Source organism: Streptomyces guryensis (assembly GCF_021261325.1).
Classification (GTDB): Bacteria; Actinomycetota; Actinomycetes; order Streptomycetales; family Streptomycetaceae; genus Streptomyces; species Streptomyces guryensis.
In genome coordinates this window covers 458600-572571 of record NZ_JAJSBI010000002.1, presented here as the reverse complement: position 1 = coordinate 572571, position 113972 = coordinate 458600, and the positions used below count along the sequence as shown (strand labels likewise).

The 113972-nt window shown below is 71.1% G+C and carries 103 protein-coding genes and 1 pseudogene (2 of these 104 running past the window's edge); 55 read left to right on the top strand and 49 right to left on the bottom strand.

Annotation, left to right across the window (positions count from 1 at the left end; translation table 11 throughout):
* The 7 genes from LJ657_RS06450 to LJ657_RS06420 form a co-directional block, all read right to left on the bottom strand.
* Nucleotides 1-5, bottom strand: the 5' end (the start) of a protein-coding gene (locus LJ657_RS06450; protein ID WP_232647277.1) for an SDR family NAD(P)-dependent oxidoreductase. The gene continues 766 nt to the left of window position 1, outside the view; the window shows 5 of its 771 coding nt (coding positions 1-5); its start codon is at nucleotides 3-5; the stop codon falls past the left edge of the window.
* The gene (locus LJ657_RS06445; RefSeq protein ID WP_232647276.1) at nucleotides 2-973 is read right to left on the bottom strand and encodes a fumarylacetoacetate hydrolase family protein; all 972 of its coding nucleotides are present in this window, start codon (nucleotides 971-973) and stop codon (nucleotides 2-4) included. Before LJ657_RS06445 ends, LJ657_RS06450 begins: the two co-directional genes overlap by 4 nt.
* 116 nt (nucleotides 974-1089) lie before the next feature.
* Complete coding sequence (locus tag LJ657_RS06440; RefSeq protein WP_232647274.1) at nucleotides 1090-2028, bottom strand: VOC family protein; 939 nt, start codon at nucleotides 2026-2028, stop codon at nucleotides 1090-1092.
* A 12-nt stretch (nucleotides 2029-2040) separates the two neighbouring features.
* The gene (locus LJ657_RS06435; protein ID WP_232647273.1) at nucleotides 2041-3051 is read right to left on the bottom strand and encodes an amidohydrolase family protein; all 1011 of its coding nucleotides are present in this window, start codon (nucleotides 3049-3051) and stop codon (nucleotides 2041-2043) included.
* Entirely contained in the window at nucleotides 3048-4223 is a 1176-nt protein-coding gene (locus LJ657_RS06430) for an FAD-dependent oxidoreductase (protein ID WP_232647270.1), read from the bottom strand. The genes LJ657_RS06435 and LJ657_RS06430 overlap by 4 nt, the downstream gene beginning before the upstream one ends.
* A gap of 151 nt (nucleotides 4224-4374) precedes the next feature.
* Nucleotides 4375-5337 (bottom strand): cyclase family protein, encoded by a 963-nt coding sequence (locus LJ657_RS06425; protein ID WP_232647269.1) that lies wholly within the window; start codon nucleotides 5335-5337, stop codon nucleotides 4375-4377.
* Nucleotides 5334-6317 (bottom strand): fumarylacetoacetate hydrolase family protein, encoded by a 984-nt coding sequence (locus tag LJ657_RS06420; protein ID WP_232647267.1) that lies wholly within the window; start codon nucleotides 6315-6317, stop codon nucleotides 5334-5336. Before LJ657_RS06420 ends, LJ657_RS06425 begins: the two co-directional genes overlap by 4 nt.
* Before the next feature lie 120 nt (nucleotides 6318-6437).
* On the opposite strand from LJ657_RS06420, the gene LJ657_RS06415 reads away from it, so the two are divergent.
* Complete coding sequence (locus LJ657_RS06415; protein WP_232647265.1) at nucleotides 6438-7349, top strand: LysR family transcriptional regulator; 912 nt, start codon at nucleotides 6438-6440, stop codon at nucleotides 7347-7349.
* Nucleotides 7350-7478: 129 nt separating this feature from the next.
* On the opposite strand, the gene LJ657_RS06410 is transcribed toward LJ657_RS06415, so the two are convergent.
* Both LJ657_RS06410 and LJ657_RS06405 read right to left on the bottom strand, forming a co-directional pair.
* Nucleotides 7479-8744 carry an MFS transporter gene (locus tag LJ657_RS06410; RefSeq protein ID WP_232647264.1) on the bottom strand — a complete coding sequence of 422 codons (1266 nt, stop codon included), beginning with the start codon at nucleotides 8742-8744 and terminating at the stop codon, nucleotides 7479-7481.
* Nucleotides 8745-9080: 336 nt separating this feature from the next.
* The gene (locus tag LJ657_RS06405) at nucleotides 9081-9530 is read right to left on the bottom strand and encodes a DUF6069 family protein (RefSeq protein ID WP_232647263.1); all 450 of its coding nucleotides are present in this window, start codon (nucleotides 9528-9530) and stop codon (nucleotides 9081-9083) included.
* 131 nt (nucleotides 9531-9661) lie between these two features.
* On the opposite strand from LJ657_RS06405, the gene LJ657_RS06400 reads away from it, so the two are divergent.
* The 3 genes from LJ657_RS06400 (at nucleotide 9662) to LJ657_RS06390 (ending at nucleotide 11827) form a co-directional block, all read left to right on the top strand.
* Nucleotides 9662-10165, top strand: a complete 504-nt coding sequence (locus LJ657_RS06400; RefSeq protein WP_232647262.1) for a MarR family winged helix-turn-helix transcriptional regulator — start codon at nucleotides 9662-9664, stop codon at nucleotides 10163-10165.
* A gap of 77 nt (nucleotides 10166-10242) precedes the next feature.
* A complete protein-coding gene (locus LJ657_RS06395) occupies nucleotides 10243-11154 on the top strand; it encodes a TIGR01777 family oxidoreductase (protein WP_232647258.1) in 912 nt (303 codons plus the stop codon).
* Between the two features lie 100 nt (nucleotides 11155-11254).
* Nucleotides 11255-11827: a YbhB/YbcL family Raf kinase inhibitor-like protein gene (locus LJ657_RS06390; RefSeq protein WP_232647256.1), complete on the top strand. Its 573-nt coding sequence runs from the start codon at nucleotides 11255-11257 to the stop codon at nucleotides 11825-11827.
* Here LJ657_RS06390 and LJ657_RS06385 read toward each other — a convergent pair.
* Nucleotides 11812-13326 carry an IucA/IucC family protein gene (locus LJ657_RS06385; RefSeq protein WP_232647254.1) on the bottom strand — a complete coding sequence of 505 codons (1515 nt, stop codon included), beginning with the start codon at nucleotides 13324-13326 and terminating at the stop codon, nucleotides 11812-11814. The two genes, LJ657_RS06390 and LJ657_RS06385, sit on opposite strands and share 16 nt — an antisense overlap.
* Nucleotides 13327-13418: 92 nt before the next feature.
* On the opposite strand from LJ657_RS06385, the gene LJ657_RS06380 reads away from it, so the two are divergent.
* From LJ657_RS06380 to LJ657_RS06370, 3 genes are read left to right on the top strand one after another with little or no spacing between them, the layout of a single operon-like run.
* On the top strand, nucleotides 13419-14930 hold the full coding sequence (locus LJ657_RS06380; RefSeq protein WP_232647253.1) for an IucA/IucC family protein: 1512 nt from the start codon (nucleotides 13419-13421) through the stop codon (nucleotides 14928-14930).
* A 44-nt stretch (nucleotides 14931-14974) separates the two neighbouring features.
* On the top strand, nucleotides 14975-16258 hold the full coding sequence (locus tag LJ657_RS06375; protein ID WP_232647251.1) for a VWA domain-containing protein: 1284 nt from the start codon (nucleotides 14975-14977) through the stop codon (nucleotides 16256-16258).
* Nucleotides 16258-17067, top strand: coding sequence for a hypothetical protein (locus LJ657_RS06370; protein WP_232647249.1), 810 nt, complete (start codon nucleotides 16258-16260; stop codon nucleotides 17065-17067). The genes LJ657_RS06375 and LJ657_RS06370 overlap by 1 nt, the downstream gene beginning before the upstream one ends.
* A 159-nt stretch (nucleotides 17068-17226) precedes the next feature.
* On the opposite strand, the gene LJ657_RS06365 is transcribed toward LJ657_RS06370, so the two are convergent.
* Nucleotides 17227-17853 (bottom strand): winged helix-turn-helix transcriptional regulator, encoded by a 627-nt coding sequence (locus LJ657_RS06365; RefSeq protein ID WP_232647248.1) that lies wholly within the window; start codon nucleotides 17851-17853, stop codon nucleotides 17227-17229.
* An 87-nt stretch (nucleotides 17854-17940) separates the two neighbouring features.
* Between LJ657_RS06365 and LJ657_RS06360 the strand changes: the two genes are divergently transcribed.
* The 5 genes from LJ657_RS06360 (at nucleotide 17941) to LJ657_RS06340 (ending at nucleotide 22285) form a co-directional block, all read left to right on the top strand.
* Complete coding sequence (locus LJ657_RS06360) at nucleotides 17941-19149, top strand: pyridoxal phosphate-dependent aminotransferase (protein WP_232647246.1); 1209 nt, start codon at nucleotides 17941-17943, stop codon at nucleotides 19147-19149.
* A gap of 66 nt (nucleotides 19150-19215) precedes the next feature.
* On the top strand, nucleotides 19216-20373 hold the full coding sequence (locus tag LJ657_RS06355) for a serine hydrolase domain-containing protein (RefSeq protein ID WP_232647245.1): 1158 nt from the start codon (nucleotides 19216-19218) through the stop codon (nucleotides 20371-20373).
* A 62-nt stretch (nucleotides 20374-20435) separates the two neighbouring features.
* Nucleotides 20436-21035, top strand: a complete 600-nt coding sequence (locus LJ657_RS06350) for a histidine phosphatase family protein (protein WP_232647244.1) — start codon at nucleotides 20436-20438, stop codon at nucleotides 21033-21035.
* A gap of 93 nt (nucleotides 21036-21128) precedes the next feature.
* A complete protein-coding gene (locus LJ657_RS06345) occupies nucleotides 21129-21785 on the top strand; it encodes a hypothetical protein (protein ID WP_232647243.1) in 657 nt (218 codons plus the stop codon).
* A 77-nt stretch (nucleotides 21786-21862) separates the two neighbouring features.
* Entirely contained in the window at nucleotides 21863-22285 is a 423-nt protein-coding gene (locus tag LJ657_RS06340) for an acyl-CoA thioesterase (RefSeq protein ID WP_232647242.1), read from the top strand.
* Between the two features lie 81 nt (nucleotides 22286-22366).
* Here LJ657_RS06340 and LJ657_RS06335 read toward each other — a convergent pair whose 3' ends face one another.
* A complete protein-coding gene (locus LJ657_RS06335) occupies nucleotides 22367-23224 on the bottom strand; it encodes an NAD(P)H-binding protein (RefSeq protein ID WP_232647241.1) in 858 nt (285 codons plus the stop codon).
* A gap of 96 nt (nucleotides 23225-23320) precedes the next feature.
* On the opposite strand from LJ657_RS06335, the gene LJ657_RS06330 reads away from it, so the two are divergent.
* Both LJ657_RS06330 and LJ657_RS06325 read left to right on the top strand, forming a co-directional pair.
* A complete protein-coding gene (locus LJ657_RS06330) occupies nucleotides 23321-24118 on the top strand; it encodes a helix-turn-helix domain-containing protein (protein ID WP_232647235.1) in 798 nt (265 codons plus the stop codon).
* A gap of 54 nt (nucleotides 24119-24172) precedes the next feature.
* Nucleotides 24173-24547, top strand: coding sequence for a hypothetical protein (locus tag LJ657_RS06325; protein ID WP_232647233.1), 375 nt, complete (start codon nucleotides 24173-24175; stop codon nucleotides 24545-24547).
* Between the two features lie 233 nt (nucleotides 24548-24780).
* Here LJ657_RS06325 and LJ657_RS06320 read toward each other — a convergent pair whose 3' ends face one another.
* From LJ657_RS06320 to polX, 10 genes are all read right to left on the bottom strand, one after another.
* Entirely contained in the window at nucleotides 24781-25401 is a 621-nt protein-coding gene (locus tag LJ657_RS06320) for a TMEM175 family protein (RefSeq protein WP_232647232.1), read from the bottom strand.
* A gap of 63 nt (nucleotides 25402-25464) precedes the next feature.
* Nucleotides 25465-26832 (bottom strand): nucleobase:cation symporter-2 family protein, encoded by a 1368-nt coding sequence (locus LJ657_RS06315; RefSeq protein WP_232647230.1) that lies wholly within the window; start codon nucleotides 26830-26832, stop codon nucleotides 25465-25467.
* A 254-nt stretch (nucleotides 26833-27086) separates the two neighbouring features.
* Nucleotides 27087-28466 (bottom strand): 8-oxoguanine deaminase, encoded by a 1380-nt coding sequence (locus LJ657_RS06310; RefSeq protein WP_232647229.1) that lies wholly within the window; start codon nucleotides 28464-28466, stop codon nucleotides 27087-27089.
* Nucleotides 28467-28604: 138 nt separating this feature from the next.
* Entirely contained in the window at nucleotides 28605-29528 is a 924-nt protein-coding gene (gene pucL / locus LJ657_RS06305) for a factor-independent urate hydroxylase (RefSeq protein ID WP_232647227.1), read from the bottom strand.
* 6 nt (nucleotides 29529-29534) lie between these two features.
* The gene (uraH, locus tag LJ657_RS06300) at nucleotides 29535-29924 is read right to left on the bottom strand and encodes a hydroxyisourate hydrolase (protein ID WP_232647225.1); all 390 of its coding nucleotides are present in this window, start codon (nucleotides 29922-29924) and stop codon (nucleotides 29535-29537) included.
* Nucleotides 29925-29928: 4 nt separating this feature from the next.
* Entirely contained in the window at nucleotides 29929-30441 is a 513-nt protein-coding gene (gene uraD / locus LJ657_RS06295; protein WP_232647224.1) for a 2-oxo-4-hydroxy-4-carboxy-5-ureidoimidazoline decarboxylase, read from the bottom strand.
* Between the two features lie 140 nt (nucleotides 30442-30581).
* Nucleotides 30582-30950 carry a helix-turn-helix domain-containing protein gene (locus LJ657_RS06290; RefSeq protein ID WP_030940519.1) on the bottom strand — a complete coding sequence of 123 codons (369 nt, stop codon included), beginning with the start codon at nucleotides 30948-30950 and terminating at the stop codon, nucleotides 30582-30584.
* Nucleotides 30947-31207 (bottom strand): thiamine-binding protein, encoded by a 261-nt coding sequence (locus LJ657_RS06285; RefSeq protein ID WP_232647219.1) that lies wholly within the window; start codon nucleotides 31205-31207, stop codon nucleotides 30947-30949. The genes LJ657_RS06290 and LJ657_RS06285 overlap by 4 nt, the downstream gene beginning before the upstream one ends.
* A gap of 347 nt (nucleotides 31208-31554) precedes the next feature.
* Nucleotides 31555-34191 (bottom strand): beta propeller repeat protein, encoded by a 2637-nt coding sequence (locus LJ657_RS06280; protein WP_232647218.1) that lies wholly within the window; start codon nucleotides 34189-34191, stop codon nucleotides 31555-31557.
* A 182-nt stretch (nucleotides 34192-34373) separates the two neighbouring features.
* Nucleotides 34374-36119, bottom strand: a complete 1746-nt coding sequence (polX, locus tag LJ657_RS06275) for a DNA polymerase/3'-5' exonuclease PolX (RefSeq protein WP_232647217.1) — start codon at nucleotides 36117-36119, stop codon at nucleotides 34374-34376.
* An 85-nt stretch (nucleotides 36120-36204) separates the two neighbouring features.
* On the opposite strand from polX, the gene LJ657_RS06270 reads away from it, so the two are divergent.
* The 17 genes from LJ657_RS06270 (at nucleotide 36205) to LJ657_RS06190 (ending at nucleotide 53806) form a co-directional block, all read left to right on the top strand.
* On the top strand, nucleotides 36205-37221 hold the full coding sequence (locus tag LJ657_RS06270; RefSeq protein ID WP_232647216.1) for a lytic transglycosylase domain-containing protein: 1017 nt from the start codon (nucleotides 36205-36207) through the stop codon (nucleotides 37219-37221).
* Between the two features lie 117 nt (nucleotides 37222-37338).
* Nucleotides 37339-38358 (top strand): sigma-70 family RNA polymerase sigma factor, encoded by a 1020-nt coding sequence (locus tag LJ657_RS06265; protein ID WP_232647215.1) that lies wholly within the window; start codon nucleotides 37339-37341, stop codon nucleotides 38356-38358.
* Between the two features lie 215 nt (nucleotides 38359-38573).
* Complete coding sequence (locus LJ657_RS06260; RefSeq protein WP_232647214.1) at nucleotides 38574-39521, top strand: ABC transporter ATP-binding protein; 948 nt, start codon at nucleotides 38574-38576, stop codon at nucleotides 39519-39521.
* Entirely contained in the window at nucleotides 39518-40288 is a 771-nt protein-coding gene (locus LJ657_RS06255; RefSeq protein WP_099932182.1) for an MlaE family ABC transporter permease, read from the top strand. The genes LJ657_RS06260 and LJ657_RS06255 overlap by 4 nt, the downstream gene beginning before the upstream one ends.
* Before the next feature lie 9 nt (nucleotides 40289-40297).
* Nucleotides 40298-41101: an MlaE family ABC transporter permease gene (locus tag LJ657_RS06250; RefSeq protein WP_232647213.1), complete on the top strand. Its 804-nt coding sequence runs from the start codon at nucleotides 40298-40300 to the stop codon at nucleotides 41099-41101.
* 5 nt (nucleotides 41102-41106) lie between these two features.
* A complete protein-coding gene (locus LJ657_RS06245; RefSeq protein ID WP_232647212.1) occupies nucleotides 41107-42342 on the top strand; it encodes an MCE family protein in 1236 nt (411 codons plus the stop codon).
* Nucleotides 42339-43391, top strand: coding sequence for an MCE family protein (locus LJ657_RS06240; RefSeq protein ID WP_232647211.1), 1053 nt, complete (start codon nucleotides 42339-42341; stop codon nucleotides 43389-43391). The genes LJ657_RS06245 and LJ657_RS06240 overlap by 4 nt, the downstream gene beginning before the upstream one ends.
* Before the next feature lie 176 nt (nucleotides 43392-43567).
* Nucleotides 43568-44548: an MCE family protein gene (locus LJ657_RS06235; protein WP_232647422.1), complete on the top strand. Its 981-nt coding sequence runs from the start codon at nucleotides 43568-43570 to the stop codon at nucleotides 44546-44548.
* A complete protein-coding gene (locus LJ657_RS06230) occupies nucleotides 44545-45672 on the top strand; it encodes an MCE family protein (RefSeq protein WP_232647210.1) in 1128 nt (375 codons plus the stop codon). The genes LJ657_RS06235 and LJ657_RS06230 overlap by 4 nt, the downstream gene beginning before the upstream one ends.
* Nucleotides 45669-46940: an MCE family protein gene (locus LJ657_RS06225; RefSeq protein WP_232647209.1), complete on the top strand. Its 1272-nt coding sequence runs from the start codon at nucleotides 45669-45671 to the stop codon at nucleotides 46938-46940. The genes LJ657_RS06230 and LJ657_RS06225 overlap by 4 nt, the downstream gene beginning before the upstream one ends.
* Entirely contained in the window at nucleotides 46937-48208 is a 1272-nt protein-coding gene (locus tag LJ657_RS06220; protein WP_232647208.1) for an MCE family protein, read from the top strand. The genes LJ657_RS06225 and LJ657_RS06220 overlap by 4 nt, the downstream gene beginning before the upstream one ends.
* The gene (locus LJ657_RS06215) at nucleotides 48181-48681 is read left to right on the top strand and encodes an Rv1363c family protein (RefSeq protein ID WP_232647207.1); all 501 of its coding nucleotides are present in this window, start codon (nucleotides 48181-48183) and stop codon (nucleotides 48679-48681) included. Before LJ657_RS06220 ends, LJ657_RS06215 begins: the two co-directional genes overlap by 28 nt.
* A gap of 28 nt (nucleotides 48682-48709) precedes the next feature.
* On the top strand, nucleotides 48710-49393 hold the full coding sequence (locus LJ657_RS06210) for an Rv1363c family protein (RefSeq protein ID WP_232647206.1): 684 nt from the start codon (nucleotides 48710-48712) through the stop codon (nucleotides 49391-49393).
* A 180-nt stretch (nucleotides 49394-49573) separates the two neighbouring features.
* Nucleotides 49574-50413 (top strand): TIM barrel protein, encoded by an 840-nt coding sequence (locus tag LJ657_RS06205; protein ID WP_232647205.1) that lies wholly within the window; start codon nucleotides 49574-49576, stop codon nucleotides 50411-50413.
* Nucleotides 50414-50605: 192 nt separating this feature from the next.
* Nucleotides 50606-51496: a 2-hydroxy-3-oxopropionate reductase gene (locus tag LJ657_RS06200; protein WP_232647204.1), complete on the top strand. Its 891-nt coding sequence runs from the start codon at nucleotides 50606-50608 to the stop codon at nucleotides 51494-51496.
* A 160-nt stretch (nucleotides 51497-51656) separates the two neighbouring features.
* Nucleotides 51657-53114 carry a catalase gene (locus LJ657_RS06195; protein WP_232647203.1) on the top strand — a complete coding sequence of 486 codons (1458 nt, stop codon included), beginning with the start codon at nucleotides 51657-51659 and terminating at the stop codon, nucleotides 53112-53114.
* Nucleotides 53115-53566: 452 nt separating this feature from the next.
* The gene (locus tag LJ657_RS06190) at nucleotides 53567-53806 is read left to right on the top strand and encodes a hypothetical protein (protein WP_232647202.1); all 240 of its coding nucleotides are present in this window, start codon (nucleotides 53567-53569) and stop codon (nucleotides 53804-53806) included.
* Nucleotides 53807-54068: 262 nt separating this feature from the next.
* Here LJ657_RS06190 and gcl read toward each other — a convergent pair whose 3' ends face one another.
* On the bottom strand, nucleotides 54069-55853 hold the full coding sequence (gene gcl / locus LJ657_RS06185; RefSeq protein WP_232647201.1) for a glyoxylate carboligase: 1785 nt from the start codon (nucleotides 55851-55853) through the stop codon (nucleotides 54069-54071).
* Nucleotides 55854-56035: 182 nt separating this feature from the next.
* Between gcl and LJ657_RS06180 the strand changes: the two genes are divergently transcribed.
* The gene (locus LJ657_RS06180) at nucleotides 56036-56740 is read left to right on the top strand and encodes a hypothetical protein (protein WP_232647200.1); all 705 of its coding nucleotides are present in this window, start codon (nucleotides 56036-56038) and stop codon (nucleotides 56738-56740) included.
* Between the two features lie 81 nt (nucleotides 56741-56821).
* On the opposite strand, the gene LJ657_RS06175 is transcribed toward LJ657_RS06180, so the two are convergent.
* Nucleotides 56822-57259, bottom strand: coding sequence for a hypothetical protein (locus LJ657_RS06175; RefSeq protein ID WP_232647199.1), 438 nt, complete (start codon nucleotides 57257-57259; stop codon nucleotides 56822-56824).
* Between the two features lie 82 nt (nucleotides 57260-57341).
* On the opposite strand from LJ657_RS06175, the gene LJ657_RS06170 reads away from it, so the two are divergent.
* Nucleotides 57342-58040 (top strand): helix-turn-helix transcriptional regulator, encoded by a 699-nt coding sequence (locus LJ657_RS06170; RefSeq protein ID WP_232647420.1) that lies wholly within the window; start codon nucleotides 57342-57344, stop codon nucleotides 58038-58040.
* A 27-nt stretch (nucleotides 58041-58067) separates the two neighbouring features.
* On the opposite strand, the gene LJ657_RS06165 is transcribed toward LJ657_RS06170, so the two are convergent.
* Both LJ657_RS06165 and LJ657_RS06160 read right to left on the bottom strand, forming a co-directional pair.
* Nucleotides 58068-59660, bottom strand: a complete 1593-nt coding sequence (locus LJ657_RS06165) for an AMP-binding protein (protein ID WP_232647198.1) — start codon at nucleotides 59658-59660, stop codon at nucleotides 58068-58070.
* Nucleotides 59657-61327: an AMP-binding protein gene (locus LJ657_RS06160; RefSeq protein WP_232647197.1), complete on the bottom strand. Its 1671-nt coding sequence runs from the start codon at nucleotides 61325-61327 to the stop codon at nucleotides 59657-59659. Before LJ657_RS06160 ends, LJ657_RS06165 begins: the two co-directional genes overlap by 4 nt.
* 119 nt (nucleotides 61328-61446) lie before the next feature.
* On the opposite strand from LJ657_RS06160, the gene LJ657_RS06155 reads away from it, so the two are divergent.
* The 3 genes from LJ657_RS06155 (at nucleotide 61447) to LJ657_RS06145 (ending at nucleotide 66222) form a co-directional block, all read left to right on the top strand.
* On the top strand, nucleotides 61447-62283 hold the full coding sequence (locus LJ657_RS06155; protein WP_232647196.1) for a helix-turn-helix transcriptional regulator: 837 nt from the start codon (nucleotides 61447-61449) through the stop codon (nucleotides 62281-62283).
* 134 nt (nucleotides 62284-62417) lie between these two features.
* Entirely contained in the window at nucleotides 62418-65225 is a 2808-nt protein-coding gene (locus LJ657_RS06150) for an ATP-binding protein (RefSeq protein ID WP_232647195.1), read from the top strand.
* A gap of 205 nt (nucleotides 65226-65430) precedes the next feature.
* Nucleotides 65431-66222: a S1 family peptidase gene (locus LJ657_RS06145; protein ID WP_232647194.1), complete on the top strand. Its 792-nt coding sequence runs from the start codon at nucleotides 65431-65433 to the stop codon at nucleotides 66220-66222.
* A gap of 121 nt (nucleotides 66223-66343) precedes the next feature.
* Here LJ657_RS06145 and dmpI read toward each other — a convergent pair whose 3' ends face one another.
* Nucleotides 66344-66526 carry a 4-oxalocrotonate tautomerase DmpI gene (gene dmpI / locus LJ657_RS06140; protein ID WP_232647193.1) on the bottom strand — a complete coding sequence of 61 codons (183 nt, stop codon included), beginning with the start codon at nucleotides 66524-66526 and terminating at the stop codon, nucleotides 66344-66346.
* Nucleotides 66527-66639: 113 nt separating this feature from the next.
* Nucleotides 66640-67506: a LysR family transcriptional regulator gene (locus tag LJ657_RS06135; protein WP_232647192.1), complete on the bottom strand. Its 867-nt coding sequence runs from the start codon at nucleotides 67504-67506 to the stop codon at nucleotides 66640-66642.
* Between the two features lie 76 nt (nucleotides 67507-67582).
* Here LJ657_RS06135 and LJ657_RS06130 point away from each other — a divergent pair, with 76 nt between their 5' ends.
* Nucleotides 67583-68230, top strand: coding sequence for a LysE family translocator (locus LJ657_RS06130; protein ID WP_232647191.1), 648 nt, complete (start codon nucleotides 67583-67585; stop codon nucleotides 68228-68230).
* A 3-nt stretch (nucleotides 68231-68233) separates the two neighbouring features.
* Here the strand turns inward: LJ657_RS06130 and LJ657_RS06125 are convergent, their stop codons facing one another.
* Nucleotides 68234-69535 carry a winged helix DNA-binding domain-containing protein gene (locus LJ657_RS06125; protein WP_232647190.1) on the bottom strand — a complete coding sequence of 434 codons (1302 nt, stop codon included), beginning with the start codon at nucleotides 69533-69535 and terminating at the stop codon, nucleotides 68234-68236.
* Between the two features lie 144 nt (nucleotides 69536-69679).
* Between LJ657_RS06125 and LJ657_RS06120 the strand changes: the two genes are divergently transcribed.
* Complete coding sequence (locus LJ657_RS06120) at nucleotides 69680-70837, top strand: magnesium and cobalt transport protein CorA (RefSeq protein WP_232647189.1); 1158 nt, start codon at nucleotides 69680-69682, stop codon at nucleotides 70835-70837.
* A 109-nt stretch (nucleotides 70838-70946) separates the two neighbouring features.
* Here the strand turns inward: LJ657_RS06120 and LJ657_RS06115 are convergent, their stop codons facing one another.
* The 4 genes from LJ657_RS06115 to LJ657_RS06100 all read right to left on the bottom strand — a co-directional run bounded on the left by LJ657_RS06115 (nucleotide 70947) and on the right by LJ657_RS06100 (nucleotide 75579).
* Complete coding sequence (locus LJ657_RS06115) at nucleotides 70947-71774, bottom strand: ZIP family metal transporter (RefSeq protein WP_232647188.1); 828 nt, start codon at nucleotides 71772-71774, stop codon at nucleotides 70947-70949.
* 550 nt (nucleotides 71775-72324) lie between these two features.
* Nucleotides 72325-72528, bottom strand: coding sequence for a cold-shock protein (locus LJ657_RS06110; protein WP_069768673.1), 204 nt, complete (start codon nucleotides 72526-72528; stop codon nucleotides 72325-72327).
* A gap of 869 nt (nucleotides 72529-73397) precedes the next feature.
* Nucleotides 73398-74516, bottom strand: a complete 1119-nt coding sequence (locus LJ657_RS06105) for a fatty acid desaturase family protein (RefSeq protein ID WP_232647187.1) — start codon at nucleotides 74514-74516, stop codon at nucleotides 73398-73400.
* Between the two features lie 7 nt (nucleotides 74517-74523).
* Nucleotides 74524-75579 (bottom strand): ferredoxin reductase, encoded by a 1056-nt coding sequence (locus tag LJ657_RS06100; RefSeq protein ID WP_232647186.1) that lies wholly within the window; start codon nucleotides 75577-75579, stop codon nucleotides 74524-74526.
* Nucleotides 75580-75666: 87 nt separating this feature from the next.
* Here LJ657_RS06100 and LJ657_RS06095 point away from each other — a divergent pair, with 87 nt between their 5' ends.
* Nucleotides 75667-76806, top strand: coding sequence for a PucR family transcriptional regulator (locus LJ657_RS06095; protein ID WP_232647185.1), 1140 nt, complete (start codon nucleotides 75667-75669; stop codon nucleotides 76804-76806).
* 1106 nt (nucleotides 76807-77912) lie between these two features.
* Nucleotides 77913-78587: a thiol:disulfide interchange protein DsbA/DsbL gene (locus tag LJ657_RS06090; protein WP_232647184.1), complete on the top strand. Its 675-nt coding sequence runs from the start codon at nucleotides 77913-77915 to the stop codon at nucleotides 78585-78587.
* 102 nt (nucleotides 78588-78689) lie between these two features.
* On the opposite strand, the gene LJ657_RS06085 is transcribed toward LJ657_RS06090, so the two are convergent.
* Nucleotides 78690-79904, bottom strand: coding sequence for a cytochrome P450 (locus LJ657_RS06085; RefSeq protein WP_232647183.1), 1215 nt, complete (start codon nucleotides 79902-79904; stop codon nucleotides 78690-78692).
* 276 nt (nucleotides 79905-80180) lie between these two features.
* Between LJ657_RS06085 and LJ657_RS06080 the strand changes: the two genes are divergently transcribed.
* From LJ657_RS06080 to eccCb, 3 genes are all read left to right on the top strand, one after another.
* Nucleotides 80181-80621 carry an SRPBCC family protein gene (locus LJ657_RS06080; RefSeq protein ID WP_232647182.1) on the top strand — a complete coding sequence of 147 codons (441 nt, stop codon included), beginning with the start codon at nucleotides 80181-80183 and terminating at the stop codon, nucleotides 80619-80621.
* 151 nt (nucleotides 80622-80772) lie between these two features.
* Entirely contained in the window at nucleotides 80773-81177 is a 405-nt protein-coding gene (locus LJ657_RS06075; protein WP_232647181.1) for a hypothetical protein, read from the top strand.
* On the top strand, nucleotides 81140-85447 hold the full coding sequence (gene eccCb / locus LJ657_RS06070; protein ID WP_232647180.1) for a type VII secretion protein EccCb: 4308 nt from the start codon (nucleotides 81140-81142) through the stop codon (nucleotides 85445-85447). Before LJ657_RS06075 ends, eccCb begins: the two co-directional genes overlap by 38 nt.
* 31 nt (nucleotides 85448-85478) lie before the next feature.
* Here the strand turns inward: eccCb and LJ657_RS06065 are convergent, their stop codons facing one another.
* The 5 genes from LJ657_RS06065 to LJ657_RS06045 form a co-directional block, all read right to left on the bottom strand.
* Nucleotides 85479-86630, bottom strand: a complete 1152-nt coding sequence (locus tag LJ657_RS06065) for an XdhC family protein (RefSeq protein ID WP_232647179.1) — start codon at nucleotides 86628-86630, stop codon at nucleotides 85479-85481.
* A 65-nt stretch (nucleotides 86631-86695) separates the two neighbouring features.
* Nucleotides 86696-88153: an NCS2 family permease gene (locus tag LJ657_RS06060; protein ID WP_232647178.1), complete on the bottom strand. Its 1458-nt coding sequence runs from the start codon at nucleotides 88151-88153 to the stop codon at nucleotides 86696-86698.
* Nucleotides 88154-88392: 239 nt separating this feature from the next.
* Entirely contained in the window at nucleotides 88393-90789 is a 2397-nt protein-coding gene (locus LJ657_RS06055; RefSeq protein ID WP_232647177.1) for a xanthine dehydrogenase family protein molybdopterin-binding subunit, read from the bottom strand.
* 2 nt (nucleotides 90790-90791) lie between these two features.
* Nucleotides 90792-91376 carry a (2Fe-2S)-binding protein gene (locus tag LJ657_RS06050; protein ID WP_232647176.1) on the bottom strand — a complete coding sequence of 195 codons (585 nt, stop codon included), beginning with the start codon at nucleotides 91374-91376 and terminating at the stop codon, nucleotides 90792-90794.
* Nucleotides 91376-92266: an FAD binding domain-containing protein gene (locus LJ657_RS06045; RefSeq protein WP_232647175.1), complete on the bottom strand. Its 891-nt coding sequence runs from the start codon at nucleotides 92264-92266 to the stop codon at nucleotides 91376-91378. The genes LJ657_RS06050 and LJ657_RS06045 overlap by 1 nt, the downstream gene beginning before the upstream one ends.
* A 344-nt stretch (nucleotides 92267-92610) precedes the next feature.
* Between LJ657_RS06045 and LJ657_RS06040 the strand changes: the two genes are divergently transcribed.
* From LJ657_RS06040 to LJ657_RS06030, 3 genes are all read left to right on the top strand, one after another.
* A complete protein-coding gene (locus LJ657_RS06040; protein WP_232647174.1) occupies nucleotides 92611-94311 on the top strand; it encodes a PucR family transcriptional regulator in 1701 nt (566 codons plus the stop codon).
* A gap of 153 nt (nucleotides 94312-94464) precedes the next feature.
* Complete coding sequence (locus tag LJ657_RS06035; RefSeq protein ID WP_232647173.1) at nucleotides 94465-95247, top strand: hypothetical protein; 783 nt, start codon at nucleotides 94465-94467, stop codon at nucleotides 95245-95247.
* A 92-nt stretch (nucleotides 95248-95339) separates the two neighbouring features.
* A complete protein-coding gene (locus LJ657_RS06030) occupies nucleotides 95340-95843 on the top strand; it encodes a DUF2231 domain-containing protein (protein ID WP_232647172.1) in 504 nt (167 codons plus the stop codon).
* A gap of 77 nt (nucleotides 95844-95920) precedes the next feature.
* Here the strand turns inward: LJ657_RS06030 and LJ657_RS06025 are convergent, their stop codons facing one another.
* Nucleotides 95921-96757, bottom strand: a complete 837-nt coding sequence (locus tag LJ657_RS06025) for a GntR family transcriptional regulator (RefSeq protein WP_269786076.1) — start codon at nucleotides 96755-96757, stop codon at nucleotides 95921-95923.
* 924 nt (nucleotides 96758-97681) lie between these two features.
* Between LJ657_RS06025 and LJ657_RS06020 the strand changes: the two genes are divergently transcribed.
* The gene (locus LJ657_RS06020; protein WP_232647170.1) at nucleotides 97682-98722 is read left to right on the top strand and encodes a DUF2637 domain-containing protein; all 1041 of its coding nucleotides are present in this window, start codon (nucleotides 97682-97684) and stop codon (nucleotides 98720-98722) included.
* Nucleotides 98723-98776: 54 nt separating this feature from the next.
* Here the strand turns inward: LJ657_RS06020 and LJ657_RS06015 are convergent, their stop codons facing one another.
* On the bottom strand, nucleotides 98777-99226 hold the full coding sequence (locus tag LJ657_RS06015; RefSeq protein ID WP_232647169.1) for an ATP-binding protein: 450 nt from the start codon (nucleotides 99224-99226) through the stop codon (nucleotides 98777-98779).
* A gap of 383 nt (nucleotides 99227-99609) precedes the next feature.
* Here LJ657_RS06015 and LJ657_RS49485 point away from each other — a divergent pair.
* Nucleotides 99610-100243, top strand: a pseudogene (locus LJ657_RS49485) (glycoside hydrolase family 38 N-terminal domain-containing protein); the annotation flags it as partial.
* Nucleotides 100244-100286: 43 nt separating this feature from the next.
* The gene (locus LJ657_RS06005) at nucleotides 100287-100448 is read left to right on the top strand and encodes a glycosyl hydrolase-related protein (RefSeq protein WP_232647168.1); all 162 of its coding nucleotides are present in this window, start codon (nucleotides 100287-100289) and stop codon (nucleotides 100446-100448) included.
* A 15-nt stretch (nucleotides 100449-100463) separates the two neighbouring features.
* Here LJ657_RS06005 and LJ657_RS06000 read toward each other — a convergent pair whose 3' ends face one another.
* Both LJ657_RS06000 and LJ657_RS05995 read right to left on the bottom strand, forming a co-directional pair.
* Nucleotides 100464-100925 carry a hypothetical protein gene (locus tag LJ657_RS06000; protein ID WP_232647167.1) on the bottom strand — a complete coding sequence of 154 codons (462 nt, stop codon included), beginning with the start codon at nucleotides 100923-100925 and terminating at the stop codon, nucleotides 100464-100466.
* A gap of 89 nt (nucleotides 100926-101014) precedes the next feature.
* Complete coding sequence (locus LJ657_RS05995) at nucleotides 101015-101635, bottom strand: hypothetical protein (protein WP_232647166.1); 621 nt, start codon at nucleotides 101633-101635, stop codon at nucleotides 101015-101017.
* A 218-nt stretch (nucleotides 101636-101853) separates the two neighbouring features.
* On the opposite strand from LJ657_RS05995, the gene LJ657_RS05990 reads away from it, so the two are divergent.
* Nucleotides 101854-103170, top strand: a complete 1317-nt coding sequence (locus LJ657_RS05990; protein ID WP_232647165.1) for a helix-turn-helix domain-containing protein — start codon at nucleotides 101854-101856, stop codon at nucleotides 103168-103170.
* A gap of 150 nt (nucleotides 103171-103320) precedes the next feature.
* Here the strand turns inward: LJ657_RS05990 and LJ657_RS05985 are convergent, their stop codons facing one another.
* Nucleotides 103321-104823, bottom strand: coding sequence for a PP2C family serine/threonine-protein phosphatase (locus LJ657_RS05985; protein ID WP_232647164.1), 1503 nt, complete (start codon nucleotides 104821-104823; stop codon nucleotides 103321-103323).
* 336 nt (nucleotides 104824-105159) lie between these two features.
* Between LJ657_RS05985 and LJ657_RS05980 the strand changes: the two genes are divergently transcribed.
* The gene (locus LJ657_RS05980; RefSeq protein WP_232647163.1) at nucleotides 105160-105642 is read left to right on the top strand and encodes a DUF456 domain-containing protein; all 483 of its coding nucleotides are present in this window, start codon (nucleotides 105160-105162) and stop codon (nucleotides 105640-105642) included.
* A 67-nt stretch (nucleotides 105643-105709) separates the two neighbouring features.
* The gene (locus tag LJ657_RS05975) at nucleotides 105710-106078 is read left to right on the top strand and encodes a PPOX class F420-dependent oxidoreductase (protein ID WP_232647162.1); all 369 of its coding nucleotides are present in this window, start codon (nucleotides 105710-105712) and stop codon (nucleotides 106076-106078) included.
* 31 nt (nucleotides 106079-106109) lie between these two features.
* On the opposite strand, the gene LJ657_RS05970 is transcribed toward LJ657_RS05975, so the two are convergent.
* The 4 genes from LJ657_RS05970 to LJ657_RS05955 all read right to left on the bottom strand — a co-directional run bounded on the left by LJ657_RS05970 (nucleotide 106110) and on the right by LJ657_RS05955 (nucleotide 110617).
* Nucleotides 106110-106619: a methylated-DNA--[protein]-cysteine S-methyltransferase gene (locus LJ657_RS05970; RefSeq protein ID WP_232647161.1), complete on the bottom strand. Its 510-nt coding sequence runs from the start codon at nucleotides 106617-106619 to the stop codon at nucleotides 106110-106112.
* A 5-nt stretch (nucleotides 106620-106624) separates the two neighbouring features.
* Complete coding sequence (locus LJ657_RS05965) at nucleotides 106625-108013, bottom strand: bifunctional transcriptional activator/DNA repair enzyme AdaA (RefSeq protein ID WP_269786142.1); 1389 nt, start codon at nucleotides 108011-108013, stop codon at nucleotides 106625-106627.
* Nucleotides 108014-108253: 240 nt separating this feature from the next.
* Entirely contained in the window at nucleotides 108254-109351 is a 1098-nt protein-coding gene (gene rsgA, locus LJ657_RS05960) for a ribosome small subunit-dependent GTPase A (protein WP_232647159.1), read from the bottom strand.
* A 249-nt stretch (nucleotides 109352-109600) separates the two neighbouring features.
* Nucleotides 109601-110617: a LacI family DNA-binding transcriptional regulator gene (locus LJ657_RS05955; protein WP_232647158.1), complete on the bottom strand. Its 1017-nt coding sequence runs from the start codon at nucleotides 110615-110617 to the stop codon at nucleotides 109601-109603.
* A 145-nt stretch (nucleotides 110618-110762) separates the two neighbouring features.
* Between LJ657_RS05955 and LJ657_RS05950 the strand changes: the two genes are divergently transcribed.
* The 3 genes from LJ657_RS05950 to LJ657_RS05940 are packed head-to-tail and all read left to right on the top strand — an operon-like array spanning nucleotide 110763 to nucleotide 113650.
* The gene (locus LJ657_RS05950; protein ID WP_232647157.1) at nucleotides 110763-111569 is read left to right on the top strand and encodes an ATP-binding cassette domain-containing protein; all 807 of its coding nucleotides are present in this window, start codon (nucleotides 110763-110765) and stop codon (nucleotides 111567-111569) included.
* Nucleotides 111566-112630, top strand: coding sequence for an ABC transporter permease (locus tag LJ657_RS05945; protein WP_232647156.1), 1065 nt, complete (start codon nucleotides 111566-111568; stop codon nucleotides 112628-112630). The genes LJ657_RS05950 and LJ657_RS05945 overlap by 4 nt, the downstream gene beginning before the upstream one ends.
* A 12-nt stretch (nucleotides 112631-112642) precedes the next feature.
* On the top strand, nucleotides 112643-113650 hold the full coding sequence (locus LJ657_RS05940) for an ABC transporter substrate-binding protein (RefSeq protein ID WP_232647155.1): 1008 nt from the start codon (nucleotides 112643-112645) through the stop codon (nucleotides 113648-113650).
* A 75-nt stretch (nucleotides 113651-113725) separates the two neighbouring features.
* On the opposite strand, the gene LJ657_RS05935 is transcribed toward LJ657_RS05940, so the two are convergent.
* Nucleotides 113726-113972, bottom strand: the final stretch of a protein-coding gene (locus tag LJ657_RS05935) for a cellulose-binding domain-containing protein (RefSeq protein WP_232647154.1). 1238 nt of this gene lie beyond the right edge of the window; 247 of the gene's 1485 nt are visible here — the last part of the coding sequence; the start codon falls outside the window, past its right edge; it ends in the stop codon at nucleotides 113726-113728.

The following is a 113972-nucleotide window of genomic DNA, read 5'->3' as shown; positions in this document are numbered from 1 at the left end:
GTCACGGCCGCTCCCTCGTGCGGCGTCGGGCGACGGGAACCGGCACCGGATCGGCACCCGCGACAACGGTGCTGGAGACGGAGCCGATGCCCTCGACGGTGAGGGTGACCGTGTCGCCGGGCTTCAGCGGCGGCGGGTCCTGCCTGCCCCGTACGCCCCACAGCTCCGCGAGGCAGCCGCCGTTGCCGCAGGTCCCGGAACCGAGGACGTCGCCGGGGCGGACGACGGTGCCGCGCGAGGCGTAGGCGACCATCTCCTCGAAGGTCCAGCTCATGTTGGACAGCAGATCCTTGCCCACGACCTCGCCGTTGATCTCGGCGGTGAGCGCCAGGCGCAGGAAGCCGTCCGCGTCGCGGTACTTCCCCAACTCGTCGGCGGTGACCAGGTAAGGACCCAGCGTGGTGGCGGTGTCCTTGCCCTTGCACGGGCCGAGACCCACCCGCATCTCGGCGGACTGCAGGTCCCGGGCCGACCAGTCGTTGAAGACGGTGTAGCCGACGATATGGTCGCGGGCCTGCTCGGGGGTGAGGTCGCGGCCCTCCTTTCCGATCACGGCGGCGACCTCCAGCTCGAAGTCGAGCACGCTCGACCCCGGCGGCACGGGGATGTCGTCGTGCGGCCCGTACATCGCGTAGGGGTTGCCGAAGTAGAACGTCGGGGCCGCGTACCACCGATCCGGTACGCCGGCGGCGCCGTCCACGGACCGTCGTACGCCCTCGACGTGTTCCTCGAAGGTGACGAAGTCCCGCACGGTGGACGGCTGAAGCGGCGCCAGCAGGCGTACGTCGGAGACATGGGGGCCGGCCGGGACGTCGAGCATCGCGGAGCCCGCGTCGAGCAGTTCGGGCAGACCGCCGCCCTCGGCGAGCAGGCCGGTCAGGGAGCTGACGCCGGGAAGGGGGTAGAGCGTGCCGTCCGCTTCGACGACGGCCACCTGGCGTCGGTTGCGGTGCTCGTACGTGGCGAAACGCATTGCGGTTTCCTGTCGGCTGTCGGCGCGAGGGGTGGGCACGATGGCCGGGGGCGCGGCATGGGAGTCAGGGCAGTTGACAGGGCAACCGCGCCCCCGGGGACTCAGGGCTCCGCCGATCAGACCGGCGGGGCGACGAAGACGCCGCGGTCGACGTCGTTGAAGGACTCCTTGGTGACCAGTTCGTTCATGGGGTTGGCGGTGCCCCACTGGTCGGTGACCTCGGGCTGGGAGAAGTCGTAGACGTGCGGGTGCCAGGTGTCCTCGTCCAGCAGCTCCAACTCCGTCGTGTACTCCACCGTGTTGCCGTGCGGGTCGAGGAAGTAGGTGAAGGTGTTGTCGCCGGCCATGTGCCGGCCAGGCCCCCAGATCTTGCGGGCACCGGAGCGGATGACACGGCCGGAGCCGCGCATGTACTCGTCGATCCCGCGCATCTCGAAGGAGATGTGGTGCAGCGAGGTGTGCGGGCCCCTGGCGATGGCCATGGAGTGGTGCTGGTTGCTGATCCGCATGAAGTGCATGACGTCGCCGATGTGCGGATGACCGAGCGTGTCGGACAGCCGGAAGCCGAGGTGCTCCTCGTACCACGCCCTGGTCTTGTCCAGATCCGGAGAGTTGAGGACGACGTGCGACAGCTTGACCGGGATCGACTCCTTCTCCTGGATCCTGCGGTGCCGGCGCACCTCGACGTCGGCGGAGACCTCGATGGTGCGGCCGTCCACGTCGAAGAAGCGGAAGCCGTAACCGCCGCCGGGGGTCTCCACCTTGCCCGGCCGGGAGATCAACTGGACTCCTCCGGCGAGGAGTTGCTCGGCGAGCGTGTCCAGGTCGGCTGCCGAAGCGGCGCCGTAGGACACGAGATCGAGGCGCTTCTCGTCGGCCTTGCGCAGCCGGACGACGTACTGCTCCGGGGAGCCCTCGGCGGCCAGGAAGGAGATGCCGGAGTCCTCGGCGACCTTCGTCAGGCCCCAGACGCCGGCGTAGAAGTCGAGTTGCTTGTCGTAGTCCGGCACGGCGAGGTCGACGTGGCGGAGGTGGGTGAGCAGGCGGTTACTCATGGGGGGTCCTCCTCAGACCAGGTTGAGCAGGGCGGCGGCGTTTCCGCCGCGGACGGAGTGGAAGTCGGTGTCGGTCAGGTCCGCGGCGCGCAGCGCGCCGAGCGGGTCGTCGGTGCCCATGTCGAAGGGGAAGTCGGAGCCGAGCAGGACCCGTTCGCGGCCGACCGCTCGCAGCAGCTCCCGCAGGACGTGCGGGTCGTGGACGAGGGTGTCGAAGTACAGCTGCTTCAGATAGCTGCTCGGTTCCCGTTCACAGCCACGGGCGTCGGGACGGGCCCGCCAGGCGTGGTCGGAGCGGCCGATGTGGGTGGGCAGGTAGCCGCCGCCGTGCGCCGCGATCAGCTTCAGTCCCGGATGGCGGTCCAGGACGCCGGAGAAGATCAGGTGGGAGAGGGCGACCGCGTTCTCGGTGGGCTGGCCGACGGTGTTGGACAGGTACCACTGGTCCAGGCGCTCATCGAGGGTGCAGCCGAACGGGTGCAGGAAGAGGAAGGCGCCTGTCTCCTCCGCTCGGGACCAGAGGGCTTCGTACGCCGGGTCCGACAGTTCGTGGCCGGGCGCGTGCGAGGAGATCTCCACACCCCTCAGTCCCTGGTCCAGGGCGTGGTCGAGCAGGCCGACCGCGAGGTCGGGATGCTGGAGCGGGACCAGGCCCAGGCCGTGCAGGCGGTCGGGAGCCTTCGCACAGTGTGCGGCGGTGCCCTCGTTGGCCAGCCGGCAGACCTTCTCGGCCAGTTGGGGCTCGGCCCAGTAGTGGTAGTGGGACGGCGAGGGGCTGACCAGCTGTACGTCCACGCCCTGCGCGTCCATGGCCGCCAGCCGCACCGCGGCGTCCGTCAGCTTCGGCACGCGCGCGCCGACCATCGGACCGTTCACGGTCAGGGCCGCCGGGCCGTTGCGGCGCGCGTCGAGGGCGCGGGCCCCGGCGAGACCGGGATGACCGGCGACGGCCTCCTCGACCTCCGGGAGCAGGAGGTGGGCGTGGACGTCGATGGTCGGCGCGGAGGATGCGGTGGTGGTCACGGACGCTCCTTGAGGAGGTTCATGGTGCGTCCGACCAGCCCGGGGATGTCGGCGTCGCGCACGCCGTCCAGCTGCCACTGGGCGATCTGCATGGACGCCGCGACGACGGGGCGCACCCGGCGAATGCGGCGGTCGCGGTAGGCCTGGAGCAGCTCCTCGTCCCAGTCCCGGCCGTCGGCCACGGCCCCGGTGAGCAGTTCGGCGAGGACCAGGGCGTCCTCCAGGGACATCGCCGCGCCCTGGGCCAGGGTGGGCGGGCAGCAGTGGGCGGCGTCGCCGATGAGCACGACCCGGCCCCGGTGCCAGGAGTCCTCGACCAGCAGGTGGTCGAACCAGGTGTAGTTGACCTTCGTCGGGTCGGTGATGTTCCTGGTGATCTCCGGCCAGACCCCGCCGTAGCTCCGCGCCAGGCGGCGCATCTCGTCGGCGTAGGTGGCCGGGTCGAGGGAGGTGCGTTCGCGGCACCCTTCGACGACGTACGCGTAGATGGTGTTCTCGCTGGTGGGGGTGTAGCCGGCGATGTAGGCGGGGCCGCCGTAGGCGAGGTCGGTGCGCGTCACGCTCTCGGGCCGCGGGGCGGCGATGCGCCAGATGGCCATGCCGGTCGGCTCGGGTTTGTCCGTGATACCGATCGCGGCGCGGGTGGCGGAGTTGAGTCCGTCGGCGCCGATCACCAGGTCGTAGCGGCCCTCGCTGCCGTCGCTGAAGCGCACCGACACGCCGTCGGTGTCCTGCTCCAGCGCTTCGGCGGTGGTGCCGAGGCGAACGTCGGCGCCGGAGGCGCGGACCGTGTCGATGAGGATCTGCTGCAGTCGGGGGCGCTGCATTCCGAGGGTGGCGGGCAGGTCCTCCCCGCCGGTCTGGATGTCCTCGGCGACGAACAGGACGGTGCCGTCGGGGGCGGTCACGCCCAGCGAGCCGAAGGCGTATCCGGAGGCTTTCACCTGTTCCCACACGCCCAGTTCGCGCAGGACCCGCAGGGCGTTGCCCTGGAGGGTGATGCCGGAGCCGGTGGTGGCGTTCCAGTCCGGCTTGGCCTCGATCAGGTCGACGGCGATGCCGGCGCGGCGCAGCAGGATGGTGACGGCGTTGCCTGCGGCGCCCCCGCCGATGACCAGGACGGTGGGTGTGCCCCCGGCCGGAGGCTGGGAGAGAGTGCGGCTGTCAGCCATGTCGGGGATTCCTCCCGGGGTTGGGCCGCGCGACTTCGGGCGGCGGGGCTGCGGCTCGCCCGCTGGGAGCACGGGCCAGAGGTGGGGACGGGGGTGCGGGCCGGATGCGCCGCTGCTGTCCGGGGAACGGCGCATCCGGGAGTCGTACGGGTTACTTGACGGCGATCGGGCTGACCGGGGAGCCGACGGCTCCGGTGATGGGGAGGGGAGCGGCGGTGAGCCAGAACTCGTACACGCCGTCGTCGGCGCAGTCGGCGGCGAGTGCGTCGAGGTCCCACATCTCGCCGATCAGCAGGCCCACGTTGGGGATGACGACCTGGTGCAGCGGCTGGAAGGCGTTGTCGAACTCGTTGGGGCGGACCTCGAAACCCCAGGTGTCGGTGGCGATCGCGGCGATCTCGCTGCCGTGCAGCCAGCCGGCGCTGGTGAACGACAGGCCGGGCGCGGGGCCGCCCGCGTAGTCGCCCCAGCCGGCCCGCCGGGCGCGGGCGAGATGTCCGGTGCGGACGAGGACGATGTCGCCGCGGCCGACGGTCACCCCGTGGGCTTCGGCGGTCTGCCCGAGGTGCTCCTCGGTGATGGCGAACCCGTCGGGCAGCTCGCCGTCCGTGCCGACGACCCGGCCGACGTCGAGCAGCACACCGCGGCCGGCGACATACGGCGCCATGTGCTCGATGCCGGTGACGAGGTCGCCGCCGGAGGTGACGACCTTCTCGGCGGCCCGTCCGTTCCACGCCTTGCCGTGGTCGAAGATGTGCCCGAGTCCGTCCCACTGGGTGGAGCACTGCAGCGGCATCGCGATCACGTCGTCCGCGCCGCCGATGCCGTGTGGGAAACCCTGGTTGCCCAGCGCCGCGTCGGTCCCCGTGTCGAGCATGGTGTGCACGGGGTTGGTCCGCCGCCGCCAGCCCTTCTGCGGGCCGTTCATGTCGAACCGCTGGGACAGCGAGAAGCTCACGCCCCGGCGCACCAGCGCAGCGCCCTCGCGTCGCTTGGCCTCGTCGAGGAAGTTCAGCGTGCCGAGCACGTCGTCCTCACCCCAGCGCCCCCAGTTGGAGTACGCCTTGGCGGCCTCGGCGATCGCGCCCTCCGGGTCGCGGCGGTCCAGGCTCATACCGTTCCCTCCGCGACACAGCGGGTGCGCTGCACGCCCAGGCCGGTGACGGAACCCTCCATGACGTCGCCGTCGCGCAGCAGGCGTCCCCAGTGGATGCCGTTGCCGGCGGGGCTGCCGGTCAGCACCAGGTCACCGGGCAGGAGTTGAGCCGTCTGCGAGGCGTACGACACCAACCGGGCGACTCCGAAGAGCATGTCCTTGGTGGACTCGTCCTGCATGGTCTGGCCGTTCAGCTTCAGCGTGACCCGCAGGTCACCGGTGTCCGCGATCGACTCGGCAGGTACGAGCCACGGGCCGAGCGGCGTGAAACCGGGAGCGTTCTTGCTGCGCAGCCAGTCGGTGCCGATGGCCTTCATGTCGCGGCGGAACACGGTGGCCCGGTCGGTGAGGTCGTTGGCGATGGTGTATCCGGCGACGTACTCCAGCGCCTCCTCGACCGTCACCCGGTGGGCGGGCCTGGCGATGACGGCCGCCAACTCCAGCTCCCAGTCCGGCTGTTCGGCCCATGAGGGCAGGACCACGTCGTCGTACGGGCCCGTGATCGCGCTCGGCAGACCGATGAAGACGTACGGCAGGTCCTCGGCGGCCCGGCGGTCCATGACCGCGGCGATCTCCTCGCGCGCCTCCTCGACCGTACGCGGGTCGTCGGGAGAGCGGTGGGCGACCTCCAGGTCGATCACGTGCTGCCGGTAGTTGGCGCCCGACTGGAAGATCTGCCGCGGCTCGATGGGGGCGTGCACCCGCAGGCCCTCCAGCGGACGCCAGCCGAGGGCATCGTCGTCGGCCAGGGCGTGCAGGAGGGGGAGGGTCTCCTCCCACCGCTCCACCACGGCGCGCACACCCGACGGCGCCCAGTCCAGGGCGCTGCGCAGATCGAGTACCCGGTCTTCGGCCAGGAGACCGGGAAACGGCTCCCCGTCCCGGGCGGAGAAGGTGCCGAGCGCGAACGAGCCGGCAGGTTGCGCGAGCATGACCATCAGATTTCCTCCTGCTGGGTTGCGGTCTACTCTGGCCCCGATCAACGAATCACGGAAATCAATCCTGTGGATGCTTCACATCCATGACGTGGATGACTCTCGCTGCTAGGTGGCTGCCCGGTGAACCTGTCCCGACTCGACCTCAATCTGGTCCTCGCCCTTCGCGCACTGCTGGAGGAGCGCAATGTCACCCGGGCCGGCGAGCGCATCGGCCTCAGCCAGCCCGCCATGAGCGCCGCGCTGTCCCGGCTGCGCCGCCATTTCGACGACGAATTGCTCGCCCGGACCGGCAACGCCTACGAGCTGACTCCGCTCGGCGCCGCCCTGCGCGAGCGCAGCGCCACCGCGTGCGACCTGCTGGAGCGTGTCTTCGCCAGCCAGGCCGACTTCGACCCGGCGGCGGAGTCACGTGAGTTCACCCTGCTCGCCTCCGACTACGGGGCGGCCGTGTTCGGTGCCGCACTCGCCCGCACCCTGCACGAGGAGGCGCCCGGCATCCGGCTCACCTTCCAGCACCCGGCACCCTCCGTCGTGGAGAACACCGCGGCGGTGCTGAGCACCGTCGACGGACTGCTGATGCCGCATGGCGTCATCGACGGATTCCCCGCCGTCGACCTCCACCAGGACCGCTGGCTGTGCCTGGTCGCCGATGATCACCCCGAGGTCGGTGACGAACTCACCCTGGACCAGCTGGGGCGCCTGCCCTGGGCCGTCTACCAGCGTCCCTACGACGCCCCGGCGGCCCGCCAGCTCAGCATGATAGGGATCAGTCCCCAGGTGGAGGTGTCCGTGCAGACCTTCCAGCTGCTGCCGCCCATGGTCGAGGGCACCCGTCGGGTCGCGATGATCCAGGAGCGCCTGGCGCGCAAGGCGGTCCGATCCGCGGCGGTGCGCGTCCTGCCGTGCCCCTTCGAGGCGGTACCGGTACAGGAGGCGATGTGGTGGCATCCGGTGCACGCGCAGGACGCGGGCCACATCTGGCTGCGACAGAAGGCCGCGGAGGTGGGCGCGACGCTGACGGGCAACGGCTAGAGCAAGGCAAGGACCCCTCGAAGGCCTGTCCGTCGACCAGAGCGCGGGGCTGCTGCCGTCGGGCCGCCTGCGACCGGGCCCGGCGGCAGCCCGTGATCGACGCGCTCTCGGCGGTCGTCCTGCGCACCCTCAGGCCAACTGCTCCGGCAACGGCAGGGGATCCACGGCGCCCACCCGGCGGCGGGCCGCCCACAGCCCCGCCGCGACGAGGGCGGCGGCCAGCCCCAGCACGCCCACCGCACCGGCGAGACTGCCGACCGCGGACTCCCCGGCGAGCAGCACCAGCGGGCAGACGAACTCACCGCCGAAGAAGGCCGCCGTCCACAGCCCCGTGCCGCGGCCGCGGTCCTCGAACGCCAGGCGGGACATGGCACTGGTGAGAAGCGCGGGCAGCAGCATGCCGGTTCCCACACAGTTGACGACCGCCCCGATGACCAGCAGCGGGGCGTTGCCCGCGAGGAACATCACCCCGAAGCCGACCGCGCAGACCGCGAGCACGACGGGCAGCATCGGGTCGGGAGAACGCTTCAGCCGGGCGAAGGTGACCGCTCCGCCCACGGTGGCGGCACTGGCGATCGCGGTGGCCAGTCCGATCACGCCGGTGTTCTCCACCCCGAGGTCGTCGAGCAGGTACGACATCTCCACCGGGACGGTGTAGAAGACCATCGCCCCGAAGAAGGTGAGGGCACAGATGCCGCCCAGCTGCCGCCAGGGGAACGAGCCGCGGGCCTCCGTCTCGGCCGGGGCCTCGTCGCGGTCCGCACGGGCCGCCGGGTCGGGCAGGGCGGTCGCCATCAGCGGGGCGAGCACCAGACTCACGGCGTAGACCCAGAAGGGCACGCGCCAGCCCGCCGATCCGGCGGCGCCGCCGAGCACGAAGAAGACGGTGGCCGACGCCGAGGCGCACATGGTCTGCAGGGCGAGGTACTTCACCCGCTGCCGACCGCTGTAGTAGTCGCCGATCAGGGTCGTGCAACAGGTCATGATCGCGGCTTCGGCGACTCCGACCAGGGCGCGGCTGGCGATGATGGCGCCGAGCGAGTCCAGCCAGAGCGGGGCGGTGCCGAACGCGGCGTACAGCAGGGTCGCCGCGACCAGGAGGCGCCTGCGGCCCAGCCGGTCCACGATCACGCCGGCGAACGGTGCCAGCAGCGCCAGCGCCAGCGCCGGAACGGTCAGCGCGAGGGGAACCAGCGCCCTGGCCCCCGGGACCGACGCGAAGTGGTCCTGCATCTTCGGCAGCACGGGGGCGATCAGCACCGCTCCCAGGATCGGCAGACAACTGCCCGCCATCAGAAGGGTCACCCGCAGCAGATGGGCCGGGCCCGACACGGCGACGGCTGACGGGGCGGTGGCATCGACCGCGGGAGGCGGCGGGGGCACGGAACCGGGCATGGCGACTCCAGGGGACGGTGTAAGGGAGCGGGCATGCCTCGCGGGCACCGAGGGCGCACGGCATGCTGGGAAGCTCGCACGCCGGCGGCATCCGGACAGCGGCGTGCGGTAGCGACGACTATGGGGGCGCCAAGGCGCCGGTGCCATCCCCAGCGCAATCCGAATCCCGTATCCGGGTTATCCACGCGGTGGATGGGGTGGGCCGCCGTCACACAGACGGAAGACGTGCACGGCCGTTCCTGCGCGCGGGCGGCGATGCCCCGGAGCTCGGTCGTCCCGGCCCCCGGGACACCGCCCGATGCCGGCAGCCGGCACGGCCGCGCACGCCAGGCAGCGTCAGCGGGCAGGCAGCGGCAGGACACGCCGATAGGCGGCGACGGCGAGGACCGCGACCACCACATGCATCACCATCAGTGCGGCGACGGCCAGCGGCCCACTGCCGGGCGTGCCGCCGCCGAGCAGGGACAGGTCGGGCGCGAACGACACGATCACGAGCACGGGCACCAGCCACCGCAGCAGCCCCGCCGGGTTCTTGGTGACACGACGGACGACCGCCCAGCCGATGGCGCCGAGGACGACGCCGAACACGGTCAGCGGCGCGTACGCGGAGGGGTGCAGCGCGGCGAAGTCGTCCGACGCCCCCGCCGCGTGGGCGAGGACCGCGACCACCACGTTTACGAGGACGGCGACGACAGCCGCCACGAGAAGCCCCGCGCCCACGGTCAGGGCACGGGAGCGCGGCGCGGGCGGGGTGGACGATACGGCTTCGGGGACGGAACCGGACATGGGGACCTCCTGCGGAGAGCTCAAGAACGACAGGGTGCGGCGCCAGAAAGACGGGTGTTTGATTCCTCAAACACCAGGGACGCTACTCCGAAGTGTTTGAACAGGCAAACATCTCGGTTAGAGTGGGCGCCATGACATCCCCCCGGTGGCTCACTCCCGAGGAGCTGCGAGCCTGGATCAACTTCCTCGACTGCTCGACGCTGCTGAACGACTACCTCGATCAGCAGTTGCGGCGCGACGCGGCCATGACGCACGCGGACTACAGCCTCCTGGCCCGTCTGTCCGTGGCACCCGACCGCGCCCTGGGGATGTCCTTGCTCGCCGAGCAGTTGAAGTTCACCCGCAGCCGCCTCACACGCGCGGTGATCCGCCTGGAGGAGTCGGGCTACGTGCGGCGCCGGGAGGATCCGGCCGACGGACGCGGACAGCTGGCCGAGCTCACCGAGGCCGGCATGGAGTTGATGGCCAAGGCCGCCCCCGGCCATGTGACCGCCGTCCGCCGCGTGGTGTTCGACGCCCTCAGCCCCGAACAGGTGGAGCAGCTCGCCACCATCACTGCCACCGTGCTCGCCTCCCTCAAGCAGGCCGACGAGGAGGACGCCTACCCGGCGGCCCTGCCGTGGCATCGCCGCTGACTCCGAGAACCTCGCAAGTCCGACCACCATCCCGGTGGCCCCAAGGCCACCCGGCCAACCCTGCTCGGGAGGACGCCATGCGCGTCGCGATCACCGGGTCCACCGGACTCATCGGATCCGCCCTCACCCACTCGCTCCTCACCGACGGCCACCAGGTCGTTCGCCTCGTCCGCGACCGGTCGGCGCGCCCCGCGGGGGACAGCAGCGAGGCGGCGGGGTGGGATCCGGTCGCAGGCCGTGTCCAGCCCGGTGCGCTGGACACGGTGGACGCCGTCGTGCACCTGGCCGGCGCCGGGGTCGGAGACAAGCGCTGGAGCGACGCGTACAAGGCGGAGATCCGCCGCAGCCGCGCACTGGGAACCCGGACCATCGCGCGGGCCTGCGCCGAAGCGTCCACCCCACCCCGCGTCCTTGTCTCCGCGTCCGCGACCGGTTACTACGGCGACACCGGCGGCCGGACCATCGAGGAGAGCGCGCCGCCCGGGGACGACTTCCTGGCCGCCGTCTGCGTCGATTGGGAGGCCGCCGCGGACACCGCCCGGGAGGCAGGCATCCGGGTGGTGCACCCCCGCACCGGCCTCGTGGTCTCCGCCAAGGGCGGCGCCTTCGGCAGGCTCTTCCCGCTCTTCCGCCTCGGCCTGGGCGGCCGACTCGGCTCCGGCGACCAGTACTGGCCGTTCATCTCGCTGACCGACCACATCGCGGCACTGCGCTTCGCGATCGACGACGAGACGCTCACGGGCCCCGTCAACTTCACAGCCCCCGAACCACTGACGAACCGCGAGATCACGCGAGCGATGGGCCGCGCCCTTCATCGCCCGACGATCGCCTCCGTCCCCGCCTTCGCCCTCAGAGCGGCGCTCGGCGAGTTCGCCACGGGCATCACAGGCAGTTGCCGCGCCGTCCCTGCGGCCCTGCACAAGGCGGGTTTCACCTTCAGACACCCCACGATCGACATGGCACTCCACTCCGTTCTCCACACCAGCTGACAGGTAGTGAGTCACAGCCGGCCCGCAGTCCGAAATGTTCCTGTGCGAACCGTCGCGATCCCCGTGTATAAGGATCGAAACCCTTGACGAGGAGCAACTCATGGCTGTGCTGGGCAAGTTGCTGAAGAACAAGCGGGCCGGGGACGAGCACCTCGCCTGGAACGCGCCGAACCTGGCCGGCGAGAACACGCTGGAGCTGCGCAGTCCCGACTTCACGCACGAGACGGCGATCCCGACCCCGCACGCCGGGAAGCGTCTCGGCGGACAGAATCTCTCACCGGCCCTGACCTGGGGCACGGCACCCGCCGGAACGGTCGGGTTGCTGCTGGTCATCGAGGATCCCGACGCTCCGACGGCCCTGCCGTACAACCATGGCATCGCCCTGCTCGACCCGTCGCTGACCGGTCTCCCCCAGGGCGGCCTGGACGCCGAGGGCCCCGCGGAGGGTGTGCGGCTGCTGAGTTCGGGATCGCGCCGGGGCTACCTCGGGCCCGCGCCGATCAAGGGCCACGGACCGCACCGTTACGTCTTCCAGCTGTTCGCCCTGGGCAAGCCGCCGACCGTCGGAAAGGGTGTCTGCCTACCGGACACCGCCAAGCCGCGGGCCGTGCTGGCCGCCGCGGGCGACGTGCTCGCGCGCGGCCGCCTCGACGGCTTCTACGAGCGCGTCTGACCTGCGGCCAGCGGGTTCGGCAGCGGCAGGTAGCGGGCGTCCGCGCCGTCCGCGCCGGTCCAGCGCAGCAGCAGGTTCGTCTTGCCGGGGAGGGTCGGCGCGGTGAGCAGGGCGGCGGTCTCGGGGAGGTCGTGGCGGGCGAGTTCGCGGCGTACGGCGGGCCAGGGGTCGAGGCCGGGGTGGCGTTCGGCCAGGGTGGCGGCGACCTCGGTGAGGTGGTTGACGACCAGGCAGTACACCAGCCGTTCCCATCCGTCCGCGCGCGACACCCCGGGCAGCAGCTTCACGCCCTCGGCGTCCCGGAACAGCGCCTGTACCGGGGTGCCGTCCGGGTCGACGGCGACCAGTGTGTTCTGCAGGTGCGCTTCGAGTACGACGCCGTGGTCGGCGAAGGCGGCCAGCGCAGGGGGGACGACGGCCCTCAGGTACGCCTCCCACCAGGCCGCCGGGTCGGAGGTCCCGTCGAGCGGGCTGCCCTCGAAGCCCTCCACCAGGCCCGCGGCGAGCAGCGGGGTCGCGCCGGGCACGAGATGGGCGCGCAGTCCGTCGCGGACCAGGACGGCGAGCTCCTCGAAGGCGAAGGCGGCGGTGCGGTAGCCGCGGTCGGCGAGCCAGGCCGCCGGGCCGTCCGTCGCGGCGAGCGCGGCGGCCGCCGCCTCGTCGGTGCGGCGGAGTTTCAGCAGGTCGTGGCGCCACAGCCGCCGGATGTCGTTGGTGATGCGGACGTCGAGGCTGAACTTCAGGAAGAGGTCGTGCCCGGGGGCGTAGAGGGTGCGGACTGCGGCCGTGGGCCAGGTCTCGAAGGCGGTCGTGCCCAGCCGGATCAGGCGGCCGTCGGCGAAGGCGGGCGCGAGGTCCAGGAGGTCGAGCTGCCACGGGTGGGCGGGCAGCAGCCGGTAGCCGGGCGGGGCCTCGCCCAGGGCGTCCAACGCGCAGGTGTCGCCCTCCTCGACGACCAGGTCCTCGCGCACGCCGAGCAGCACCAGCGGGAAACGGGCGTGGGCCTCCGGGGCGTACGGCAGCCAGCAGGCGACCGGTCCGCCGCCGCGTGCCTTGGGGGCCGGGTGGTAGGGGTGGCCGGTGATCAGGGACTGCTCGGAGCGCTGGTACGGGTCCTCGGGTGGCGCCGCCCGCGCGCGGGCGGCGAGCAGCGCGGCCACCGCGTCGCGGCTGTCGATCATCTCGGCGGGGAGTTCGTGGTTGGACAGGCCCGTGTGGCGGCGCAGTTCCTCGGCGACGAGTTTGACGAGTTCGGTGTGGCCGATGTGGTGCCAGTGGCCCCCCGCGAACACCTCGGGCTCGGCGGGCCGCCGTTCGCCGCGGACGCGCAGCAGCCGGTCCACGCCGGGCAGCCGGTAGGTGCGGTGCCCGTCGACCCGCTCGACCGGCTCCGCCACCTCGCGCAGCAGACAGTTGAGGAGCGGTGCGGCCGCGTATGCGTCGGCACGGCCGGCGGGGTCTTCACCGGCGTGCGGGGTGATGAGATCCACGCGATCCACTCGTTCCCTGAGTTCCGTTCGGGCGGAGACGATCAGTATGTATGCCGTCACCACGGTTCGTGACGCCCTACTCGTACCCGAGGAGCCCGCCCGTGCAGCGTCCCCATCCCGCGGAGGCCGAGGTCGCCGACGAGCTGGCCGCCGTACGCCCCGCGCTTGAGTCACGGTACGCGGACGAGCTGCCGGGCGCCCGGGCGGCCGTGCTGACCCGGCTGTGGCGGGCGCTCGCCCATGAGCCGCTGCCGTGGATCGCCGGCCGGGACCCGGGACGGGACGGCCTCACCCTGCGCCTTCGCGACGGGCGGCGGCTGCACGGGCCGGTCGCGGATCCGTACGCCACCGGCGCGTACGTCACCGCCGTACGACTCGGCAGCGTGGCATACGACCATCCGGCGTGGCTGATGACGGACCTCGCGGTGCCGCACTGCGTCGACTTCGCGGCCGAACTCGGGCACAGCGTGGCCTCGTTGGCGCTGTCGCGGGCCGGTCAGGAGAGTGACACGGACGAGTGGCCCGCGCGGGACTGGGAGTGGGAGCAGCGGGTGGTGGACGGGCATCCGTACCACCCGGGCTGCCGTTCCAGGCCGGGTTTCTCGGTGGCCGAGCAGCTCGCCTACGGGCCCGAGCACCGGCCGCGGGTGGAGCTGGGGATGCTGCCGGTCCGCACCGACGAGTGCCTGGTGACGGGGGCGTGGCCGGACGACATGCGGGACGGGGAACGGCTGTTGCTGCCGGTGCACCCGTGGCAGGCGGCGCATGTGCTCAAGCGGACCTGCGAGGAGAAGCTCACCGCGCACCCGCTGATGTCCCTGCGCACGCTCGCGGTGCCCGCCGGACCGCACGTCAAGACCGCGCTGAGCGCCCGGCTGACGTCCTCGGTGCGGGACATCTCGGCCTACTCGATCGCGCTGTCGGCGACGTTGTCGGCCTTCGCGGAGTCCCTGGCGGCGCGCGCCGACGGTCTCCTGCACGTCACGCGCACATTGGGCGCGGCCACGGCCGACTCCCCGGACCTCGCCGCCGTGGTGCGGGAGTCGCCGCAGACGTACGCCTCCACGGCCCGCGGCGAGCGGGTCGTGCCGGTGGCGGCGCTCGCGACCACCGCGCTGCCCGAATCCCCTGCCTGGCTCGCCGACTTCACCCGCCTCACCCTCACCGTGGGCCTGCGCCTGCTGGAGCTGGGTGTGGCTCTTGAGGCGCACGGCCAGAACCTCCTCGTCGTCCTCTCGCCGACGGGTGCCCCGCTGCGGCTGGTCTACCGCGACCTCGCCGACATCCGCGTCGGCCCGGCGCGACTGGCCCGGCACGGCATCCCGGTCCCGGAGCTGTCCGGACGGATCGTCACGGACGACGTGACGACGCTGCGGCGCAAGCTGTTCGGGTCGCTGGTGGCGGGCGCCCTCGCCGGTACGGCGGGTTCGGCGCCGGCGCTCGGGGCGGCGCTGGAGACGGCCGTACGGGAGCTGCCCCGCACCCCCGACCTGCTCGCCCTGCTCGAAGAACCGCTGCCCGCGAAGGCGCTGACACTGATGCGGATGTCGCCCGGAACGCCCGGCGACCAGTGGGCCGAGCTGCCCAATCCCCTGCGCCACGAGGCCCGCTGACGCTCGTTTTGGAGCGCGGCGCCTCTGATCAATAAGATCCGCCGATGATCAGAAGACAACGGCTGGCGGCAGGGGTGTGCGCCCTGCTCGCCGCCCTGGCGTCCGGGATCGCGTTCCCGGCCGCGGCGACCGCCGGCGAACCCACGGGCGAGGCCACCGCGAAGGTCGATCTCGTCCTCGACGTCAGTGGTTCCATGCGGACCCGGGACATCGACGGCGGGACCCGGATGGCCGCGGCGAAGCAGGCGTTCAACGAGGTCCTCGACGCGACCCCCGCAGAGGTGCAGCTCGGCATCCGCACGCTCGGCGCCAACTATCCGGGCAACGACCGGCAGACGGGCTGCAAGGACACCGCGCAGCTCTACCCGGTCAGCGCGCTGGACCGCACCGGGGCGAAGACGGCGGTGGCGACCCTCTCGCCCACCGGCTGGACCCCGATCGGCCCGGCCCTCCTCAAGGCGGCCGGCGACCTGCGGGGCGGCGAGGGCTCCAAGCGGATCGTGCTGATCACCGACGGCGAGGACACCTGCGCCCCGCTCGACCCGTGCGAGGTGGCCCGCGAGATCGCCGCCAGGGGCATCGGGATGACGATCGACACCCTCGGCCTGGTCCCCGACACCAAGCTGAACAAGCAGCTCAGCTGTATCGCCGAGGCGACCGGCGGCACCTACACCTCGGTCGAGCACACCGGTGAACTCACCGACAAGGTCAACCAGTTGGTGGACCGGGCCGCCGACCCCGTGGTGACTCCGGTCGCCACCGAGGGCACCGCGCAGTGCACGGACGCGCCGGCCCTGAAGTCCGGTCTCTACACAGACCGGGAGGAGTCCGGGCAGCAGCGCTTCTACCGCGTGGACGTGAAGCCCGGCCAGGAGCTGCGGTCCTCGGTGAGCGTGGCGGCCGACCGGGCCGTGAACCCGGACTACGGCGTGCTGCTCCGGGCGGTGACCACGCAGGGCCGGGAGATCGTACGCGGCGAGGCGACGGGCAACGGCCGTACGGACGTGATCTCGACTGGCCTGCGCTATCCGAAGGCGGAGAGCGACTCGGACGACGCTCCCCCAGAGGGGGTACCCCCAGCCGAGACGGTGTGCCTTCAGGTCACCAACTCCTTCTCGGCGGCCTCCGGGGTGAAGACCACGCCCGGTCTCCCGCTGGAGCTGACCGTGGACGTCGTCAGCAGCCCGTCCCACTCGGGCGACGTGGCCTCCTTCGGCCTCGGCCGCGGCTGGTGGCTGCTCGGCGTACTGGTACTGGTCGGCTTCCTCGCCGGTCTGATCTGGGGCTGGCTGTCGCGCTGGCGGGTCGCGGTCTGGAGGACCAACTGATGCGGATCACAACTGTGTTGAGCGCGGTCCTGCTGGCACTGGGGCCGGCGGCCGCTCCCGCGGCGGCCGACTCCTCGCCGTCGCCCAGCGCCTCCGACGGCAGCTCGGCACCGACCTCGGCGGGTACGTCGTTCCGGACGGCGACCGAGATCGAGCAGGGGCAGCAGGCCACGGCGAGCGGCTCCACGGGCGACTACCTGTACTGGTCGTTCCCCGCGGACGCCGGACAGCGCCCCACCGTGAAAGCGACGGTGAAACTGCCCGACACGCATGCCGGCCAGACCTGGCAGATCGACGTGTACGACGGACTGCGGCGCCGCCAGGCCTGCCAGTACGGGGCGCAGACGCGCACCGCGGCCCAGGGCACGGCCGCGGTCGACCTGGCCTGCACCCTGCGGACCGTGCGCGCCTGGTCGGAACCGTGGGCCGACGACCCGCTGCCGGGGACGTACTACATACGGCTGACCGTGCTGAACCTGACGACGGCCGACCTCGGCCAGCCGGTCCACGCCTCGGTCCGGGCCGACTCGAAGGACATCGGCGGCTCGGCGGCGGTGGACGGCTCGCTGGCGAAGCCGCTGGTGCCGGGGATCGCCGTGGCCTCCAAGTCCGAGGAGGGAGACGGGGGTTCGTCGAAGGCCGCCGTGCTGTCGAGCATCGAGCCCACGGACGGCTGGGCGTCCGGCTGGTGGTCGGACCGGTGGGTGTGGACGGCGATCGGCGGTGTGCTGGCCGCGCTCGCGGGCGTCGGCGGATATGCGCTGACACGCGGTTCGGGACGACCCTCGCGGGTGCCGCCGGGCGCCTGACGCTCCCCCAGAAGGCTCGCGCCCGGCGGGCCTTCTGTCGTTTCGCCCTTCGCGGGAGTGCCCTCCGTCACCGGTTGAGACGGGGGTCGGCCTTCGCCGGTCCCGCCGGGCGCCTGACACCCCGATGGAAGGTCCGCCACAGGCGGGCCTTCCATCGGATCACGCCTCGCGCAGCGCCTTCGCCAGGGTGCCCTCGCCGGTCACGGTGACCCGCCCCTGTCGCACCGCGTCGGCCAGGCTCAGCTCACCGCACGCGAGGGCCGCACCCGTCCCGGCGTCCAGGACCAGCCGCGCGTCGGGCTCACCCGGTGCGGGCCCGTCGCCGTACAGCGGCCCGTCCTCGGCGCCGACGCACAGATGGAAGTCCCCTTCCTCCAGCCGGACTTCGACGATCCCCTCCCCCTCCAGCGAGCGCAGCAGGGGCAGCGCGAACCAGTGGGCACGCAGGGCGTCCGTGGGCCGCCGCTCGCCCAGCTCGCCCTGGCCCCACACGCTCAGCGCCTGCAGAACGGGCAGCAACTCCCGTCCGCGCGGGGTGAGTTCGTAGACGTAGGACGCGCCGGGCGGCGGCAGCCGACGGCGGGTGCCGAGTCCGTCCCGCTCCATGTCCTTCAGCCGTGAGGCGAGTACGTCCGTGCTCACCCCGGGCAGGTCCGCGTGCAGGTCCGTGTAGCGGCGGGGGCCGGCCAGCAGCTCGCGGACGATCAGCAGGGTCCAGCGGTCGCCGACGAGATCGAGGGCGCGGGCGGCGGAACAGTACTGGTCGTAGCTTCGGCGTCGTGACATGCGACGCAGTCTAGACAAGTTGTTGGACTTTCCAAGCTCGAACTTGGTAAAACCAAGCAACACACGAAAGCGGAGGGGCGAGCGAGCATGGAGTTCCGGCAGTCGAACAAGCTCAGCGAGGTCTGTTACGAGATCCGCGGCCCGGTGATCGAGCACGCGAACGCACTGGAGGAGGCGGGCCACAGCGTGCTGCGCCTGAACACCGGCAACCCCGCGGTGTTCGGCTTCGAGGCGCCGGAGGAGATCCTCCAGGACATGATCCGGATGCTCCCGCAGGCGCACGGCTACACGGACTCCCGCGGCGTCCTCTCCGCCCGCCGGGCGGTCGCCCAGCGCTACCAGGAACGGGGCCTGGAGGTCGGCGTCGACGACGTGTTCCTGGGCAACGGCGTCTCCGAGCTGGTCTCGATGGCCGTACAGGCGCTGGTGGAGGACGGCGACGAGATTCTGATCCCCGCCCCGGACTTCCCCCTGTGGACGGCGGTGACGACCCTCGCCGGCGGCAAGGCCGTCCACTACCTGTGCGACGAACAGGCCGACTGGTACCCGGACCTGGACGACATGGCCTCGAAGATCACCGACCGCACCAAGGCCGTCGTCATCATCAACCCGAACAACCCCACCGGCGCGGTCTACCCCAAGGAGATCATCGAGGGCATCCTCGACCTCGCCCGCCGCCACGGCCTGATGGTCTTCGCCGACGAGATCTACGACCAGATCCTCTACGACGACGCCGTGCACCACTCGGCCGCCACGCTCGCCCCCGACCTGGTGGTCCTCACCTTCTGCGGCCTGTCGAAGACGTACCGGGTGGCCGGCTTCCGCTCGGGCTGGCTGGTGGTGACCGGCCCGAAGCAGCATGCGAAGAACTACCTGGAGGGCCTGACGATGCTGGCCTCCATGCGGCTGTGCGCCAACGCGCCCGCCCAGTACGCCATCCAGGCCGCGCTCGGCGGCCGTCAGTCGATCCGCGAACTCACCACACCCGGCGGGCGGTTGTACGAACAGCGCAACGTCGCCTGGGAGAAGCTGAACGAGATCCCGGGTGTGTCCTGCGTGAAACCGAAGGGCGCGCTGTACGCGTTCCCGCGCATCGACCCCAGGGTGCACAGGATCCACGACGACGAGAAGTTCGTCCTGGACCTGCTGCTGCGGGAGAAGATCCAGGTGGTGCAGGGCACCGGCTTCAACTGGCCGACACCGGACCACTTCCGGATCCTGACGCTTCCCTACGCGGACGATCTGGAGGCGGCGATCGGGCGGATCGGGCGGTTCCTGAGCGGATACCGCCAGTAGCGGGAATGCCGTGGCGTCGCCCCCTGTTGGTGGTCTCCGTATCGATCACCGAACAGGGGGCTTTGCATGTCGCACGACGTACAGGGAACGGTGTCCGAGGGATTCGAGGGCGTGCGCGAGGAGTTCGCCGCCTTCCTCGCCGGGGAGCGGCACGAGCCCGGCGCGCAGCTGGTGGCTTACCACCACGGGCGGCGGGTGGTGGACCTGTGGGCCGGTGAGGGGACCGACGGGGACTCGCTGACCAGCCTGTTCTCCATCACCAAGGGCGCGGCGCATCTCGTCGTCGCGCTGCTGGTGCAGGACGGCGTGCTGGATCTGGACCGTGAAGTGGCCGCGTACTGGCCCGAGTTCGGGGTAGAGGGCAAGGAGCGACTCACGCTGCGCGAGCTGCTGGAGCACCGGACCGGGCTGGTCGGCATCGCCGACGGCGGTTTCAGCGCACGGGAGTTGGCCGACGACCGGCTCATGGCGGCGCGCCTGGCCGGGCAGAAGCCGCTGTGGGACCCGCAGAGCGGGTACGGCTACCACGGGCTCGTCATCGGCGCGCTCACCGGCGAGGTGGTGCGCAGGGCCACCGGGAAGTCGATCCAGGAGCTGTACGAGGAGCGCGTCCGCGCGCCGTACGGTCTCGACTTCCACCTCGGCCTGCCCGAGGCGCTGGAGCCGCGGTGGCGGGAGGTGCAGCCGCTCCTGCCCACCCCCGAGGAGGCCGCCGCGCTTGCGGCACGCGCGGCCGCCCCCGGCAGCATCCGGTTCATCGCCTTCAACCTGAACGCCCCCGAGCCCACCGACCTGCTCGCCTTCGCGAACGACCGCCGGACGCGGGCCCTCGGTCCGACATCCTCGGGCGGGGTGGGCAACGCGCGCGGGGTGGCCGGCATGTACGCCGCCGCGATCAGCACGGTGGACGGCAGGGCGCCCCTGCTCACCCGCGAGACGGCGGCCCTGTTCGGCGGGCTGCGGACGCCCGGCCCCGACCTGGTGACCGGCGGCGACGACCACTTCGCGGTGGGCTTCGAGTACCTGGCCGGCCGCTACCCGCTCCTCGGCGAGGACTCCTTCGGGCACAGCGGCGCGACGGGCTCGCTGGCCTTCGCCGACCCGGCGAGCCAGGTGGCCTACGCCTACACCCGGCGCCGCTTCGCCTTCCCCTCGGGCGTCGGGGCGTCGCCCGAGAACGGCCGTCTGGCCGATGCCGTACTGCGGGCGGCCTCGGCCTCGTGACACGGTGGGGGTAAGGCCTGCACGGCCATGTCCGGCGGGTCCGAACGGGAAGGGTGCGCGGCATGGGCGACGTGTTTCTCGTGCGGCACGGTGAGACCGGGTGGTCGCGGTCCGGGCGGCACACCGGCTGGACGGACGTGCCGCTGACCGAGCGCGGCCGGGAGGAGGCCCGGCAGCTGGTGCCGCTGATCCGCTCGCACCGGGTCGGGGCCGCGTTCGTCAGCCCGTTGCAGCGGGCACGGGAGACAGCGGACTTGATCGGGCTGCGGGACGTGCGGGTCGACCCGGACCTGCGGGAGTGGGACTACGGCGGCTACGAGGGGATCACGACCGTCGAGATCCAGCGCACCAGGCCGGACTGGTTCCTGTTCCGGGACGGGGTGCGGCCCGGGCCGCCGGATCACCCCGGGGAGACCCCCGAGCAGGTCGGCGAGCGCGCGGACCGCACGCTCGCCAAGGTGGACGCGGCACTCGCCGACACCGAGGGCTGCGTGGTCCTGGTGGCGCACGGCCACTTCCTACGGGTGCTCACGGCCCGGCGGCTGGGGCTGCCGCCGTCGGGCGGGGCCCTGTTCCAGCTGGCCACGGGGACGGTGTGCCGGCTCGGGACGGAGCACGGGCGGCCGGTGATCGCGGAGTGGAACGTGCGGGCCGGGGCGTGAGCGCCGGCCACGGGGCGTACCTGCGTTGTCAGACCCTCGTCGTAGCCTCGGAGGAGGTGGGAAGAGGGGCCCGGGGTCGGAAGGGAGCATGCCGTGACACGATCGCCGACCGCCGCTCAGCGAGGTGTGATCGATGCCGCCGATCCGGTGACCGGGCGGCTGAGGGGTACGGAGGCGCAGCTGGCGGCGCTGGTGAAGTGGGGGTTCGCCTTCCGGCATCCGCGGCCTCCGCACGATCGCTTTCTGACGCCTGCCGGGCATCGGATACGGGAGGCGGAGGAGGCGGGGACGCCTGCGTCCGGGCCTGATCCCGGTCTTGGGGCCGAGGCCGGGAACACTGCCTCCGCCGGCGTGTTCGCCGCGCGCGTCGGGGGTGAGGAGGCGGGGACGGATGCCGGGTCCGCGCGCACGCGCGAGGTCCGGAGCGCCTGGCAGGGGTTGCTGGAGCTGCGGCGGATGACCAACCCGGACGGGGCCGTGGACCGGCCGTGCGGCTGGGAACGTACGCATCTGGTGCAGGCCGCCGCGCTCGCCCTGGAGGCGGCCGGTCACCGCCCCGCCGGTGCGGACCTGGTCGGGTACCGGGTGCGCGCCACCCCGCAGCCGGAGGCCGTCGCCGTGCACGAGCCGGATCCGGGGGCGCTGCGGGCCTGCGCGGCCACGCTGGAGGCGGCGGGATGGCAGGTCGGCGAGCACAACGACGCACGTTCCAGAGCGCGTTATGTGCTGGCGTCGCCCCGCCGCGCATAGACAGGCATGTCAAGATCGGTCGGTCACGTCGTCCATCAGTGCGAGCTGTACTGCGAGCTGTACGAGGAGAGAAAGCAGTGACCGAACCGTTTTCCGTCCCGGTGACCGTGCGCGGGTACGAGACCGATGTGCTGGGGCATCTCAACCAGGCCGTGTATCTCAACTACGCGGAGCACGCCCGCTGGTCCTTACTGCACGCGGCAGGGCTGACCCAGGCGACCCTCGTGGCCAAGGGTGTGGGGCCGGCGGCCCTGGAGACCACCCTGCGCTTCCGGCGTGAACTGGTCGCCGGGGACGAGGTCGAGGTGACCTGCGCCTTCGAGTGGGGCGGCGGCAAGACGTTCCACATCGAGCAGACGATACGGAAGGCCGACGGCACGGTGGCGGCGGAGGTCACCGCGGTCGTCGGCCTGATGGACCTGAAGCAGCGACGGCTGGTGCCCGATCCCCGGGAGTTCTTCAAGGAACTGTCCACGGACCCGACGCTGTTCGGGCTGTAGCGACCCGCGCGGTCAGCCGGTCAGCCGCTGCGGCGTCTCGTGCAACTCCAGCCGGTACGGGACTGACGGCCGCCGCCGGTCTCAGACGGCCGGTGCGAAGGCGTGCCGGTGGTCCTCGGCCCACTGCCGGTACGTTCGCGCCGGCCGGCCCAGCACCTTGGGCAGGTCCTCGGTCACGACGTCGTTGCCGCCCTCGTGGATGAACCGGGCGGCGGCCATGAGGCTGTCCGCGTACGTCTCGCCGAGGCCGGCCGCGAGGAACTGCTCGCGACGTTCCTCCGGGGAGAAATCGTGGAGCGGCACCGGACGGCCGATGACCTCGCCGAGCACGGCGGCCTGCTCGTGGGCGCCGAGGGTCTCGGGACCGGTCAGGGTGTACGTGCGCCCTGCGTGCCCGGGGTCGAGCAGTGCGGCCGCGGCGATCTCGGCGACGTCCCGCGGGTCCACGACACCCTGCTTGCCGTCGCCCAGCATGTTCGGCGCGGGAGTGCCCTCGCGGACGGCCGCGGCCCAGGCCAGGGTGTTGGAGGCGAAGGACGAGGGGCGCAGGACCGTCCACTGCAGGCCGCTGTCCCGTACGGCCTCCTCGCCGGGCAGATGCCAGGTCGCGAACGCGCCCAGCCGGGTCTCACCGGTGCCGATGGCGGAGAGCTTCACGATCCGCCGTACTCCCGCGGCCCGCGCCGCCTCCACCAGACCGCGGTCGTGCCCGGCGTCGTCCGGCCCGAGGACGCCCACCAGGAAGGCGGCCTCCGCGCCCGCCATCGCGGCCTCGACCGAGGCCCGGTCGCGGTGGTGGCCCGGCACGGTCTGCACCGAGGACGGCACCCGGGACTTCGCCGGGTCCCGGCTCAGGGCGCGGACCTTCGCGCCGCGCGCCGCGAGTTGCCGTACGACGTCACTGCCGATGGTGCCCGTGGCACCCGTCACAAGGATCATGTCCACCACTGTGGGCCGGGGAGGGCCGGGAACTCTTGGAGATTCCGGCACGGTTGCGCAGCCCCGGCGGCCGTGGGTCGCGCTTACGGTGGAGGGGTGCCCGACACCGTGTCCCGAGAGGTCCTGCCCACGCCCGAGGTGCTGCGCCCGTGGATCGCGGGCATCGGTTCCGTGTCGGTCGGCGACGAGCCGACGGAGCCCTTCGTCCACCTCCCGGAGGCCGCCACCAGGGTGGTCGTGCGCACCGGGGAGCACGGCACCCGCACCACCCTGGTCGTCGGCCCGCGCGCCCGCGCCTCCTACGACCGGGGCAAGCGTCGCGTGTCCTGCGTGGAGCTGCGGCTCGCGCCGGGCACCGTCCGTCCCCTGCTCGGCGTCCCGGCAGTGGACCTCGTCGGCCGTGCCGTGCGGTTGGACGAGCTTCCCGGTCCGTCGGCCCGCCGACTCTCGGACGCCTTACGGCGGTTGGAGCCCGAGGAGGCCCTGGCCCATCTCGCGGAGGTGCTCCCCGAGTGGCTCACAGCCGCCGCGGACCGTTCCCGCACCGAGCTGGTGCGCGCGGGCGTCGAGGCGATGTCGGTCCGCACCGGCCGCACTCCCGCCCAGGTGGTCGACGTGGCGCGCGAACTCGCCGTCAGCGAGCGGCAGTTGCGCAACCTGTTCGCCGAGGGCGTCGGCCTCTCCCCCAAGCACTACGCCCGTGTCAACCGCGTGCGCACGGTACTGGACTTCGCCGCCGCCTGCCCGTGGGCCGAACTGGCCGCCGCCATCGGTTACTACGACCAGTCCCATATGACCACCGACTTCCGCACCCTGATGGGCGTACCGCCCCGCTCGTACTTCACCGGCCGCCTGCCGGACGCGACGCCCTGCCAGGCGATCCGCCGGGGCTGAACGGCGTGGAAACGGGGTGTGGACGACCCCGCCCACCTGGGATGCTCCACAATCATGGCCGCACGACGTACAAAACCCAGCCGCTACATCTCCGTCGACATCGAGGCCGACGGCCCCATCCCCGGCCCGTACTCGATGCTGAGCTTCGGCGCCGCGGTCGCCGGGACGCAGGACGGCGGCGGATTCACCGCCGCCGACCCCGAACGGGAGACCTTCTACCGCGAACTGCGCCCGATCAGCGAGGAGTTCGTCCCGGAGGCGCTCGCGGTGAGCGGGCTCGACCGGGAGCGCCTGAAGACCGAGGGCGCCGAACCTGCCGTCGCGCTGGGCGAGTTCAGCGACTGGGTGCGCGGGTGTGCGCGGGCGCGCAGCCCGTCATGTGCGGCTACCCGGCCTCGTACGACTGGACGTTCCTGTACTGGTACCTGATCCGCTTCACCGGGGCGAGCCCCTTCGGCCACTCGGGCTGTCTGGACATGAAGACGCTGTACGCGACGAAGGCGGGGCTGCCGCTGCGGGCAGTGGCCAAGGGCACCATGCCGGGCCACCTGCTGTCCCGGCGGCGGCACACCCTCCCCCGAACTCTCGACTTCGCTCGAGCCCGGGGGGGACCCCCATCGCGCTGGACGACGCGATCGAGCAGGCCGAGCTGCTCGCCAATCTCATGAACTGGGCGGGTCCTGACGCGTCGGCACCGGTACCTGGTTGAAGCCGTAGTACAGGGCGAGCAGGCCGTGGGCCGCGAGTGTCAGCGGGGCCGAGACGAAGGCGAGGCCCACCGTGACCGGGTATCCCAGGGAGCCCAGGGCGAAGCGGGCACGGGTCGCTCTGGCCGCCGGGACGTCGACACGGGAGTCGAAGAGGTGACCGGTGCGGGTCAGATGCCACCACAGGACCTGGAAGGTGAGTGCCATCAGGACCATGACCAGGCTGTAGACGGCCGCCGCCACATGCGAGGCCGCGTCCTCGCGCAGATACTCCGCGAGCATCGCGGTCGGCCAGGGCACCGCGGCCACCACCATCAGCACCAGCAGGTTCAGGAACATCAGCGTGCGGTCGACGCGGGCGACGTAGCTGAACAGCTGGTGGTGGTTGATCCACATGATGCCGATCACCAGGAAGCTCACGACGTAGGCGGCGTACGAGGGCCACTGGGCGCCCAGCGCGTGCCACAGGCCGCCGTGTTCACCGACCTTGGGGACCTTGATCTCCAGGATGAGCAGGGTGATGGCGATGGCGAACACGCCGTCGCTGAAGGCCTCGACGCGGCCGGACTCGTTCATGGGGGACAGATTGCCCCATCGCCGGTGCGGGGCACGGCCATTACCGTGCCCCGCACCGGCGGATCAGTGGGCGGCGGCGATCTGCTCGCCTGCCTCCATGGGGTGGGTTACGTCCTGGTCGTCACGGTTCCTGCCGAGGTGGTTGAAGACCAGGTTCAGCAGCACCGCCGCCACGCAGCCCGTCGAGATGCCCGAGTCCAGGACGATCTTCGCGGTCTGCGGGAAGGCGTGGTAGAAGTCCGGCGCGGTGATCGGGATCATGCCGACTGCCAGCGACACGGCGACGATCAGGACGTTGTTGTCCTTGTCCAGGCCGGCCTTGACGAGGGTCTGGATGCCACTGGCCGCGACCGAGCCGAACAGGACCACGCCCGCGCCGCCGAGCACCGGGCGCGGTACGACGGCGATGAGTGAGGCTGCCATCGGGCACAGACCCATCAGGACCAGGAAGCCGCCGCCGGTGGCGACGACGTAGCGGCTGCGGATCCTCGTCATCGCGACCAGTCCGATGTTCTGAGCGAAGGCGCTGCACATGAAGCCGTTGAACAGGGGGCTCAGCGCCGAGCCGAGGGTGTCGGCGCGCAGGCCGGCGGCGATGGTCCTCTCGTCCGCCGGGCGTTCGACGATCTCGCCGAGCGCCAGCATGTCCGCGGTGGACTCGGTCATCGAGACCACCATCACCACGCACAGGGAGAGGATCGCGGCGAGCTGGAACCGGGGCGCCCCGAAGTGGAACGGGGTGGGGAAGCCGATGACGGCCGCGTCCGTGACGGGCCCGAAGTCCGTCGCGCCGAGGGGGATCGCGAGCAGCGTGCCGGCGACCAGGCCGAGCAGCACGGCGATCTGTTTGACGAAGCCGCGAGTGAAGCGGCGCAGCACCAGCACGATCAGCAGCGTTGCGGCGGCCAGGCCGAGGTTGGTCGTGGAGCCGTAGTCGTGGGCGGTGGGATTGGGGCCCTGTGCCCAGCCGAAGGCGACCGGCAGCAGGGACACGCCTATGAGCGTGATGACCGTGCCGGTGACGACCGGTGGGAAGAAGCGGACCGCCTTGCTGAAGAACGGGGCGGCGACGAAGCCGAGCAGTCCGGCGACGATGACCGCGCCGAAGATGATCGGCAGGGCGTCGGACTTGTCCTTGGTGGAGGCGACGACCGCGGTCATGGGGGCGACACCGGCGAAGGTGACGCCGTTGACGAAGGGCAGCCGGGCGCCGATCTTCCAGATGCCGAGGGTCTGCAGGAAGGTGGCGAGGCCCGCGGTGAAGAGGCAGGCGCCGGTGAGGAAGGTGAGTTCGCTGCCGGTCAGGCCGATGGCCGCGCCGACGATCAGGGGCGGGGCGACGACCCCCGCGTACATGGCGGCCACGTGCTGCAGGCCGGTGGTGGCCATTTTTAGTGCGGGGAGTTTTTCGTCGACGGGGTGGGCGGTCACGGCGGTTCCTCCGGGTCAGCTAACACGTCGGCTCTGACGTGGGTTTCTTGGAGGTGGTGCGCGGTCATGGGGGTACCTCCCGCTCGAGCGAATTCGAGAGTGGGGGAGGGACCGGGGATGCCTGTAAGGAAGTGACGGTGACCGTTCCGGGGCGCGCATGTCCATGCGCGCCCCGGAGACGGCCGCCGTGGAACCACTGGGGTCCACGGCTACCGGTCGAGGGCCGTCCCCCTCGACCGGAGATCTTCGACCGCTCAGGCCTGCGCGGTGATCTGCGCCAGGCGCTGGGCCTCGGCCCGCGTGGAGCGGGCGATGGCGTCCTCGTCGACGTGCAGCAGGCGGCCCGCCTCGACGATCTGCCGGCCGTTGACGAAGGAGGCGGTGACCGGGGCGGCCGCGCCGAAGACCAGCGCGGTGACCGGGTCGGCGATGGAGGCGTGCGCGAGGGTGTCCAGCCTCCACAGCACGAGGTCGGCCAGCTTGCCGGGCTCCAGGGAGCCGATCTCGGCGCTGCGGCCGAGGACCTGGGCGCCGCCGTAGGTGCCGAGGCGCAGCGCCTGGCGGGCGTTCAGCGCGGCCTCGCGGTGGGCGCCGAGACGGTTGATGAGCAGGGCGTTGCGCAGCTCGGTGTGCAGCTCGCCGGACTCGTTGGAGGCGGTGCCGTCGACGCCGAGGCCGACCGGGACGCCGGCCGCCAGCATGTCGGGGACCCGCGCGATGCCGGCCGCGAGGCGGGCGTTGGAGGACGGGCAGTGGGCGACACCGGTCTTGGTACGGCCGAAGGCGGCGATGTCGGAGTCGTTCATGTGGACGCAGTGCGCCATCCACACGTCCTCGCCGAGCCAGCCGGTGGACTCGAAGTAGTCGGTCGGGCCCATGCCGAACAGTTCCTTGCAGAACTGCTCCTCCTCGACGGTCTCCGAGCCGTGGGTGTGCAGACGCACGCCGAGACGGCGGGCCAACCGAGCGCCCTCCCGCAGGAGTTCGGTGGAGACGGAGAAGGGCGAGCAGGGCGCGACGGCCACCTGGGTCATCGCGTCGAAGGAGGCGTCGTGGTGCTCCTTGACGGTCGCCTCGGTGGCGGCGAGGGCGCCTTCGAGGGTCTCGACGGCGAAGTCCGGGGGCAGACCGCCGTCCTTCTCGCTGCGGTCCATGGAGCCGCGGGCAAGGGTGAAGCGGACGCCCATCTCGCGGGCGGCGCGGATGATGGCGCCGGACAGGTCGCCGGAGTCCTTCGGGAAGACGTAGTGGTGGTCCATGGCGGTGGTGACGCCACCGCGGGCCATCATGCCCAGGGAGCCCTGGGCCGCCGAGTAGCACATCTGCTCGTCGATGCGCGCCCACGTCGGGTACAGCGCGACGAGCCAGTTGAAGAGGTTGTGGTCGGTGGCCAGGCCTCGGGTGATCCACTGGTAGAAGTGGTGGTGGGTGTTGACCAGACCGGGGGTCACCAGGTGGCCGGAGGCGTCGATACGGCGTACGACGTTCTCCAGGCCCTCGGGGGCCTTGCCCGCGCCGAGCGCCTCGATGCGGTTGCCGGCGATGACGACGTACCCGTTCGCATACTCGGTGTCGTTGACGTCGACGGTTGCGATCGAACAGTTCTCGATGACGATGCGCTGGGCTGCTGCCATGATTCGTCCTTTTCGCTCACTGGACTTTTGCGGAGAGGGCACGGCAGGACCCTGGGAGTTTTGAGTGCCGTGACCGGGGATGCGGGGAGGCGGGTTCCCCGGTCACGGGTGCCGAATATCGAGCTGCCCGGAAGGTGCTCAGAGGTTGGTGAGGTCCACCGGGATCTTCGGCTCGCAGCCGTCCCGCAGGATCGTCGCCTCGATCAGGCCGTAGGGGCGGTCGGCGGCGAAGTACACCTCGTTGTCGTTCTTCAGCCCGAAGGGCTCCAGGTCGACGAGGAAGTGGTGCTTGTTGGGCAGCGAGAAGCGGACCTCGTCGATCTCGCTGCGGTTGTTGATGATCCGCGAACCCATCTGGTACAGGGTCTGCTGCAGGGAGAGCGAGTACGTCTCGGCGAAGGCCTGGAGCATGTGCTTCCTGGTCTGCTCGTAGGACTTCTCCCAGTTGGGCATCCGCTGCTCGTCGTCGGTCCAGTTGAACCGCCAGCGGGCCGAGACCGACGTGGCCAGGATGCGGTCGTACGCCTCCTGCAGCGTCGTGTACTTGTCCTTGACGTAGCCCCAGAACTCGGAGTTGGTCGAGTTCATCACCGTCAGGTCCTTGAGACCGGAGACGACCTCCCACGACGAGCCGTCGTAGGTGATCTGGGTCAGCCGGGTCTCCTGGCCCTTGCGGACGAAGGAGTGCTTGACCTCGTCCGCACCGATGAACTGGGAGTTGGCGTCGGACGCCGCGATCCGCTCCCAGGAGTACTCCTCGATACGGATCCGGGCCGTCTGGATCGGCTCCTGGCTGGTCACGAAGTGCCTGGCCAGGTGGATGCCGAACTGCTCGGCCGACTCGATGCCGTGCTCCTTGGCGAACGCGAACACCGTGTTCTTGGTGGTGTCGGTCGGCAGCACGTTGGCGTTGGAGCCGGAGTAGTGGACCTCGTCCATGTCGCCGCTCAGTGCGACGGACACGTTCAGGTCCTTGATGTGGTGGGTGGCGCCGTCCCGCGTGATCTTTACGACTCGGTTCTCGGCCTTGCCGTACTGGTTCTGTCCCAGGATCGTGGGCATTGTCTGCTAGCTCCCTCGGTAAACGGAGTAGCCGAACGGGTTGAGCAGCAGCGGTACGTGGTAGTGCTCGCCGGGCTTGACGGCGAAGGTGATCGCTACCTCTGGGAAAAACGCACCGCTGTCCCGATTCGCGGGGGCGTCCTGCTGCGCATCGGCTTGCTTCTTCTCGAAGTACGGCTCCACTGCGAAGTCGAGCCGTACGTGGGTCGTCCCTTCCGGCAGCGCCGGCAGGTCCTTGCACCGTCCGTCCGCATCGGTCGCGGAGCCGCCGAGCGCCTGCCACGAGGCGTCCCGCCGACCACGGGCGGAGAGCTCGATGGCGACGCCCTCGGCGGGGCGGCCGATACTGGTGTCCAGGATGTGCGTGGACACGGAGGCGGTGGTGCTGGTGCTCATGGTGTCAGGCTTCCTCTTCGACGAGCCGGGCCAGGCGGATGCGGTTGATCTTGCCCAGCTCGGTGCGGACGATCTCCCGCTCCTGCTCCGGCGAGTTGCCGATCCGCTCCTTGACCGCGTCCCGCATCTGCTCACCGGTCCGGCCGGTGGCGCAGATGAGGAAGACATGGCCGAAGCGGTCCTGGTAGGCCAGGTTCAGTTCGAGCATCTCCGACTTGAGGTCCTCGGAGGCGCCGGCCATGCCGCGCTGTTCCCGGGCCGAGGTGGGATCCCCCGGCTTGGGGCGGCCGATCGGCGGGTGCCCGGCCATCGCCTCGGCCAGGTCCTCGGCGCCCAGGTCGGCCATGGCGGCGTCACTGGCGGCGAAGAGGTCCTCGGCGGTGGCGTACGGGCGGGCGGCGAGCAGCCGTCGCGCCCAGGTGGTGGAGGCACACGCCTCGTGGAGGGCGGCGAAGGCCGCGTGCTCCTCCAGTACGTTGAACCGGGCCAGGCCCGGGGGCGTGGAAGTCGACGTCACGGGTGCCTCCGTGGCCGTGGGAACGGCCTTCGTGCTGAACGGGCTGCCGTTAGCTAACGCCCCCGCACAACGTCGCGTCAACACTTTGTTGAAAATTCGGGGTAACAAACCCGGCGGGCCGGTGACCCACTGGAGGCCCCTCAGCCCTCCTTCTCACGGTTCAGATAGTTGTAGACCGTGAACCGGCTGACGCCGAGCGCGCCCGCGACGGTCTCCACGCCGTGCCGCACGGAGAAGGCGCCACGCGCCTCGAGTATCCGTACGACCTCCTGCTTGGCCTTGCGGTCCAGGTCGGCCAGGGGCTTGCCCTGCTTGCGCTCCATAGCGGCCAGGATGTGGTCGAGGGAGTCGGCGAGCTGGGGCAGGCGTACGGCGACCACGTCGGCGCCCTCCCAGGCGAGCACGACGTCGTCGGGGCCGGCCTCGTCGGGCGGCAGCAGCTCGCCGCCCATGGCGTCGACCAGCGGTTTCACGGCCGTGATGAACGGCTCGTCCCCGGTGCCGGTCACTCCGCGTCCCCCTCGCCCGCGCCGACCACGTTGACCTGCAGCGAGACCCGGGTGGCACCGGCCTGAAGCGTCTGACGGAGCAGCGCGTCCACGGCGGTCAGTACGGCGTCGGCGGCACCCTCCGCCGTGTTGCCGAACGGGCCGACGTCCACCGCGTCCAGCTCGGCGGCCTCGATCACCCGGCGGGCGACCACCGCGTGCGCGGGTGCCTCGTCGAGATCGAAGGGCTCGGTAGTGAACTCCACTCGCAATCGCATTGTGTCCCCACAACACCCTTCTGACCTGCTCTTTTATCGCCGCAGGCTGTTCAGTTCCACTGCGACGGAGCCGGTGCGTCCGCCACGAGGCGACCCTAACCGACCAGGGCATCCCTCCGCCCTGCACGTTGCCAAGCCGCCCCACGGGGATGCCCGATTGCGTACCCGGCGTGCGGCGGCTGCGCGGCGGTGCGGTGACGGGGCGCAGCTGGATGCGGGCGTCCAGGCCGGTGCCGGGGGCGCGGTGAAGGGTGATGGTGGTGCTGGGCGGGGGTCGACACCTGGCGTGCGCGAGAGAGGGGGTGCCCCCGGAGAAGCGGGGGCACCCCCTCACCATGCGGTGTGCGTCAGTCGCAGTCGCGCACCTTGATGGTGTAGATGCCGCGGCCGTGGGTGGCCGCGTACAGGGTGCTGCCGTCGGGGCTCATCTTCAGCTGGAGCACGGCGACGGCCGGGAGCGAGCCGACGCGCTGCCACTTGGTGTGGCCCGGGGCGCGGTAGACGACGCCCAGGTCGGTGGCGACGGCGAGGCCGCCGTTCGGGGTGACGACCGCGGAGTTGGTCGGCACGTCGGGCAGGTTCGCCGAGACGTCCTTCCAGGTGGTGCCGCCGTCGGTGGACTCGAAGACATGGCCGACGCCGGCGCCGGGGCCCTCGGTCCAGTGCCGGGAGAAGCCGTTGACGGCGAGGAAGACGTGGTCGGCGTTCTTCGGGTCGACGGCGAAGCCGCTGAGGTAGCGGTTCGGTACGGTGCCGTCGGCGGGCAGGGTGATGTCGTGCCAGCCGGTGCCGTCCGCGTTGCCGACCGAGATGCCGCGGGCGAAGCCCTGGTTGTTGCAGGGGCCGCACCAGGCCGCGTACACCTTGCCGCCCGAGGCCGCCACGGCGGTCGCGGTGCGTCCGGCGCCGAGGTCGTACACGCTCTTCCACTCGGAGCCGCTGCGGATGGCGTAGCCGTGGGTCTGCACCCACACGTGCCGGCCGCCCGCGATCCAGGTGTTGCTGTCCTTCGCATCGGTCGCGAGCGGGGCGATGAAGCGTGCCTCGCTGGTGGCGTTGTCCGCCGGGGCGACGTTGTACGAGGTGGCCTTGGTGGCGTCGGTGGTCCAACTGCCGTCGTTCACAGCGCAGTTCTGGGTGACCTGGATGGCGAGGTAGACGTACTCCTCGGCGATGTTGCAGCCGTTGGCGGGGTCGGTGAGGGTGTCGCCGCCGTCGCCGCCGAAGTTGGAGCCCATCACCTTGTCGTTGCTGCGCAGCACGGACTGGCCGTTGTCCTGGAGGCCGCCGGTGACGGAGACACCGCCGTAGGTCAGGTCCTTGCCGACGCCCACCGAGTAGTACTGGAGGGTGTCGATGGTGCCGTCGTTGAGGGAGGTCCAGTCGGTGGCGTGGCCGGAGGCGTCCTGGGAGCCGTTCACGGGGCGCTTGTAGACACCGCCGTCGTTGCCGACGTACACGAAGCTCTTGCCGTGGTAGCTGCCGATCGCGACGCCGTGCTGGTCGGAGTGGGTGGTCTGGTTGCAGTCGCCGGTCTGCTTGGCCGGGTCGATGCTCCAGCAGGGGAAGGTGAAGTTCCAGTACGGGCCGACGGTGGACCAGGTGGAGCCGCCGTCCTTGGTCTCGTAGACCTCCTCAAGACCGGCGTAGACGTGCTTGGGGTCGCTCGGGTCCACGGCCAGGAACTGGTTGTACCAGGCCTGCACGCCGGGCATGTAGCCGCTGGTGGTCAGCGCCGAGCCGTCGGCGGCCAGGCCCTTGTAGTCGGCGATCTTCGTCCAGGGCCCGAACGGGGAGGCGGCGCTGTAGATGCCCTCGAGTCCGCTGTCCGGGTTGGTGTTCAGCTGCTCCGGGGACTGGTCGATGGCGTAGTAGCGCGAGCCGTCGGCGGAGCGGGCGAAGGTGACGTTGCCGACGTTGTCCGCGTCGGTCGGCAGGTCGCCGAAGCCGCTGCTGATCCTGGTCCAGGCGCCGCCCACCTTGGTGTAGAAGCCGTTGTAGTCGTCACCGCTGCGCCAGCCGACCGCCAGGATCACCCTGGACGGGTCCTTGGGGTCGATCGCGATGTCGTTGGCGATGTTCTTGTACGCGGCCGAGTCGTCCGTCGCCTTCGAACCGCCCGGCAGATAGTCGGGGTTGGGGGCGAACTCCAGCTTCCAGGCGCCCTTCAGGGTCTTGGTGGAGTGGCTCCACACACCTTCGCTGGTCGCCGCCCACACCTTGCCGCCGCCGAAGCGCAGCTCGTGGATGGTGGTGGACTCCAGCTCGGCGCCGCCGACACGGCTGCGGCGGGAGAAGGTGCCGTGGTGCGGGTCGGACAGGACGTAGACGCCGCTGCCGAGGTAGGCGTCCGCGTTGGTGGTCGCCTCGCCGGTGCCCAGCCACAGCCGCCCGCCGCCGTCCGTTGCCAGCGCACCGGTGGACTGCGACGACAGCTTGTCGCTGATCGGCTGCCAGTGGCCGCCGCCCCGCTTGGACCGCCATACGCCGCCGCCGGCGCTGCCCGCGTAGACGTAACCGTCGTCGTCGGCGGCGATCGCGGCCATCCGGCCGGTGACGTTGCCCGAGCCGCCGCTGGAGTTGGAGTCGATGTCCCGGTACCGGGAGTCGTCGGAGTTGTACGGCAGGTCGGTGACGTTGCGCCAACTGCCGCCGGTGCTCCGCAGGTTGGTCAAGCTTGTCCAGGCGGCGCCGTACGCACCGGGGGCGACGATGCCCGGTGAGGTGCGGGCCTCGGCGTACTGGTCCGCGCCCTCGGCTATCTCGTCCGCCTCGTTGCCGCCGTCCCCGTCCTCCCCCTTCAGGTGGGGGCTCACGGCGCCCACGGACTTCTCGCGCTCGGCGGCGAGCTGGGCGAGAGCACGCGCCCCGAAAGGGCTTTTCGACTTGCCGGACGCGGCGCCTGAGGGTGTCGCGACGAGTGCGGCGGATGCGGTGACGGCGCAGATCGTGAGCCATCGTCTCTTACGGGTTGGTGCTGACACCAAGTCCTCCCAAAGCGGGTGGTCGTACAGCCGTTGGGGAGAACCCGACCACCGGGCACGACAGGCGTCCGGCATTTGGACAAATCTTTGACCAGAACCTGTCACCAGTGGCCGGAAACCGCGTAGAGGCGATGGCGGCCAAGCGGTCCGGAGAAGGCGTTGTCACAGGCCACGGGTCACGGCTACGCCTGCTGTCCCTTCCGCAGGAAGCTCCGCAGCCGGCGCTCAGGCCAGGTGTTGATCACGTCGTCCCCGGTGAGCCGGCCGCGCTGGGCGGTGCCGATGCCGTAACGCATGTTGGCCAGGTGGGGGACGGCGTGCGCGTCGCTGTCGACGGCGAACCTCACGCCGTGCCGCCCGGCCCGCAGGATGTCCTCGTCGCGCAGGTCGAGTCGGTCCGGGTGGGCGTTGATCTCCAGGGCCGTGCCGGTGCGGGCGCAGGCGGCGAAGACCGCGTCGAGGTCGGCGTCGATGCCGGGCCGCTTGCCGATGATGCGGGTGGTGGGGTGGCCGATGATGTTGACGTACGGGTTCTCGCATGCCCGTACGATCCGCCGGGTCAGGGCCTCGCGCCCCTGGTTGAAGTGCGAGTGCACAGAAGCCACGCAGAGGTCGAAGCCGGCCAGGAACTCCTCGGGCCAGTCCACCTCGCCGTCCGGCCCGATGTTCAGCTCGACGCCGTGCAGCAGCCGCAGACCGCCGCGCCTGCCCCGGGTGGCGTACGTACCGTCGAGTTCGCGCAGCCGCTCGCGCTGGGCCAGGATCCGCTCGTCGGTCATGCGCTGCATGGCCATGTCCGGGCCGTGGTCCGTGATCGCGTAGTACGCCCAGCCCCGTGCGGCGGCGGCCTGCGCCATCTCCTCCAGCGGGGCCAGTCCGTCGGTGAGGTCGGTGTGGGAGTGCAGATCGCCGCGCAGGTCCGTCTCCGTCACCAGGTCGGGGAGTTCGCCGTGCAGCCCGTCCTCGATCTCCCCCCGGTCCTCGCGCAACGTCGGCGGGATCCAGGGCAGCCCCAGCCGGGCGTACACCTCCTCCTCGGTCTCGGAAACGATCTTCTTGCCGCTCTCGACGTCGAAGAGCCCGTACTCGGAGAGCTTCAGCTTCTGGTGCACGGCCAGTTCGCGGGTGCGGATGTTGTGCGCCTTGGAGCCGGTGAAGTACTGCAGGGCCGCACCCCAGGAGTCCGGCGGTACGACGCGCAGGTCGACGTTGAGGCCCTTGCCGGTCCGCACGGACGTCTTCTTATCGCCCGTGCCGATCACCTCGGTGACGTACGGCAGCTCGGTGAACGCCCGCATGACCGGTGCCGGTTTCCTCGCCGCGACGAGGATGTCGATGTCACCGATCGTCTCGCGCATCCGGCGCAGTGAGCCCGCGTAGGCGCACCGCAGGCAGCCCGGCAGGGCGGACAGCTCGGCGACGATGTCGTCGGCGAGGCCCATGGCCACATCGATCCGGACGCGTCCCCCGGAGGACCGCAGGAGCGAGATGCCGTGGAGGATGTTCTCCTCCGTCTTCGGACCGAAGCCCTTCAGATCGCGCAGCCGCTCCTCGTGGATGGCGTCGGCCAGTTCCTCGACCGAGGAGATGCCCAGCTCCTCGTAGACCGTCAGTGCCTTCTTCGGGCCGAGCGTGGGGATGGCGGTCAGCCGGCGGACCCCGGCCGGGATTTTCGCGCGCAGTTCCTCAACGGCGGACACGCTGCCGTTGTCGAAGTATTCGAGGATCTTCCGGGCGATCGACTTCCCGACGTTCGGGATCTGCTGGAGGCCCTTGAGGTCGAGCGTGGAGACGTCGGCGTGGTGGCCGCCGACCGACCGGGCAGCCTTTTCGTGGACGCGCGCCTTGAACGCGTCTCCTCCGGTGATCGAGATCAGGTCCGCGTACTCCTGGAGCAGCGCGGCGACCTCGTCGTTGGACCGGGCCACACCTTCAGGGTAGGCACGCGGCGACGGACGTGCCGTCCTCCCCCGTAGAGCAGACGACAGCAGCTCGCAGGGAGGGGACCGCAAGGTGACAGGGCGCAGGGTCGTCGGACGGGTCAGGGGTACGGCGGTGGCAGCGGCGGCGATGGCGGCGCTGACCGCGTCGCAGGCACCGGGGGCGTCCCCGGCGAGGGCAAACGCGCCGGTGGCGCGGCCCGCGGAGCAGGGGCCGAGCGTGTCCGGCGACACCCCGTACCGCACGGAGCTTCCCCCGCTCGCGCGGAGGCACGGGGGCCACGGGGGCGGGGCACCGGCGGTCGTGGGCGGCGCGGTGCCATCGACCGTCTTCGCCGCCTACCGCCGTGCCGAGGCGGAGCTCGCGCGGACGGCGCCCGGCTGCGGGCTGCGCTGGCAACTGCTGGCCGCGATCGGGCAGGTGGAGTCGGGGCAGGCGGACGGCGGCCGGGTGACCGCGGACGGCACGACCGTGACGCCCATCCTGGGTCCGCGTCTGGACGGGGGTGCCTTCGCCGTCGTACGGGACACGGACGGCGGCGCGTACGACGGGGACGCGGTGTACGACCGTGCGGTGGGCCCGATGCAGTTCATTCCGTCCACCTGGGCCCGCTGGGGAGCGGACGGCAACGGCGACGGGCGGGCCGACCCGGGCAACGTGTACGACGCGGCGCTCGCCGCCGGACGGTATCTGTGCGCGGCCGGAGGGGATCTGTCCGAGCCGGCGGGGCTGGACCGGGCCATCCTCGGCTACAACCACTCGGAGGCCTACCTGCGCACGGTGAGGGCCTGGTACGCGTACTTCCTGGAGGGGCACAGGGTGGTGCCGGACGGCCCGGCGGGGCCGTCGCCGCGTTCCTCGGCGCATCGCGGGCCCTCGCGCACGAAACCGGCACCGGCCCCGAAACCGACACCGAAGCCGTCCCCTCGGCCGAGCACCACCCCGTCCGTCCCCGCCTCACCGGCGCCCTCCAACTCCCGTCCGGCATCCGGCACTTCGCCGCAACCCATCGCCCCGATGCCCACCCCCTCCATCGACCTGCCGACCGACAACGTGCTGCCCAGCGGCTTGCCGCTGGCCGGTGGCTGACCAGTAACGGCGCGGACTCGATGGCCGCTGCCCCCTCCACAACCGCGGCTACCGAGCGGTAATGTCGCCATCCGCCGGGCCGGGACCGGGCCGGCGGGTGAGCGCAAAGGGGCCCTCATGGCGACGGAGATGCCTGCGGAGGCAAGAGCCGCCGACGAGCGTTGGCAGCGCATGTGGAGCCACCGTGAGCAGTTGCTCAGGGTGGCCCGGCGCAGGTCGATGAGCCAGGAGGACGCCGAGGACGCGGTGCACGAGGCGATGCTGCGCGCGGCCGAGCGGCCGGACCTGGACGACGAGCGGCTCGGCGCGTGGCTCACGACGGTGACCATGCGGTTGTGCGTCGACCGGTACCGGCAGGTCAACCGTGAGGCCGAGGTCCGCACCAGCCCGACGCTGATCGCGCCCGGACCGGTGCCGGTGGAGGAGGCCGTGTGCGACCGGGCGGAGGCGAAGTGGCTGGCCGTGCGCAGCGGTGAGCTGCCCGCGCGGCAGGCGGAGGCACTGCGGCTGAAGTCCGAGGATCTGGACGTGAGCCAGGTCGCCGTGCGGATGGGGCTCAGCTACCGGACCGTCGAGTCGCTGCTGGCCCGCGCCCGGCGGACGCTTCGGGCCTCGCTCGCAGGGACGCTCGGGTTCGCGCTCTTCCTGTTCGGGCGGGGCCGGCTGCGGGCGGGCGGCAAGGCGCAGGCGGTGGCGGCCGCGTCGACGGCGGCCACGCTGGCGGTGGCGGGATTCGTCCTGCCGTACGCCCTGGACGGCGGCCACCCGGACACGACTGCCCCGCCCGCCGCGTCCCCCGCCCCCGGCACGGCCGCCGAGACCGTACGCCCCGAAAGCGCCGGCCACACGCCCACCGCGAAGGCCCGCGGACTGTCGACCGCGTCGGCACCGTCGACCGGCACCCACGCCGGCTCCCTGCTCCCCCTGTCGGTCCCGCCCCTCCCGAAGGCGTCACTGTCACCGGTCCCGGCCGTCCCCGAGGTCCCGGACGTCCCGAGCCTGCCGAGCACTCCCGCCCTCTCCGCCCTGCCGGACGTCCCCACGCCGGCTACGACGCTGCCCGGCCTCCCGGACGCCCCCGCCACGCCGTCCGCACCGGTCTCGCTCCCGGCACCGACTCCGACCGGCCTGCCGTAGAACCAAGCAGGCCGGACGAATTCCGCTACGGTGCGGCCCGCGCCCTGAAGGGGCGCGGGGGTGTGCCCATATGCGGCTCCGCCGCGCGGCGGGACCAGCCACCACGGCGCCGCGGACGAACAACGAGAAAAAAATCCCCTCCCCCGCGACGGACCCCCGTCCCCTCCCCGTAGAGCAGATGTCGGAGCTGCTCCACGGGCCGAGAGGTGGACCGGATGGGTGTCGAGATCTGTGTGGAAGGGCTGACCAAGTCCTTCGGTCACCAGGTCATCTGGCAGGACGTCTCGCTGACGCTGCCCGCCGGGGAGGTGTCCGTCATGCTCGGCCCCTCCGGCACCGGCAAGTCGGTGTTCCTCAAGACGCTCGTCGGGCTGCTGAAGCCGGACCGGGGCAGCGTGAAGATCGCGGGGCGGGACATCACCCGGCTGCGCGAGCACGAGTTGTACGAGGTGCGGAAGCTGTTCGGTGTGCTGTTCCAGGACGGCGCGCTGTTCGGTTCCATGAACCTCTACGACAACATCGCGTTCCCGCTGCGCGAGCACACCCGTAAGTCCGAGAGCGAGATCCGGCGCATCGTGCTGGAGAAGATGGAGATGGTCGGGCTCATCGGCTCGGAGGCGAAGCTGCCCGGGGAGATATCCGGCGGCATGCGCAAGCGGGCGGGGCTGGCCCGGGCGCTGGTCCTCGATCCCGAGATCATTCTCTTCGACGAGCCGGACTCCGGTCTCGATCCCGTCCGCGTCGCCTATCTCAACCAGCTCATCGTCGACCTCAACGCCCAGATCGACGCGACCTTCCTGATCGTCACCCACGACATCGCCTCCGCCCGCCAGGTACCGGACAACATCGGGCTGCTGTTCCGCCGCGAGCTGGTCATGTTCGGGCCGCGGGAGGAGCTGCTGACCAGTGACGAGCCGGTCGTCAGGCAGTTCCTGAACGGGCGGATGCAGGGTCCGATCGGCATGGCGGAGGAGAAGGACGCCGCCCAGGTCGAGCAGGAGCTGGCCGCACTCAGCGGCAGCGAGACAGCACAGGCACCCGGCAGCCGGGCTCTGACTCCCCGCCTGCTGCCGGGGCCGGGCATCACCCGGCCACCACGCTGGGAGGCGATCGCCCGGCGGGAGGCCGAACTGCGGCGCCGGAAGGCGGTGGCGGACGTATGAGACTGTCGCCGACCGGAGCGCTGCGGCAGTCGGGGAACCTGTTCGCGATGGCGCTGGACGTGGTCCGGACGATGCCCCGACGGCCCTTCCAGGCAAGGGAGTTCATCCAGCAGGCCTGGTTCGTCGCCAGTGTCACCATCCTGCCGACCGCGCTCGTGTCCATCCCCTTCGGGGCCGTCATCGCGCTGCAGATCGGCAGCCTCACCAGGCAGCTCGGCGCCCAGTCCTTCTCCGGAGCCGCCTCGGTCCTGGCGGTGCTGCGCGAGGCCTCGCCGATCGTCACCGCTCTGCTGATCGCGGGCGCCGGCGGCACCGCCATCTGCGCGGACCTCGGGGCCCGGAAGATCCGCGAGGAGATCGACGCGATGCAGGTCCTCGGCATCGATCCCATCCACCGGCTGGTCGTGCCACGGGTGCTGGCGTCCATGGTGGTGGCGGTGCTGCTCAACGGGCTGGTGTCGGTGGTCGGCGTCGCCGGCGGCTACTTCTTCAACGTCGTCCTGCAGAACGGCACCCCGGGTGCCTACCTCGCCTCCTTCACCACCCTCGCCCAGCTCTCCGACCTGTGGGCGGCCGAGATCAAGGCGCTGGTCTTCGGGGCGATCGCGGCGATCGTCGCCTCGTACAAGGGACTGACCGCGAAGGGCGGTCCGAAGGGTGTGGGTGACGCCGTGAACCAGTCGGTGGTGATCACCTTCATGTTGCTGTTCGTGACGAACTTCGTGATGACCGCGGTGTATTTCCAGGTCGTCCCGCAGAGGGGCTGAGGCACAGACATGGCAGTCCTGAGAAGCCTGGAAGAGCTCGGCCGTCAACTCTCCTTCTATGGAAGGTCGTTGGCCTGGACGGGCCGAACCGTGCGCCGGTACAAGAAGGAGATCCTGCGGCTGCTCGCCGAGGTGAGCTTCGGCCGCGGCGCCCTCGCCGTCGTGGGCGGCACGGTCGGGGTGATCGCCTTCCTGTCCTTCTTCACCGGCACCGAGGTGGGGCTCCAGGGATACGCGGCGCTCAACCAGCTCGGCACCTCCAACTTCGTGGCGTTCCTCTCGGCGTACTTCAACACCCGGGAGATCGCCCCGCTGGTCGCCGGACTCGCGCTGTCCGCGACCGTCGGGGCGGGCTTCACCGCCCAGCTCGGCGCGATGCGGATCAGCGAGGAGACCGACGCCCTGGAGGTCATGGGCGTCCCCTCGCTGCCGTTCCTGGTGACCACGCGGATGATCGCCGGGTTCGTGGCCGTGATCCCGCTGTACGTGATCGGGCTGCTGTCCTCCTACTTCGCCGCCCGCACGATCACCACCGGCTACTACGGGCAGTCGGCCGGCACCTACGACCACTACTTCCAGCAGTATCTGCCGCCGGTCGACGTGCTGTGGTCCTTCGGGAAGGTGCTGGTCTTCGCCGTCCTGATCATCCTCGTGCACTGCTTCTACGGCTACTACGCGAGCGGCGGCCCAGCAGGGGTCGGCGTCGCGGTGGGCCGTGCCGTGCGGACCTCGATCGTCGCGATCAACGTCCTCGACTTCTTCCTGTCGTTGGCCATCTGGGGCGCCAACACGACCGTGCGGATTGCGGGGTGAACCGTATGAGGGTGTGGAGACTGCGGTTGTACGGCGTGGTGTTCCTCGCCGTGCTCGCCCTGCTGCTGTCGTTGTCCGTCGCCGTGTACCGGCAGGCGTTCACCCCGGCCGTGCGGATCAGGCTGGAGGCCGACAGCCTCGGCAACCAGCTCGACCCGCGCGCCGACGTCAAGCTGCGCGGCCTGCTGGTCGGCGAGGTGCGCTCGGTGCACGCCGACGGGCACAAGGCGACGCTCGACATCGCGCTCAAGCCGGAGTACGCCGCCGACATCCCGTCCGACGTACGGGCCCGGCTGCTGCCCAAGACGCTGTTCGGCGAGAAGTACGTCGACCTGGTCGCTCCCGCGCGCTCCTCGGCCCGGCCCATCCGCGCCGGGGACGTGATCGCCCAGGACCGCACCCGCGTCGGCATCGAGCTGCAGCAGGTGATGAACGACCTGCTGCCGCTGCTGCGGACCGTGCAGCCCGGAAAGCTCAACGCCACGCTCTCCGCGTTCGCCACCGCCCTCGAAGGCCGTGGCGACCGGATCGGCGACAACCTCACGCGCGTGGAGGACTATCTGCACCGCCTCAATCCTCATCTGCCCTCCCTCACCGAGGACTTCGCCCGGCTGGCCGACGTCGCCCAGGTGTACGGCGACGCGGCGCCGGACCTGATGGAGGTCCTGCGCAACACCGTGACCACCAGCCGCACGCTGGTCGCGGAGCGGGACCGGCTCGCCTCGGCCCTCACCACGACGGCCGGCGCCGCCGGCACGGCTCAGGACTTCCTCGACGCGAACGGCGACCGGTTGATCACCCTGGGGCAGGTCTCCCGCCCGACACTCGAACTCTTCGCCCGCTACTCCCCCGAGTACCCCTGTCTCCTCGCCGGGCTCGTCCACGAGGAGCAGGCCTCCGAGCAGGCGTTCCGGGGCGGCAAGATGCACATCACGCTGGAGGTCGTACGGCAGCAGGGGGCGTACCGGCCCGGCGAGGAGCCGCGTTACGCCGACCGGTCCGGGCCCGACTGCCGGGATCTTCCGCATCCTTCGGTGCCCGCACCCGGGGTCCATCTCGACGACGGTTCCAGAGCGGGCGGTTCGTCCGGTCCGCTCGGTGTCTCCGCCACCCGGGCCGAACAGCGGGCCGTCGGCTCGCTGGTGTCGCCCGTGCTGGGGGTGCCCGCCGACGAGGTGCCGCCGGTCACGACGCTGCTGTTCGGTCCGATGGCGCGCGGGACGGCGGTGAGTGTCGTATGAGGCCGCGTCGTACGAGGACCTCGGCAGCGCGGCAGACCGCCGCTCCCCTCATCAAGTTCAGCCTCTTCGCGCTGGTGACGATCGCGGCTACGGCCCTGCTCGCCGCCACCATCGTGAACCTCTCCTTCACACCCGACCGCACCTACCGTGCCGTCTTCAGCGACGTCACCGGCCTGGAGAAGGGGGACGACATCCGGGTCGCAGGAGTGCGGGTCGGCCAGGTCCAGGGCATCCGGATCAAGGACCGTACGCTGGCGGAGATCACCTTCACCGTCGGCGCCGACCGGCCGCTGCTCACCAGCACCCATGCCGTCATCCGCTACCGCAACCTGGTCGGGCAGCGGTACGTCGCCCTCACCGAGGGCGCGGGCGACGGCACCCGGCTGAAGCCCGGCGGCACGATCCCGCTGACGCGGACGCAGCCCGCGCTGGACCTGAACGCCCTGCTGAACGGCTTCAAGCCGCTGTTCGCCGCGCTCAGCCCGCAGGACGTCAACCAGCTCGCCACGGAGATCATCAAGACGCTGCAGGGCGAGGGCGGCACGGTCAACAGCCTGCTGGCGCACACCGCTTCGCTCACCACGACCCTGGCCGGGCGGGACAGGCTGATCGGCTCGGTGATCGACAACCTCAACGCCGTGCTGAAGACGCTGGACGAGCGCGGCACCCGCTTCTCCGAGCTGCTGGTGCAGCTGCGGCGGGTGATCTCCGGTCTGTCCGCCGACCGGGGGCCCATCGGGCAGTCGCTGGTGAACATCGGCGATCTGACGGACGCCACCTCGGGGCTGCTGAAGGACGCACGGCCGCCGCTGAAGGACGACATCGCGGGGCTGACCGATCTCACCGGGACGCTGAACGACAACGAGAAGACCGTGGAGGGCGTCCTGCAGCGGCTGCCGAACAAGCTCAACGCACTGACGGGGACCGCGTCCTACGGCTCCTGGTTCAACTTCTACCTCTGCGACTTCGACGGCCGGATCGTGCTGCCGAAGACGAAGCAGACGCTCACCCCGGACCTGCACGTGGCGAGGGCGAGGTGCGGCTCATGACCCGCACGTCCCGCAGGAACCGCCCGGCACCGCTGGTGAAGGTCCGCATCGACCCGCCGAAGCTGCCGAAGCCACGGCTGCCCCGGCGCGCGCCCCGCCCGCGCAGGCCGGAACCGTTGATGAAGGTGCGCATCGAGCCGCCCAGGCTGCCGCGGATACGCCTCCGGCGGCCACGCCTGGTTCCGTTCCGCGAGCGCAACCCCGTCGTCATCGGGGCCGTCGGTCTCACCGTCCTCGCGCTCCTGACCGTGGCCGCGTTCAACGCCGACAGCCTGCCGATCATCGGCGGCGGCGACACCTACAGTGCGGCCTTCTCGGAGGCGGGCGGACTCAAGCCCGGTGACGAGGTGCGGATCGCCGGGGTGAAGGTCGGCAAGGTCGAGGGCGTCGACCTGGTCGGCGACCACGTCAAGGTCACCTTCGAGGTCAAGGGCCGTCCGGGCTTCGGCACCGACACCGGCGCTTCGATCCGCGTCAAGACGATCCTCGGCGCGAAGTACCTCGCGCTGCAGCCCAGGGGGCCGGGCCAGTTGCGGCCGGGCAGCGAGATCCCGCTCAGGCGCACCGTCCCGGCGTACGACGTCGTGCAGGCGTTCAGCGACCTGACCACGACCTCGGAGAAGGTCGACACCGGGCGGCTCGCGAAGGCCCTGGACACCATCTCCGCCACCTTCCAGGACTCGCCCGCCGAGGTGCGCGCGTCCATCAAGGGCCTGTCGGAGATCTCCCGCACGGTGGCCTCCCGCGACCAGGCCCTGGGCGAACTCCTGGACCACGCGAACGGCACGACCGGCGTACTCGCCGACCGCTCCAAGGACTTCACCGCCCTGCTCAAGGACGGCGACCAGCTGTTCAAGGAGATCAGCAGGCGGCGCGAGGCGATCCACAAGCTGCTGAAGACCTCCGCCGCGCTCGGCATCGAGCTCTCCGGCCTGGTCCAGGACAACGACAGGGAGATCGGGCCCGCGTTGCAGGGCCTGAAGCGTGTGGTGCAGATGCTCGAACGCAACCAGGCAAGCCTCGACCGCAGCGTGCAGCTGCTCGCGCCGTATGTGCGGGTCTTCACCAACGCCCTGGGCAACGGCCGTTGGTTCGACTCCTACGTCCAGAACCTGGTCGCCGCTCCGGTGACACCGCGAACGGGAGGCACCCGGTGAAGCGCCTGACGAGACGCCTGGCGGTGCTCACGGCACTCGCCCTGGCCGCCGCCCTCACCTATGCGCTGTGGCCGCGGCCCGAGCCGGTCCACGTCACCGCGTACTTCCCGCGCACCGTCGGCATCTACCCCGGCTCGGACGTCCGCGTCCTCGGTGTCCGGATCGGCGAGGTCAGGAGGATCACGCCCGAGGGCGAGCGGGTGCGGGTGGAGCTGGAGTACGACGAGGGGCGCAAGGTCCCCGCCGGCGCCCAGGCCGCGATCATCAACTCCTCGGTGGTCAGCGACCGTTACGTACAGCTGCTGCCGGTGTACCGGAAGGGCCCGGTCATGCGCAGCGGTGCCGTCATCCCCGAGAACCGCACCGCCGTACCCGTGGAACTGGACCGGATCTTCGACAGCCTGCACACCACGGCCGACGCGCTCGGCCCCAAGGGCGCCAACAAGGACGGCTCCCTCTCCCGGCTGCTCGGGGTGAGCGCGGACAACCTCGACGGGCAGGGCGCCAACCTCAACCGGACCGTCCAGGACCTGTCGCAGGCGGTCACCACCCTGTCCGACGGGCGTAGGGACCTGTTCGGCACGGTGCGGAACCTGCAGGTGTTCACCGCGGCGCTGGCGGCCGACGACAAGAGCGTGCGGTCCTTCGACACCAGTCTCGCCGATGTGGCGCAGCAGCTCTCGGGCGAGCGTCAGGACCTCGCGGACACGCTCAGGAACCTGGGGACGGCGCTCGGCGACGTGTCCGCGTTCGTGAAGAGGAACAAGAACTCGCTGACCTCGAACGTGAAGGGCCTCAGCAAGGTGACCAAGGTGCTCGTCACCCAACGGGCCGCCCTGGACGAGCTGTTGCGGGTCGCGCCCACGGGCCTGTCGAACCTCAACAACGCCTACAACCCGTCCTCCGGCACCCTCGACACCCGCAACAACGCGCAGCAGGCGCAGGATCCGGCCTCGCTGCTGTGCTCGATCCTGCGGACGACCGGCGACGAGGGCGGCAAGAACCCCGACTGCGAGCAGCTGAAGAAACTCTTCGACTCACTGCCCGAACTTCCCACGCAGGGCACCGCGGTGACCGGCACGATCGACAGGACGCTCGGCGGGATCCTGGGGGCGAGCGCATGAGCACACGACGCAAGGCCGGGACGCTCGCCTGGGCGGCGGTGGGGTCGCTGCTGCTGTCCGGCTGTGAGTTCAACGGCTGGTACGACGTCCCGCTGCCCGGCGGTGCCGCCGACGACGGGCACGCCTACCACGTCACCGTCGACTTCCGTGACGTCCTCGACCTGGTGCCGCAGTCGGCGGTGAAGGTGAACGACGTCACCGTCGGCGCGGTGGAGAAGGTGGAGCTGGACGGCTGGCACGCGCGGGTACGGCTGCGGGTCGCCGACTCGGTGCGGCTGCCCGCGAACGCGGTCGCCGAGCTGCGGCAGACCAGCCTGCTCGGCGAGAAGTACGTGGCGCTGGCCGCCCCGACCGGCACGGCACCCGTGGGCCGGCTCCGCGACGGCGACCGCATCCCGCTCTCCCGCAGCGGCCGCAACCCGGAGGTCGAGGAGGTGCTGTCCGCCCTGTCCGCCCTGCTCAACGGCGGTGGAGTCGCCCAGCTCAAGACGATCACCGTGGAGCTGAACAAGGCCCTGGACGGCCGGGAGAACCGGGTCAGGTCACTACTGAAGGAGCTGAACACGTTCGTCGGCGGACTGGACCGGCAGAAGGCGGACATCATCCGCGCGATCAAGGCCGTCGACCGGCTCGCGGGGCGGCTCGGCAAGGAGAAGAAGACCATCGCCGAGGCCGTCGACACGATGCCGCCCGCCCTGAAGGTCCTGGCCGACCAGCGGCGCAACCTGACGAAGATGCTCACCGCCCTGTCGAAGCTCGGCAAGGCGGGCACCAAGGTGGTCGAGGCCTCGCACGACGACACGGTCGCCAACCTCAAGAACCTGCGGCCGATCCTGCAACAGCTGAACAAGTCGGGCAGCGACCTGCCCAACTCCCTCGAGCTGCTGACAACTTACCCGTTCCCACGCAACGCCACGGATGCCGTCAAGGGCGACTACGTCAACCTGCACATCACCGCGGATCTCCAGCTGGCGGACCTCTACGGGAATCTCGCGGACGGCAACTCCAGCCAGGGCAAAGGCAGTTCACCGGCGCCCGGCAGCTCCGCCGTACCGGGCCTCCCGAAGGTGCCGGGCGTCCCGACGCCGGCCCCGCTGCCGAGCACACCGAGCCTGCCGTCGTCGCCGTCCGTGCCCTCGTCGCCCTCGGGCGGCGGCGGGCCGCTGTGCCCGCCGGTGTGCACGAGCAGCTACACCACCGGAGCGAAGCCGCCCGAGGGCATCGACCTCGCGCTGGCCGAGCTGATGCTGAAGGGGGTCCAACCGTGATCACTCGTACGGTCAAGGCCCAACTGCTGGCCTTCGCCGTCGTCACCGCGGTCGGGGTGTCGTACGTCGGCGCCGAGTACACCGGCCTGGTGGACGACGTCCTGGGCCGCGGCTACACCGTGCGGGCCGACTTCGCCGACTCCGGGGGCATCTTCCCCGGCGCGGAGGTCACCTACCGCGGGGTGCCCGTGGGCAAGGTCGGGGCGCTGCGGCTGAGTGGCGCCGACGGAGTCTCGGTCGCCCTGGACATCAAGGACGGGGCGCCGCGCATCCCGGCGGACACCCTGGCCATGGTGGCGGACCGCTCGGCGGTGGGCGAGCAGTACGTCGATCTGCAGCCGCGCACCTCCCACGGCCCGTATCTCCTCGACGGCAGCGCCATCCCGCGCGGCAGCACACGCGTGCCGCTGCCGACCACGGACCTGGTCCTCAGCCTGGACCGGCTGGTGAACTCGGTCGGCAAGAACGACCTGCGGGTCACCGTCGACGAGCTGGGCAGGGCCTTCGACGGCACCGGCCCCGACCTGAGCCGACTGGTGGACTCGGGCAACGCGCTCGTGGAGTCGGCGTCCGCGTCGCTGCCCCAGACGATCTCCCTGATCGAGGACTCGCGGAAGGTCCTGAAGACACAGGCCGACCAGGGCTCGTCCATCAAGTCGTTCGCGCACGACCTGGCGGCGCTCAGCGCGCAGTTGAAGGCGAGCGACGGGGACCTGCGCAAGGTGATCGGCAACGCGACACCGGCCGCGCAGCAGGTCGACTCGCTGCTGAAGTCGACCGGCCCCGGCCTGTCGGTCCTGCTGGCCAACCTGATCAGCGGCGGCCGGGTCACGCTGGCGCACCTGCCCGGCGTGGAGCAGGCGCTCGTCACCTTCCCGGCGGCGGTCGCGGGCAGCTACACGGTGGTCCCGGGCGACGGCACCACCCACTTCGGGCTGGTGGTGAACGCCGATGACCCGCCGCCGTGCACCAAGGGATACGGCACCACGTGGCGGGACCCCTCGGACACCAGCCCCCGTGCGGCCGACACCGACGCGCACTGCGCCGCCCCGCGAGGCGGCCAGACGTCGGTGCGGGGCGCGCAGAACGCCCCCGGCGCAACGTCCGGCGGCGCGAACCAGGCGGCGTACATCACGCCGTACGACCCGGAGACCGGCACCGCGACCGGCCCGGACGGAAGGCCCGTCGAGATCGGCTCGACGGGCGGCCAGCAGACGGTGTTCGGAAAGGAGTCGTGGCAATGGCTGCTCGTCGGCCCGATGGCATGAACAGGGTCCTGACGGTGGGGCTGGTCGCGGCGACCGTCCTCACCGCCGCGGTCGCCGGCTGGCTGGGCCTCGCCCTGCACGACCGGCAGGGGACGGAGCAGCGGCGCCAGGACCTCCTGGCCGCGGCCCGCCAGTCCGCGCTGAACTTCACCTCGCTCGACTACCGGCACTACGACCGGGACAGCGCGGACGTCCTCAAGGGCGCCACCGGTGACTTCAAGAAGCAGTTCACCGCGCAGACCGCGCAGCTGACCAAGCTCGTCGCCGAGAACAGGTCCGTGTCCGAGGGGCAGGTCCTGGACGCCGGCATCGTCCGCTCCGACGCACACTCGGGCCGTGTCCTGGTGGTCGCCGACAGCAAGGTCACCAACACCGCCGTGCCCCAGGGGGAGGCACGCACCTACCGGCTCCAGCTCGACCTGGTGTACCGGGGCGGGCGCTGGCTGACGTCCGACGTCGAGTTCGTGGGCTGACCGCACCACCCCAGTGAGGAGTACGACCATGGCGAACCCGACCACCCGGAGCCGCACGATGAGCGCGGCCGCCCGTGCGGCGGCCAAGCGCGCCAAGCGGGTGGAGTACCTGAACCGGCCCGAGCCGCCGGCCCCGGACAGCTGGGACGACCCGCCGGTGCCGTCGCCGGAGCCGCTGGAGCAGGACCCGGGCACCTTGGCGGAGCCGGAGGGGAGCGCGCCCCCGCCCCGTTCCGGCCGGAGGCTGCTCACCGCCGTCCTCGGCGTCCTGCTGGTCGCGGCTCTGGTCGCCGTCTCGCTGCTCGGATGGCAGTACGGGCAGGGACGGCAGGCGGAGAGCGCACGGTCACAGGCGCTCGTAGCGGCGAAGAAGGCGGCGCCGGTCGTGCTGTCGTACGACTACCGGCATCTGGACCGGGACTTCGCCCGGGCCCGCGCACTGCTGACCGGGCACTTCCGGGAGCAGTACGGGAAGACCACGACGACCGTGGTCGGGCCGACGGCGAAGAAGTACCACGGGGTGGTGAAGGCGACCGTCCCCGCGGCATCCGTCACCTCGGCCTCCCCGGACGAGGTCACGGTCCTGCTCTTCGTCAACCAGGTCACACAGAGCACCCAGGTCTCGGGCTCCCGGCTGGACCTGAACCGGGTGCGGATGACGATGAGCCGCACCTCCGAGGGCTGGAAGGTGAGCGCCGTCGACGCCCTGTGATCAGCGGCTTCACCGTGCCCCCGCGCATTCCGCGCGGGGGCACTTTTTTGTCCGGGCTTCGGCGGTCGCTCTTGACAGCCCTCCCCGCCCACAGGCAGTCTTCCATTAAGCAGAAATCAACTTCCGCTATACGGAATAGCGAAGAAGTCACAGTCACCACGGAAGGGAGCGCCGACCCCCATGGGATTTGCAGAGCAGCGCTTCAACGTCAACCTGTCGATCCTCTTCACGGAACTCCCGCTCCTGGAGCGGCCCGCGGCCGCCGCCGCGGCCGGCTTCACCGCGGTCGAGCTGTGGTGGCCCTGGGTCGACTCCCCCACCCCCGAGCAGTCCGAGCTCGACGCCCTCAAGGCTGCGATCGAGGACGCGGGCGTCCAGCTGACGGGCCTGAACTTCTACGCCGGGCAGCTCCCCGGCCCCGACCGCGGCGCCCTGTCGATCCCGGGCGAGGAGTCGGAGAGGTTCCGCGCCAACATCGAGGTGGCCGCGGACTTCGCCCGGTCGCTCGGCACCAAGGCGCTCAACGCGCTGTACGGCAACCGCGTCGACGGCGTCGACCCGGCCGAGCAGGACGCGCTCGCCCTGGAGAACCTGGTCCTCGCGGCCCGCGCCGCCGACCGCATCGGCGCCATCCTGCTGATCGAGACGCTCAACCAGCCCGAGTCGCCGCTGTACCCGCTGGTGTCCGCACCGGCCGGCATCGGCATCGTCGACAAGGTCAACGCCGCGACGGGGCTCGGCAACGCGAAGTTCCTCATGGACCTGTACCACCTGTCCATGAACGGCGAGGACCTGCCTTCGGTGATCGAGCAGTACGCCGCCAGGACGGGTCATGTGCAGATCGCGGACAACCCGGGCCGCGGGGCCCCCGGCACCGGGACGCTGCCGCTGGAGGAGCTGCTGGACCAGCTGAGGAAGGCCGGTTACGAGGGATGGGTCGGCCTCGAGTACAAGCCGGGCGACCGCCCCAGTGCGGAGGCCTTCGGCTGGCTGCCGGTGGAGCACCGCGCCGCTCGCTGACAGGGCCGTCGGCTGGGGGTCGCCGCCCCCATGCCCCCGCTTCGGCCTGAAGGGCCTCGTCCTCAAACTCCCCCACTGCCTTAAGGGCGTGGGGGGACCCCAACGGGCTGAAAATCGCCGACCGGCGCCGAGAGGCACCGCCCGGCCTCAATTCACAGACGTAGCACCGCAGTTCAGAGAGGTACCCCCATCATGAGCACCCTCCCCAAGATCGCCTGGATCGGCCTCGGCATCATGGGCTCCCCCATGTCCGAGAACCTGATCAAGGCGGGTTACACAGTCACCGGCTTCACCCTGGAGCAGGACAAGCTGGACCGCCTGGCCGCCGCCGGCGGCACCGCGGCCGGCTCCATCGCCGAGGCCGTGCGGGACGCCGACGTGATCATCACGATGGTGCCCGCGTCGCCGCAGGTCGAGGCCATCGCGTACGGCCCCGACGGCATCCTGGAGAACGCGCGCTCCGGTGCGCTGCTGATCGACATGTCCTCGATCACCCCGCAGACCTCGGTCGACCTGGCGAAGGCCGGCGAGGGCAAGGGCGTCCGGGTGCTGGACGCGCCGGTGTCCGGCGGTGAGGCAGGCGCCGTCGAGGCCGTACTGTCGATCATGGTCGGCGGCGAGCAGGCCGACTTCGACCTGGCGAAGCCGATCCTGGACGCGCTCGGCAAGACCATCGTGCTGTGCGGCCCGCACGGCTCGGGCCAGACCGTGAAGGCCGCCAACCAGCTGATCGTCGCCGTGAACATCCAGGCGTGCGCCGAGGCCGTGGTCTTCCTGGAGAAGTCCGGCGTGGACCTCAAGGCGGCGCTGGACGTCCTCAACGGCGGCCTGGCCGGCTCGACCGTGCTCACGCGGAAGAAGGACAACTTCCTCGCCCGCGACTTCAAGCCGGGCTTCCGCATCGACCTGCACCACAAGGACATGGGCATCGTCACCGATGCCGCCCGCAACGTCGGCGCCGCCCTGCCGGTCGGCGCCGTGGTCGCCCAGCTGGTCGCCAGCCTGCGCGCGCAGGGCGACGGCGGCCTGGACCACTCGGCCCTGCTGCGGGCGGTCGAGCGCCTCTCGGGCGCTCAGCTCTGAGACTTCCGGGTCGCGGCGCCGCTGACATCTGTCCTGTCGCGCCCAGGCGACGCCGCGGCCCGGAATCAACTTCAACAAACTGTTGACGCCCAACCTGTCCACTCTTAGGCTCCACGAAGCGGAAACAAGTTTCCGCTGACACCCGCACGGAAGGTCCACGATGTCGAAGCGCGTGCTCACGACCGAGTCCGGCGCCCCGGTCGCCGACAACCAGAATTCCGCCTCCGCCGGCATCGGCGGACCGCTCCTGCTCCAGGACCAGCACCTCCTTGAGAAGCTGGCGCGCTTCAACCGCGAGCGCATCCCGGAGCGCGTGGTGCACGCCCGCGGCTCGGGCGCGTACGGCTACTTCGAGGTGACGGACGACGTCACCGGGTTCACGTACGCCGACTTCCTGAGCACGGTCGGCAAGCGCACCGAGGTCTTCCTGCGCTTCTCGACGGTGGCCGACTCGCTGGGCGGTGCGGACGCGGTCCGCGACCCGCGCGGTTTCGCGGTCAAGTTCTATACCGAAGAGGGCAATTACGATCTCGTCGGGAACAACACCCCGGTGTTCTTCATCAAGGACCCGATCAAGTTCCCGGACTTCATCCACTCGCAGAAGCGCGACCCGTTCACCGGCAGGCAGGAGCCGGACAACGTCTGGGACTTCTGGGCCCACGCCCCCGAGGCCACGCACCAGATCACCTGGCTGATGGGCGACCGCGGCATCCCGGCGTCGTACCGCCACATGAACGGTTACGGCTCGCACACCTACCAGTGGACGAACGCGGACGGCGAGGCCTTCTTCGTCAAGTACCACTTCAAGACCAACCAGGGCGTGCGGTCCCTGTCGTCCGAGCAGGCCGCCGAGATCGCGGGCAAGGACGCCAACTCGCACCAGACGGACCTGCTGCAGGCGATCGAGCGGGGCGTGAACCCGTCCTGGACCCTCTACGTCCAGGTCATGCCGGCGGCCGAGGCCGCCGACTACCGCTTCAACCCCTTCGACCTCACCAAGGTGTGGCCGCACCAGGACTTCCCGCTGCAGCGCGTCGGCCGGCTGGTCCTCGACCGCAACCCGGACAACGTCTTCGCCGAGGTCGAGCAGGCCGCGTTCTCCCCGAACAACTTCGTCCCGGGCATCGGCCCGTCGCCGGACAAGATGCTCCAGGGCCGCCTGTTCGCCTACGCGGACGCCCACCGCTACCGCCTGGGCGTCAACCACACCCTCCTCGCGGTGAACTCCCCGAAGGCGACGACCGCGCGGAACTACGGCCGCGACGGCTTCATGGCGGCCAACTCCCAGGGCCGTGCGGCGAAGAACTACGAGCCGAACTCGTACGACGGCCCGGCGGAGACCGGCCGCCCCCTGTCGGCGCCGCTGGCGCTGACCGGCCACACCGGCACCCACGAGGCCCCGCTGCACACCAAGGACGACGACTTCTTCCAGGCGGGCGAGCTGTACCGCCTGATGTCCGCGGACGAGAAGTCCCGTCTGATCGCCAACATCGCCGGCGGCCTCTCCCAGGTCTCCCGCGACGACGTGATCGAGAAGAACCTGGCCCACTTCCACGCCGCCGACCCGGAGTACGGCCGGCGCGTGGAGGAGGCGGTCCGCGCCCTGCGCGAGGACTGACCCACAGGCGGCCCGCGACCGCCGGACGGCCCGGATGAGGGGTGGCCGGCCGGCGGTGGCGGGCTGGGGCCTGTCGTCAAATTCGCGTCGTCCGCCCGGAGGGCGGGCCGCGCGTGCCAGGCGCCGCGCGGCAGGCGGGAATTTGACGACAGGCCCCAAGGCAAGGACCGCGGCGGCGTGCGAGCCAGTGCGGTGGTGAAGGTCCCGGGCACCGCTTCTTCGACCTGAGGGAAGCAGCGCCGCGGTTCCGTCGCATCCGCCGCGGTCCCAGCCACAACTCACAGACTCCGTCCGGCGGCGCGAACGTCCTGTCGCGCCCAGCCTCGCACCGCCGGACGGCCACAACCCCCTACCTCACCGGCCGAGCGGCGCCGGATGCGGACGGTCCCGCATCCGGCGCCTTTCGGCGTCTCCGGGGTGCGGATCCACCCGCCCCGCAGGAGCCTGAAGGCATGGCACATCCAACGGAGCATCCGCACATCGTGGTGCACTCGCCGGCCCTGGACGGCTCCCGGCGGGTCACGGAGGGCGACGAGACGCTGGGGATCGCCACCCACGTCGACGACGTCGGCGAGATCCTGCGCCTGGCCGACCTGTACGTCACGGACGTCGAGGAGAGCGACCTCATCGAGTGGCAGGGCGGCGGCCCGGACGACTGGCCGGGACTGTCGGAACACCACGAGGGGCCGTGAACACGTACCTACATCCGGGAACGTAGGACGTCTACGCAAACCTCAAATCCAGCTCTGAACATGGTTCAAGAGGCTTCAGCCGCCCCCACTCAAGGGCATATTCACGTCACATGGGGCCCGTCGGCACGGGGGCGGCGGGCCTCATGACGGGGGAAACAACGGGGGATCGCACGGGGGACACGGGGGACGGCTCCCAGGAGCCGGGCACGCGAAAGGGGCGGTCCGACCGAAAGGCCGGACCGCCCCTCAGCTGTCGGCCTGGTCAGACCTTCAGCGTCCTGATCGACGTCGGGGCGTGCCCCGGCTCCGTCGCGAGCTCCTCGAACTCGACGACGTTGCCGATGTCGTTGGTGGTCGACATGGCGATGTTGGTGACGCGCTCCAGGATCGCCTCGACGACGACCGGCACCTGGAACTCGGCGGCGAGCTTCTTGGCCTGCTCCAGCGCCGCGCCCAGCTCGTTGGGGTCGGTCACCCGGATCGCCTTGCAGCCCAGGCCCTCGGCGACCTTGACGTGGTCGACGCCGTAGACGCCGAGTTCGGGCGAGTTGATGTTCTCGAACTCCAGCTTGACCTGGAAGTCGATGTCGAACGCCCGCTGCGCCTGCCGGATCAGGCCCAGGTAGGCGTTGTTCACGAGGACGTGGACGTACGGGATCCTGTGCTGTGCGCCGACCGCGAGCTCCTCGATCATGAACTGGAAGTCGTAGTCGCCGGAGAGCGCGACGACCTGCGCCTCCGGGTCAGCCTTCGCGACACCCAGCGCGGCCGGGATGGTCCAGCCGAGGGGCCCCGCCTGGCCGCAGTTGATCCAGTGGCGCGGCTTGAAGACGTGCAGCATCTGGGCGCCGGCGATCTGGGACAGGCCGATCGTGGAGACGTAGCGGGTCTCGGGTCCGAACGCCTTGTTCATCTCCTCGTAGACGCGCTGCGGCTTGATCGGGATGTCGTCGAAGTGCGTGCGGCGCTGGAGCGTCGCCTTCTTCTCCTGAGCCGAGGCCGCCCACGCGGAGCGGTCGGGCAGCCTGCCGGCCGCCTTCAGCTCCCTGGCCACCTCGACGAAGAGCTCCAGCGCGGCCTTCGCGTCGGACGTGATGCCGTAGTCCGGGGCGAAGATCCTGCCGATCTGGGTGGGCTCGATGTCGACGTGCACGAACGTGCGGCCGGCCGTGTAGACGTCCAGCTTGCCGGTGTGGCGGTTGGCCCAGCGGTTGCCGATGCCGAGGACGAAGTCGGACTCCAGGAAGGTCGCGTTGCCGTAGCGGTGCGAGGTCTGCAGGCCGACCATGCCGGCGTTCAGCTCGTGGTCGTCGGGGAGCAGGCCCCAGCCCATCAGGGTCGGGACGACCGGGGTGCCGGTCAACTCGGCGAACTCGACGAGGAGTTCGGCCGCGTCGGCGTTGATGACACCTCCGCCGGCGACGATCAGTGGCCGCTCGGACTCGTTCAGCAGCCGGATCGCCTTCTCGATCTGGGGGCGGGTCGCGGCCGGCTTGTACGCCTGCAGCGGCTCGTACGTCTCCGGGTCGAACTCGATCTCGGTGAGCTGGACATCGATCGGCAGGTCGATGAGGACCGGGCCGGGGCGGCCCGAGCGCATCAGGTGGAAGGCCTGCTGGAAGACGCCGGGGACCTGCGCCGCCTCGAGAACCGTGACGGCCATTTTCGTGACCGGCTTGGCGATCGAGGCGATGTCGACGGCCTGGAAGTCCTCTTTGTGGATCACGGCGGTCGGCGCCTGGCCCGTGATGCACAGGATCGGGATGGAGTCACCGATCGCCGAGTACAGGCCGGTGATCATGTCGGTCCCCGCGGGCCCCGAAGTGCCGATGCAGACACCGATGTTGCCCGGGTGGGTCCTCGTGTACCCCTCGGCCATGTGCGAGGCGCCCTCGACATGCCGGGCGAGGGTGTGGTTGACGCCACCGGAGGCCTTGAGCGCCGCGTAGAACGGGTTGATCGCCGCGCCGGGCACACCGAACGCGTTGGTGACGCCTTCGCGCTTGAGGATCTCAACTGCCGCGCGGGCAGCGGTCATACGTGCCATCGAGTACTCCTGCTTCGGCTGTCGGACTAGCACTCCCGTCGCGCCCCGCGGTGAGCTCTTCCGTATTCGACTTCCTGCCTAGTTTCCACATTGTGGAAACTATTTTCTACTATCTGGAAGCAATGTAAGTGGGCGAGGGAAGGCCGTCAAGAGACGGACAAGCGGGGGCCCGCTGGAGGACGATGTGGGCCATGTCAGAGAGCGTCTCGGTGCGCTGTCCGGCCTGCCGGCGCGAGCACCTCTATGCGCCGCCGTCGTATCCGTGCACCTGCGGGGCACCCGTCGCCCCGCGGCTGGACAGGCACGGGACGGCGACGGCCGTCACCCATCGGGCCTGGGCGGAGGACTGGGTCACCCTGCGGTGCGGCGCCTGCGGCCGCCGGGACCAGTGGCCGCGCCCGGAGCTGGGCTGTCCCTGCGGGACGGTGCTGCGGATCGCGGTGGCCGGGCAGACCGCCACGGCGGAGGTGAGCGCCGAGGCCGCCCCCGCCCCGGCGAAGCGCCGCCTGCCCTTCCAGCCCGTCACCATCCGCACGGCCCGGGACGCGGTGACGGCCGCCGCCGTGTATCTGCGCTGGCTCGGCTACCGGGACATCCGCCGGGCCGACCAGCGGCCGCCGTCCGGCATCGGCATCGCCGCCCGCGGCCTGCTGGCCCAGGTCGACCCGACCGTACACCCGGCCTCGCTGCGGGACGTGGAGTGCCTGTGGCTGACCGCCATGACCGAGTCGGCGGCCTGCGCCTACTTCTCCCTGGCCGGCTACGCCACCGACGCCCGCACCCGCGCGGACGCCCTCGGCATCCCCCTGTTCGTCCTGGACCTCACGGGCACACCGCAGCCGGCCAACGGCCTCGCCGACGAGCTGGACGCCACGGGGGCCCGGTAGTTCCCCACGCGGTGTTCCGCACGGAAAGAGCGGGGGCGCCATGGGCACCCCCGCTCGAAAGGCCTTCGCGCAACCGCGAGTTCACTGCCCCCGCTCGGCGCGGTACCGCACCGCGAGCCGCGCGAGCGCCACCGCGCCGAGCAGCAGCCCGAAGTCCCGCAGCGCGATGTCGTAGTAGCCCGGGATGGTGAGCAGATCGATGATGATGCCCGCCAGCCAGCCGGCCACCAGCCACCCGCCGAACCGCGGGGCCAGGGCCACGACGACGCCGGCCAGGATCTCGATCACCCCCACCGCGTACATGGCCGACTGGGCGCTGCCCGGAACGATGTGGTCGATCCACGGCGCGAGGTAGCCGGGCCAGTCGACGAGCAGGTTGGCGAACTTGTCCAGCCCGAACAGAACCGGCGCCACCGTGAAACCGATGCGCAGGATCAGGAAGGCCTGGTAGCCGGGGTCGGTGAGCGTCGCGTGCCGGGATGCGGCGGGCGCGGGGCTGGTGGTTGCGGAGGAAGCCATCACGAGTCCTTCTATAGACAATTTTCATTGTCTATAGAAACGCGCACTCTGTCTTTAGTCAATGGCCATGGGTTTTACACTGGTGTTCGTGGATGCCTCGAAGGAAGTACCCGACGCCGGCGCACAGGCCGCCGACGTCTCGGCCGTCGCCGCGCTCGACGAGCCGACGCGCAGGAGGCTGTACGAGCACGTGGTGCGCCAGCCGGGCCCGGTCGGCCGGGACGAGGCGGCCGCGGCGCTGGGCCTGGCGCGGCAGACCGCCGCCTTCCACCTGGACCGGCTCGCCGAGGAGTCCCTGCTCGACGTGGTCTACGAGCGGCGCAGCGGACGGAGCGGGCCGGGCGCGGGCAGACCGGCCAAGCTCTACCGGCGCTCCACGCGGCAGGTCGCCGTCAGCCTGCCCGACCGGCGCTACGAACTGGCCGGACGGCTGCTGGCCCAGGCAGTCGAGGAGTCCGGCACTACGGGCGAGCCGGTGCGGGACGTGCTGCACCGCAAGGCGGAGGAACTCGGCTCGCACCTGGGCGGACAGCACGACGCCACGGGCCTCGTCGACCTGCTGGAGCGGCACGGCTTCGAACCGCGGCGCGAGGACGACACGATCGTCCTGGCCAACTGCCCCTTCCACGCACTGGCCCGTGAGCACACGGAGACGGTGTGCGGGATGAACCTCCATCTGCTGCGCGGAGTGCTGCACGGCCTGGGGGGCGAGTCGGGCTACGAGGCCTGTCTCGCCCCCCGGGACGGGCGCTGCTGCGTGCTGCTCCAGCCCGCCGCCTGATTCCGGCCGGCGATTGCGGCCGCCCGACTACTCGGCGTACGTCTCCCGCAGCTCGACCTTCCGCACCTTCCCGGACACCGTCATCGGGAAGGCCTCCAGGATCTGCAGCCGGCTCGGCGCCTTGTAGTGGGCCAGCCGGCCCTCGCAGAAGGCGCGCACGTCCTCCAGGGTCGGCGGGTCGGCCGGGTCGCGCGGGATGACGCAGGCGAGGACCTCCTCGCCGTAGCGCTCGTGCGGTACCCCCACGACCTGGACGTCCGCGATCTTCGGGTGGCCGTAGAGAAACTCCTCGATCTCGCGCGGGTAGATGTTCTCGCCGCCCCGGATGATCATGTCCTTGATGCGGCCGACGATCTCGACGTAGCCGTCCTCGCGCATCGTCGCCAGATCCCCGGTGTGCATCCAGCGGCCGGGGTCGACGGACTCGGCGGTCTTCTCGGGCTCGTTCCAGTAGCCGAGCATCACGCTGTAGCCGCGGGTGCACAACTCGCCCGGGACACCGCGGGGTTGGGTCACTCCGGTCGCCGGATCGACGACCTTCACCTCGATGTGCGGCAGGACCCGGCCCACCGTTGCGGTGCGGTGTTCCAGGTCGTCGTCCCTGCGGGTCTGGAGGGAGACCGGGGACGTCTCCGTCATGCCGTAGCAGATGGAGACCTCCGCCATGTGCATCTCGGCGACCACCCGCTTCATCACCTCGACCGGGCAGGGCGAGCCCGCCATGATGCCGGTGCGCAGGGTGGAGAGGTCGTAGCTCGCGAAGTCGGCGAGGTTCAGCTCAGCGATGAACATGGTCGGGACGCCGTACAGGGACGTGCAGCGTTCCTGCTGGACCGCCTCCAGCGTCGCCTTCGGATCGAAGGACGGCGCCGGGATCACCATGCACGCCCCGTGCGAGGTCGCTGCCAGGTTGCCCATCACCATGCCGAAGCAGTGGTAGAAGGGCACGGGGACGCAGATCCGGTCCTGCTCGGTGTAGGCGATCAACTCGCCGACGAAATAACCGTTGTTGAGGATGTTGTGGTGGGAGAGGGTGGCCCCCTTGGGGAAGCCCGTCGTGCCCGAGGTGTACTGGATGTTGATGGGGTCGTCGCAGGACAGCTCCTCGTACGGTGCCCCGGCGGTCCCCCGGCCGAGCAGCGCCTGCCAGCTCGGGTCGCCGATGTACACGACCTCGCGCAGCTCGGGGCAGCGGCCCCGCACCTGCTCCACCATCGCGCGGTAGTCGCTGGTCTTGTGGCTGAGGGAGGCGAAGAGCAGCGAGATTCCGGCCTGCCTGAGGACGTACTCGACCTCGTGGGTGCGGTAGGCCGGGTTGATGTTCACCATGATCGCGCCGATGCGGGCGGTGGCGTACTGGACCAGCACCCACTCGGGACAGTTGACCGCCCAGATGCCCACCCGGTCACCCTTGGCCACCCCGGCCGCCACCAGTGCCTGCGCCAGCTCCTCGACGTCCGCGGCGAACCGGGCGTACGTCCAGCGCCGCCCCGACGGCACGTCCACCAGCGCCTCGCGGTCCGGCCAGGTCGCCACGGCCCGGTCGAGGTTGGCGCCGATCGTGTCGCCGAGCAGGGTCGTGCCGCTCGTGCCGTGGGTGTACGACGATTCCGCACTCACCGGAAGTCCTCCTCGCGGTACTCGTCGGCCGAGCCCGCGGCGGTCGCCTCGCGCAGCTCGATCCGGCGGATCTTGCCGGACACGGTCTTGGGCAGCGGCGCGAACTCCAGACGGCGGATGCGCTTGTACGGGGCGAGGACCTCGCGGGAGTGCTCGAACAGCACCTTCGCGGTGTCGGCGCCCGGCTGCCAGCCCTCGGCGAGGACGACGTACGCCTTGGGGACGGCGAGGCGCAGCTCGTCCGGGGCGGGCACGACGGCCGCCTCGGCCACCGCCTCGTGCTCCAGCAGCGCGCTCTCCAGCTCGAAGGGGCTGATCTTGTAGTCGGATGCCTTGAAGACGTCGTCGGCCCGTCCGACGTAGGTGATGTAGCCGTCGGCGTCGCGGGAGCCGATGTCGCCGGTGCGGTAGTAGCCGCCGGCCATCGCCTCCGCCGTACGGTCCGGGTCGCCGTGGTAGCCGGTCATCAGGCCGACGGGCCGCGCCGACAGGTCGAGGGCGATCTCGCCCTCGACGGCGCCGGGCGCTCCCGACACCGGGTCCAGCAGCTCGACCTTGTAGCCCGGGCTCGGCCGCCCCATCGAGCCGGTCTTGAGCGCCTGGCCCGGACTGTTGGCGACCTGGACGGCCGTCTCGGTCTGTCCGAAGCCGTCCCGGATGGTGACGCCCCAGGCGCGCCGGACCTGCTCGATGACCTCGGGGTTCAGGGGCTCGCCCGCCGCCACGACCTCGCGTGGTGGGGTGCGCAGCTGGGTCAGGTCGGCCTGGATGAGCATCCGCCACACGGTGGGCGGGGCGCAGAACGTGGTCACCCCGGCCCGGTCCATCTCGGACATCAGCCGGGCGGCGTCGAAGCGGGTGTAGTTGTGGATGAAGACGGTCGCCTCCGCGTTCCACGGGGCGAACAGGTTCGACCAGGCGTGCTTGGCCCAGCCGGGCGAGGAGATGTTCAGGTGCACGTCACCGGGCTTGAGGCCGACCCAGTACATCGTCGCCAGGTGACCGATCGGGTACGAGGTGTGGGTGTGCTCGACCAGCTTGGGCCGGGCGGTGGTGCCCGAGGTGAAGTACAGCATCAGCGGGTCGTCGGCGAGGGTCGGGCCGTACGGCGTGAAGTCGGCGGAGGCGGCGTACGCGTCCTCGTACGTCTGCCAGCCCTCGGCGGCCCCGCCGACCGCGATACGCGTGTATGTGCCGGGCACCTCGTCGAACTTGCCGGTGTCCTCGGCCCGTACGAGCACCTGCCGGACACGGCCGCGGTCGACGCGGTCGCGCAGGTCGGCGGGGCCGAGCAGCGGGGTGGCCGGGATGACGACCGCGCGCAGCTTCATCGCCGCCAGGGCCGTCTCCCACAGCTCGGCCTGGTTGCCGAGCATGACCAGGATCCGGTCCTCGGCGCGGACGCCGCGTTCGCGCAGCCAGTTCGCCACCCGGTCCGAACGGTCGGACATCTCCGCGAACGAGACCCGGACCTCGGTCCCGTCCTCCTCGACGATGTGCAGGGCGGTCCGGTCGTTGCCGTCGGCGATGACGTCGAACCAGTCGAGCGCCCAGTTGAAACGGTCAGGGCGGGGCCAGCTGAAACCCTCGTACGCCTTCGCGTAGTCCTCGCGGTGCTCCAGCAGGAAGTCGCGCGCACTGCGGAAGAGCTCCGTCGCCGTCGTCATCGTCGTTTTCCTCCTCATCACCGGACCATTGCCGGGCAGCTCTCTGCCATCGTGTAATCCGTGATGCAGGTCTCACTACCCCCGAACGGGGGTGTGCGCTGCACGGAAAGGGCAAGCAGGTGACAGCAGACGCGGCGGGGACGGTCGAGATACGCCATGCGCTGGTACGGCTGCGGCGCACGACGGGGCTCCCGGTCGCCTTCGGCGGCCTGGTGGAGCCGGGGCGCCGGCACATGCGGATCAGTGAACTCAGCGGCACCGAGACACCCGCGCTGAGCGGGCTCCCGGTGACCTCCGGCAACGGCCTGGGCGGCCGGGCGGTCGCGCTCGCCCGGGCGTGCGCGGTGACGGACTACTCCTCTTCCCCGCAGATCAGCCACGAGTACGACATCCCGGTCGCCACGGAGGGGCTGCGTTCGATCCTCGCGGTGCCGGTGGTCGTACGCCGCCGGGTGCGGGGTGTGCTGTACGGCGCCCTGCGCACGGCGCAGCCATTGGGTGACCGGACGCTGGGCGCGGCGATGGAGGCCGCACGGGACGTGGAGCAGGCGCTGGCGGTCGGGGACGAGGCGCGGGGACTGCTGGCGGCGGCCGCCCGCGCCGAGCCGGACCGGGACCCGGGGGCGGGTGCCGCCTGGGAGCAGGTGCGGGAGGCCCACGCGGCCCTGCGGGCGCTGGCGCCGCGGATCGCGGACCCCGCGCTGCGGGCGGAACTGCTCGGCGTGTGCGGGTTGCTGACCCCGAAGACGTGGGCTCACGGGGTCGATCTGGCCCCCCGCGAGCTGGATGTGCTGGCCTGCGTGGCGGCGGGGGCCACCAACGCGGTGGCCGCCGAGCGGCTCGGGCTGGGGACCGAGACGGTCAAGGGGTACCTGCGGTCGGCGATGCGGAAACTGGGTGCTCACACGCGTGGCGAGGCGGTGGCCGCGGCACGCCGGGCGGGGCTGCTCCCGTAGCACTCTATTCGTGCACCGCGGCTCTGAATTTCTCCATGCCTGACCGTTGTTATATCCCTCACCACGTCGTCCGTCCGAATTTCAAAGGGAGATTGCCTAGAATTTGGCCCGAACACGACACACGGAGGGGAGCGGTGACCGTGCGAGGGGACTTGAGGGAGCCTGCCAGACGCCACCCCGACCTGGTCATCGGGCGGGACGAGCTGCTCAGCGCGGCGCGTGAGCAGCTCGCGCGGGGCGGCAGCGTGCTGCTCCACGGCCCCGCCGGAATAGGAAAGTCGACCGCTCTGCGGGCATTGGCCTCCGAATACGGGACAGCCGACCGCACCGTGTTGCGCTGCTCGGCCACCGAGTCCGAATCCCACCTCCCGTTCCTGGCCCTCGCCGACCTGCTCGGCCTGGTCGTGGACGAGGTGTACGACAAGCTGCCCGCCGCCCAGCGCACGGCGCTGGAGTCGGCCCTCACCGGCCGCGGCGAGTCCACCCTCCAGCGCGACGGCCTCGCCCTGCGCCTGGCGGTCCTGTCCGCGCTGCGCGCGCTCGCCGCCCAGGGCCCCGTCCTCGTCGTGGCGGACGACCTGCAGTGGCTGGACCCGGCGAGCGCGGAGCTCCTCGGCTTCGCCGCCCGCCGCCTGGGCGACACTCCGGTGCAACTGCTGTGCGCGGTGCGCACGGAGGGCCAGGAGTACGACCGCCACCTGAGCGCGTCCCCGCCCGACACCCTGGCCGTGCGGCTCGGCGCGCTCTCCCGCGCCCAGGTGTCGTCGCTGCTCGACCACCGCGGCTACACCGGCCTGCCGCGCTCCACCGTCCGGGACATCCACCGCACCAGCGGCGGCAACCCGTTCTTCGCGCTCGAACTGGGCCGCGCCCTGGCCGAGAACCCGACCCCGCCGCGGCCCGGCGAGCCGCTGCCGGTGCCCACCTCGCTGCGCGCCCTGGTCCTGAACCGGCTCGACATGCTCTCCGTCGAGGCCCGCCGCACCCTCCTGGTGGCCAGCGTCGGCGCCCGCCCCACCCTGGCCCTGCTGCATGCGGCCGGCCGGGAGAACGCCGAGGCCGAGACCGCGCAGGCAGCCGAACTCGGGCTGCTGGCGACCGAGCCGGAGGGCCCCGCCGTACGCTTCGCCCATCCGCTGATCTCGGCCGCGCTGTACGCGGAGGCGCCCGCGCAGGACCGGCGGGCCGCGCACGCGGCGCTGTCCACGGCGGCCTCCGACCCGATCGAGCGCGCCCGCCACCTCGCCCTCGCGACCACCGGCACCGACCCGGAGGCCGCGGCCCGGCTCGCCGAGGCCGCCGCCACGGCCCGGGACCGCGGGGCACCCTCGGTCGCGGCCTCGCTCGGACTGCTCGCCGCCCGGCACACCCCGGCCGACGGCGAGCCGGGCCCGGACGAGCGCCGGCTGGAGGCCGCCGAGGACGCGATCACCGCCGGCGAGGTGGACCTCGCCCGGGACATCGCCCGCGACGTGCTGACCCGGGCCGCCGAGCCCGCGGACCGGGTGCGGGCCTGGATGGTGGTCATCGAGGCCGCCGGGCAGGCCCTCGGCGAGGTCGACACCGTCTACCCGCAGGCGCTCGCCGACGCCGGCGACGACCCGGGGCTGCTCGCCCTGGTCCACTACCAGCTGGCCTGGCGCGGACTGGTCGTGGAGGGCGACTTCGCCATCGGCCGGGAGGAGGCCGCGCACGCCGCCGAGCTCGCGGCCCGGGCCGGTGACCGGCGCACCGAACTCCTCGCGCTCGCCTTCCAGGCGACGACCGAGACCCTGATGGGCCATCCGGACGCCCCCGCGACCATCAAACGCGCCCTGAAGGAGCCCCAGCTCCCCGACGTGGCCTGCCACCACAACGGCGCGGGCGCGACCCGCTACCGCTGGCTGATCATGAGCGACCAGCTGCCCGAGGCCCGCTCCACCGTCAACGCGCTGCTGCGCGAGGCGCGCCGGCGCGGCATGGTCGAGAGCGAGGTGCACTTCGTGCGCCTGCTCGCCGAGACCGAACTGCGCTCCGGGCACTGCGGCCGGGCCCTCGACCTGGCCCGGGAGAGCATGCGCCTGGCCCGCGACTCGGGCATCGGCGAGGTGCCCTCCGCCGTACTCGCCTCCCTCACGGAGGCCTCCGGCGGGGACGTGGAGCGGGCGCTGACACTGGGCCGGGAGGCGGTGGAGCTGGCGGAGCGGGCCGGGGACCAGATGTACATCTCCCGGGGGCTGACCGCGGTCGGGCACGCCCAGCTGGTCGCCGGGGACGCCGAGGGGGCGGTCCGCTCCCTGCGCCGGGTGCGGGACCTGGAGAACGGGCTCGGCATCACCGACCCCGCCCGCGGCCGCTGGCACGGCGACCTCGCCGAGGCCCTCGTGCGCATCGGCGAGACCGACGAGGCGCAGCAACTCCTGGACGTGGCACGCGAACACGCGCAGCGGCTGGGACGTGAGGGCGTGCTGGCCGTCCTGGACCGGGCCGAGGCACTGGTGCGGGCCGCGCGCGGGGAGCACGAGGCCGCGGTCGCCCAGCTGAGGTCGGCGCAGGACCGGCTCGCCAAGCTGGGGTACGGCCTGGAGGAGGCACGCGCCGCGTTCGCGCTGGCGTCGCTGCGCCCCCGCCGGCCGGGTCCGTCGTCGTACGACGAGGCGGCCCGGCTGTTCCGCCGCTGCCGGGCGCTGCCGTGGGTGCGTCAGGTGGAGGCGGCAGCCGTGGCGAGCCCGGTGGAACCGATCGCCCCTGCTGCCGCGTCAGAGGGCCTGGAAGGTCTCGCCGCGATGGAACGCCAGGTCGCCGCGCTCGTCATGGAGGGCGCGACCAACCGGGAGATCGCCGCGCGTCTGTTCATCAGCGTGAAGACGGTCGAGGCGACACTGACCCGGGTCTACCGCAAGCTGGGGATCCGCTCGCGCGTGGATATCGTCCGTTTGGCGGCGGCACGGCGAGCGAAGTGACGGCACGCCAGGTTAACTGAACCCGACCGAGGGTTTTCCCTCACTCAACCCCCTAGGGGGTTCCCTCATTGGGAGCCGGGGGTTCCGCGTCCTAGCTTAAGGACGTGCCGCTCGCCCGGGCATACGGGGGTCGGTCCCGCGACCCCCGTGCTCAACCCCACACACCCGCGCGACCCCCCACCGGCAACCCCCACTGAGGAGACTCATGTTCGGGTCAAACCGTGCCAGGAAGACCGCGGCCGTGCTCACCGCGACCGCTGCGGCGGCCGCGACCGCACTGCTCGGTGCGCCTTCCGCGGCAGCCGCGCCCCAGCCCATCGTGGGCGGCACCACGACCACGACCACGGCCTACCCGTTCGTCATGCAGATCACGGACGCCTCGCAGAACCAGTTCTGCGGCGGCACCCTCGTCTCGGCCACCAAGGTGATCACCGCCGCTCACTGCATGGTCGGCGAGACCACCGGCAGCGTCAGAGTCGTCGGCGGCCGGACCTACCTGAACGGCACCAACGGCACGGTCAGCAAGGTCAGCAAGATCTGGATCAACCCGGACTACACGGACGCCACCAACGGCGACGACGTGGCCGTACTCACGCTGTCGACGTCGATGCCGTACACGACGGCCTCGTACGTCTCCTCCTCGGACACCTCGGTGTACGCGGCCGGCACCACGGCCCGCATCCTCGGATGGGGCACCACCTCGGAGAACGGCAGCTCCTCCAACCAGCTGCGGACCGCGACCGTGCCGATCGTGGCCGACTCCGGTTGCCAGAGCTCCTACGGGTCTGAGTTCGTCCAGACCGACATGGTTTGCGCCGGATACACATCCGGCGGCGTAGACACCTGCCAGGGCGACAGCGGCGGTCCCCTGCTCATCGGGGGCGTCCTGGCAGGGATCACTTCATGGGGCAACGGCTGTGCGGAGGCCGGTTACCCGGGTGTCTACTCCCGGCTGACCACCTTCTCCAGCCTGGTGACCGCGCAGGTCAACTCGTAGGTCGGGTACCCCAGAAGATCTCCTGAGTACCCCTCAGGTGAGAGACAAGGGGGCGTTGCGGGCTACCACGAGCAGCTCGCAGCGCCCCCTTTCCATGCGCTCCGCCGGCCCCACCTCCGGGCTACTTGTCGGCGATGAGCTTCCCCGCCGCGCCCCAGCTGTCCGCCGGCACCTCGTGGATCCACACCTGAACGGTCTCGGCCGGGATCTTGTACGCGTCGACGAAGGCGTCGGTGACGCGCTTGACGAGGTCCCGCTTGAGCTCGGTGTCGCGCGGACCCTGCTGAATGGTGACGATCGGCATGGCTGAACTCCCTTGAACGCGTTGCCTGTTGGGACCCGTTGCGGTCCCTTTCGCTGAGTCCAGTCCATCGCGTCGGGCGTCCGCGACCAAGAGGCAGACCGCGACCGCAGCGATCAGTTCTCGTGATCGCCGCAGGCCAGCAGCAGGGTGTCCAGGTGCGGGGGCGGGGTGCCGAGAGGCACGGCAAGGCCCGTGGACAGGGCGAGGCCCGGCGCGCGGAACGGCACGAAGGCGACGCGGGAGCTGTGCAGTACGCGTGCGTGGGACGCGTAGACGACGGTCCACAGGGGGCGGCTGCCGATGGTGGCGAGCGTGTCCTGCAAGGAACCGCTCGCCGGTCCCGGCACCGGCTCGAACCCGGCCTCGTGACAGGCACCGACGACCAGATCGACCAGGGCGGGGTTGTTGCGGCGCTCGGTAAGGGTGAGCGGCACCTCGGCAAGTTCCTCGACGCCGATCTCCGTGCGCCCCGCGAGTGGATGCGCGGCCGGGAGCGCGGCCACCAGCGGGTCGGGCCACAGGGGCAGCACGCGTACGCCCGGCACCGGTTCCACGGCCCGTACGAAAGCGGCGTCCAACCGGCCGCCCGCGACCCGGGCCAGCCGTTCGGCGACCGGCAGCGAGAACAGCTCGACGGGCACGTCCGGCGCACGGCGCGCGAACTCGGCGAGCACACGGTCGAGATGCGTGCCCAGTCCCGTACTGGTGCCGATCCTCAGGCCGGGTGGCGGGGCGACGGCGGCACGCGCCCGGTCGGCCGCCGCCAGCACCTCCCGCGCCTCGGGCAGCAGCCGCTCCCCCGCCGCCGTGAGCCGCACCCGGCGCGGCGTCCGGTCGAACAGCTCGGCACCCAGCTCCCGCTCCAGTCGCTGTATCTGCATGCTCACCGCGGACTGCACGATGTGCAGCCGCTCGGCCGCACGCCCGAAGTGCAGCTCCTCGGCGACGGTCACGAAATAGGTGAGCTGCCGCAGTTCCATGGACTCGACTGTAGAGGGGCCCGGCGGGCGGCTGTTTGAATGAGCGGCCGGGGCTTGTCAGAGGGGAGCGATACGCATGGTGTCGACGGACCGATTTCTCGCCTTCGCCGCGATGTCCCTGCTGGTGATCGTGATTCCGGGCCCCAGCGTTCTGTTCGTCATCGGCCGCGCGCTCGCCCATGGCCGCCGTACCGCGGTGGCGACGGCGCTCGGCAATGTCTTCGGCTCGTATCTGCTGGTGGCGGCGGTCGCGATCGGTGTCGGCTCGCTGGTGGAGCGCTCGGTGACGGTCTACCTGGCGGTGAAGCTGGCAGGCGCGGCCTACCTGGTGTACCTGGGCGTCCAGGCGTTCCGGCACCGCAAGGAGCTGAAGGCGTCGGCGATCGGGACGCAGCCGACGGGACCGGCCCGCGGCGATCTGCGTACCGTGCTGGACGGTGTGCTCGTCGGGGTGACCAACCCCAAGGGCGTGGTCTTCTTCGCCGCGGTGCTCCCCCAGTTCGTGGACCACGCGGCGGGCCGCGTCCCGCTCCAGATGCTGCTGCTCGGGCTGATCCCGATCTCGATCGGCCTGGTCACGGACACCCTGTGGGGCCTGACCGCCTCGGCCGCCCGCACCTGGTTCGCCCGCTCCGACCGCCGTCTGTCGATGATCGGCGGCGCGGGTGGCTTCGCCGTGATCGGGCTTGGCCTGACGGTGGCGGTGACGGGCCGGGCGGACTGAGGGCTACGGGATCACGGTCCCGAAACGGATGTCGTAAGCCGACCCCGGGTGCATGGTGTCGAGCATCCGCATCCCTTCGTCCACGACGTCCGCGCGCCGGGCCTTGGTAAGCCTGCCGAACGGTTCGATGACGAGCGCGCCCTCCGCGAGCTTCCACACCCCTGCCAGAAAGCCGTCGACGAGGACCGTGCAGTGGGCCTGATTGCCCACCCAGCTGCGTCCCCGGTGCTCGGGCGGTACGACCCGGGTGCGGTCGGCGTGGGAGAGCAGCAGGTTGTCGAACTCGGGGAGGAAACGGGGCGGAGCCGGAGTGTCCGCGTCGGGACGCGGCGCCTCCGGCAGGTCGAAGAGCTCGACACCGTTCTCGTCCCGGAACGTCACGAGCTGCGGGCGCAGCCGCTCGAAGGCGTCCCGCAGCCGGGTCAGACCGGCCCAGGTCTGCATGTCCTTGACTGAAGCGGGACCGAAGGCGGCCAGGTAGCGCAGGACGGTGGCATCGGAGGACGGAGCGGCTTCGACGGGCGGCGTGTACGACGCCGGGGCAGTGACGGGCGACGCCGGGGCAGTGACGGCCGACGAATCCGCGGCCGAGACCGTCACAGCGGAGGAAGCGGCGCCCTGTGCAGGCGCGGTGGCCGAAGCCGTGCCTGGTGCGGTCGCAGTCGGCGAGGCCGCACCCGGCGCAGCCGCCGCCGGTGGGGCCGAGCGGGTGGCGGAGCCGCGGCCCAGCCAGTGCTCCGCGGTGGTGAGGGCGACCTGGCCGCTCCTCCCCCACAGTCCGCGCGGGGTGACCTGGACGAGTGGGAGCTTGCAGCGGGCGGCGATGCCGAGGGACTGCGCGTCGGCGTCGGGCCACTCGGTCTGCAGGGCCTCGCGCAGCTGCTTCATGGTGCGCGGCTCGGCCTCGACGAGATCGCGGGCGAGGGCGGCGAGCCGGTCGAGGTCCACGCCCTCAAGTCCCTTGCGGAAATTGGTGAGTTCGCGGTCACGGGCCGGCTGGACGAGCGGGCGCAGAGTGAGGGCGTCGGCGGCGGTGTGGGTGTGGATGGTCGAGCGCATGGTGACGATTCGGACGACCTCACGGTCCGCCATGAGCCGTGACAGCGCCTCGGGGGTGAAGCCGTCGAGGCGCGCGGCGAGCGCGTAGTACGGCGGCTTGACGTTCTGCGCCTGGAGTCCGAGGAGATGCCCGACGGCGCTCTTGACGGAGAGCGGGGACCGGCGCAGGAGCAGCTGCCGTTCGAGGGTGGCACGGTTGAGCGCGCGGGCGCCGAGCACGGTAGCCGTCGCTGTCGACTTCGTCATGCCCCGCACGCTAGCCGGACCTGCGGACACCTTCTGTCCTCAACTCTCACCGAATCCCGGCCGTGCGGGCCACCCCGGCGCCGTTTGCCCCGTATATCCTGCCCGGGATCACGCAGCCACAGGTTCGACCCGGGAGGCAGCCGCATGTCCGAGCGACGCGCCCGTCCGGCCTCCAAGGACGCGAGGAAATCCGTCTGGCGCCGCGCGCCGGCCCCACCGCAGCCGCCGGCGTCGGACACCGCACCGCCCCAGGCCGACCCGGCGCCGGAGCCCTCGGAGGTGGCCAGCGTCGTCCAGGCGGCGCTGTACCGGGACGGCGTGCGCGTCTCCGCCCCGGCCACCCTCGCCGAGACCTTCCGTGAACTGCGCGAGCAGCCGTCCGGCATGGCCTGGATCGGCCTCGCCCGCCCCACCGAGGGCGAACTCCTCTCCCTGGCCGCCGAGTTCGACCTGCACCCGCTGTCGGTCGAGGACGCGATGGAGGCCCACCAGCGCCCGAAACTGGAACGCTACGGCGACACGCTCTTCGTCGTACTGCGGGCGGCCCGGTATCTCGACGCCGCGGAGGAGGTCGACTTCGGCGAGCTGCACGTGTTCGTGGGACCCGACTTCGTCATCACGGTCCGCCACGGCGACGCCCCCGACCTCTCCGCGGTCCGCCACCGCATGGAGGAATCGCCGGAGCTGCTGAAGCTGGGCCCGGAGGCCGTCCTGTACGCCATCCTCGACGCGGTCGTCGACGGTTACGCCCCGGTGGTGGCGGGCGTCCAGAACGACATCGACGAGATCGAGACCGAGGTCTTCCGCGGCGACCCGGAGGTCTCCCGCCGCATCTACGAACTCTCCCGCGAAATGGTCGAGTTCCAGCGCGCCACCCGCCCCCTGGTCGGCATGCTGCACGGCCTGATCGCCGGGTTCTCCAAATACGGCACGGACGACGAACTCCAGCGCCATCTGCGCGACGTCGCGGACCACGTGACCCACACCAGCGAACGCGTCGACGGCTTCCGCCAGGCCCTCACCGACATCCTCACGGTGAACGCGACGCTGGTGACGCAGCAGCAGAACGCGGAGATGCGGGCGCTGGCGGAGGCAGGGTTCGAGCAGAACGAGGAGATCAAGCGGATCTCCTCGTGGGCGGCGATCCTCTTCGCTCCCACACTCGTGGGGACCATCTACGGCATGAACTTCACGCACATGCCCGAGCTGACCTGGAGCTTCGGATACCCCTTCGCGATCGGCCTGATGGCGGTGGTATGCGTGAGTTTGTACATGGTTTTCAAGCGCCGGGACTGGCTCTGACCCTCTTCTGCCGAGTCCGGTTCTCCTGCGGAGGAAGTGATGCCCGGATCGCCATGCCGGGCGACCGGTCTCTTCTCGCGGGCCGCTGTAGGCAGATGGGGCGGGAGCTTCAGGCCCCGGCGGCCGTGACGACGGCGTCGGTGGCAAAGCCGAGGACGAGGCCCAGCAGGACACACCAAGTGGTCAGGGTCTTCAGTGCGGCCCTGCGGGCAACGGCCAGCAGTTCGATGACCACATAGAGGATCGACCCCGCGGCCAGCCCCAGGAAGGCGATCGACACGGTGTCATTGACCAGGTGCTGGCCGACCACGGTGCCGAGGAAGGTCGGACCGCCGCCGATCAGACCGAGCAGCAGCAGCGTGGCCCATGAGGGGCGTTCACCCTCGGCGGCCAGCGGGGCGACGATGCCGAACCCTTCGGTGGCGTTGTGCAGACCGAAGCCGACGATGAGGAGTACGGCGAGGGAGAGTTCACCCTGGGCGGCGGAGTTGCCGATGGCCAGGCCCTCGGCGAAGTTGTGCAGGCCGATGCCGGTGGCGATCATCAGCGCGAGCGAGCCGGCCTGGCTGCGGACTTTGGGGGCCAGCTCGGCGGAGGCCGCCGCACCGGGACCGACGGGCCGCGCAGCCGAGGCCGCACGGCGGGCGATCCAGCCGTCATAGTACACCAGGCTCATCAAACCGGCTCCGAGGCCCGCGGCGAGGGTGAGACCCCCGGAGGCCACGGTGCCCCAGTCATGCTTGCCCAGCGCCTCGTCGACCGGCTCCCAGGCGTGTGTCAGGACGTCCCAGACCAGGAAGATCAGGATGCCGATGGCGACGGCGTTCAGACCTGCGCGCAGCCGGGGGTTCGGGTTGCGCAGTCGACCGAGGGGCAGGCCGAGGTAGATGGTGAACCCTGCGATGGCGCCGAGCAGGGCTACCTGGGAACCGGACATCAGGGGGACTCCAGTTAGAAGAGCGGAGAAGTACACCCCGAAACTAGATGAGGCAAGCCTTACCTAATAGGTATCTGTAGGTCGATTTTGAGAAGGCTTGGCGAATTCGTTGCACTCCAGCAATGAGCGGGCCCCCGCTGCTCCCGTCCGTCGTGAGGCGGAGCTGCGCGGCGACGCTGCGGCACCACGACGCCAGTGGGCGCGGGCGTCCGCCCCGGCACCGCACGGCAGAGGAGACCGGCCTCGGGCATCGCGCCACGAGGCCTCGGGACCTCCGTGCCCGGCGCTACCGATGTTCAAGATTCTCGGAGGCGACCAGAACTCGGCATCGTCGCCGCCACGCTGAGCGGTGCCTCCGTAGGGCACCGGCGTCCGGCACTCCCCGCCACCTGCCCGGCGCCGACGTACCGACAGTTCCGCGCGCTGTTCCTGCGCGATGGCTCATCGGGGCCGGGCGGGACACTGATCGGATCCCACCCGCCGGCCACTCCGGCCGACGGTCAGGCCCGGCGCCCCGAAGCCGGGATGCCGGGCCTGACCGAGGCGGACGTCAGGCGGGGCGGATGTTCTCCGCCTGCGGGCCCTTCTGGCCCTGGGTGACGTCGAACTCGACCTTCTGGCCCTCCTGGAGCTCGCGGAACCCCTGGCTGGCGATGTTGGAGTAGTGGGCGAAGACGTCGGGGCCGCCGCCCTCCTGCTCGATGAAGCCGAAGCCCTTCTCGCTGTTGAACCACTTCACAGTGCCCTTGGCCATGACTGTCTCCTTCGAGGGAAACCGGGCGCGCACCTTGCGCGCCCAGGAGGTGATCGCCCTGGTCCGGAGAGGCGCTGAACAGCAAGAACGCCCGCGATGGCGATCACGGGCGAACAGAACTTCGGAACCACGACTGCTAGTCACAACGCTATAACGGCGCGGCGGCAGCCGCTACCGAAAACGCGCCAGTATCAGCACCGGTGTGTCGAGCGAAGCCTGTCACCTGGCCACCCGCTCAGACAGTCGTACGGGGGCGGCGTCACTTCCGCTCAGGCCGGGACGAGCGCCCGTCTCCGCTGCCCGGACCGCCCCCATGTGAGAGTGGGCGGCTCGACCCGCAGTCCCGCTCGTGGCCCGGGCGGCGGTGATGGGGTCGGGGATCCGTACATTGCGAAGCCGCCGCCTCGGCTTCGCTCGTGATCACATGGTCCGAGACAGGGGCGGCGGCGTGAGTATCCGCGAGGACCTGTTCCAGCCTGTGGAGGAGCAGGCCGGAATTCGGGCAGTCGGGTAAGGCACGCACGGTCAGTGACCGCGATCACGTTTCGCCCGGGCGCGGTCGCCCGGCGTGGTCCATGAGGTCAGTGCTCATCCGAAGGAGGAGCCCATGGAAAACCCCGGGAGGCTCGGTGCTCGGTGGCCGCCGCGCGGCTCGAGACAACCGGTCTCCAGAAACCGGCCGTTGACTGTGACTGACCGGGCAGGCCGAGCAGCCGTCGATTGGGCGCAGGTACCGAGGCCAGCGCCCTGAGCTGCCCGGATCCCGTGCCGTACGGTCTGATGTCGCGGTCGCCCACCGTCCGCCACGGATCTCACCGAAGCCGGCGGTGCCGCCGCTGCGGACGAGAGAGCTGAACCATTACCGGGAATCAGGCGGCGACGAGCTCCCGCTCGCGGTCCGGCGTCTTGACCTTGGGGTTCTTGTTCGGCAGCGAGAGCCGGAAGACCTTGTGCCACGCGGAGAACACCTGCTGGGGCAGCGGCCCGGTGACGTACTCCAGCTGGTACTTCTCGAACAGTGCGCGCACCTTCACCGCGACCTCGGCGTACCGGTTGCTCGGCAGGTCCGGGAACAGGTGGTGCTCGATCTGGTGGGAGAGGTTGCCGGTCATGAAGTGCATGGCCTTGCTGCCGCTGATGTTCGCCGAGCCCATCATCTGGCGCAGGTACCACTGGCCGCGCGTCTCGCCCTTGATCGACCGGCGCTCGAAGACCTGCACGCCCTCGGGGAAGTGCCCGCACATGATCACCGAGTGGGACCAGATGTTGCGGACCAGGTTCGCGGTGAACGTGGCGGCGAGCGTGGGGAGGAACGACGGGCCCGACAGCAGCGGGTGGATCACGTAGTCCTTGAGCACCTGCTTGCGGATCTTGCGGCCCACGGCTTTGGCCCGCGCGCGGAACTCCGGGTTCTTGCGGCGGCGCTTGTTCAGGTTCTTGCCGAGCTCCAGGTCGTACGCCGCGATGCCGTACTCGAAGAAACAGGCGTTGAGGAAGTTCCACAGCGGCTGGCCGAGGTGGAACGGGTGCCACTTCTGGTCCTCGTCGACGCGCATGATGCCGTAGCCGAGGTCGTTGTCCTTGCCGATCACGTTGGTGTACGTGTGGTGCAGCTCGTTGTGCGAGTGCTTCCACTGGTCGGCCGGCGAGACGTGGTCCCACTCCCAGGTGGTGGAGTGGATCTTCGGGTCCCGCATCCAGTCCCACTGGCCGTGCAGGATGTTGTGGCCGATCTCCATGTTGTCCATGATCTTCGCCACGGACAGACCGGCGGTGCCGATCAGCCACGCGGGCGGGAAGATCGAGAACAGGAGCACGCCCCGGCTGACCAGCTCCAGTCTGCGTTGCGCCGAGATGACCTTGCGGATGTAGGCCGCGTCCTTCTCGCCGCGGCCGGCGATCACCTCGTCACGGATCGCGTCCAGCTCGCGTCCGAGCTCCTCGATCTGCTCCGCGGTCAGGTGGGCGGTGGGGTCGATGGCGGTCAAGGTGCTCCTACCGTTCGATGTCGCAGGGGCCCGCCGCGGCGGACACGCAGGTCTGGATGAGGACGCCCGGTTCGGCCTCGGTGATCTCGCCGGTGCGCAGGTCGCGGACGGCGCCTGCCTTGAGCGGCGTGACGCAGCCGAAGCAGATGCCCATGCGGCATCCGGAGGGCATGAGCACGCCTGCCTCCTCGCCGACGTCCAGCAACGGCGTGGCGCCGTCCGCGTCGACGGTCTTGCCGGTGGCGCTGAACGTGACCTCGCCGCCGTCGCCGGTGACGACGATGCTGGGGCGGAAGCGTTCGGTGTGCAGGCGCTCTTGTACGCCGTGCTCGGTCCAGTGCTGCTCGGCGGCGTCGAGCAGGCCCGCGGGCCCGCAGGCCCAGGTCTCGCGCTCGGCCCAGTCGGGCACGAGTTCGTCCAGACGGGCGATGTCGAGCATGCCGTCCGTGTCGGTGTGCACCTCGGTGAGCCGCAGCTTCTTGTCCGCGACCAGGTCGTGCAGTTCGTTGCGGAAGATCACGTCGTGCGGCTGTGGCGCGCAGTGGACCATGACGACGTCGTCGAACCCGGTGTCGCGCAGCATGCCCATCACGGGTGTGATGCCGCTGCCGGCCGTCAGGTAGAGCACCTTGGCGGGCTTGGCCTGCGGCAGTACGAAGTCACCGGTCGGCTGGTCGAGCTGGATCAGCGTGCCCGGTTTCGCCCTGCGGACCAGGTGGTTGCTGACCTTGCCGTCCGGGATCGCCTTCACGGTGATCGTGACGCGGCCGTCCTGGCGGTTCGTCGGCGAGGTGAGGGAGTAGGCACGCCACAGGCGCACCCCGTCGACGTCGACCCCGATCCGCACGTACTGACCGGCTGTGTGGCCGCGCCAGCCCCGTCCCGGCCTGATCACGACGGTCGCGGCGTCACCCGTCTCGGGGTGCACGGCCTCGATGCGCCCACGCAGGTCGGCGCCCGCACGCAGCGGGCTGACCAGGTCGAGGTAGTCCGACGGCAGCAGCGGCGTCGTGACCATCTCGAGCAGTTTCCACGCCCTGCTGCGAAGGGCTGTACTCGTCATGACTCCAGCTTGCTGCGCCGCAAGGCGTAAAGTCCTGACCGCAGGATGTGAATCTGGTCGGCGGAATTGTTCGCAGGGAACAAAAACATGAGCCATGCAATCCGGAGGGCCAGCGGACTGGCCCTGGATGAGACGACGGTCACCGCACTTCGGGCCGCGCTGAAGACCACCGCCGACGAGGTCGTCCAGGCGATCATCGACGAGGTCCCTTCGTACGCCAACGCCCTTACGGGCCACATGGGCGGCACCATCCGCCGAGCCGTCCGGACCGCCCTGGGGCACTACCTGGACCTCGCGAGCGGGAAGGCCACCGGCGGCGACGCCGGTGACGCAGCCTACGAGCTGGGCCGGGGCGAGGTGCGCGACGGCCGTTCGATGGACGCCCTGCTCAGCGCCTACCGCGTCGGCGCCCGCGTGGCCTGGCGATGTCTGGCAGCGGGTGCCGTACCCGCAGGTCTGCCCGCCGCCGAGGTCGCCAAGTTCGCCGAGCTGACCTTCGCCTACATCGACGAGCTCTCCGCCGCGAGCGCCGCGGGCCACGCCGACGAACTGGCCGCCCGGGGCAGGGCCCACGAGCGCCACCTGGAACACCTGGCCCGCGACCTCCTCGCCGGCGCGAGCCCGGACGTACTGCTGGCTTCTGCCCAACGTGCCGGGTGGCAGCCTCCGGTCTCGCTGACCGCGGTCCTGCTGCCCGCCGCCCAGGCCCGGCCTGCCTACCGCACGCTCGACCCGAGCACCCTCGTCCTCGACGATCTGCCGGACGCCACCGGTGTGCTGCTCGTCCCCGATGCCGACCGATCACATCTCTTGCGGCAGCTGACCGACCGCACCGCCGTGGTCGGCCCGCCCCGGCCATGGACTCGTGCGTCCGCCTCGTACGCGAGAGCCGTACGCGCGCGCTCCCTCTCCTCCGATATTCGCGACACCGAGGACCACCTGCCCGAGCTGGTGCTGAGTGCCGACACGGACGCGTTCGCGGACCTGCGTGCCCGAGCCCTCGCACCGTTGCGGACCTTGCCTGTCGCGACCGCGCGGCGGCTGGAGGAGACGTTGCGGGCGTGGCTGCTGCACCAGGGCAGGCGGGACGAGGTGGCGGCGGCGTTGTTCGTCCATCCCCAGACAGTCCGGTACCGGATGTCGCAGCTGCGGGAGCTGTTTCCGGATCTCGCATCGCCCCACCGGGTCCTTGAACTGACGCTGGCGGTCGGCCTCCGGGTCGGCTGACGCGTACTTCGACCGTCCACGACCGCCAAGGACGAGACCGGAACGGGTGGGCTTCTCCGTCTGGCGGGACCTGCCCCGGCAGACCTGGCCGACCTCTCGAACGGGACACGCTGACCACCACCGGACTGACACGACGTCAACTGATCTGAGGCGCCGCAGCCGCTGGACTCCGCGCGAGGGCCGCCGCAGTCGGCGCCCAGGAGCTGTCGGGCCGGCCGTGGGGGCACACCGCCCACCGGCCGGCTTGCCACCAGCGGGCTCCGCCGGTCGGACCGGCCCGACGCCGACCCGCCGGGCCGGACTCGATCGCCGCCACCCACTCAGGGGCCTTTCGCCCGGTGAGCCGACGCCAGGACTTCTTCCCTGCATGTCGGCGACGGACTGGGCATTGCGGATGAACACGGCGTCGATCGCGCCAAGCCCCTTCCCCCCGGCCTCGGGCACGAGCTCAGGGTCCTCCCCTGTCCGAACGGATCAAGTTCGTGACCGGAGCTCACTGGTGCGGGTCCGCTCCGCCCAGCGGGCGACGTACGGCATAGCGAGCCCCACACCTATGAAGATCGCGCCCATGGCCAGCCACCCGCGAGCCCCCCAGTCAATACAGAAGAGGGCCAGAATGGTCGGTGCCGCGGCATTGGTCAGCCCGTGCCCCATTCCGAAGAGCCCTGAGTACTGCCCCTGTGCGTGCGCGGGAGCGAGCCCGAAGCTGAGTTCGAACGAGCCTGCCGAATGCCAGAGTTCTTGGCACCCCGAGCCGGTCACGGACGGGGACGCTCCGGCGCCCGGTCCGGCGGCGGCCCTGTCTGCGCTGCCGGACCTGCGCGGCGCCGCTGCCTGGGACGGTGACCCGCTGCCTCTGTTGTGGCAGTGGCTCACAAACGCGGAGCGGCAGGTGCCGTCACTGTCCTACCGGCTGCACCGGCCGGCGTTCATGGGCGAACACCTCCTCGCCGACGGCACCCCCTCCGCCGACCGGGCCCAACTGCGCGTCGCCACCCACCGCGAGGCCCGACACGCGAGCGCCGAAGTGACCTTCAGGTGGGGGCGTACCGAGAATTCCGGGATGGTTGCGGGCAGTCGGGCGGTCCGAACGAGGGACATTGCGTGTGTCAGCGGGGTTCACCGAGACGCTGAGCGCCAAGGTGGCCGCCATGAAGAAGAAGATCATGCGCCTGTTCGCGCTGTCGACCGTCCTGACCTGCCTGCTCGGAGCCGCCTCCGGCGAGCCGAAGGAGGGGGCGGAGTACTTCCGTCTCCAGCACCCGGTCAGCGGTGTGGCCGCCCGGGAGGTGGCGGAGGTGTTCTGGTACGACTGCCCGCACTCCTACGCGCTCGAGAAGCCGCTGGAGGACTGGGCCGCACAGCAGAGTCCCCCGGTGAAGGTGGTGCGGATCCCGGCCGCCTGGGAGGACCAGCCCGACATGGTCGCCTACGCCCGCCTGTACTACACGCTGGACCGGCTCGGCCTCGCGGGGCAGGAGGCGATCCCGGTCTTCCAGGCCGTGCGGGACCAGGGCAAGGACCTCACCACGGAGCAGGCCGTCGTGAGATGGGCGGCCAGGCAGGGGCTCGACGTGGCGGCCGTACGGAGCGCCTACACGTCCAAGGAGGTCGACGCCAAGGTCGAGGCGGCTCCCGCCCTCCGTGAGCGCTACCAGGTGACCGAGGAGCCCACCGTGGTCGTGGGCGGACGTTTCCGCACCACCCCGATGCTGGTCGGCAGCGCCGCCAAGACCGTCTCGGTGCTGGATCACCTCTACCACAAGGCAGTGGGCCACTGAACAAGGCAGCAGGGTGAACGCGGCGGCACGCAGCAGGGTGAACGCGGCGGCACCGACGACGGGGACCTGGACGGCCGTGCGTGAGGGCCGTGGGAGCCTGCGTCACCAGGTGAGGTGCAGGCTCTCCGGTGAACGGTGGATCATCGTCGGCCGCATGGTGACAGGACGGTCGTCCGCCAGTCGCAGTCCTGGCAGCCTGCGGGTCAACTCCTCCAGAGTGAGGCGGAGTTGCTCGCGGGCCAGCTGAGACCCCGGGCAGCTGTGCACTCCGGAGCCGAAGGCGAGGTGGCGTGCGGGAGTGCGGGTGATGTCGAACTCGTCGGGGCTGTCGTGCCGGGAGGAGTCGCGGTTGGCCGCCCCGAAGGCCACGAACAGCGTTGCCCCGGCCGGGAGTTCGGTGCCGGCAATGGTGACCGGGCCGGTGGTGACACGGCGGAAGCCCTGGAGGGCGGTGTCATGGCGGGCGGCCTCCTCGACCGCCGCCGGGATCCTCTCGGGCTCAGTGCACAGCAGCTCCCACTGATGGGGGTGCCGGAGCAGGTGCAGGACGGTCGTACCGATGAGCGCCGTCGTGGTCAGATGCCCGGCGATCAGCAGGTTCTGAAGATGGGCGACGAGTTCGTGCCGCTGCTCCAGGGTGAGCTCACCCCCGCCGACGACTGACGTGACGAGCTCCGTGCAGAGGTCCTCGCGGGGCTCGGCGTGCCGCTCCCGGACGTACCGGTCAAGGATGTGCTGCATCGCGACCACGTCCTCGGCCGCGGCGATCTGCTCGTCCTCCTCCAAAGGGCGGAACAGCAGCTCCTCGGCGCGATGGCCGCCATGCACGACCGCGGGCACGTCGGCGGGGTCGAGGCCGACGATGCGGCCGATGACCTGGCCGGGGAGCTTCCCGGCGTACGCCGACATCAGCTCGACGTACCCGTTCTTCACGAACCCGTCCACCAGGGCGGCGGCCCGCTCGGCGGCGTACGGCAGTACGGCCGCGACGCGGGCCGGTGAGAGCCCGCGCACGATCGGCGCTCGTAACCGCTGGTGGTGGGCGCCGTCGGCGGTGACGACGACAGGCCGCCCGCCGAACCCGCCGCCGAGGACGGCGAGTGCGGGGGGTGCGGGCATCACGTCGGGGAGCAGGGCGTTCGCCGACGAGAAGTCCTCGGGCCTGCGCAGGACTTCCCGTACGTCGGCGTCGCGGGCGACCAGCCAGGCGTCGAGCTCGGCGACGTAGGTCAGCCCGTCGGCGCGCCGTGCTCGCTCGTAGTGCGGGTAGGGGTCGCGCTGCAACTCGTCGAGCCTGCCGTGCAGTTCACTGTCCACGGGACGCCCTCCCGGCCGTCGGTGGTGCGGGGTCGGGCTCATGGTGCCGTACGGATGTGCGACTGCGGTAGGTGCCTTCCGGGTTCTGCGGGTGTCTGCCCGGGCCGGGCCAGAACACCACAAGCGCAGGATCGTCGACGGCGACCGTCCGCAGCGGAAGACGCCAGCCCCGGCGTTCCTGCGCCGGGACCCCTTCCGGCGATCGAAACTGAGACAAGTGCGTGGCCCGCCCATGAACACCCCTTTGAGCAGCCCGGATTCCCTACGATTCGTCATGTGGTCAACTTCCTCGTCCAACGCACGGCACCGCTCCCTCTCGACGAGGCATGGCGTCGCCTGACCGAGTGGTCCCGGCACGGTGAAGTGGTCCCGCTGACCCGCGTCACGGTGACCACTCCCCCGCCTACGCGCGAGGGCACGGTCTTCGTGGCCCGTTCGGGACTCGGCCCGCTCGCCTTCGACGACCGGATGGAGGTCACGGTGTGGCAGCCGCCGACGGACGACGCACCCGGTCTGTGCCGGCTGGAGAAGCGGGGGCGGGTCGTGACGGGGTGGGCGGAGATCGAGGTACGGCCGGGGCCCGGGGGCCGCAGCCGGGTGGTGTGGCGGGAGGAGCTCGGGGTCCGGCTCCTGCCGGGACTCTTCGACCCGCTCCTCCTACGGGCGGCCCGATACGTGTTCGGGCGGGCGGCGAACCGCCTCCTCAGGATGCCGTGATACCGGTCGCCCGGGACGAACACCTCGTCGTCCGCACGCGTTGTCGATACGATCACCTCTGCGCGCCGATGCCGCGGGGGCACCGGCGGAAGGGGAGATCGTGCAGCAGTTGGAGCTCCGCGTCGATGCTGGCCCCGAAGCCCCAGCAGACATGACCGACCGTCACGTCCGTTCTCTGTACCGGGATCTGCGTGCGCTCGGCGTACTCCGGGTCGAGCGCAAGGCAACCGCCGCGCCGACCGACTCGATGGCGGGCGTGGCATACGACCTCGGAGTGCTGGTCCTCAGCGGCGCCTTCTCCGCGGCGACACTCAAGGCCGTGAGCAACGTCGTGGTGGCCTTCGTGGAGCGCTCCAAGGCCCGGTCGGTGGACTGGGAGTTCGACGGCAACAAGGGCTCGTTCAGTGCCTTGTCCGCCAAGGACCAGCATGCCCTGGTGGAAGTGGTGTCCGCGTACATCGCCGGCGCGACCGCCGACCCGACTGGCCAGGACACCGACAGCGAGCCGGGAGTGGGCGATGGCAGGACGCCGGATCGCACTGCTGGTCGCGACTGACGGCTACCAGGACCCCGGGCTCAGCCAGCTCCGGGCTCCGGCCCGCGGCGCCGGCGAGCTCAAGGCCCTGCTCCAGGATCCGGCCATCGGGCGCTACGACTTCGTCCGCGAGCTGCTGAACCGGCCCAAGGAAGAGATCGAGAGCCAGATCGAGGAGGTCCTCAGTGACCGCTCTCCCGATGATCTCGTCCTGCTGTACTTCGCCTGTCACGGCATCAGGAACGACGCGGACCAGCTGTTCTTCGCCACCCTGACCACCCAGCTCAGGCGTCCGCACACCACTGCCATCCAGGCCTCGCTCGTCCACCAGCTGCTCGACGAGTGCCAGGCCCGCACCAAGATCGTGTTGCTCGACTGCTGTTACAGCGGCCTCTTCCACCGCGGCAGGCCGATGTCCCCGGCGCCCGTGGACGTCGAGAAGGCGCTCGTGGGTCGCGGCACGTTCGTCATCACGGCGTCCACCGCCCTGGAGTACGCGTACGACGGCGAACAGGTGACCGCGGAGAACGGCCCCTCGGCGCCCCGCTTCACCTCGGCCGTCATCGAGGGCCTGAGCACAGGCCTGGCGGACCGGAACCGGGACGGGGTGATCACTCCCGACGAGCTGTACGACTTCGTGCACCAGGCGATGACCGATCAGCCGGAGTCGGGCCAGACGCCGACCAAGTCGGGTCAGTGCGAGGGGAACGTCGAGCTGGCGTACGCACCGTGGATCGACGCGGGCGCCGGACCGTTCGCCCGCGCCGCCCGGGCGGACGAGCTCACGCTCGGCTCGATCCTCCCGCCTCCCGTGGACACCGTCGACCGGGGGTTCATCTGCGACGCCTGGGAGGGCGCGTCACGGCTGATGGCGCCCGTCGGCCGTCTGGAGACCGGCTCCGGCGGCGAGCTGATGTGCGTCGACTTCTCCAGCCGGGACGGCAACGCGGCCGTCGTAGGAAAGCTGGGCAGCGGAAAGACCACCCTGCTCCGCTCGATGATCATGTCCCTCGCCCTCACGCACACCCCGCACGAGGCCGAGTTCTACCTGCTGGAAGGGGCGGTCAACCGGCTGGGGGTGCTGCGCCCGCTGCCGCATGTGCAGATGTTCGCGGCACCGCACGAACACAGCGCCGTCGAAGGGGTCCTGAACGATGTCGAGGCGGCCGTCGCGACACGGCGGACTCTCTTTCGCGATCTCGACATCGACTCCATCGAATCCTTCCGCACGCTGCGCTCGAGCGGCCGGATCGAGCGGGGCATCGCCGGTGACATCTTCCTGGTGATCGACGGCTGGCTGGACTTCCGCTGGGAGCACCCGCAGTTCGAGGACCAGGTCCACCGACTGGCCAACACCGGCCTGAACTACGGGGTCCACCTCCTGGTGACCGCCCGCCGCTGGAGCGACTTCTCCGTCGATCTGCGCGGGCTGCTCGGCACCAGGATCGAACTGGCCCTGGACGACCCGGAGGAGTCGCACGTCGACCCCGCCCTGGCATCGGGCATCAGCGTCGGCTGGGCCCTCTCCCGACGCCGGCGTTTCCGTGTCGCCGTCCCCCGGTTCGACGACGGCGCCGGAGACGTCGCCGCACGGCGGTCCCTGACCGACACCGCCCATCGGATCAGCGCGGGCTGGCTGCCGCTCCAGGAGGACGCCGGCGCCGCACGTCCCGCACGGCTGCCCCTCTCCTTCACCCAGCTGCTGGGCCTCGACGACGCCGCCTCGGTCGATGTCTCCGTCCTGTGGCGGCCCAGGGCAGCGGACGAACGGCTGAGAGTGCCCCTCGGCACCGGTGAGGACGGCCGACCCGTCCTGCTCGACATCAAGGATGCCGCCCGGGGTGGCATGGGCCCGCACGGGCTGTGCGTGGGCGCGCCCGGATCCGGCAAGTCGGAGCTGCTGCGCACCCTGGTGCTCGGCCTCGCCGTCAGCCACTCCAGCGAGCAACTCAACTTCGTACTCGCCGACTTCAAGGGCGACTCGACTTTCACCGGCATGGCGAAGCTGCCGCACGTGTCCGCAGTCATCACCGACCTCGCCGACGAACTGCCGCTCGTCGACCGGATGCGCGACGCCCTCGGCGGCGAGCTGCAGCGACGCCAGGAACTGCTGCGCAGCGCGGGCAACTACGCGAACATTCGCGAGTACGACACGGCACGCGCCGCGGGCGTCTCCCTCGAACCACTGCCGACACTTGCGGTGGTCATCGACGGGTTCTCCGAACTCCTCACCGCCAAGCCCGACTTCATCGAGGTCTTCATCCAAATCGGCCGCATCGGCCGGTCGCTCGGCGTGCACCTCCTCCTGGCCGCGCAGCGGCTGGAGGAGGGGCGGCTGCGCGGGCTCGACACCTTTCTCTCCTACCGCATCGGCCTGCGGACGTACTCCGCCGCTGAGTCCCGGGCGGTGCTCGGCGTTCCCGACGCGTACCACCTGCCCTCGGATCCGGGCACCGGCTATCTCAAGTCGGGGACGGACGAGATGATCCGCTTCAAGGCGGCCTACGTGTCCGGCCCGCTCCCGGGCCCGGTGGACGACGACCCCCACGAACCCGACGGGGACACGGTCCTGGAAGTCGTCGTCGACGGGCTGGCCTCGGCGGGACCGCCGGCCCACCGGATCTGGCTGCCTCCGCTGCACGAACCGCCGAGCCTCGAGACCCTGCTGGGCGGCCTCGTCCACGATCCGGGGCGCGGTCTGCGATCGAGCGGGCCGGGCGGCTCTCTCATAGTGCCGCTCGGCCTGGTCGACAAGCCGTTGGAACAGCGACAGGACCTCTTCCAGGTGGACTTCTCCGGAAAGGGCGGGCACGGGCTGGTCGTCGGAGGCCCGCAGTCCGGCAAGTCCACTCTGCTGAGCACACTCGTCCTGTCCTTCGCCCTCACCCACACACCGGCCGAAGTGCAGTTCTACTGCCTCGACCTCGGTGGCGGGCGCCTCGGCACCCTGACCGGCCTGCCCCATGTCGGCGGCATCGCCACGCGGCTGGCCGCGGACCAGGTACGCCGTACCGTCGCCGAGGTGACGGGCGTCCTCGACGAGCGCGAGGCGTTCTTCTCCTCCGAAGGCGTCTGGAGCATGGCCCAGTACCGCGCCCGGCGTGATCTGTGGCCCGATCAGCCGTGGGGCGACGTCTTCCTGGTCATCGACGGCTGGTCCACCTTCCGCTCCGACTACGAGGAGCTGCAACCCGTGATCGCCGACATCGCGACCCGCGGCCTGGGCTACGGCGTGCACCTGGTGATCAGCGCCACCCGGTACTCGGAGGTCCGTCCCGCCCTGCGTGATCAGCTGCTCAGCATGGTCGAACTGCGCCTGGGCGACCCCATGGACTCAGAAATCGACCGCCGAGAGGCCGCGAGCGTCCCGATCGGGGTCCCGGGCCGCGGGCTGTCCCCCGACAAACTGCACAGCCTCACAGCCCTGCCCAGGCTGGACGGTACGGGTGGCGAGGAGTCCCTCTCCGACGGTACGGCGGCGCTGGTACGGCAGGTGCGCGACGCGTGGCACGGTCCCGTCGCCCCGCCGGTCCGCACGCTGCCGGAGCTGCTCCTCGTCGCGGAGCTGCCGGCCGCCGACGGCGCCCAGCACCGCGGAGTACCCGTAGGGGTCGACGACACCCGTCTGGCCCCGGTGTTCCTCGCCTTCGAGACCGACCCGCTGTTCATCGGCTTCGGCGACCACGAGTCCGGCAAGTCCTCGTTCCTACGGCTGCTGGCACATCAGATCGGTCAGAGGTACACACCGGCACAGGCCCAGCTGCTTGTGGTCGACTACCGGCGTTCACTCCTGAGTGAACTCCCGGACGAGCACGTGCTGGAGTACTGCACCGCGGGGCCCCGCCTGCAGACGGCTGTCGAGGAGGTGGCCGCGGCCCTCGCCAGGCGCCTGCCCGGACAGGATGTGACACCTGAGCAGTTGCGCGAACTCAGCTGGTGGTCGGGGCCGGACCTGTACATCCTCGTCGACGACTACGACCTGATCGCCACGAGCAGCGGCAACAACCCGCTGGTGCCGCTCCTGGAATATCTGCCGTTCGCGCGCGACGTCGGCCTGCGCATCGTGATCGTCCGCACGGTTCACGGGGCTTCGAGAGGGTTGTACGAGCCGTTCCTCACGCGGATGAGGGAACTCGGCGCGCAGGGCATCGTGCTCTCCGGCGATCCCTCCGAAGGGGCGCTGCTGGGATCGGTCAAGCCGAGCCGTCGGCCGCCGGGGCGCGGGACACTGGTGACCCGGCACTCGACGCTTGGCGTACAGCTCGGTTTCGTCCCGTCGAAGTACGACTGAGTGCCGTGGCGCGCCCGAGCCCGGGAGCGGCTCAGGCCACCGAACCTATCCGCCCCGCCGGCGCGGACGCCGTGTCGCGATGGATCGGCGTGTGCGCCCCGGTGAGCGAAACCCCGCTGCCGCCGCGCCGGTTGGCGACGATCTCGGAGGCGATCGACAGGGCCGTCTCCTCCGGGGTGCGGGCGCCGAGGTCCAGCCCGATCGGGGACCGCAGCCGCGCCAGCTCCAGCTCGGTCACGCCGACTTCACGTAGGCGTTCGTTGCGGTCGAGGTGGGTGCGGCGGGAACCCATCGCGCCGACGTAGGCCACCGGGAGCCGGAGGGCCAGCTTCAGCAGCGGAATGTCGAACTTGGCGTCGTGGGTGAGGACGCACAGGACGGTGCGGGCGTCCACGGACGTCCGCTCCAGGTACGTGTGGGGCCACTCGACGACGATCTCGTCCGCCTCCGGGAAGCGGTTCCTCGTGGCGAAGACGGGGCGCGCGTCGCACACCGTCACGTGGTAGTTCAGGAACTTGCCGATCCGCACCAGCGCGGAAGCGAAGTCGATCGCGCCGAACACGATCATCCGGGGCGGGGGGACGGAGGACTCCACCAGGACCGTGAGCGGGGCTCCGCAGCGTGAGCCCCGCTCACCGATCTCCAGGGTGCCGGTCCGCCCGGCGTCGAGGAAGGCCGCGGCCTCCCCGGCCACCGTGCGGTCCAGCTCCGGATGGGCGCCGAAGCCGCCCTCGTACGATCCGTCGGGGCGCACCACCAGCGCCCGGCCCCGCAGTCCGGCCGGTCCCGACACGATCCGCGCCACCGCCGCCGCCTCCCCACGGGCGGCGGCGGCCAGCGCGGACGCGACCACCGGGCGGGCGGGATCACCGGCCCGTACCGGCGTGACGAGGATGTCGATGATGCCGCCGCAGGTCAGGCCGACCGCGAAGGCGTCCTCGTCGCTGTACCCGAAGCGCTCCAGAACGGTTTCGCCGTCCTCCAGCGCCTGTTGGCACAGGTCGTACACGGCGCCCTCCACACAGCCGCCGGAGACCGAGCCGATCGCCGTGCCGTCGGCGTCCACCGCGAGTGCGGCGCCCGGCTGGCGGGGTGCGCTGCCGCCGACGGCCACCACGGTGGCCACGGCGAAGTCACGTCCCTGCTCGACCCACCGGTTCAGCTCCTCGGCGATGTCCAGCATCTCTCGGTCTCCTAACGGGGTTCGTGTGGAGGGCCATTCAAGGGTGAAGGGCCATTCAAGGGCGTCTAGTGGACGCCCATCCAGCTCTGGATCGGGTTGAGGGCGAAGTAGACCAGGAAGATCACCGTCAGGCCCCACATGAAGGCACCGATCTCCCGCGCCTTGCTCTGGGCGATCTTGATGGCGACGTAGGAGATCACTCCGGCCGCGACGCCCGCCGTGATGGAGTACGTGAACGGCATGATCACGACGGTCAGGAAGACCGGGATGGCGGTGGCGCGGTCGGCCCAGTCCACGTGGCGGGCGTTCATCATCATCATGGCGCCGATGACCACCAGGGCCGCGGCCGCCACCTCGCCGGGGACGATCGCCGTCAGCGGGGTGAAGAAGAGACAGGCCGCGAAGAACAGTCCGGTGACGACGGAGGAGAGACCGGTACGGGCCCCCTCGCCGACGCCTGTCGCCGACTCGACGAACACGGTCTGGCCGGAGGCGCCGGCGACGCCACCGATCGCGCCGCCCGCGCCGTCGATGAACAACGCCTTGGACAGACCCGGCATCCGGCCCTGCTCGTCGGCCAGCTTGGCCTCGGTGCCGACGCCGATGATGGTGGCCATCGCGTCGAAGAAACCGGCGAGCACCAGCGTGAAGACGATCATGCCGACGGTCATCGCACCGACCTGGCCCCAGCCGCCGAACTCCACCTTCCCGAAGATCGAGAAGTCCGGCATGGACACCGCGCTGCCGTGCAGTTCGGGAGCGCCGCTCGCCCACTGCCTGGGGTCGATGACGCCGAGTGCGTTGAGCAGCACGGCGATCACGGTGCCGCTGACGATGCCGATCAGGATCGCGCCGGGGACGGCGCGCGCCTGCAGCATGAAGATGACGAGGAGGGTGGCCGCGAAGATCAGCACCGGCCAGCCGGCGAGTTCACCGGCCGGGCCGAGGGTGACCGGAGTCGCCTTGCCCTGGTGCACGAAGCCCGCCTTGACCAGGCCGATCATGGCGACGAACAGGCCGATCCCCATGGTGATCGCGTGCTTGAGCGCGAGCGGGATCGCATTCATGATCATCTCGCGCAGGCCGGTGACGACCAGCAGCATGATGACCACGCCGTACATCACGCACATGCCCATGGCCTGCGGCCAGGTCATCTGGGGCGCGACCTGCGACGAGAGCACACCGGAGACGGAGAGGCCGGCGGCGAGGGCGAGCGGCACCTTGCCGAAGAAGCCCATCAGCAGCGTGGTGAAGGCCGCCGCGAACGCGGTCGCGGTGATGAGGGCCTTCTGCCCGAGCGTGTCCCCCGCCACGTCCTTGCCGGACAGGATCAGGGGGTTGAGCAGGAGGATGTACGCCATCGCCATGAAGGTGGTGACGCCGCCGCGCACCTCGCGCGCGACCGTGGATCCTCGCTTGGATATGTGAAAGTACCGGTCGAGCCAGGACCTGCCGGCCGGGATACGGGTTCCTTCACCCGCATCTTCGGCGGTGGTCGATGGCTCCAGTGACTGCTGGGTCATGTGGGCCTACTCCCAAGGTTCACAGGGGCACCCGCGGTGGTTCTCAAGGGTTTGCGGGATTTGGGAAGGTGCTTCGGCCGCACGACCCGGGGGACGGCCCGAGGCGAACGAACTCTCTGGTACTGACGGTGGTGCCGTGGTGCCGTGGTGCTTCAAGTTCCGCGAGCGGTGCGGTGCTTGAGTACTCCGGGCAGCGCGGCGAAGTGTGACGTTCCCGGCGCCGCCCGGAGGGACTGTGCCTACGCCGTTCCGGTGAGGTGCTCCGGACGTACCGGCGTGCGGTCGAGCTCCAGCCCGGTCGCGTTCCGGATCGCCGCGAGGACGGCCGGGGTCGACGACAGGGTGGGTGCCTCGCCGATGCCCCGCAGCCCGTAGGGGGCATGGTCGTCGGCGAGTTCGAGCACGTCGACCGGGATGATCGGCGTGTCGAGGATGGTCGGGAGCAGGTAGTCCGTGAAGGACGGGTTCCTGACCTTCGCCGTCTTCGGGTCGACGATGATCTCCTCCATCACCGCGATGCCCATGCCCTGGAGGGTGCCGCCCTGGATCTGGCCGAGGACGGACAGCGGGTTGAGCGCCTTGCCGACGTCCTGGGCGCAGGCCAGCTCGATGACCTTGACCAGGCCGAGTTCGGTGTCGACCTCGACGACGGCGCGGTGCGCGGCGAAGGAGTACTGGACGTGGCCGTTGCCCTGGCCGGTGCGCAGGTCGAAGGCCTCGGTCGGGCGGTGCCGCCACTCGGCCTCGATCTCGACGCTCTCGCCCTCCAGTACATCGACCAGGTCGGCGAGGACCTCGCCGCCGTCGGTGACGACCTTGCCGCCCTCCAGCAGGAGTTCGGCGGTGGCCCAGGCCGGGTGGTAGGTGCCGAACTTGCGGCGCCCGATCTCCAGGACCTTCTCGCGCACCAGCTCGCAGGAGTTCTTGACGGCGCCACCGGTGACGTACGTCTGCCGCGAGGCGGAGGTGGAGCCGGCGGAACCGACCTGCGTGTTGGCCGGGTGGATCGTCACCTGCGCGACGCCCAGCTCGGTGCGGGCGATCTGCGCGTGGACGGTGACACCGCCCTGGCCGACCTCCGCCATGGCCGTGTGGACGGTCGCGACGGGCTCGCCGCCGACGACCTCCATGCGGACCTTGGCGGTGGAGTAGTCGTCGAACCCCTCGGAGAAGCCGACGTTCTTGATGCCGACCGCGTAGCCGACACCGCGTACGACGCCTTCGCCGTGGGTGGTGTTGGACAGACCGCCGGGCAGCTGTCGTACGTCGGAGCCCTCGCTGGACTCCCACTGGCGCTCCGGCGGCATGGGCATCGCCTTGACGCGGCGCAGGAGTTCGGCGACCGGGGCCGGCGAGTCGACGGGCTGCCCGGTCGGCATGATCGTGCCCTGCTCCATCGCGTTGAGCTGACGGAACGCGACCCGGTCCATGCCCACCTTGTCGGCGAGCTTGTCCATCTGGGCCTCGTAGGCGAAGCACGCCTGGACCGCGCCGAAGCCGCGCATGGCGCCGCAGGGCGGGTTGTTGGTGTAGAGGGCGACGGCCTCGATGTCGACGTCGTCGACGACGTACGGGCCGACGCTGAGCGAGGAGGCGTTGCCGACGACCGCCGGGGAGGCCGAGGCGTAGGCGCCGCCGTCCAGGACGATCCGGCACTTCATGTGGGTGAGCTTGCCGTCCTTGGTGGCCCCGTGCTCGTAGTAGAGCTTGGCGGGGTGGCGGTGGACGTGCCCGAAGAAGGACTCGAAGCGGTTGTAGACGATCTTGACCGGCTTGCCGGTGCGCAGCGCCAGCAGGCAGGCGTGGATCTGCATCGACAGGTCCTCGCGGCCACCGAACGCGCCGCCGACGCCTGCCAGCGTCATGCGGACCTTGCTCTCGGGCAGTCCGAGGACCGGGGCGATCTGCTTCAGGTCGCTGTGCAGCCACTGAGTGGCGATGTACAGGTCGACGCCGCCGTCCTCCGAGGGGACCGCGAGACCGGACTCCGGGCCGAGGAAGGCCTGGTCCTGCATGCCGAAGGTGTACTCGCCCCGGACGACGAAGTCGGCCTTCTTGGCGGCCTCCTCGGCGTTGCCGCGCACGATCGGCTGGCGGTGGACGATGTTCGGGTGCGGGACGTGACCGATGTGGTGGTCGTCGCGGCCCTCGTGGATGAGGATCGCGTCCGGCGCGGTCGCGGAGGCCTCGTCGGTGATGACCGGGAGCTCGCGGTAGTCGACCTTGATCTTGGCTGCGGCGCGGCGCGCGGTCTCCGGGTGGTCCGCGGCGACGATGGCGACCGGCTCACCGTGGTGGCGGACCCTGCCGTGCGCGAGGACCGGGGTGTCCTGGATCTCCAGGCCGTAGTTCTTCACCTCGGTCGGCAGGTCGTCGTACGTCATGACGGCGTAGACGCCCGGGGTCTTCAGCGCCTCGCTGGTGTCGATCGAGACGATCTCGGCGTGCGCGACCGTGGAGCGCAGGATCTGGCCCCAGAGCATGTCCTCGTGCCACATGTCGGACGAGTACGCGAACTCGCCGGTGACCTTGAGGGTGCCGTCCGGGCGGAGCGTGGACTCACCGATGCCGCCCTTGGTCTTGGAACCCTGGGTGACCTTCGTGGGCGTGCCGAGGGGAGCGCCGTTGGTGGGCATCGTCAGACCGCCTCTCCCTGCCGGGCGGCCGCCAGGCGGACCGCGTCCATGATCTTCTCGTAGCCCGTGCAGCGGCACAGGTTGCCCGACAGGGCCTCGCGGATGTCCGCGTCGCTCGGGTTCGGGTTGCGTTCGAGCATCTCGTCGGCGGCGACCAGCAGACCGGGGGTGCAGAACCCGCACTGGACGGCGCCGGCGTCGATGAACGCCTGCTGGATGGGGGAGAGTTCGGTGCCTTCGCCGGTCTGGGAGTCCTGCCCCTTGGCCGCCCACTGCTGGGAGTCCTGCAGCGACGTACCGCAGGCACCGGAGGCACAACCGCCGTGCTCGGCGCGCTGCTTGGCGAAGTCCGCCAGACCCTCGACGGTCACGACCTCACGGCCTTCGACCTGACCGGCGGCCACCAGGCAGGCACACACGGGCACTCCGTCCAGGCGGACCGTGCAGGAACCGCACTCGCCCTGCTCGCAGGCGTTCTTGGAGCCGGGCAGACCCAGGCGCTCTCGCAGGACGTAGAGCAGGCTCTCGCCCTCCCAGACGTCGTCGGCTTCCTGCGGACGTCCGTTGACGGTGAAGTTGACGCGCATCACGCAGCTCCCTCGGTGGTGCGGCGGGCGCCGCGGTACGACTCCCAGGTCCAGGTCAGCGTGCGGCGCGCCATGACGCCCACCGCGTGACGGCGGTAGCTCGCCGTGCCCCGGACGTCGTCGATCGGGTTGCAGGCGCCGGAGCACAGCTCCGCGAACTGCTTGGCGACCGACGGGGTGATGATCTTTCCGTTGTCCCAGAAGCCGCCCTCTTCGAGCGCCGCGTTCAGGAACTCCTCCGCGGCCTTCGCCCGGACGGGTGTGGGCGCCGCGGAACCGATGCCCGTACGGACGGTGCGCGACGACGGGTGCAGGGCCAGGCCGAAGGCGCACACGGCGATGACCATCGCGTTGCGCGTGCCGACCTTGGAGTACTGCTGCGGGCCGTCGGCCTTCTTGATGTGCACGCGCTTGATGAGCTCGTCGTCGGCGAGCGCGTTGCGCTTCACGCCGGTGTAGAACTCGTCGATCGGGATCAGCCGGGAGCCGCGCACCGACTCGACCTCGACCTCGGCGCCCGCCGCGAGCAGCGCGGGGTGGGCGTCGCCGGCCGGGGAGGCGGTGCCGAGGTTGCCGCCGACGCCGCCGCGGTTGCGGATCTGCGGGGAGGCGACCGTGTGCGAGGCGAGTGCGAGACCCGGCAGCTCGGCGCGCAGGCTCTCCATGATCTTCGAGTACGGGACGGAGGCCCCTAGCCGCACCGTGTCCTCGCCGACCTCCCACTCGGTGAGGTCGCCGATGCGGTTCAGGTCGAGCAGGTACTCGGGCCGGCGGTGGTCGAAGTTGATCTCGACCATCACATCGGTGCCGCCCGCAATGGGCACAGCGGTGGGGTGCTCAGCCTTGGCGGCGAGCGCCTCCTCCCAGCTGGCGGGGCGAAGGAAGTCCATGACCGGCTCTCTTCTTCGTCTCGTGAGTCGTACGGATCAAGCCAGATCTGGTGCGGTGGGCCCGGCTTGTTCATGTGCTGTTTACGCGGAGTGGAGCCAGTACACAGCGCCGTGCTCCACCCAGGTCAGTCACGGAAACCATGAAGGAGTTGGCTGGCCAGGCCGGGCATCTTGTAGATTCGTATGAACGGAGGTCATCAGTAACCTCTTGGTTTTCCTGTAGAAACGCAGGAAACAGCCTGGCAATCAAAGGATGCGCCGCGCGCACCGGTCGCCGGGCTCCTCCCACCGACCATCCTCACCACTCATCGTAGATTTCGAGACAAAGAACGGCGGCGACGAGAATGCGGCTGCGCGCACTGCTGGACACCGACGCGCTGGGCCTGCGGCTGCTCGGCGGCGAGGACGAGCTGGACCGCACCGTGCGCGGTGTGATGACCACCGACCTCAGGGATCCCAGCCGCTACCTCTCGGGCGGGGAGCTGGTCCTCACGGGACTGGCCTGGCGCCGCGACGCCGACGACTCCGAGGCGTTCGTACGGATCCTGGCGCAGGCGGGGGTGGTCGCGCTGGCGGCCGGCGAGGCGGAGCTCGGGGACATCCCGGACGACCTGGTCGTGGCGTGTGTCCGGCACCGCCTGCCGCTGTTCGCGGTGCACGAGTCGGTGGCGTTCGCGACGATCACCGAGCACGTCGTACGGCAGGTGTCCGGGGAGCGCGCCGGGGACCTCGCGGCCGTGGTCGACCGGCACCGGCGGATGATGACCTCCGGCCCGGCGGGCGGCGGCCCGGACGTGGTCCTCGACCTGCTCGGCTCCGACCTGGACCTGCGGGCCTGGGTGCTGTCCCCCACCGGACGGCTGATCGCGGGCCCGAAGGTCGCGGGCCCCGGGCTGCCCGCCGACACCTGCGCCGGGCTGGCCGCCGAGCACCTCGCCGCCGCCCGCACGGGCCGGCGCGGCCCCCATCGCGTGACGCTCGGTCCGGCCACGTACAGCCTCTTCCCGATCCGCAGCTCGGGGGGCCGCCCGGCGGCGGCCGGGGCAGGGCGTGCCCCGCAGGCCACCCGGGACGTGCGCGAGACGGTCCTGTCGGACTGGCTGCTGGCCGTCGAGGCGGACGCCGGGGACTGGCCCGCGGAACGGCTGGACCTGCTCCAGGGCGTCACCCAGCTGATCTCGGTCGAGCGGGACCGGCGGGACGCGGCGCGCACGGTGCGCAGGCGGCTGGCGCAGGAGGTCCTGGAGCTGGTGCAGGCGGGTGCCGCGCCCGCCGAGATCGCCGCCCGGCTGCGGGTGGCCGCGCCGGTGCTGCTGCCCGGCCTGGGGGCCGCCCCGCACTGGCAGGTGGTCGTGGCCACGGTCGAGTGGGAGGGTGGCGACATCGAGGCGGGGCCGGTCGCCCAGTCGCTCCTGGAGGAGATCCTCGTCGACCCGCTCGCCACCGGCCCGGAGCCCTCCGACCGCATCGCCGTGGCCCACACGGGCGACGAGGCCATCGCCCTCGTACCGCTGCCTGCCGTCTCCACCGAGCACGACGGCTCGGAGTCCGGCATCCTCGCGGACGCGCTGCTGGAGTCCGTACGGGACCCGCTGTCGGCCGGACTGGACGGCGACGGGCAGGTGACGCTGGGCGTCAGCGCGGCCGTGCACTCTGCGGAGGGGCTGCGCGGGGCGCTGGAGGAGGCGCGGCACGCGCGGCGGGTGGCGGCGGCGCGTCCCGGGCGGGTGTGCGCGGCGGGCCACCAGGAACTGGCCTCGCACGTCCTGCTGCTCCCGTTCGTCCCGGACGACGTACGGCGGGCCTTCACCGCGCGGCTGCTGGATCCGCTGCGCGACTACGACCGCCGCCACCGCGCCGAGCTGATCCCCACCCTGGAGGCGTTCCTCGACTGCGACGGCTCCTGGACGCGCTGCGCGACCCGGCTGCACCTGCACGTCAACACGCTGCGCTATCGGGTCGGGCGGATCGAGCAGTTGACGAGCCGTGACCTGTCCCGGCTGGAGGACAAGCTGGATTTCTTCCTGGCGTTGCGCATGAGCTGAGGTCACCCGGGCATGCCACGGGGGTGACACGAAGTGCCGTCGCTGTCCCACGACTTTGTGAAATCCTTCACCCACCCCCTTGGCCGGGCGCCGCGATTCGTGCTGAGATGCCGCCACCACTCATAGCTCGATGGCGTGCTCGGGGAGGGCAACGTGGCGCATACCGCCATGTCTGGTAACGGAACGACCGCTGGTGACGATCCCCTCCAGACCGCGGTATGGCGGCTGCGCTCACGCGCCTGCTGGGCCGACGCGGCGGCCCTGCTCCAGCCCCGCACCGCGGACGCCGCGCTGCAGCGGGCCGCGCTGCTGGTCGAGCGGTGTCTGTACACCGAGCAGGGCTGGGAGGAGGCCGAGGACGCGCTGCGTACGGCCGAGGCGCTGGCCCACACCGACGACGAGCGGGGCGCGGCCGCTTGTGAACGGGGGTACTTGGCGTACGCGGCGACGCTGCTGGGGGTCCGGGACCGGGCCGACGAGGCGCGTGCCGCGCTCGGGCGGACGGCGGCGCTGATCCCTCCGGGGGCGGCGGGACGGGCGCTGCTGGACTTCCGGCGCGGGCTGGTGGCCCAGAACCTCGCCCAGGCGCCGCAGGCGGCCCGCGCCGCGTTCCGCCGCGCGCACGCCGGCGCCACCGCGCACGGCGACCTTCTGCTGCTCTCCTTCACCTGGCGGCATCTGGCGGGACTGGCCCTGCGGGAAGGGGAGTTGGCGGAGGCCCGGCACGGGTTCGCCGAATCCCTGCGGATCCGTGAGGAACTGGGGTATCTGGTCGGTACGGCGCCCGCCCTGGCGTCGCTCGCGGACGCCGAGGCGGAGCCGGAGGCGTCGCGCCTGCGTGAGGAGGCCCGGCGGCTGTTCCAGTTGCTCGGGGGCGTACCGACGTGGCTGGCGCGGCAGTTGGCGCCGCCTGCGGCGGGGGCGGCCACTGCGTGAGGAGTGCCGCGGCGGCCCAGAGACCACTCAGAGGAACCTGAGAGGTTGCTGTGCCAGTCTGGCGCGCCCAACCCCCCATGGAGGAGCGCCTGATGAGCCTCGTCAACGGCTTGCCCGCACATGTCCTGCTGGTCCATTTCGTCGTGGTACTGGTACCGCTGACGGCCCTGGCCCTGGTCGTGTGCGCCGTGTGGCCGGCCGCCGCCCGCCGCATGGGCCTGGTGCTGCCGGTGCTGGCCCTGGTCACCCTGGTGAGCGTGCCGCTGACCACGGGGGCCGGCGAGTGGCTGGAGAAGCACGTGGGCAGCAGCGCCCTCGTACGGCAGCACGCGGAGCTCGGCGACGGACTGCTCCCCTGGGCACTGGGTCTGTTCGTCCTGGCGGCGGCGGTGTGGTGGACGACCCGCCGGTCAGCGGCACAGCAGGACGGCGCCCGGTCGGGGTCCGTCATCCGGATCGCGGCCACCGTGCTGTCCCTCGCGGTGGCGGCGGGCGCCGTCGTGGACGTCTACCGCATCGGCGACTCCGGCGCGAAGGCGGCCTGGCAGGACGGCTACTCGAAGACGGCGACCGGATCGGCCGACGGGGACGGCTGACCTGCGTCAGCGCCCTGACGGGACGCGCGTGTGGTCCGTCGGGGGCAACCCCTGACGGACCACACGTCCCGCAGCGCTCAGGACGCCCCCGCGAAGTGTCCGCCCACCAGTGCCCGCACCACGTCCAGATCCCCAGCGATCAGCGCTTCCAGCAGGGCCGTGTGTTGGGTCGCGTCTGCCAGGAGGTCGGCGTGGCCACGTGAGGACGGGCCGCCCACCAGGGGCCACTGGGCGCGGCGGTGGAGGTCGTCGGCGATCTGCACGAGTTGTGCGTTGCCGGACAGGGCGAACAGCGCGCGATGGAAGGTGCGGTCGGACTCGGCGTACGTCGCGCGGCAGCCGGAGGACGCGGCGCGGAGAGTCGCCTCGGCGAGGGGGCGCAGCGCGGTCCACCGCTCGGCGGGCACCGTACGGGCCAGCCGGAGCATCACGGGGATCTCGATCAGCGCACGAACCTCGGCCAGTTCGGCCAGTTCGCGGGCCCCGCGCTCGACCACCCGGAAGCCCCGGTTGGGAACGACCTCGACGGCGCCCTCCAGGGCGAGCTGCTGCATGGCCTCCCGCACCGGCGTCGCGGAGACCCCGAACCGCTCCCCCAGCGCGGGCGCCGAGTACACCTCGCCCGGCGTCAGCTCGCCCGCGACCAGCGCGGTGCGCAGCGCGTCGAGGATCTGCCCGCGCACGGAGGCCCGCTGGACCAGGCGGGGCCGGGGAATCGGCTGCTCACTGTGCGTGTGCTCGCCACGGGTGACCTCCGCGGCGACGCCACGCTCCCGGTCCACGTCCTGGGCCCTGGGCTGCGGCGGCACCCTGGGCACCCCGCCGGTCCGGGCCTCCGGAACCCCCGTCTCCGCGGAGCTGTGGGCGCTCTGCTGCACGGGTCCTCCTCCGGACGTGTCGGTACTTGGGGTCATTACGGCGGGTTGTTACTCGTCCGTCAAGCACCTTAGGCGCAGTTGTCATCAGTTCAAATCCCATTGACCATAAATAAGGTTAGCCTTGCCTTTTTATTCGTCATGTATCCGTCGCGGATCGACGGTCTCCGCACGCCTGCGCCCCACTCGGCACTCTCCGACGCCCACGCCCGCCTGACCAGGACCTTCCCCCGGCCGGTCGCCCTGGAGGTAAAGCCCGACGAGCGGGCCCCTGGAGGCGTTGGACGGATCTCCGCCACCTCGCCGACGGAGGGCGGAGTCGGGCTCGACACATTCCTGGCACGGGACGACGCACAGGTGCTGCGCGACCACCGAGTCCGCGCCCGGCCGGCGTGGTCGAGAGCTTCGGACTGCCGCGCCTCCCCGTGACCCACGTCTCGTACGACCGGGCCACCCCTGCCCCCCTCGGCAACATGACCGTACTTCTCCTGTCCGCCCGCCCGGCAAGGAGCGGCGGGCCGCGCGGGAGCTGGAGGCGCGCTGCCGCCGGGGGCGGGTCCGGGCGAGCTGCCGCGCGTTCTCCACGGTGCAACCCGAGGGCACCTGCGCCATCCGCGACGCGGACCGCGTCGGCAAGCCGTCAGCCGACGCCGCGAGTTGAGGCACCCTCAGGCACTCCGGCCGCCGACCGTCCCGTAAGATCTGCGGGAACAAGGCGCCCGCCCGGTTACAGGCAATTCACAACTTCCTCACCTGTCGCAGGAACTTTCCGTGGAACCATCCGTACGGGTACTCTTATTCGAACTCAACTCCCGCCCCTCAAGCGGCAGTTCGAGCAGAACGCCGCCCTGGGCATCCCCTTGCACTTCCTTGGCGGCCTCTTGCCCCGAAACCCCCTGAGGGCCGGTGGGATTGGGCCACTATGGCGGGCGTTACGCCCTATCCCAATGCAAGGGACCCCAGATGAGACTGACCGACATATCGCTGGACTGGCTGCTTCCGGGCGCCGTACTGCTCCTGGGCATGCTGGCGGCGGTTGCGGTGCTCGCGCGCAGCAAGCGGTCCGGGGAGCACGCGAAGGACGACACGTGGGAGCGCAGCGAGGAGCGCCGTCGGCGCAAGGAGGCCATATATGGAACCGCCTCCTACGTCCTGCTGTTCTGCTGTGCGGCGGTCGCCGCCGCCCTCTCCTTCCACGGCCTGGTCGGCTTCGGCCAGCAGAACCTCGGCCTGACCAACGGCTGGGAATACCTGGTGCCGTTCGGCCTGGACGGAGCGGCCATGTTCTGTTCCGTGCTCGCGGTGCGCGAGGCCAGCCACGGTGACGCGGCCCTCGGCTCCCGGATACTCGTGTGGACGTTCGCGGGCGCCGCGGCCTGGTTCAACTGGGTGCACGCGCCCCGGGGCATCGGCCACGACGGCGCGCCCCAGTTCTTCTCCGGCATGTCCCTTTCTGCGGCCGTCCTCTTCGACCGCGCCCTGAAGCAGACCCGCCGGGCCGCGCTGCGCGAGCAGGGTCTGGTGCCGCGCCCGCTGCCGCAGATCCGTATCGTCCGCTGGCTGCGGGCCCCCCGCGAGACCTACAAGGCCTGGTCGCTGATGCTGCTGGAGAACGTGCGCAGCCTGGACGAGGCGGTCGACGAGGTACGCGAGGACCAGCGACAGAAGGAGCAGAACCGGCTGCGCCGACGGGAGCACGACCGCCTGGAGCGCGCCCAGCTCAAGGCCATCAGCCGAGGCCACCGCGGGTTCATCGGCCGCGGCGGCGGACGTCAGTCGGAGCCCCAGGCTCTTGAGCGGGCCTCCGCCTCGGTTTCCGCGGAGCCTGCCATATCGACCCCGGAACCGCTGCCCGTGCGCTCACGCCCGTCCCTGCAGCCCGTCCGCAAAGCCGGTTCTGAACCGGTGACCGTCGACCTCACCGCGGAGGACGACACCATGGCGCTGCCACGCCTCGACTCCCTGGAGCGCAAGCTCAAGGACCTCGAGCAGCAGTTCGGCTAGCGACGGCCTGCACGAGAAGGGGGCGTGACCTTCGGGTCACGCCCCCTTTCTGTGTCACGCCGCTCCGGCGTCGAGTTCGAACCACACCGCCTTCCCCACCCCGTGCGCCCGTACCCCCCACGCGTCCGCGAGGGACTGCACCAGGACCAGGCCTCTGCCGTGCGTGCCGTCGTCGGCGTTCGGTACGCGCAGTCTGGGCCTGCGGCCCACGAAGTCCCTCACCTCCACCCGCAGTCCACGGGGTCCGACGGTGGCCGTCAGCACCGCGTCGTGGTCGGTGTGGATGAGTGCGTTGGTGACGAGTTCGCTGGTGAGCAGCTCCGCTATCTCCGAGCGGCCGGGCCTGCCCCACTGCCGTAACAGCTCGCGCAGTGCCCTGCGTGCCTCGGGCACCGACTTCAGGTCCGCCCGGCCCAGTCTTTTCCGTAGCTCGGACGGCTGCGCCTGTTCCGCGCCGCCGTCGGTCTTTTCCTCCGTCGTCGCCGAGAAGGCCCCGATCGCCATGGGACCGCCTCCTCGTGCCTGCCTCTTCATGACCCCCGCCCGCGTGCCGATGTCGGTCCCCTCCTTGTCGAACACGTTCACGGGATCCATGCCCCACTGGGCACCCGGCAGTCATGTCGAATCGTCAACGACCAGGTGTTCGGCCACGGATGCGGAGTTTCCGGCCGGGTGGAGGGACTCTTTGGAGAGAGGCACCGCCGCCGTCCGAGCACCGAGGGGAGCCCGCCGTGCACGACGGCCGAACGCTGGTGGAGGCGCGCCTGGAGCGCGCCATGGGACAGTTAGTGCGGCCAGTGCAGTACGCGGAGGGGGTGCCGCTGGTGCTGTCCGCGTGGCATGTGCCCGGCGAGCCGGTGCCGGTGGACCAGGCGCTGTAGGCCGGCTACGAGACCTTCACGGCCGGAAGTCCGTGGGGAAAGCCCTGGTCGACGGATTGGTTCCGGTCGCCGGGGCGGGTCCCCGAGGAGTGGGCCGGGCGCCGGGTCGAGGCGGTGATCGACCCCGGTTTCACGGCCGACGGTCCCCGTTTCCAGGCGGAGGAACTGCTCTACGACGCCGCGGGCGTGCCCCTGAAAGTCGTTCACCCGCGCAGCCGTCACCTCGCCGTCGGCTCCCCGGCGAGCGGAGGCGGACTGGTACATCTGCCTCTGGAGGCGGCCGCCGATCCGGCAGTGGTGCACGGCTTCGAACCCACGCACCTGGGGGACGACCTGACCGCCGGGGATCGGCCCGTCGACCGATACCGCTCTGCCGACCTCGCCGTACTCGACGAAGCCGGGTGGCGACTCGGCCCGGCTGTGGCCGCTGCGCGAGACGGTCCGCAATGCCTCACGCATTCGCCGACGTCACCGCGCTCGCCGCCGACTCCGGCCGCCGGACTCCTTCGGCAACACCGCCGCCTTCCCACCGCTCGCGAAACTGGCCGGAATCCGATGGTTCCTCACTCACAAACTCAGCCGGAACCAGTCGAACGACATGCCCCGTCACACCTTCTGGTGGGAGGGCATCGACGGCACCGGACGGCACCGGCGACCAGGCCCCGGAGGACCGCAGCGGGGACGTGACGGTACGGCTGTACGAGTCCCGGGCCATGCCGGCGCCGGGGTTCCCGGTGGGCCGGGCCGAGGTGGCGGACCTGCTGGAACGGCCGCGGCACGAAAGCGACTTGAGCTTCGAGCTGCAGCCGTTCCAGATCCTCACGGTGCGGCTGCGACCGGCGTAGCGGCCGCCGGCTTCCCTACTTCCGGCCGATGCCCTTCTCCCCGATGTGGAAGATCTTGCGGGTGTCGCGGGTCATGTCGACGACCACCTTGGTGGTGCTGTTGCGGCTCCAGGTGAAGGTGACGACGGCCTCCGTGTACTTCGCGGTGCTGCCGTTGTCGGTGACCTTCCAGGCGAGCGGGACGTTCTGGGCGCGCAGGACGCCGTCGGCGTGCTCCCTGTCCTCCCAGGCCGCCAGTTCCTTCTGGAAGGCCGGGGTGAGGTAGTGGGCGCGCAGCGCGTCGCCGAGCTTGCCGCTGTCCTCGTCGGTCACCGCGTCGATGTAGGCGCCGTAGAAGTCGGCGATACGGGTGATGTTGTCGGACGACTTGCCGCTGACACTGCGCGCGGCGCCGGCGGAGGCCTGGGCGGTGGCGCCGAGGCCGAGGGCGACGGCGAGGACGCCGGCGGTGAGGGCGGTGCGGGTCTTGCTGTTCATGATGTTCCCCGTTTTCCGAGTGTGTGTGGTGATCGTCGGTGGGCCGCCCTCCCGACCCCCGTGGCAGGAGGGCGGCCCCGGTCGTACGGTCAGTGCAGCTTGTTGACCGCGGTGGTCGTGGTCTTCTCGAAGGCCTTCACCGGCGCGTCCTCGAAGGCGCCCAGCCGGCCCCAGTCGACGACCGTCACGGTCCTGCCGTCCCGTCCGACCGCGAGGAGGCGGATGTCGCTCGCGCCCCAGGAGGTCTCGGTGTGCAGGCCGTAGACGTGGGCGCCCTCCTCGACGGGCAGCGTGCCGTAGTCCTTGAACGCGACCTTGAGGTCGGGGTCGGCCTTCTCGGTCCGTGCCGCGCACGACCTGATGTCCTGGTTCAGCCGCGCGAACCGTTCCTTCGCCCCGCCGGTGCCCGACGACTCGACGCTGACCTGACGGGCGCTCGTGTCGAGGTCGGTCCGGAAGTCGCGGTGCCAGGAGTCCCGGTCGTCGCCGAGCACCATGCCCAGGCAACGGTCCGTTTCCACCGCCTCCGGGACGCCGGCGGTGACCTTGCCGGCCGTCCAGGAGGAGGAGGGGTGCGGCGGGAGGTCCCTGGCCGCGAGGAAGCCGGGTGCCTTTGTCACGGCGTTCGCCGGTGCGGCGAGCGCGGTGCCGAAGGCGAGGCCTGCGGCGGTGAGTGCGATGAGCGCGCCTGCTCGGGTGCGCTTGGGCATGGAGGTCCCCCGTGAACGAATGCATGGGTGTCGGATGTCGCGGCGATGCCGGTTGGTCGGTCCGGCCCTGGTCGGTGCGACACCAAGAGCATCGGCCGTCACGTGGGCCCGGCGCAACGCTCGACGCCCGTTCGGCGACGGTGGAACCATCCCATCCCTTCTGACGTGCAGGTATATGGAGTGCCTGGGATGGGGAATCGGTGGACGACGGGGGAACAGTGGAGACTCGGGACGACGTCGAGGCGTTCGCGGCGCTGTTACGGCAGCTGAAGGACCGCACGGACCGGAGCTACGGCTCCCTGGCCCGGCGCGTCAACATGAACACCTCCACGCTCCACCGTTACTGCGCGGGCGAGGCCGTACCGCAGGACTTCGCCCCGGTGGAGCGGCTCGCGGCCTTCTGCGCGGCGACGCCCGAGGAACGGCTCGAGCTGCACCGGCTGTGGCTGCTCGCGGTGGCGGCGCGGCAGCGGGTGCGCACGAACGGCTCGGCGGAGGGCCCGGTTCCGGCGCCGGCTGCGGAGCCCACCGAGGAGAGCGGCCCGGCGCAGCCCCTGGACGAACCCGTGTCGAGCGGGCCGGCCCCCGCGCCCGTTCCCCGCCACTGGTACCGCCGCCGTCGGATCCTGGTGTCCACCGCGGTCGCCTGCGCGCTGCTCGCCACGCTGGGCAGCCTGTCCGCCCTGTCGGCCGACCGCTCCTCGGACACGGCCGGCCCTCACTCGTCCTCCGGCCCCCGGACGACGGCCTCCAGCACACCCGGCCACTCGTCGAAGCCGAAGCCGTCCGCGAGCTCCTCCCCCACCGGTGCCCCCGGCTCGTCCTCATCCGGCGCCGAGCACAAGGCCCCCTCCTCGTCGTCCCCGGGCGCGGGCACCACCGGTGCCGGGAAGCCGGTCACCGGTGTGCCCCTCGCCTGGAGCGCCGACTCGCAGATCTGGGACGGGGGTTGCGCGCACGACTACGTGATCGCCAAGGAGCCGGACCAGGTGCCCCCGCCGCCGGTGCCGCAGGACGCCGCGGCATGGGCGGCGACGCAGGGGGCGGTGCACGGGCGGCAGACGATGGTGCAGATCTCGGTGCAGGGGAAGTCGTCCACGGCCGTGGTCCTGGAGGCCCTCCGGGTCCGCATCGTCGGCCGCGGCACCCCGGTCACCGGCACCACCTACGACATGGCACAGGGCTGCGGCGGCGGCCTCGGCCCGCGCTACTTCGACGTGAACCTCGACATCAACCGCCCCATCGCCCGCGCGGTCCCGGGCGCCGACGACCGAGGAGACCCCGCCCCCGCCGTGCAGTTCCCCTACCGCGTCTCCGCCCAGGACCCGGAGGTGCTGCTGGTCACCGCGACGACCCAGACGTACGACTGCTCCTGGTACCTCGAACTCGACTGGTCCTCCCAGGGCCGCACCGGCACGGTCCGCATCGACGACCACGGCCGCCCGTTCCGCACCAGCAGCATCAAGGGCCTGCCCCGCTACTGGTACGGCACGAACGGCCACGGCGTACGCCAGTGGGTACCGGCCGACAGCTAGGGCCGGCACGTCACGGAGGTTCGAGCGGGCCGTCTGGAGCATGCGGCGTTCCTGTTCGCCGTGCCGTACGAGGGAAGTCCCGCGAATGGCGCACCCATGCCCTTCGGCCTCCGCGGATCCCTGTGGGTCCATGTCTCACAGGCTGTCGCGTCACGCCTCCCAAACCGCCGCAGCCGTACGGTCGTCCGCGTACCCCTTGACCCTGACCTGGGAGTCGGCGAGGAACGCGGCAAGGCCGGGCGGGGTGGGACCGGACCACCGGGTGGTCAGGTACCGGCACAGGTCGGGTTCGCCGCGCAGCGGTTCCGCGAGGCCGCCGGTGCACATCAGGAGCGTGTCACCCGGGTGGGCGACGGAGGCACGGAACCGGAAGGGTTCACGAGGCGGCTCGGGGGCCGGTTCGTACGGGCTCGGCGGGGTCGGGATCCCGAGGTCCATGGTGAGCCGGTCGCCCTCGGGTGTCTCGGCGGGCAGCGAGCCGAAACCGACGACGGGCTCGCCGGTGGTGTCCGTGACCCGCGGCTCGATGTCCTGCCAGTCCCCGTCACGCAGGCGGAACAGGCCGCCGGCGCCCACGCCGAAGAAGACACGGGTACGGCACTCCGGGTCGGCGGGCAGCAGCAGGCAGCGCAGGGTGGCCGCGTACTCCTCGGGCTCGATGCCCTGCTCGGCGGCGCTGGCGCGGAGTTTGCCGAGGCTGCGGTCGGTGAGGCGGTGCAGGCCGGACTTGAGGTCGCCGCGCCGGGCGGCCTTTATGTCCTCCGCGAGCCGGGCGTGGGTGCGGCCGACGGCCCGGCCGATCCAGTGGCATGCCTCGGCGGCCGCCCGGTGCGCACCCGGTGTGGCGCGAGCGCCGGTGGCCATCGCCACCAGGACCAGTGCGTGTTCTCCGGTGCCGAAGCGGGCGGTGAGGAGGGAGTCACGGCGGGGTTCGCCCCGGTAGCGGGCGGAGTCCCCGCGGACGGAGACGGCCCGAAGGGTGCAGGCGCCGTAGCGGGCGCCGTCCAGCACGGTGTCCGCGACCAGGTCGTCCAGATCATCGGGATCGGCCGGCGGGAGCGAGGTGGGTTCGGCGTCATAGGTGGGCGGGCCCGACCCGACGTAGTCGGCGGAGGGCGGGGGGAGGGCGGGGAGGTCGAGGTGGGTGGCGGTACGGGCGGGTGCGGCGTCGGCCGCGGGCGCCGGCGGGGTGGCCGCCTGCCGCGGGACGGGGTCCTCGACGGCGGCACGATGACGCGCCGTGTGCGGGAGGGTGTCCTCCGCGACCTGCGACGACGCGACGTCCGCGGCATGGCGCGCTCGGTGCTCCACGGTCGGCGCGCCGTCCCGGGCGGGGTCCGCGGCCGTCCCGTCGCCGGAGCCGGCTGCCTCGGGTGGCATCCGCGACTCGGGGACCGTCGTGACGGGCGTCTCCGTGGAGATACGGCCGCCGGGCGGGGCCGACGGCGGGTCCCACGGCGCCCGCGGCTGGGCGAACCCCTCGTCCGGCGCCTTCGCCCCCGCATCGGCTCCCACGGCTCCGGCCGCCGACGCGAACCGGTCGTCCACGGTGTCGGGCGCGGGCACGGGGCCCGTGTCCTCGGTGGAGTCGTCGTACAGCTGCCCCCACCAGTCGTCCTCATGACCGGTGGGACTTCCCCCCTGCTGGCTCATGCCCCTAATTGTCCACCGCATGGGCGGTATGAAAACGGGGCATCAGGAAAAACCGGCACAGCACTCCGCGTCGAGCGATGCATCGGGTGAACCGTCGAACGGCGGTGCGGAACAAAGTCGCCTGGCGGCTCCACCCCCCACGGGAGAGCCGCCCGGCGACACCGGAGCGACCCGGGCCCGGATCACGCTCCGGGTGACCGGATCACGCGTAGGAGCCGGTCGACCGCCCCGAGTGTGATCCCTTTCCCTGGAAACCAGCTGTGAGCCACCGTCGCTTTCCTCCGGACGACCACTGGCTGACCTGCGTCGCCTCTCCCTCTCGGGCACTCTGGTCAGATGGGAGTGTGGGACCTCCTGCTGGTCGGACTGGTCCTCCTGCTCGGCCTGTGCGGAGTGCTGGTGCCCGGGGTGCCGGGGTCGTGGCTCGTGTGGGCCGCGGTCCTGTGGTGGGCACTGACGGCGACACAGCCGGTGTCCTGGTGGGTCCTGGTGGGTGCGACCCTCGCGCTGTTCGTCTCCCAGGTGGTGCGCTGGGCCCTGCCGCCCCGACGGCTGCGCGCGAGCGGCGCCACCCCCCGGATGGGGGTGTACGCAGGGGCGGGCGCGTTCCTGGGCTTCGTCCTCATCCCCGTGCTCGGCGCGATCCCCGGCTTCATGGGCGGCATCTACCTCTGCGAACGCCTCCGCCTCGGCCGGCACGGCGAGGCGATGGCGGCGCTGCGCACCGCGATGCGTTCGGGCGGCTCCAGCGTGCTGGCGGAGCTGTTCACCTGTCTGCTGATCACGGGGGCCTGGCTGGGCGCGGTGATCTGGGGCTGACGTAGGGCCACGGGACCAGGGCGAGGATCCGATGTACGGAGCGCGGCGGGCGTGCTTCGCTGCTCCCATGACCGAATTCAGCGAGGCGGAACGCGCGTACCTGAAGTCTCAGCGGCTGGGGCGGCTGGCCACCGTCGACCCGCACGGGCAGCCGCAGGCCAACCCGGTCGGCTTCTTCCCACAGGACGACGGCACCATTCTGATCGGCGGCTACGCCATGGGCCGCACCAAGAAGTGGCGCAACCTCCAGCAGAACCCCAAGGTCGCCCTGGTCGTCGACGACCTCGCGAGCCTGCGCCCGTGGAAGGTGCGAGGCGTGGAGATCCGGGGCGAGGCCGAACTCCTCACCGGACCGCACGAGTTGGGCCCGCACTTCAGCGAGGAGCTGATCCGGATCCACCCACGGCGGATCCACAGCTGGGGCCTGGAGGACTAGCTGGGGCCTGGAGGAGCTGGAGCCTGGAGGACTAAAGGACACCAGGGGCCGGCGAAGGCCGGAGGACACCTTCCAGCGTCAGCAGCCGCACCTTTCGTTCGAGGCCCCCCGCATATCCGGTCAGCGAACCGTCCGCTCCGATCACCCGATGGCACGGCCGGACGATCAGCAGCGGATTGGCGCCGATCGCGCCACCCACGGCCCGTACGGCGGCCCGGGAGGCGCCGATCCGCGCGGCGATCTCGCCGTATGTGCTGGTCGCCCCGTAGGGGAGGGTGTCGAGGGCCGCCCACACCCGCTCCCTGAACGCACTCCCGGCGGTACTGAACTCCAACCGGAACTCCTTCAGCTCACCGGTGAAGTAGGCCGCCAACTGCCCCTCGGCAGCACGGAAGGCCGCAGGCTCGAACCGCCAACCAGCCTGCACCGCAGGACCGTTCTTCTGTCCGGGCACGGATACGGAGGTCAGAGCACCGGCCGGGTCGGCGGTGAGAAGGAGGGGCCCGACAGGGCTGTCGAAGCGGCTCCAGAGAACAGTCATGATCGTCAGTCCAACTCTCCTGCTGCGCGCAGGTGTTGCAGGGCATACGAGCGCCAGGGGCGCCAGCCGGCGGGAACGTCCGGTCCGGGCGGGGCGACGTCGGGATCACCCAGCGCCCGGGTGCGGATCACGGCCACCGTGCCGACGTCGATGCCGGGCACGGCGAGCAGCGCGGCCTCGGCGTCGTCGCGGTCGGCTCCCGGATCCAGGCGTACGGCGCCGTCGGCGAGGGCGGCGGTGAGCGCGCCCAGGGTGCCCTCCGGCTCGGCCTCCGCGAGGACGGCCGGCTCGGGAAACAGCCGGGTGAGGCTGCCGCACGGTGCGTCGAGTGCCTTCCCGTACCGCCGTACGAGCCGCTCGGCCTCCGCCCGTCCCACCAGGGCGCGCACCGCCAGTTCCTCGGGATCGGCGGCCCCCGGCGAGCGCAGCCCGGGCCGGGCGGCGACCAGCGGCGCGAGCCGCTCATCGCCGCTGAGCCGCTCGTCGACGGCGTACGGATCCGCGTCGAGATCGAAGAGCCGTCGCAGCCGCCCCACGGCGGTGGTCAGATCGCGGGGATCGGTGAGATGCAGCCGCGCGTCCAGCCAGCCACCGGGATGGGCACCGGACACGGACCTGACGGCCCCCGTCCGCTCACCGACGGCGACGATGCCGCTCCCGTGCGGAAGCCGGAGGGTACGGCGGTACGTCCGCCGCCCTCGCCCCCCGCTGACCTCCTCCACCCCGTCCACGGCCTGGTCCGCCAGCAGATCGAAGACGGCACCGGCCTGGTACGGCCCCCGGTGGGCGAGCCGCAGCGGAATCCCCGCGGTCGGGACGGCCGCACGCCGACCGGCCCTAGGGGCGGCCGCGCGCAGCTCGCTCGGCGTCGACGCGTACACGTCCCGGATCGTGTCGTTGAACTGCCGCACACTGGCGAACCCGGACGCGAACGCGATCTCCGTGATCGGCAGCTCCGTCGTCTGCACCAGGACCCGCGCGGTGTGCGCCCGCTGGGCCCGGGCGAGGGCGACGGGCCCAGCGCCGAGCTCGCCCGTGAGCTGCCGCTGCACCTGCCGGGCGCTGTACCCCAGCCGCGCGGCAAGCCCGGTGACACCCTCCCGGTCGACCACCCCGTCCCCGATGAGCCGCATGGCCCGCCCGACGACATCCGCCCGCACATTCCACTCGGCCGACCCCGGCACGGCATCCGGCCGACACCGCCGGCAGGCCCGGAACCCCGAGCCCTGCGCGGCGGCGGCCGTGGCGAAGAACCGAACATTGCGCCGCTTCGGCGTCACCGCCGGGCAACTGGGCCGGCAGTAGATCCCGGTCGTCTCGACGGCGAAGAAGAACTCCCCGTCGAACCGTGCATCGCGACTCCGCACAGCCTCGTACCTGCTGTCTTCGTCCATCACGCATCCAGTCTCCGCCGGCCCGGACCTCGGGGCTAGCGGAAATCGGACGTGAAGTACGCGATGACGGGACGCGGCACCAGCGGCGTGCACGCACAAGGCCGGCCCATCCCAGCCCGTCCGGCGCACGCACGAGGCCACATCGGCCCATCCCAGCCCGTCCGGCGTTTGAGGACGAGGCCGTTCAGGCCGACAGCGGGGGCCGGGGGCGGCAGCCCCCAGACAGCGCCCCCGGCACCTCTAGCGCCGCCCCCGCTTCAGCTCCATGGCCGCCCGTCCCACGGCCCCCTTCCGCTTCCACTCCCGCCTGAGCTCCGCACGGACCCTCGCATCGGTCTTCGCCACGATCCACTGGTTCTCCCGCATCAGCTTGCGGTAACTCTCCAGCCGCCGGTGCGACAACTCGCCGCTCGCGGCAGCATCCCGCACCGCACACCCCGGCTCCGCGTCATGCGCGCAGTCGTGGAAGCGGCACCGCTCGGCCAGTTCCTCGATCTCGGAGAACACCTGGCCGACCCCGGTCTCGGCGTCCCAGAGGCCGACGCCCCTGAGCCCTGGTGTGTCGATGAGGACACCCCCGCCGGGCAGCGCGAGCAGGTTGCGGGTGGTCGTCGTATGACGCCCCTTGCCGTCGCTGTCCCGCGCGGCCTGCACCTCCAGCACGTCCTCGCCCAGGAGGGCGTTCGCGAGAGTCGACTTGCCCGCACCGGACTGCCCGAGCAGCACGGACGTGCCGCCGGAGACCAGTCCGACGAGGACGTCGAGCCCGTCCCCCTCCACGGCACTGACCGTCAGCACGGTCACGCCCGGCGCCGACAGCTCGACGTCCTGGACGAGATGCGCACGCGTCACCGCATCCGGCACCAGGTCGGCCTTGGTGAGCACGACCAGCGGCTGCGCGCCCGACTCCCAGGCCAGGGCCAGGAAGCGTTCGATGCGGCCGAGGTCGAGTTCGACGGCGAGGGACACGGCGACGACGGCGTGGTCGACGTTGGCGGCGAGGATCTGCCCCTCGGACCGCTTGGAGGAGGTGGAGCGCACGAAGGCGGTACGGCGCGGCAGATACGTCCGTACGTAGCGCGGGTTGCCGCCGGGTTCGACGGCGACCCAGTCGCCGGTGCACACGACCCGCAGCGGGTCGTGCGGGGTGACGAACGCGGTGTCGGCCCGCAGGACGCCGTCGGCGGTGACCACGTCGCACTGGCCGCGGTCGACCCGGATCACACGTCCGGGCAGGAGCCCCTCGGGCTCGTGGGGGGCGAACTCGTCCGCCCATGCGTCGTCCCAGCCGTAGGGAGCGAGCGCGGAGAAAACAGGGGAAGCTGAGCTGGAAGTCAAGGGAGACCCTTCACAAGGGCGGCCCCGGCGAAAGAAGTCGAGGTTGAGGTCAGCCGGTGGCCACGGAGGTGGACTTGATGATCTGGATGCGGGCAGCGCTCGTCGCAAAGACAGCCATCGGTCAACACCTCCCGGTTCCGCACTCGTTCGACAGCGGCGGCCACCGGCCACCGCTCACTCACCATAGAGCCGTACGTCCGCCGGGCGCCACGGAATATTCCGGCAGCCTTTCGGCAGCCCCCTACCCGCTCAACGGCCCTGTTCGGCGAAGGGCCCCGGCACCTCCCCCGACCCCCGCCTGATCAGTTCCGTCGGCAGGACGACGGTGCGGGGCGGCGAGGTGTCGCCGTGGATGCGGGCGAACAGTACGTCCGCGGCCGTGGTGGCGAGCGCGACGGGGTCCTGGGCGATGACGGTGACCGGCGGCGTCAGCCGCTCGGCGAGCGGGAAGTCGTCGAAGGCGATGAAGGCGATCCCGGGCGGCAGGACCATCAGCGCGCCGACGGCGAGGTTCTCGTGGCCGGCGAGCAGGGCGGTGGGCGGCCCGGCGGAGGCGAGGAGGGCCGTGACGGCCTCGGCGGCGGACGGCGCCGAGCGCAGGCCGTGGCGGATGAGCCGGGGGTCGGCGGCGATGCCCGCGGCCCGGAGTGCAGCCCGGTAGCCCCGGTGGCGCTCGCCGTTGGTCCAGATGTCCTGCCGGCCACCGAGGTAGCCGATGCGGCGGTGGCCGTGCGCGATCAGGTGCCGTACGGCCTCCTCGACCGCGGCGGAGTTGTCCACCACGACGGTGTCCGCCGCCAGGCCGGACGCCGCCCGGTCCACGCAGACGATCTTGGTGCCCTGCACCTGGGCCGGGCGCAGGAAACGGTGGCTGCCCGCGGCCGGCGTGAGGATGAGACCGTCGACTCGGCGGGCGGTGAAGGCGGCGACGACCTCGCGCTCCCGGCGCGGGTCGGCGCGGCTGGAGCCGATCAGCACCATGCTGCCGCGCCGGCGGGCGACGTCCTCGGCGGCGGAGGCGACGGCGGCCATGAAGGGGTCGGCAACGTTGTCGACCAACAGGCCTATGGTCCGGCTCGGTTGGTCCGCGCGGCGCAGCTGGCGCGCCAACTCGTCGCGCTGGTAGCCCAGTTTGCGGACGGCGGCCTCGACTCTCGCGGCGGTCCGCGGTGCCACGCTCCCCTCGCCGTTGACCACGCGGGACACCGTCATCGCGCTGACGCCCGCCTCGGCGGCGACGTCCTTCATCGTGGGGCGGCCGACCATGCCGCAGTCCTCCTCGGCAGTCGGGCGGGCAGCTCCGGGGCGTGGGTGCAACCTTTGAGATCCGGTTCACACACGAGCCTTGACGCCCACTCATGGGGCTCCCAGAATCGACGAACTGTTAACGATACCAACGCGAAGGCACAACATGGCCTCTGCAAGGGAACCACTTCTCGCGGCACACGGTGTGGTCAAGCGTTTCGGTCACGTCCAGGCGCTGCAGGGCGCCGACTTCACGGCGTACGCGGGCGAGGTCGTCGCCCTGATCGGCGACAACGGAGCAGGCAAGTCGACTCTGGTGAACGTCCTGTCGGGAGTGCTCGCACCCGACGAGGGCGAGGTGCGGGTGGAGGGGCAGGCGGTCCGGTTCGGCGGCCCGATGGACGCCCAGCGGCACGGACTCGAGACCGTCTACCAGGATCTGTCGCTCGCGCCGGATCTGGACGCGGCGTCCAATCTGTATCTGGGCAGGGAGGTCGTGCGCGGCGGGCTGCTCGGCCGCCTGGGGGTGCTCGACCGTCCCGCGATGCGGCGCGAGGCGGTCAGGGCGTTCGCCGAGCTGGGCGTCGAACTGAATGATGTGACGGCTCCTGTGACAACGTTGTCCGGCGGTCAACGACAGTCGGTGGCCGTGGCGCGTGCGGTCGCGTTCGCGAACAAGGTCATCTTCATGGACGAGCCGACGGCCGCGCTGGGCGTCGTACAGCGCGCCCGGGTCCTGGACACCGTGCGCAGGGTCGCCGACCGGGGCATCTGTGTCGTGCTGATCAGTCACAACATGCCCGAGGTGCTGTCGGTCTCGGACCGGGTGGAGGTGCTGCGGCTCGGCCGACGGGTCGCCTCGTTCACCGCGGCGGACACGACGATCGAGGAGCTGGTCGGGGCCATGACCGGATCGCTGGACGAACCCGCCCGGCAGAACGGGTCCTTGAGGAAAGCGGAGGACGGGCGATGACCGCCGACAGCAAGGAAGTCCGGCCGGCCGCGGCACAGCAGCAGGACCCGCCCGCGCCGGGCGGTACCCGCACGGCCGTACCCGACTGGCTGCGACGGGCGGCCGGCATCGGCGAACTGTGGACCTTCGTGATCCTCGTGGTGCTGGTCGCGTTCTTCACCATCGCCGCGCCGGGCAAGTTCTTCACCCAGTACGACCTCACGCAGATCGCCGTGAACGCGGCCATCTACCTGGTGCTCGGCGTCGGCATGACGTTCGTGATCATCACGGCCGGGATCGATCTGTCCATCGGTTCGGTGCTGGTGCTGGCCGCGGTGGCCGCGGGCGAGTACAACATCCACCACGGCGGGCCGGACGCGGGCTGGGGCACGGTCGCTGTCTGTGTGGTCATCGCCCTTGCCGTGGGCGCCGGTTGGGGCGTACTGCAAGGCGCGGTGGTGGCGACCGGGAAGGTGCCGCCGCTGATCGTGACGCTCGGCGGTCTGGGGGCCGCGCTGGGGATCGCCGAACTCGCCACCGGCGGCCAGGACCCGGCCGGTGCGGCGGCCACGCATCTGCAGAACAGCCTCGGCTTCGGCAAGGTGCTCGGCATTCCGTGGCTGGTGGTGCTCGCCGCGGTGGTCACCGCCGTGTTCGGCCTGGTGCTGGGCGCGACGAGGTTCGGCACGCACACCCTGGCGATCGGCTCCAACCCCACTGCCGTGCGACGTGCGGGAGTCGGCGTGGGGCGGCACCTGGTGACGGTCTACGGGTTGATGGGCCTGCTGGCCGGGCTGGGCGCGGTGATGTGGCTGGCCTCGTACGGCACCACCTCGATCGCCGGGCACTCCACCGACAACCTGAAGGTGATCACCGCCGTGGTGCTCGGCGGCACCAGCCTCTTCGGCGGGCGCGGATCCGTGCTGGGCACCGTCATCGGTGTGTTCATCCCGGCCGTGCTCACCACCGGACTGATCGTCATCGGCGTTCAGCAGTACTGGCAGGACGTCGCGGTGGGCGTCGTGCTCGTCGCGGCCGTCTACGTCGACCAGATGCGCAGGAAGACCCGAGAGCAAGCTTAAGGAGATGTCTGGATGTTCTCGATGATGAGCATTCGCAGCAGGCGCAGCGCACTGGTCGCCGCGGGTACCGTACTGGCCCTCACCGGGGCCGCCGCGTGCAGTTCGTCCAGCGGTGGCGGCTCGGGGTCGTCCGGCGGGGCCGCGCACAAGAAGGTGCGGCTGATCACCGGCGTGAAGAGCGACCCCTTCTACATCACCATGACCTGCGCGGCGAAGACGGAGGCGAAGGCCAAGGGCATGGACTTCGGCGCGGACGGTTCCGCGCAGTGGGACGTGTCGGTGCAGCGCCCGCTCCTGGACTCGGTGGCGGCCTCCCGGCCGGACGGCCTGCTGATCTCGCCGGTGGACACCAGCGCGCTCACGCCGTCGCTGAAGCAGATCCAGTCGGCCGGCACCAAGGTCGCGCTGGTGGACACCACGGTCACGGACGACTCGATCGGCATCACCCGTATCTCGTCCGACAACGAGAAGGGCGGCCGGGTCGCCGCCGACGCGCTCGCCAAGCTGATGGGCGAGAAGGGCTCGGCCATCGTGATCAGCGTCAAGCCCGGTGTCTCGACAACTGACGCCCGGATCAAGGGCTTCACGGAGGAGATGAAGAAGTACCCGAAGATCAAGATGCTGTCCACGCTCTACGACAACGACCTGCCGGCCACCGCCGCCTCGCAGATCCAGTCGACGCTCGCCGCCCACCCCGATCTCGGCGGTGTCTTCGCGGGCAACACCAACACCGGGCAGGGGATCGCCACCGGCCTCAAGCAGGCCGGCAAGGAGGGCGCGGTGAAGGTGGCCGCCTTCGACGCCGAGCCCGACGAGGTGGCCTCGCTCAAGGCGGGCACCCTCCAGGTCCTGGTCGCCCAGGACCCGGCGTCGATCGGCAGGGAGGCCGTCGACCAGTTGGCGGCCGCCTTCGAGGGCAAGTCCGTCCAGAAGTCGATCGGCACCAACATGGTCGCCATCACCAAGGCGAACATGAACGACCCGTCGGTCGGCAAGTACTTCTACAAGTCGGGCTGCTGACCGGGCAGCACCGAACGACCGGGTGGACTCGGCCGAGTTCACCCGGTCGCAGCGCCTGTCAGGGACAGTACGACTTCAACTCTTCCCGCAGGCCCGCCCGTTGAGGGTGAAGTCGTACGGGGAGGAGTTCCTGCCCTGCCAGGATCCCAGGAAGCCGAAGGTGATCGTGCCGTCGGCGGGGACCGCCCTGTTGTAGTCGGCGGCGGTCGCGGTCACCCGGGAGCCGCTCTGGGAGACGCTCGCGTCCCACATCTGCCCGACCTTCTGGCCGTCCCGGAAGGACCAGGCGACGCGCCAGTTGTCGAGGGCGTCGGCGGTGGTG

Coding starts and splice junctions, on each gene's coding strand:
- LJ657_RS06445 (WP_232647276.1), bottom strand. CDS start 973: ATGCGTTTCGCCACGTACGAGCACCGCAACCGACGCCAGGTGGCCGTC.
- LJ657_RS06440 (WP_232647274.1), bottom strand. CDS start 2,028: ATGAGTAACCGCCTGCTCACCCACCTCCGCCACGTCGACCTCGCCGTG.
- LJ657_RS06430 (WP_232647270.1), bottom strand. CDS start 4,223: ATGGCTGACAGCCGCACTCTCTCCCAGCCTCCGGCCGGGGGCACACCC.
- LJ657_RS06425 (WP_232647269.1), bottom strand. CDS start 5,337: ATGAGCCTGGACCGCCGCGACCCGGAGGGCGCGATCGCCGAGGCCGCC.
- LJ657_RS06420 (WP_232647267.1), bottom strand. CDS start 6,317: ATGGTCATGCTCGCGCAACCTGCCGGCTCGTTCGCGCTCGGCACCTTC.
- LJ657_RS06410 (WP_232647264.1), bottom strand. CDS start 8,744: ATGCCCGGTTCCGTGCCCCCGCCGCCTCCCGCGGTCGATGCCACCGCC.
- LJ657_RS06405 (WP_232647263.1), bottom strand. CDS start 9,530: ATGTCCGGTTCCGTCCCCGAAGCCGTATCGTCCACCCCGCCCGCGCCG.
- LJ657_RS06400 (WP_232647262.1), top strand. CDS start 9,662: ATGACATCCCCCCGGTGGCTCACTCCCGAGGAGCTGCGAGCCTGGATC.
- LJ657_RS06395 (WP_232647258.1), top strand. CDS start 10,243: ATGCGCGTCGCGATCACCGGGTCCACCGGACTCATCGGATCCGCCCTC.
- LJ657_RS06390 (WP_232647256.1), top strand. CDS start 11,255: ATGGCTGTGCTGGGCAAGTTGCTGAAGAACAAGCGGGCCGGGGACGAG.
- LJ657_RS06375 (WP_232647251.1), top strand. CDS start 14,975: ATGATCAGAAGACAACGGCTGGCGGCAGGGGTGTGCGCCCTGCTCGCC.
- LJ657_RS06370 (WP_232647249.1), top strand. CDS start 16,258: ATGCGGATCACAACTGTGTTGAGCGCGGTCCTGCTGGCACTGGGGCCG.
- LJ657_RS06365 (WP_232647248.1), bottom strand. CDS start 17,853: ATGTCACGACGCCGAAGCTACGACCAGTACTGTTCCGCCGCCCGCGCC.
- LJ657_RS06360 (WP_232647246.1), top strand. CDS start 17,941: ATGGAGTTCCGGCAGTCGAACAAGCTCAGCGAGGTCTGTTACGAGATC.
- LJ657_RS06355 (WP_232647245.1), top strand. CDS start 19,216: ATGTCGCACGACGTACAGGGAACGGTGTCCGAGGGATTCGAGGGCGTG.
- LJ657_RS06350 (WP_232647244.1), top strand. CDS start 20,436: ATGGGCGACGTGTTTCTCGTGCGGCACGGTGAGACCGGGTGGTCGCGG.
- LJ657_RS06335 (WP_232647241.1), bottom strand. CDS start 23,224: ATGATCCTTGTGACGGGTGCCACGGGCACCATCGGCAGTGACGTCGTA.
- LJ657_RS06325 (WP_232647233.1), top strand. CDS start 24,173: ATGGCCGCACGACGTACAAAACCCAGCCGCTACATCTCCGTCGACATC.
- LJ657_RS06320 (WP_232647232.1), bottom strand. CDS start 25,401: ATGAACGAGTCCGGCCGCGTCGAGGCCTTCAGCGACGGCGTGTTCGCC.
- LJ657_RS06310 (WP_232647229.1), bottom strand. CDS start 28,466: ATGGCAGCAGCCCAGCGCATCGTCATCGAGAACTGTTCGATCGCAACC.
- pucL (WP_232647227.1), bottom strand. CDS start 29,528: ATGCCCACGATCCTGGGACAGAACCAGTACGGCAAGGCCGAGAACCGA.
- uraH (WP_232647225.1), bottom strand. CDS start 29,924: ATGAGCACCAGCACCACCGCCTCCGTGTCCACGCACATCCTGGACACC.
- LJ657_RS06285 (WP_232647219.1), bottom strand. CDS start 31,207: ATGCGATTGCGAGTGGAGTTCACTACCGAGCCCTTCGATCTCGACGAG.
- LJ657_RS06265 (WP_232647215.1), top strand. CDS start 37,339: ATGGCGACGGAGATGCCTGCGGAGGCAAGAGCCGCCGACGAGCGTTGG.
- LJ657_RS06260 (WP_232647214.1), top strand. CDS start 38,574: ATGGGTGTCGAGATCTGTGTGGAAGGGCTGACCAAGTCCTTCGGTCAC.
- LJ657_RS06255 (WP_099932182.1), top strand. CDS start 39,518: ATGAGACTGTCGCCGACCGGAGCGCTGCGGCAGTCGGGGAACCTGTTC.
- LJ657_RS06250 (WP_232647213.1), top strand. CDS start 40,298: ATGGCAGTCCTGAGAAGCCTGGAAGAGCTCGGCCGTCAACTCTCCTTC.
- LJ657_RS06245 (WP_232647212.1), top strand. CDS start 41,107: ATGAGGGTGTGGAGACTGCGGTTGTACGGCGTGGTGTTCCTCGCCGTG.
- LJ657_RS06240 (WP_232647211.1), top strand. CDS start 42,339: ATGAGGCCGCGTCGTACGAGGACCTCGGCAGCGCGGCAGACCGCCGCT.
- LJ657_RS06225 (WP_232647209.1), top strand. CDS start 45,669: ATGAGCACACGACGCAAGGCCGGGACGCTCGCCTGGGCGGCGGTGGGG.
- LJ657_RS06215 (WP_232647207.1), top strand. CDS start 48,181: ATGGCTGCTCGTCGGCCCGATGGCATGAACAGGGTCCTGACGGTGGGG.
- LJ657_RS06210 (WP_232647206.1), top strand. CDS start 48,710: ATGGCGAACCCGACCACCCGGAGCCGCACGATGAGCGCGGCCGCCCGT.
- LJ657_RS06205 (WP_232647205.1), top strand. CDS start 49,574: ATGGGATTTGCAGAGCAGCGCTTCAACGTCAACCTGTCGATCCTCTTC.
- LJ657_RS06200 (WP_232647204.1), top strand. CDS start 50,606: ATGAGCACCCTCCCCAAGATCGCCTGGATCGGCCTCGGCATCATGGGC.
- LJ657_RS06195 (WP_232647203.1), top strand. CDS start 51,657: ATGTCGAAGCGCGTGCTCACGACCGAGTCCGGCGCCCCGGTCGCCGAC.
- LJ657_RS06190 (WP_232647202.1), top strand. CDS start 53,567: ATGGCACATCCAACGGAGCATCCGCACATCGTGGTGCACTCGCCGGCC.
- gcl (WP_232647201.1), bottom strand. CDS start 55,853: ATGGCACGTATGACCGCTGCCCGCGCGGCAGTTGAGATCCTCAAGCGC.
- LJ657_RS06180 (WP_232647200.1), top strand. CDS start 56,036: ATGTGGGCCATGTCAGAGAGCGTCTCGGTGCGCTGTCCGGCCTGCCGG.
- LJ657_RS06175 (WP_232647199.1), bottom strand. CDS start 57,259: ATGGCTTCCTCCGCAACCACCAGCCCCGCGCCCGCCGCATCCCGGCAC.
- LJ657_RS06160 (WP_232647197.1), bottom strand. CDS start 61,327: ATGACGACGGCGACGGAGCTCTTCCGCAGTGCGCGCGACTTCCTGCTG.
- LJ657_RS06145 (WP_232647194.1), top strand. CDS start 65,431: ATGTTCGGGTCAAACCGTGCCAGGAAGACCGCGGCCGTGCTCACCGCG.
- dmpI (WP_232647193.1), bottom strand. CDS start 66,526: ATGCCGATCGTCACCATTCAGCAGGGTCCGCGCGACACCGAGCTCAAG.
- LJ657_RS06135 (WP_232647192.1), bottom strand. CDS start 67,506: ATGGAACTGCGGCAGCTCACCTATTTCGTGACCGTCGCCGAGGAGCTG.
- LJ657_RS06130 (WP_232647191.1), top strand. CDS start 67,583: ATGGTGTCGACGGACCGATTTCTCGCCTTCGCCGCGATGTCCCTGCTG.
- LJ657_RS06125 (WP_232647190.1), bottom strand. CDS start 69,535: ATGACGAAGTCGACAGCGACGGCTACCGTGCTCGGCGCCCGCGCGCTC.
- LJ657_RS06120 (WP_232647189.1), top strand. CDS start 69,680: ATGTCCGAGCGACGCGCCCGTCCGGCCTCCAAGGACGCGAGGAAATCC.
- LJ657_RS06115 (WP_232647188.1), bottom strand. CDS start 71,774: ATGTCCGGTTCCCAGGTAGCCCTGCTCGGCGCCATCGCAGGGTTCACC.
- LJ657_RS06110 (WP_069768673.1), bottom strand. CDS start 72,528: ATGGCCAAGGGCACTGTGAAGTGGTTCAACAGCGAGAAGGGCTTCGGC.
- LJ657_RS06100 (WP_232647186.1), bottom strand. CDS start 75,579: ATGACGAGTACAGCCCTTCGCAGCAGGGCGTGGAAACTGCTCGAGATG.
- LJ657_RS06095 (WP_232647185.1), top strand. CDS start 75,667: ATGAGCCATGCAATCCGGAGGGCCAGCGGACTGGCCCTGGATGAGACG.
- LJ657_RS06075 (WP_232647181.1), top strand. CDS start 80,773: ATGACCGACCGTCACGTCCGTTCTCTGTACCGGGATCTGCGTGCGCTC.
- eccCb (WP_232647180.1), top strand. CDS start 81,140: ATGGCAGGACGCCGGATCGCACTGCTGGTCGCGACTGACGGCTACCAG.
- LJ657_RS06065 (WP_232647179.1), bottom strand. CDS start 86,630: ATGCTGGACATCGCCGAGGAGCTGAACCGGTGGGTCGAGCAGGGACGT.
- LJ657_RS06060 (WP_232647178.1), bottom strand. CDS start 88,153: ATGACCCAGCAGTCACTGGAGCCATCGACCACCGCCGAAGATGCGGGT.
- LJ657_RS06055 (WP_232647177.1), bottom strand. CDS start 90,789: ATGCCCACCAACGGCGCTCCCCTCGGCACGCCCACGAAGGTCACCCAG.
- LJ657_RS06050 (WP_232647176.1), bottom strand. CDS start 91,376: ATGCGCGTCAACTTCACCGTCAACGGACGTCCGCAGGAAGCCGACGAC.
- LJ657_RS06045 (WP_232647175.1), bottom strand. CDS start 92,266: ATGGACTTCCTTCGCCCCGCCAGCTGGGAGGAGGCGCTCGCCGCCAAG.
- LJ657_RS06040 (WP_232647174.1), top strand. CDS start 92,611: ATGCGGCTGCGCGCACTGCTGGACACCGACGCGCTGGGCCTGCGGCTG.
- LJ657_RS06030 (WP_232647172.1), top strand. CDS start 95,340: ATGAGCCTCGTCAACGGCTTGCCCGCACATGTCCTGCTGGTCCATTTC.
- LJ657_RS06025 (WP_269786076.1), bottom strand. CDS start 96,757: ATGACCCCAAGTACCGACACGTCCGGAGGAGGACCCGTGCAGCAGAGC.
- LJ657_RS06020 (WP_232647170.1), top strand. CDS start 97,682: ATGAGACTGACCGACATATCGCTGGACTGGCTGCTTCCGGGCGCCGTA.
- LJ657_RS06015 (WP_232647169.1), bottom strand. CDS start 99,226: ATGGCGATCGGGGCCTTCTCGGCGACGACGGAGGAAAAGACCGACGGC.
- LJ657_RS06000 (WP_232647167.1), bottom strand. CDS start 100,925: ATGAACAGCAAGACCCGCACCGCCCTCACCGCCGGCGTCCTCGCCGTC.
- LJ657_RS05995 (WP_232647166.1), bottom strand. CDS start 101,635: ATGCCCAAGCGCACCCGAGCAGGCGCGCTCATCGCACTCACCGCCGCA.
- LJ657_RS05985 (WP_232647164.1), bottom strand. CDS start 104,823: ATGAGCCAGCAGGGGGGAAGTCCCACCGGTCATGAGGACGACTGGTGG.
- LJ657_RS05980 (WP_232647163.1), top strand. CDS start 105,160: ATGGGAGTGTGGGACCTCCTGCTGGTCGGACTGGTCCTCCTGCTCGGC.
- LJ657_RS05975 (WP_232647162.1), top strand. CDS start 105,710: ATGACCGAATTCAGCGAGGCGGAACGCGCGTACCTGAAGTCTCAGCGG.
- LJ657_RS05970 (WP_232647161.1), bottom strand. CDS start 106,619: ATGACTGTTCTCTGGAGCCGCTTCGACAGCCCTGTCGGGCCCCTCCTT.
- LJ657_RS05965 (WP_269786142.1), bottom strand. CDS start 108,013: ATGGACGAAGACAGCAGGTACGAGGCTGTGCGGAGTCGCGATGCACGG.
- LJ657_RS05955 (WP_232647158.1), bottom strand. CDS start 110,617: ATGGTCGGCCGCCCCACGATGAAGGACGTCGCCGCCGAGGCGGGCGTC.
- LJ657_RS05950 (WP_232647157.1), top strand. CDS start 110,763: ATGGCCTCTGCAAGGGAACCACTTCTCGCGGCACACGGTGTGGTCAAG.
- LJ657_RS05945 (WP_232647156.1), top strand. CDS start 111,566: ATGACCGCCGACAGCAAGGAAGTCCGGCCGGCCGCGGCACAGCAGCAG.
- LJ657_RS05940 (WP_232647155.1), top strand. CDS start 112,643: ATGTTCTCGATGATGAGCATTCGCAGCAGGCGCAGCGCACTGGTCGCC.